Source organism: Celeribacter naphthalenivorans (assembly GCF_020524585.1).
In the GTDB taxonomy this organism is placed as follows: Bacteria; Pseudomonadota; Alphaproteobacteria; order Rhodobacterales; family Rhodobacteraceae; genus Celeribacter; species Celeribacter naphthalenivorans.
The window spans coordinates 170,264-283,519 of sequence record NZ_JAIVLK010000002.1 but is presented as its reverse complement, the minus strand read 5'-3'; the positions used below and the strand labels follow the sequence as shown (position 1 = coordinate 283,519).

114 protein-coding genes (2 of these 114 only partly in view) are annotated in these 113,256 nt (G+C 61.3%); 51 read left to right on the top strand and 63 right to left on the bottom strand.

The features are described 5' to 3' along the window. From LC094_RS04965 to LC094_RS04950, 4 genes are all read right to left on the bottom strand, one after another. Positions 1–897 carry the 5' portion of an ABC transporter ATP-binding protein gene (locus LC094_RS04965; RefSeq protein WP_226550646.1) on the bottom strand. The gene continues 138 nt to the left of window position 1, outside the view, so the window shows 897 of its 1,035 coding nt (coding positions 1–897); it begins with the start codon at positions 895–897; the stop codon falls past the left edge of the window. Positions 898–999: 102 nt separating this feature from the next. After that, positions 1,000–1,953 carry a LysR substrate-binding domain-containing protein gene (locus LC094_RS04960; RefSeq protein WP_226550644.1) on the bottom strand — a complete coding sequence of 318 codons (954 nt, stop codon included), beginning with the start codon at positions 1,951–1,953 and terminating at the stop codon, positions 1,000–1,002. Between the two features lie 57 nt (positions 1,954–2,010). Beyond that, complete coding sequence (locus LC094_RS04955) at positions 2,011–2,751, bottom strand: class II aldolase/adducin family protein (protein ID WP_226550643.1); 741 nt, start codon at positions 2,749–2,751, stop codon at positions 2,011–2,013. Beyond that, the gene (locus tag LC094_RS04950; protein WP_226550642.1) at positions 2,748–3,887 is read right to left on the bottom strand and encodes a TauD/TfdA family dioxygenase; all 1,140 of its coding nucleotides are present in this window, start codon (positions 3,885–3,887) and stop codon (positions 2,748–2,750) included. Before LC094_RS04950 ends, LC094_RS04955 begins: the two co-directional genes overlap by 4 nt. Before the next feature lie 118 nt (positions 3,888–4,005). Between LC094_RS04950 and LC094_RS04945 the strand changes: the two genes are divergently transcribed. Then, entirely contained in the window at positions 4,006–4,899 is an 894-nt protein-coding gene (locus LC094_RS04945; RefSeq protein ID WP_226550641.1) for a LysR substrate-binding domain-containing protein, read from the top strand. 19 nt (positions 4,900–4,918) lie between these two features. Here the strand turns inward: LC094_RS04945 and LC094_RS04940 are convergent, their stop codons facing one another. From LC094_RS04940 to LC094_RS04920, 5 genes are all read right to left on the bottom strand, one after another. Then, positions 4,919–5,908: an LLM class flavin-dependent oxidoreductase gene (locus tag LC094_RS04940; protein WP_226550640.1), complete on the bottom strand. Its 990-nt coding sequence runs from the start codon at positions 5,906–5,908 to the stop codon at positions 4,919–4,921. A gap of 46 nt (positions 5,909–5,954) precedes the next feature. Then, positions 5,955–6,722 carry a sulfite exporter TauE/SafE family protein gene (locus LC094_RS04935; RefSeq protein ID WP_226550639.1) on the bottom strand — a complete coding sequence of 256 codons (768 nt, stop codon included), beginning with the start codon at positions 6,720–6,722 and terminating at the stop codon, positions 5,955–5,957. Positions 6,723–6,749: 27 nt separating this feature from the next. After that, a complete protein-coding gene (locus LC094_RS04930) occupies positions 6,750–7,421 on the bottom strand; it encodes an EthD family reductase (RefSeq protein ID WP_226550638.1) in 672 nt (223 codons plus the stop codon). A gap of 72 nt (positions 7,422–7,493) precedes the next feature. Then, positions 7,494–8,474, bottom strand: a complete 981-nt coding sequence (locus tag LC094_RS04925; RefSeq protein WP_226550637.1) for an ABC transporter permease — start codon at positions 8,472–8,474, stop codon at positions 7,494–7,496. Between the two features lie 8 nt (positions 8,475–8,482). Continuing rightward, positions 8,483–10,960, bottom strand: coding sequence for an ATP-binding cassette domain-containing protein (locus LC094_RS04920; RefSeq protein ID WP_226550636.1), 2,478 nt, complete (start codon positions 10,958–10,960; stop codon positions 8,483–8,485). Between the two features lie 401 nt (positions 10,961–11,361). Here LC094_RS04920 and LC094_RS04915 point away from each other — a divergent pair, with 401 nt between their 5' ends. Both LC094_RS04915 and LC094_RS04910 read left to right on the top strand, forming a co-directional pair. After that, positions 11,362–12,117, top strand: a complete 756-nt coding sequence (locus tag LC094_RS04915) for an SDR family NAD(P)-dependent oxidoreductase (protein WP_226550635.1) — start codon at positions 11,362–11,364, stop codon at positions 12,115–12,117. Positions 12,118–12,128: 11 nt separating this feature from the next. After that, entirely contained in the window at positions 12,129–13,838 is a 1,710-nt protein-coding gene (locus LC094_RS04910) for an FAD-dependent oxidoreductase (protein ID WP_226550634.1), read from the top strand. A 139-nt stretch (positions 13,839–13,977) separates the two neighbouring features. Here the strand turns inward: LC094_RS04910 and LC094_RS04905 are convergent, their stop codons facing one another. The 5 genes from LC094_RS04905 to hmgA all read right to left on the bottom strand — a co-directional run bounded on the left by LC094_RS04905 (position 13,978) and on the right by hmgA (position 18,926). Next, a complete protein-coding gene (locus LC094_RS04905; protein ID WP_226550995.1) occupies positions 13,978–14,520 on the bottom strand; it encodes a VOC family protein in 543 nt (180 codons plus the stop codon). A gap of 180 nt (positions 14,521–14,700) precedes the next feature. Continuing rightward, positions 14,701–15,651 (bottom strand): MBL fold metallo-hydrolase, encoded by a 951-nt coding sequence (locus LC094_RS04900; protein ID WP_226550633.1) that lies wholly within the window; start codon positions 15,649–15,651, stop codon positions 14,701–14,703. Positions 15,652–15,669: 18 nt separating this feature from the next. Next, on the bottom strand, positions 15,670–16,917 hold the full coding sequence (gene fahA, locus LC094_RS04895) for a fumarylacetoacetase (protein WP_226550632.1): 1,248 nt from the start codon (positions 16,915–16,917) through the stop codon (positions 15,670–15,672). Positions 16,918–16,944: 27 nt separating this feature from the next. Beyond that, the gene (gene maiA, locus LC094_RS04890; protein ID WP_226550631.1) at positions 16,945–17,574 is read right to left on the bottom strand and encodes a maleylacetoacetate isomerase; all 630 of its coding nucleotides are present in this window, start codon (positions 17,572–17,574) and stop codon (positions 16,945–16,947) included. Beyond that, positions 17,571–18,926, bottom strand: coding sequence for a homogentisate 1,2-dioxygenase (hmgA, locus tag LC094_RS04885; protein WP_404814965.1), 1,356 nt, complete (start codon positions 18,924–18,926; stop codon positions 17,571–17,573). The genes maiA and hmgA overlap by 4 nt, the downstream gene beginning before the upstream one ends. Before the next feature lie 211 nt (positions 18,927–19,137). On the opposite strand from hmgA, the gene LC094_RS04880 reads away from it, so the two are divergent. Continuing rightward, a complete protein-coding gene (locus tag LC094_RS04880) occupies positions 19,138–19,650 on the top strand; it encodes a MarR family winged helix-turn-helix transcriptional regulator (protein ID WP_226550629.1) in 513 nt (170 codons plus the stop codon). A gap of 62 nt (positions 19,651–19,712) precedes the next feature. Here LC094_RS04880 and LC094_RS04875 read toward each other — a convergent pair whose 3' ends face one another. From LC094_RS04875 to LC094_RS04865, 3 genes are all read right to left on the bottom strand, one after another. Beyond that, positions 19,713–21,221: an aldehyde dehydrogenase family protein gene (locus LC094_RS04875; RefSeq protein ID WP_319003278.1), complete on the bottom strand. Its 1,509-nt coding sequence runs from the start codon at positions 21,219–21,221 to the stop codon at positions 19,713–19,715. 78 nt (positions 21,222–21,299) lie between these two features. Next, the gene (locus tag LC094_RS04870; RefSeq protein ID WP_226550628.1) at positions 21,300–22,400 is read right to left on the bottom strand and encodes a substrate-binding domain-containing protein; all 1,101 of its coding nucleotides are present in this window, start codon (positions 22,398–22,400) and stop codon (positions 21,300–21,302) included. Positions 22,401–22,543: 143 nt separating this feature from the next. Beyond that, entirely contained in the window at positions 22,544–24,130 is a 1,587-nt protein-coding gene (locus LC094_RS04865) for a GMC family oxidoreductase (protein ID WP_226550627.1), read from the bottom strand. A 462-nt stretch (positions 24,131–24,592) separates the two neighbouring features. Between LC094_RS04865 and LC094_RS04860 the strand changes: the two genes are divergently transcribed. The 7 genes from LC094_RS04860 to LC094_RS04830 all read left to right on the top strand — a co-directional run bounded on the left by LC094_RS04860 (position 24,593) and on the right by LC094_RS04830 (position 31,482). Then, positions 24,593–25,384 carry an IclR family transcriptional regulator gene (locus tag LC094_RS04860; protein WP_226550626.1) on the top strand — a complete coding sequence of 264 codons (792 nt, stop codon included), beginning with the start codon at positions 24,593–24,595 and terminating at the stop codon, positions 25,382–25,384. Further along, positions 25,381–26,196: an IclR family transcriptional regulator gene (locus tag LC094_RS04855; protein ID WP_226550625.1), complete on the top strand. Its 816-nt coding sequence runs from the start codon at positions 25,381–25,383 to the stop codon at positions 26,194–26,196. The genes LC094_RS04860 and LC094_RS04855 overlap by 4 nt, the downstream gene beginning before the upstream one ends. A 349-nt stretch (positions 26,197–26,545) precedes the next feature. Then, positions 26,546–27,589 (top strand): TRAP transporter substrate-binding protein, encoded by a 1,044-nt coding sequence (locus LC094_RS04850; RefSeq protein ID WP_226550624.1) that lies wholly within the window; start codon positions 26,546–26,548, stop codon positions 27,587–27,589. Between the two features lie 108 nt (positions 27,590–27,697). Beyond that, a complete protein-coding gene (locus tag LC094_RS04845) occupies positions 27,698–28,273 on the top strand; it encodes a TRAP transporter small permease subunit (protein ID WP_226550623.1) in 576 nt (191 codons plus the stop codon). After that, the gene (locus LC094_RS04840) at positions 28,263–29,600 is read left to right on the top strand and encodes a TRAP transporter large permease (protein WP_226550622.1); all 1,338 of its coding nucleotides are present in this window, start codon (positions 28,263–28,265) and stop codon (positions 29,598–29,600) included. The genes LC094_RS04845 and LC094_RS04840 overlap by 11 nt, the downstream gene beginning before the upstream one ends. A gap of 8 nt (positions 29,601–29,608) precedes the next feature. Continuing rightward, positions 29,609–30,793, top strand: coding sequence for an NADH:flavin oxidoreductase/NADH oxidase (locus LC094_RS04835; protein ID WP_226550621.1), 1,185 nt, complete (start codon positions 29,609–29,611; stop codon positions 30,791–30,793). Continuing rightward, complete coding sequence (locus LC094_RS04830) at positions 30,790–31,482, top strand: EthD domain-containing protein (RefSeq protein WP_226550620.1); 693 nt, start codon at positions 30,790–30,792, stop codon at positions 31,480–31,482. The genes LC094_RS04835 and LC094_RS04830 overlap by 4 nt, the downstream gene beginning before the upstream one ends. Positions 31,483–31,601: 119 nt before the next feature. On the opposite strand, the gene hpaR is transcribed toward LC094_RS04830, so the two are convergent. Next, positions 31,602–32,072: a homoprotocatechuate degradation operon regulator HpaR gene (gene hpaR, locus LC094_RS04825; protein WP_226550619.1), complete on the bottom strand. Its 471-nt coding sequence runs from the start codon at positions 32,070–32,072 to the stop codon at positions 31,602–31,604. Positions 32,073–32,176: 104 nt separating this feature from the next. On the opposite strand from hpaR, the gene LC094_RS04820 reads away from it, so the two are divergent. The 11 genes from LC094_RS04820 (at position 32,177) to hpaD (LC094_RS04770) (ending at position 43,124) form a co-directional block, all read left to right on the top strand. Further along, positions 32,177–32,566: a 5-carboxymethyl-2-hydroxymuconate Delta-isomerase gene (locus LC094_RS04820; RefSeq protein ID WP_226550618.1), complete on the top strand. Its 390-nt coding sequence runs from the start codon at positions 32,177–32,179 to the stop codon at positions 32,564–32,566. A 10-nt stretch (positions 32,567–32,576) separates the two neighbouring features. Beyond that, positions 32,577–34,088 (top strand): 5-carboxymethyl-2-hydroxymuconate semialdehyde dehydrogenase, encoded by a 1,512-nt coding sequence (hpaE, locus tag LC094_RS04815; RefSeq protein ID WP_226550617.1) that lies wholly within the window; start codon positions 32,577–32,579, stop codon positions 34,086–34,088. 85 nt (positions 34,089–34,173) lie between these two features. Next, a complete protein-coding gene (gene hpaD, locus LC094_RS04810) occupies positions 34,174–35,154 on the top strand; it encodes a 3,4-dihydroxyphenylacetate 2,3-dioxygenase (RefSeq protein ID WP_226550616.1) in 981 nt (326 codons plus the stop codon). Between the two features lie 75 nt (positions 35,155–35,229). Next, complete coding sequence (locus tag LC094_RS04805; protein WP_319003277.1) at positions 35,230–36,678, top strand: NAD-dependent succinate-semialdehyde dehydrogenase; 1,449 nt, start codon at positions 35,230–35,232, stop codon at positions 36,676–36,678. A gap of 12 nt (positions 36,679–36,690) precedes the next feature. Further along, on the top strand, positions 36,691–37,566 hold the full coding sequence (locus LC094_RS04800; protein ID WP_226550615.1) for a fumarylacetoacetate hydrolase family protein: 876 nt from the start codon (positions 36,691–36,693) through the stop codon (positions 37,564–37,566). Next, the gene (hpaH, locus tag LC094_RS04795; RefSeq protein ID WP_226550614.1) at positions 37,566–38,366 is read left to right on the top strand and encodes a 2-oxo-hept-4-ene-1,7-dioate hydratase; all 801 of its coding nucleotides are present in this window, start codon (positions 37,566–37,568) and stop codon (positions 38,364–38,366) included. Before LC094_RS04800 ends, hpaH begins: the two co-directional genes overlap by 1 nt. Before the next feature lie 11 nt (positions 38,367–38,377). Then, complete coding sequence (locus LC094_RS04790) at positions 38,378–39,139, top strand: aldolase/citrate lyase family protein (protein WP_226550613.1); 762 nt, start codon at positions 38,378–38,380, stop codon at positions 39,137–39,139. A gap of 168 nt (positions 39,140–39,307) precedes the next feature. Continuing rightward, on the top strand, positions 39,308–40,342 hold the full coding sequence (locus LC094_RS04785; protein ID WP_226550612.1) for a TRAP transporter substrate-binding protein: 1,035 nt from the start codon (positions 39,308–39,310) through the stop codon (positions 40,340–40,342). Further along, positions 40,339–40,839, top strand: coding sequence for a TRAP transporter small permease (locus tag LC094_RS04780; RefSeq protein WP_226550611.1), 501 nt, complete (start codon positions 40,339–40,341; stop codon positions 40,837–40,839). The genes LC094_RS04785 and LC094_RS04780 overlap by 4 nt, the downstream gene beginning before the upstream one ends. A 1-nt stretch (position 40,840) precedes the next feature. Further along, on the top strand, positions 40,841–42,154 hold the full coding sequence (locus LC094_RS04775) for a TRAP transporter large permease (protein WP_226550610.1): 1,314 nt from the start codon (positions 40,841–40,843) through the stop codon (positions 42,152–42,154). A 112-nt stretch (positions 42,155–42,266) separates the two neighbouring features. Further along, positions 42,267–43,124, top strand: a complete 858-nt coding sequence (hpaD, locus tag LC094_RS04770; protein WP_226550609.1) for a 3,4-dihydroxyphenylacetate 2,3-dioxygenase — start codon at positions 42,267–42,269, stop codon at positions 43,122–43,124. 62 nt (positions 43,125–43,186) lie between these two features. Here hpaD (LC094_RS04770) and LC094_RS04765 read toward each other — a convergent pair whose 3' ends face one another. Beyond that, complete coding sequence (locus tag LC094_RS04765) at positions 43,187–44,155, bottom strand: helix-turn-helix domain-containing protein (RefSeq protein ID WP_226550608.1); 969 nt, start codon at positions 44,153–44,155, stop codon at positions 43,187–43,189. A gap of 157 nt (positions 44,156–44,312) precedes the next feature. Between LC094_RS04765 and LC094_RS04760 the strand changes: the two genes are divergently transcribed. The 7 genes from LC094_RS04760 (at position 44,313) to LC094_RS04730 (ending at position 52,062) form a co-directional block, all read left to right on the top strand. Further along, positions 44,313–45,719, top strand: a complete 1,407-nt coding sequence (locus LC094_RS04760) for an aldehyde dehydrogenase family protein (protein WP_226550607.1) — start codon at positions 44,313–44,315, stop codon at positions 45,717–45,719. 10 nt (positions 45,720–45,729) lie between these two features. Beyond that, entirely contained in the window at positions 45,730–47,334 is a 1,605-nt protein-coding gene (locus tag LC094_RS04755) for a GMC family oxidoreductase (RefSeq protein ID WP_226550606.1), read from the top strand. A gap of 31 nt (positions 47,335–47,365) precedes the next feature. Beyond that, the gene (locus LC094_RS04750; protein ID WP_226550605.1) at positions 47,366–48,616 is read left to right on the top strand and encodes an ABC transporter substrate-binding protein; all 1,251 of its coding nucleotides are present in this window, start codon (positions 47,366–47,368) and stop codon (positions 48,614–48,616) included. A 174-nt stretch (positions 48,617–48,790) separates the two neighbouring features. Further along, positions 48,791–49,660, top strand: a complete 870-nt coding sequence (locus LC094_RS04745) for a branched-chain amino acid ABC transporter permease (RefSeq protein ID WP_226550604.1) — start codon at positions 48,791–48,793, stop codon at positions 49,658–49,660. Beyond that, on the top strand, positions 49,660–50,649 hold the full coding sequence (locus tag LC094_RS04740) for a branched-chain amino acid ABC transporter permease (protein WP_226550603.1): 990 nt from the start codon (positions 49,660–49,662) through the stop codon (positions 50,647–50,649). The genes LC094_RS04745 and LC094_RS04740 overlap by 1 nt, the downstream gene beginning before the upstream one ends. Beyond that, a complete protein-coding gene (locus LC094_RS04735; protein WP_226550601.1) occupies positions 50,646–51,371 on the top strand; it encodes an ABC transporter ATP-binding protein in 726 nt (241 codons plus the stop codon). Before LC094_RS04740 ends, LC094_RS04735 begins: the two co-directional genes overlap by 4 nt. Next, positions 51,364–52,062 carry an ABC transporter ATP-binding protein gene (locus LC094_RS04730; RefSeq protein ID WP_226550600.1) on the top strand — a complete coding sequence of 233 codons (699 nt, stop codon included), beginning with the start codon at positions 51,364–51,366 and terminating at the stop codon, positions 52,060–52,062. Before LC094_RS04735 ends, LC094_RS04730 begins: the two co-directional genes overlap by 8 nt. A 97-nt stretch (positions 52,063–52,159) precedes the next feature. Here the strand turns inward: LC094_RS04730 and LC094_RS04725 are convergent, their stop codons facing one another. After that, complete coding sequence (locus LC094_RS04725) at positions 52,160–53,926, bottom strand: PQQ-dependent methanol/ethanol family dehydrogenase (protein WP_319003276.1); 1,767 nt, start codon at positions 53,924–53,926, stop codon at positions 52,160–52,162. A 187-nt stretch (positions 53,927–54,113) separates the two neighbouring features. On the opposite strand from LC094_RS04725, the gene LC094_RS04720 reads away from it, so the two are divergent. Further along, positions 54,114–55,097 carry an ABC transporter substrate-binding protein gene (locus tag LC094_RS04720; protein ID WP_226550599.1) on the top strand — a complete coding sequence of 328 codons (984 nt, stop codon included), beginning with the start codon at positions 54,114–54,116 and terminating at the stop codon, positions 55,095–55,097. A gap of 8 nt (positions 55,098–55,105) precedes the next feature. After that, the gene (locus LC094_RS04715) at positions 55,106–55,783 is read left to right on the top strand and encodes an ABC transporter ATP-binding protein (protein ID WP_226550598.1); all 678 of its coding nucleotides are present in this window, start codon (positions 55,106–55,108) and stop codon (positions 55,781–55,783) included. On the opposite strand, the gene LC094_RS04710 is transcribed toward LC094_RS04715, so the two are convergent. The 7 genes from LC094_RS04710 to LC094_RS04680 form a co-directional block, all read right to left on the bottom strand. Next, on the bottom strand, positions 55,755–56,153 hold the full coding sequence (locus LC094_RS04710) for a c-type cytochrome (protein WP_226550597.1): 399 nt from the start codon (positions 56,151–56,153) through the stop codon (positions 55,755–55,757). The two genes, LC094_RS04715 and LC094_RS04710, sit on opposite strands and share 29 nt — an antisense overlap. A gap of 128 nt (positions 56,154–56,281) precedes the next feature. Then, entirely contained in the window at positions 56,282–56,851 is a 570-nt protein-coding gene (locus tag LC094_RS04705) for a tetratricopeptide repeat protein (protein ID WP_226550596.1), read from the bottom strand. Positions 56,852–56,943: 92 nt separating this feature from the next. Beyond that, on the bottom strand, positions 56,944–57,735 hold the full coding sequence (locus LC094_RS04700; RefSeq protein WP_226550595.1) for an ABC transporter permease: 792 nt from the start codon (positions 57,733–57,735) through the stop codon (positions 56,944–56,946). Continuing rightward, positions 57,732–58,448: an ABC transporter ATP-binding protein gene (locus LC094_RS04695; protein WP_226550594.1), complete on the bottom strand. Its 717-nt coding sequence runs from the start codon at positions 58,446–58,448 to the stop codon at positions 57,732–57,734. The genes LC094_RS04700 and LC094_RS04695 overlap by 4 nt, the downstream gene beginning before the upstream one ends. Before the next feature lie 21 nt (positions 58,449–58,469). Then, positions 58,470–58,910, bottom strand: coding sequence for a cupredoxin domain-containing protein (locus LC094_RS04690; protein ID WP_226550593.1), 441 nt, complete (start codon positions 58,908–58,910; stop codon positions 58,470–58,472). Between the two features lie 24 nt (positions 58,911–58,934). Beyond that, positions 58,935–59,903, bottom strand: a complete 969-nt coding sequence (locus LC094_RS04685; protein ID WP_226550591.1) for a YVTN family beta-propeller repeat protein — start codon at positions 59,901–59,903, stop codon at positions 58,935–58,937. Continuing rightward, complete coding sequence (locus LC094_RS04680; protein ID WP_226550590.1) at positions 59,887–61,017, bottom strand: ABC transporter substrate-binding protein; 1,131 nt, start codon at positions 61,015–61,017, stop codon at positions 59,887–59,889. Before LC094_RS04680 ends, LC094_RS04685 begins: the two co-directional genes overlap by 17 nt. Positions 61,018–61,214: 197 nt before the next feature. Between LC094_RS04680 and pedF the strand changes: the two genes are divergently transcribed. Further along, positions 61,215–61,901, top strand: a complete 687-nt coding sequence (pedF, locus tag LC094_RS04675) for a cytochrome c-550 PedF (RefSeq protein ID WP_226550589.1) — start codon at positions 61,215–61,217, stop codon at positions 61,899–61,901. 3 nt (positions 61,902–61,904) lie between these two features. Beyond that, a complete protein-coding gene (locus LC094_RS04670; RefSeq protein ID WP_226550588.1) occupies positions 61,905–62,807 on the top strand; it encodes a substrate-binding periplasmic protein in 903 nt (300 codons plus the stop codon). A gap of 3 nt (positions 62,808–62,810) precedes the next feature. On the opposite strand, the gene LC094_RS04665 is transcribed toward LC094_RS04670, so the two are convergent. Then, on the bottom strand, positions 62,811–63,695 hold the full coding sequence (locus LC094_RS04665; protein WP_226550587.1) for an FAD:protein FMN transferase: 885 nt from the start codon (positions 63,693–63,695) through the stop codon (positions 62,811–62,813). Beyond that, on the bottom strand, positions 63,692–65,800 hold the full coding sequence (locus tag LC094_RS04660; RefSeq protein ID WP_226550586.1) for a 4Fe-4S binding protein: 2,109 nt from the start codon (positions 65,798–65,800) through the stop codon (positions 63,692–63,694). The genes LC094_RS04665 and LC094_RS04660 overlap by 4 nt, the downstream gene beginning before the upstream one ends. A gap of 122 nt (positions 65,801–65,922) precedes the next feature. Here LC094_RS04660 and LC094_RS04655 point away from each other — a divergent pair, with 122 nt between their 5' ends. Next, entirely contained in the window at positions 65,923–66,705 is a 783-nt protein-coding gene (locus tag LC094_RS04655; protein WP_319003275.1) for an ABC transporter permease, read from the top strand. Here LC094_RS04655 and LC094_RS04650 read toward each other — a convergent pair. The 3 genes from LC094_RS04650 to LC094_RS04640 are packed head-to-tail and all read right to left on the bottom strand — an operon-like array spanning position 66,680 to position 70,883. Next, positions 66,680–68,902: a hybrid sensor histidine kinase/response regulator gene (locus LC094_RS04650; protein WP_226550584.1), complete on the bottom strand. Its 2,223-nt coding sequence runs from the start codon at positions 68,900–68,902 to the stop codon at positions 66,680–66,682. The genes LC094_RS04655 and LC094_RS04650 overlap by 26 nt on opposite strands. After that, a complete protein-coding gene (locus LC094_RS04645; protein ID WP_226550582.1) occupies positions 68,899–70,155 on the bottom strand; it encodes an FIST N-terminal domain-containing protein in 1,257 nt (418 codons plus the stop codon). Before LC094_RS04645 ends, LC094_RS04650 begins: the two co-directional genes overlap by 4 nt. A 32-nt stretch (positions 70,156–70,187) precedes the next feature. Then, positions 70,188–70,883, bottom strand: coding sequence for a response regulator transcription factor (locus tag LC094_RS04640; protein ID WP_226550581.1), 696 nt, complete (start codon positions 70,881–70,883; stop codon positions 70,188–70,190). Positions 70,884–71,213: 330 nt separating this feature from the next. Between LC094_RS04640 and LC094_RS04635 the strand changes: the two genes are divergently transcribed. Next, complete coding sequence (locus LC094_RS04635; RefSeq protein ID WP_226550580.1) at positions 71,214–71,675, top strand: type III secretion system chaperone; 462 nt, start codon at positions 71,214–71,216, stop codon at positions 71,673–71,675. Between the two features lie 11 nt (positions 71,676–71,686). Continuing rightward, the gene (locus LC094_RS04630) at positions 71,687–73,597 is read left to right on the top strand and encodes a protein kinase domain-containing protein (protein WP_226550579.1); all 1,911 of its coding nucleotides are present in this window, start codon (positions 71,687–71,689) and stop codon (positions 73,595–73,597) included. A 66-nt stretch (positions 73,598–73,663) separates the two neighbouring features. Here the strand turns inward: LC094_RS04630 and sctU are convergent, their stop codons facing one another. The 9 genes from sctU to LC094_RS04585 all read right to left on the bottom strand — a co-directional run bounded on the left by sctU (position 73,664) and on the right by LC094_RS04585 (position 82,787). Continuing rightward, entirely contained in the window at positions 73,664–74,776 is a 1,113-nt protein-coding gene (gene sctU, locus LC094_RS04625; RefSeq protein WP_226550578.1) for a type III secretion system export apparatus subunit SctU, read from the bottom strand. Between the two features lie 9 nt (positions 74,777–74,785). Continuing rightward, positions 74,786–75,232, bottom strand: a complete 447-nt coding sequence (locus LC094_RS04620; RefSeq protein ID WP_226550577.1) for a hypothetical protein — start codon at positions 75,230–75,232, stop codon at positions 74,786–74,788. A 131-nt stretch (positions 75,233–75,363) separates the two neighbouring features. Beyond that, on the bottom strand, positions 75,364–76,467 hold the full coding sequence (locus tag LC094_RS04615; protein WP_226550576.1) for a hypothetical protein: 1,104 nt from the start codon (positions 76,465–76,467) through the stop codon (positions 75,364–75,366). A gap of 92 nt (positions 76,468–76,559) precedes the next feature. Beyond that, the gene (locus LC094_RS04610; protein WP_226550575.1) at positions 76,560–77,033 is read right to left on the bottom strand and encodes a type III secretion system chaperone; all 474 of its coding nucleotides are present in this window, start codon (positions 77,031–77,033) and stop codon (positions 76,560–76,562) included. Positions 77,034–77,043: 10 nt separating this feature from the next. Then, positions 77,044–78,576: a hypothetical protein gene (locus tag LC094_RS04605; RefSeq protein ID WP_226550573.1), complete on the bottom strand. Its 1,533-nt coding sequence runs from the start codon at positions 78,574–78,576 to the stop codon at positions 77,044–77,046. Positions 78,577–78,578: 2 nt separating this feature from the next. Then, on the bottom strand, positions 78,579–80,495 hold the full coding sequence (locus tag LC094_RS04600) for a hypothetical protein (protein WP_226550572.1): 1,917 nt from the start codon (positions 80,493–80,495) through the stop codon (positions 78,579–78,581). 39 nt (positions 80,496–80,534) lie between these two features. Next, a complete protein-coding gene (locus tag LC094_RS04595; RefSeq protein ID WP_226550571.1) occupies positions 80,535–80,969 on the bottom strand; it encodes a hypothetical protein in 435 nt (144 codons plus the stop codon). Further along, entirely contained in the window at positions 80,959–81,699 is a 741-nt protein-coding gene (locus LC094_RS04590; protein WP_226550570.1) for a hypothetical protein, read from the bottom strand. The genes LC094_RS04595 and LC094_RS04590 overlap by 11 nt, the downstream gene beginning before the upstream one ends. Positions 81,700–81,848: 149 nt before the next feature. Then, entirely contained in the window at positions 81,849–82,787 is a 939-nt protein-coding gene (locus tag LC094_RS04585; protein WP_226550569.1) for a helix-turn-helix transcriptional regulator, read from the bottom strand. 246 nt (positions 82,788–83,033) lie between these two features. Between LC094_RS04585 and LC094_RS04580 the strand changes: the two genes are divergently transcribed. The 4 genes from LC094_RS04580 to LC094_RS04565 all read left to right on the top strand — a co-directional run bounded on the left by LC094_RS04580 (position 83,034) and on the right by LC094_RS04565 (position 84,884). Further along, positions 83,034–83,732, top strand: a complete 699-nt coding sequence (locus LC094_RS04580; protein ID WP_226550568.1) for a Crp/Fnr family transcriptional regulator — start codon at positions 83,034–83,036, stop codon at positions 83,730–83,732. Positions 83,733–83,904: 172 nt separating this feature from the next. Beyond that, on the top strand, positions 83,905–84,090 hold the full coding sequence (locus LC094_RS04575) for a hypothetical protein (protein ID WP_226550567.1): 186 nt from the start codon (positions 83,905–83,907) through the stop codon (positions 84,088–84,090). A gap of 1 nt (position 84,091) precedes the next feature. Continuing rightward, positions 84,092–84,409: an EscF/YscF/HrpA family type III secretion system needle major subunit gene (locus LC094_RS04570; protein WP_226550566.1), complete on the top strand. Its 318-nt coding sequence runs from the start codon at positions 84,092–84,094 to the stop codon at positions 84,407–84,409. Positions 84,410–84,488: 79 nt separating this feature from the next. Further along, a complete protein-coding gene (locus LC094_RS04565; protein ID WP_226550565.1) occupies positions 84,489–84,884 on the top strand; it encodes a hypothetical protein in 396 nt (131 codons plus the stop codon). Positions 84,885–84,890: 6 nt separating this feature from the next. Here LC094_RS04565 and sctS read toward each other — a convergent pair whose 3' ends face one another. The 11 genes from sctS to LC094_RS04510 are packed head-to-tail and all read right to left on the bottom strand — an operon-like array spanning position 84,891 to position 92,300. Next, positions 84,891–85,160, bottom strand: coding sequence for a type III secretion system export apparatus subunit SctS (gene sctS, locus LC094_RS04560; RefSeq protein WP_226550564.1), 270 nt, complete (start codon positions 85,158–85,160; stop codon positions 84,891–84,893). A 12-nt stretch (positions 85,161–85,172) separates the two neighbouring features. Beyond that, positions 85,173–85,817 (bottom strand): type III secretion system export apparatus subunit SctR, encoded by a 645-nt coding sequence (sctR, locus tag LC094_RS04555; RefSeq protein WP_226550563.1) that lies wholly within the window; start codon positions 85,815–85,817, stop codon positions 85,173–85,175. After that, positions 85,810–86,781: a FliM/FliN family flagellar motor switch protein gene (locus LC094_RS04550; protein ID WP_226550562.1), complete on the bottom strand. Its 972-nt coding sequence runs from the start codon at positions 86,779–86,781 to the stop codon at positions 85,810–85,812. The genes sctR and LC094_RS04550 overlap by 8 nt, the downstream gene beginning before the upstream one ends. Positions 86,782–86,792: 11 nt before the next feature. Further along, positions 86,793–87,452: a hypothetical protein gene (locus tag LC094_RS04545; RefSeq protein ID WP_226550561.1), complete on the bottom strand. Its 660-nt coding sequence runs from the start codon at positions 87,450–87,452 to the stop codon at positions 86,793–86,795. After that, positions 87,452–87,937 carry a type III secretion system stalk subunit SctO gene (gene sctO / locus LC094_RS04540; RefSeq protein ID WP_226550559.1) on the bottom strand — a complete coding sequence of 162 codons (486 nt, stop codon included), beginning with the start codon at positions 87,935–87,937 and terminating at the stop codon, positions 87,452–87,454. The genes LC094_RS04545 and sctO overlap by 1 nt, the downstream gene beginning before the upstream one ends. After that, the gene (gene sctN / locus LC094_RS04535) at positions 87,934–89,298 is read right to left on the bottom strand and encodes a type III secretion system ATPase SctN (protein WP_319003274.1); all 1,365 of its coding nucleotides are present in this window, start codon (positions 89,296–89,298) and stop codon (positions 87,934–87,936) included. Before sctN ends, sctO begins: the two co-directional genes overlap by 4 nt. A 4-nt stretch (positions 89,299–89,302) precedes the next feature. Continuing rightward, positions 89,303–89,917, bottom strand: coding sequence for a type III secretion system stator protein SctL (sctL, locus tag LC094_RS04530; RefSeq protein ID WP_226550558.1), 615 nt, complete (start codon positions 89,915–89,917; stop codon positions 89,303–89,305). After that, positions 89,914–90,570 carry a hypothetical protein gene (locus LC094_RS04525; protein WP_226550557.1) on the bottom strand — a complete coding sequence of 219 codons (657 nt, stop codon included), beginning with the start codon at positions 90,568–90,570 and terminating at the stop codon, positions 89,914–89,916. The genes sctL and LC094_RS04525 overlap by 4 nt, the downstream gene beginning before the upstream one ends. Continuing rightward, positions 90,570–91,352: a type III secretion system inner membrane ring lipoprotein SctJ gene (gene sctJ, locus LC094_RS04520; RefSeq protein ID WP_226550556.1), complete on the bottom strand. Its 783-nt coding sequence runs from the start codon at positions 91,350–91,352 to the stop codon at positions 90,570–90,572. The genes LC094_RS04525 and sctJ overlap by 1 nt, the downstream gene beginning before the upstream one ends. A gap of 4 nt (positions 91,353–91,356) precedes the next feature. Then, positions 91,357–91,914 (bottom strand): EscI/YscI/HrpB family type III secretion system inner rod protein, encoded by a 558-nt coding sequence (locus LC094_RS04515; protein ID WP_226550555.1) that lies wholly within the window; start codon positions 91,912–91,914, stop codon positions 91,357–91,359. Next, the gene (locus tag LC094_RS04510; protein ID WP_226550554.1) at positions 91,911–92,300 is read right to left on the bottom strand and encodes a hypothetical protein; all 390 of its coding nucleotides are present in this window, start codon (positions 92,298–92,300) and stop codon (positions 91,911–91,913) included. The genes LC094_RS04515 and LC094_RS04510 overlap by 4 nt, the downstream gene beginning before the upstream one ends. Before the next feature lie 168 nt (positions 92,301–92,468). On the opposite strand from LC094_RS04510, the gene sctV reads away from it, so the two are divergent. The 4 genes from sctV to LC094_RS04490 are packed head-to-tail and all read left to right on the top strand — an operon-like array spanning position 92,469 to position 96,382. Beyond that, complete coding sequence (sctV, locus tag LC094_RS04505; RefSeq protein WP_226550553.1) at positions 92,469–94,577, top strand: type III secretion system export apparatus subunit SctV; 2,109 nt, start codon at positions 92,469–92,471, stop codon at positions 94,575–94,577. After that, the gene (locus LC094_RS04500) at positions 94,577–95,398 is read left to right on the top strand and encodes a MotA/TolQ/ExbB proton channel family protein (RefSeq protein ID WP_226550552.1); all 822 of its coding nucleotides are present in this window, start codon (positions 94,577–94,579) and stop codon (positions 95,396–95,398) included. Before sctV ends, LC094_RS04500 begins: the two co-directional genes overlap by 1 nt. Then, positions 95,382–95,759 (top strand): hypothetical protein, encoded by a 378-nt coding sequence (locus LC094_RS04495; protein WP_226550551.1) that lies wholly within the window; start codon positions 95,382–95,384, stop codon positions 95,757–95,759. The genes LC094_RS04500 and LC094_RS04495 overlap by 17 nt, the downstream gene beginning before the upstream one ends. Continuing rightward, entirely contained in the window at positions 95,747–96,382 is a 636-nt protein-coding gene (locus LC094_RS04490) for a hypothetical protein (RefSeq protein WP_226550550.1), read from the top strand. Before LC094_RS04495 ends, LC094_RS04490 begins: the two co-directional genes overlap by 13 nt. Here the strand turns inward: LC094_RS04490 and LC094_RS04485 are convergent. From LC094_RS04485 to sctW, 9 genes are read right to left on the bottom strand one after another with little or no spacing between them, the layout of a single operon-like run. Continuing rightward, the gene (locus LC094_RS04485; protein ID WP_226550549.1) at positions 96,357–97,043 is read right to left on the bottom strand and encodes a hypothetical protein; all 687 of its coding nucleotides are present in this window, start codon (positions 97,041–97,043) and stop codon (positions 96,357–96,359) included. The two genes, LC094_RS04490 and LC094_RS04485, sit on opposite strands and share 26 nt — an antisense overlap. Further along, a complete protein-coding gene (locus LC094_RS04480) occupies positions 97,040–97,618 on the bottom strand; it encodes a hypothetical protein (protein ID WP_226550548.1) in 579 nt (192 codons plus the stop codon). The genes LC094_RS04485 and LC094_RS04480 overlap by 4 nt, the downstream gene beginning before the upstream one ends. Further along, positions 97,611–98,066: a tetratricopeptide repeat protein gene (locus LC094_RS04475; RefSeq protein ID WP_226550547.1), complete on the bottom strand. Its 456-nt coding sequence runs from the start codon at positions 98,064–98,066 to the stop codon at positions 97,611–97,613. Before LC094_RS04475 ends, LC094_RS04480 begins: the two co-directional genes overlap by 8 nt. 26 nt (positions 98,067–98,092) lie before the next feature. Beyond that, positions 98,093–98,626, bottom strand: a complete 534-nt coding sequence (locus LC094_RS04470; RefSeq protein ID WP_226550546.1) for a hypothetical protein — start codon at positions 98,624–98,626, stop codon at positions 98,093–98,095. A gap of 1 nt (position 98,627) precedes the next feature. Continuing rightward, positions 98,628–99,557, bottom strand: a complete 930-nt coding sequence (locus LC094_RS04465) for a hypothetical protein (RefSeq protein WP_226550545.1) — start codon at positions 99,555–99,557, stop codon at positions 98,628–98,630. Positions 99,558–99,579: 22 nt separating this feature from the next. Beyond that, positions 99,580–100,578, bottom strand: a complete 999-nt coding sequence (locus LC094_RS04460; RefSeq protein WP_226550543.1) for a hypothetical protein — start codon at positions 100,576–100,578, stop codon at positions 99,580–99,582. Further along, a complete protein-coding gene (locus LC094_RS04455) occupies positions 100,568–101,146 on the bottom strand; it encodes a tetratricopeptide repeat protein (protein WP_226550542.1) in 579 nt (192 codons plus the stop codon). The genes LC094_RS04460 and LC094_RS04455 overlap by 11 nt, the downstream gene beginning before the upstream one ends. 57 nt (positions 101,147–101,203) lie before the next feature. Then, positions 101,204–101,584 carry a type III secretion system chaperone family protein gene (locus tag LC094_RS04450; protein WP_226550541.1) on the bottom strand — a complete coding sequence of 127 codons (381 nt, stop codon included), beginning with the start codon at positions 101,582–101,584 and terminating at the stop codon, positions 101,204–101,206. 9 nt (positions 101,585–101,593) lie between these two features. Next, entirely contained in the window at positions 101,594–102,784 is a 1,191-nt protein-coding gene (gene sctW / locus LC094_RS04445; RefSeq protein ID WP_226550540.1) for a type III secretion system gatekeeper subunit SctW, read from the bottom strand. Between the two features lie 123 nt (positions 102,785–102,907). Between sctW and sctT the strand changes: the two genes are divergently transcribed. Beyond that, positions 102,908–103,723 carry a type III secretion system export apparatus subunit SctT gene (gene sctT / locus LC094_RS04440; protein WP_226550539.1) on the top strand — a complete coding sequence of 272 codons (816 nt, stop codon included), beginning with the start codon at positions 102,908–102,910 and terminating at the stop codon, positions 103,721–103,723. Positions 103,724–103,783: 60 nt separating this feature from the next. On the opposite strand, the gene LC094_RS04435 is transcribed toward sctT, so the two are convergent. Beyond that, complete coding sequence (locus LC094_RS04435; protein WP_226550538.1) at positions 103,784–106,063, bottom strand: secretin N-terminal domain-containing protein; 2,280 nt, start codon at positions 106,061–106,063, stop codon at positions 103,784–103,786. 261 nt (positions 106,064–106,324) lie between these two features. Between LC094_RS04435 and LC094_RS04430 the strand changes: the two genes are divergently transcribed. The 3 genes from LC094_RS04430 to sctX all read left to right on the top strand — a co-directional run bounded on the left by LC094_RS04430 (position 106,325) and on the right by sctX (position 109,808). After that, the gene (locus tag LC094_RS04430) at positions 106,325–108,664 is read left to right on the top strand and encodes an EscD/YscD/HrpQ family type III secretion system periplasmic domain-containing protein (RefSeq protein WP_226550537.1); all 2,340 of its coding nucleotides are present in this window, start codon (positions 106,325–106,327) and stop codon (positions 108,662–108,664) included. Positions 108,665–108,806: 142 nt separating this feature from the next. After that, on the top strand, positions 108,807–109,430 hold the full coding sequence (locus tag LC094_RS04425) for a hypothetical protein (protein ID WP_226550536.1): 624 nt from the start codon (positions 108,807–108,809) through the stop codon (positions 109,428–109,430). A 3-nt stretch (positions 109,431–109,433) separates the two neighbouring features. After that, entirely contained in the window at positions 109,434–109,808 is a 375-nt protein-coding gene (gene sctX / locus LC094_RS04420) for a type III secretion apparatus assembly protein SctX (protein ID WP_226550535.1), read from the top strand. Positions 109,809–109,832: 24 nt separating this feature from the next. Here the strand turns inward: sctX and LC094_RS04415 are convergent, their stop codons facing one another. Further along, positions 109,833–110,750 (bottom strand): LysR family transcriptional regulator, encoded by a 918-nt coding sequence (locus LC094_RS04415; protein ID WP_226550533.1) that lies wholly within the window; start codon positions 110,748–110,750, stop codon positions 109,833–109,835. A gap of 307 nt (positions 110,751–111,057) precedes the next feature. On the opposite strand from LC094_RS04415, the gene LC094_RS04410 reads away from it, so the two are divergent. The 3 genes in view from LC094_RS04410 to LC094_RS04400 are tightly spaced (at most 29 nt apart) and all read left to right on the top strand, a layout consistent with a single transcriptional unit that may run on beyond the window. Further along, positions 111,058–111,837, top strand: a complete 780-nt coding sequence (locus tag LC094_RS04410) for a 5-oxoprolinase subunit PxpA (RefSeq protein ID WP_226550532.1) — start codon at positions 111,058–111,060, stop codon at positions 111,835–111,837. 29 nt (positions 111,838–111,866) lie between these two features. After that, complete coding sequence (locus tag LC094_RS04405) at positions 111,867–112,100, top strand: acetyl-CoA carboxylase (protein ID WP_226550531.1); 234 nt, start codon at positions 111,867–111,869, stop codon at positions 112,098–112,100. A gap of 1 nt (position 112,101) precedes the next feature. Then, positions 112,102–113,256: the 5' portion of an acetyl-CoA carboxylase biotin carboxylase subunit gene (locus LC094_RS04400; protein ID WP_226550530.1), read on the top strand. 222 nt of this gene lie beyond the right edge of the window; 1,155 of the gene's 1,377 nt are visible here — the first part of the coding sequence; its start codon is at positions 112,102–112,104; its stop codon lies beyond the right edge, outside the window.

The window sequence follows — 113,256 nt, the reverse complement described above, 5'->3', positions numbered from 1 at the left end:
CGAGCCGAGATAGACCATGTCGCGCACCGTCACCGGGAGCTTATTCACGTCCGTCTCGCCCGCAAGGCGCATGTGTTCGGGACGCAGCGCGATATGATCGAAGGCCGACGCATTGGTCGGCAGGTCGATCTTTGTCCCGGCAACCCCGCCCTTTTCGGCGTCCAGCGACATGATATTGATGTCGCCCAAGAATTCCGCCGTGAAGCGGTTCGCGGGGTGTTCATAGACCTCACTCGGCGTGCCGATCTGTTGCAGCGCGCCTTGGTTGAAGATCGCCACATGGGTCGAGAGTGCCAGCGCCTCTTCTTGGTCGTGGGTCACAAAGACAAAGGTCGTGCCGAGATCCCTGTGCAGCCGCCGCAGCTCTTCTTGCATCTGGCCGCGCAGGTTCTTGTCGAGCGCCGAAAACGGCTCATCGAGCAACAGAACCTTCGGCTCGTAGGCCAGCGCGCGGGCCAGAGCGACCCTTTGCTGCTGACCTCCGGAAAGCGCCTTGGGTTTCTTATGCGCATGCCCCGACAGGCCGACCATCTCGATCATCTGATCGACGCGCGCCGACATCTGTGCCTTGGACCATTTCTTGACCTTGAGCGGAAAGGCGATGTTTTCGGCCACGCTCAGATGCGGGAACAAGGCGTAGCCCTGAAACACCATGCCAAAGCCGCGTTGCTTGGCCGACCAATTGGTCATGTCCTGCCCTTCAAGGAGCAGCTTGCCCGAGGTCAGGTTCTGATAACCGCCGAGCATCGTCAGGAAGGTGGTTTTGCCTGAGCCTGATGGCCCAAGAAGAGAGAGGAATTCGCCCTCTTTGATGTCCAGGGACACGTCACGTAAGGCGTGGAAATCCCCGAACATTTTTCCGACGGAATGGGCTTCGATCTGCGTTGTGTTTGCCACAATCGTCTCGCTTTCTCAGTCTGTGCGTTATGCTCTGAGGGTGCGAGGCGCTTTGCCAAACTGCAAATGAAACTTCTTGTTCCGCGTGACAAACAAAATTTGTCACGACCTAAAATCCAGACCAATACGGCTCACTTCCAGACGTGTTTTCAACCAGTTATGGAATTCAACCACGAGTGGATTTTCGAGATTTTCCTCCGGCGTACAGAGGAAATAGCCGGTATCAGAGTGCAAAGTTTGTGCAAAGGGTCGCATCAACCGCCCTTCACGCAAATCCGACGCCCAAAGCACCGTATCGCCAATCGCGATTCCTTCGCCCGCGATCACCGCCGTATGCACGATGTTCATGTCAGAATAGCAAATGCCACGATGCGCATTTTCCATCGGCATGCCCGACATTTGCATCCAGTTTTCCCAATCGGTGAAGTCATTCATGTGCAAAAGCGTTGCCCGTTTGAGGATGTGCGGATCGTTGAAATTCTTGTACCGGCTGAGATAGGCCGGGCTGCACAGCGGCGTGAATTCGACCGACAACAAAGGCTCCGCCACCACATGGGCGCGCGGTTCATGGCCGAAGGTGATGAATGTATCGACCTCCGGGTTGCTGGTATCCGCAAGCTGATGACTGCTGACGACATTGAGGATGACTTCCGGGTTCGCGGCCAGAAAATCCCCCATGTTGAGGCAGAGCCACGCGGCGGCAAAGCCCGGCGGCGCGCTCACCGACAGCCGCCCGTTCAACCGGTCTTGCGACACCCGCGCGGTCGAGCTTGCGATGATGTTGAGCGCCCGGCGCACATCCTCGGCATAGGCGCGCGCCCGCGGCGTGATCTCGGTGCGGTTGCCGCTGCGTTCGACGATCTTGAATCCCAGATCGCGTTCCATGAGCCGAAGCTGATGGCTGACCGCGCTGCGGGTGACATTGAGCTCAGAGGCCGCACGCCACAGCGCGCCATTGCGCACGACGCTCTCAAGGACGCGCAGCGCCTGAATAGAGGGAAAACGTTTGATGGCAGCTCTCCTGACATAAAAAGACGCCCCCGAGGCATAGCGCATCGGGGGCAGTCTATCGAGATCAAAACATCTGACTTTAAGACAGTGACCGCAGAGGGACTAAAGCCGCGGAAGTTGCGATCTCAGATATTCGAAATGGCGTTGCGCCATGCCGCGATAGGCGATCCAGCCGTCGGCGGTGTTCTGCGCCACCGCGTCCGAAAGCACCGCCAAAGGTTGCCCGGTTGAGCGCGCCAGAATGAGCGTCTGCGCGGCTTTTTCAAAGAAATACAGGTCCTCGAAAGCATCCGCCACGCTGTCGCCGACGATGGTCACCCCATGGTTGCCCATCACCAGAACCGATTTGTCGCCAAGGCTCTCCGCCAGACGCTCGCCCTCTTCCTCCGCATCGGCGATGCCGCCGAAATCGAGGTCATAGGCCGTGCGCCCGTAGAACCGCGCGGTGTTGTTGTCGATGGGCACGACGGTGGGGTCCTTGAGACAAGCCAATGCGGTGGCATAGGGCGAATGGCAGTGCAACAGGACCTTCGCCTCCGGTTTGCGCCGGTGCAACGTGCCATGGACGCACCAGGCCGAGGCATCGGGCGCATTCGGCCCGTCGAGCACCGTCTCGTCGTTGCTGTCGAGCAGCAAAAGGTCCTCGGGGCGGATCGTCGCGAAATGCTGCCAGCGCGGGTTCAATAGGAACCGCGCCCCGTCGTCGGACACAGCCGCGCTGAAATGATTTCCGACGGATTCACTCCAGCCCAGCTGGTGGCAAATCCGAAAGGCATCCGCCAGATCCTGCCGCAAAGCGACAGGATCGACGAGGGTCTGATCGGGGGAAACGTGGGTGTTCATGCCTTGAACCGCCCTTCGCTGACGAGCGCGCGATAGGTCGAGCGCATCTCGGCGCGATCCGTGTAGCAGCCGCGCAGATAGCGGTCGCCGCTGGTCGCCGAATAGGCCGCGCGCCCGTGCACGATGCGGTGGTTGTCGAACACCATGCATTCGCCCGCTTTCATCAGAAAGCGCATCATGTATTTCTCTTCCTGCAACATCCGCCCAAACCGGCAGAAGGCCGGGTAGTAACGGTCGAGCAACTCCTGATCGAGATCGATGATGTCGAGCATGTGCTGGCTGATCGTCAGGCCCGACACCTCGCCATGCTGATCCAGCTCGATCACCGTCTGACGCGACCGCATGTCGTAATCGTCATGCTCGCAATAGAACGGCACGGAAACCTCGGAGAGCAGCTTGAACCCCTCGGGGTCACGTTGACGGAAGTCATTGGCCACGGCGACACCATCGGCATAGAGGCTCTCGCCGCCCTGCACCGTATTGGCGCGGCAATGCAGGAATTGAACCCCCGGCGCATGTTCCTCCGCCGGCGTGTCGGTGTGCAACTCCAGCGCGGCGGAGGTATAGGCCGTGTTGGTCGGATTGATATAGGTTTTCACGTCGAAATAATCGCCAAAGAAGGTCGGGCGCACCTGACCGATCAGGCTGGCGGTTTCCGTCAGCGCCTCGTTGCTGTCTGGCATGTCGGTGAGGATCACAAAACCTTCGACCAGCATTGCCTCGATCCATTTGCGGCGCACCTCCGGGTCGGCCATCAGCTCCGGCTGGCTAAAGCGCGGCACCTCCGGGAAGTGATCGCCATACCAGGCCTCGCGCGGCAGATCCGCCGGGTCGTTGCGCGGGCCTGCGGTGGCGTAGGTCTCAAGCCAGCTCAGCGGGAACAGCGTGACGTGATCTTCGCCAGACCAGACGATCTCAAGCGCATCGCCGACGATCTCGGCGGCCTTGGGCGTCGGTGCGTCTACGAGGTGAAAAATGTCAAAGCTGCGCTCGCGGGTGGCGCTGCTGAACGAGCTGGGGCAATTGTCGCGCAGCCAGTAGTAGTTAAAGTAATGCGGCTGACCGTCGGACAGGATGACATCCAGACCCTGCTCTTTGAGAACCGGGGCGGCGATGGGTGCGTTCATGACATTCATGTGATTTCTCAGCGTTTTTGAGTGGATTGGGGAGGATTTCTGACCCGAACCATCTCACGGCTTTTCAAATCCGAACAGCGCGTTTAGTCTTAATTTAATATAAGCAAATGGTAATGATATGGACCGCCTCCCCCCGCTCCGTCTGTTGACCACCTTCGAAGCCGTCGCGCGTCACGGCTCGATGCAACAGGCCGCCACCCTACTGAACGTCACGCAACCGGCGGTGAGCCAGGCGCTCAAGGCGCTCGAATCCCATGTCGGCGCGCCGCTGATCGATCGCACGCGCCGTCCGGCGGGTCTGACCGAGGCCGGGGAGATTCTCGCCCGTGCGGTGCGCGACGGTCTTGGGCAAATCTCGTCGGCGCTTGAGGACATCCGCAGCCTCACCGGACAGGCCGGAAATCAGATCACCATTTCCTGCACGCTGGGCATGGCAACCTATTGGCTGATGCCGCGCCTGCCGGATTTCTACGCCCGCTTCCCCGAGATCACCGTCAACGTGCAGGCGCCCGCGACCGACCTGCCCCACCTTGCCCCCGGCATCGACATCGCGATCCGCTACGGCACCGGCGGCTGGCGCGAGGGCGTCACGCAAAAGCTCTTTGACGAACGTGTCTGCCCGGTGGCCGCCCCCGCCTTTCTGGAGCGCCTGCAAGCCGAAGGCATCGGCCTCGACCGCGCGCCGCTTATCCATGTGCGCAGCCCGCACAACAGCCATTGGGCCGGGTGGGAAGATTATTTCCGCGCCACAGGTCTCTCCCGCGAGCGGCTGTCGGGGCAAAGCTTTAACAATTACGTGCAGGCCGCACAGGCAGTGCAGGCAGGTCAGGGGCTTATGCTCGGTTGGAAATCCATCGCCGATGGCGCGCTGCGCGACGGGTCTTTGCGGATGTGGCCGGAGGGCGAGGTCGATCTCGGCACCTCCTATTTCGTCACCGCGAAAACCCCGATGTCGGCCACGAGCAAAAGCTTCATCGACTGGATCGCCAAAGCCGACCCTCTGTTGCAGTGAGCCCGCCCCCCGCGAAGGCCTAGACCAGCCCGCGCATGACCTCTGCCGCGATCTCAAAAGAGCGGATGCGCGCGGTCTGGTCGTGGATCATCCCCGTCACCATCAGCTCATCGGGCTGATACCGGGCGATCAATGCCGAGATTTGCGTCACAAGCGTCTCAGGCCCGCCCACCGCAGCACAGTTCAGCATCCGGTCGACCTGCGCGCGCACCGGATAGGGCATGTTGGCAACCGCTTCGAGCGAAGGCTTTGGCAATTTGCCCCGGTTGTTGGTGACGATATTGGCGAAGGCCTGAAGCTGTGAGGTCCGCAGATAGGCCGCCTCCTCATCGCTCTCGGCGGCACAGACGCTGGCGGCCATCACCGCATAGGGCTCGGCCAAGTTCTCGGACGGCTGGAATGTGGTCCGATAGACGTGCAGCGCCTCCTCCAACATATCCGGCGCGAAATGCGACGCAAAGGCGTAAGGCAGGCCAAAATGCGCGGCAAGCTGCGCGCCGTAGAGGCTCGACCCCAAAATCCACACCGGCACATGGGTGCCCATGCCCGGAATGGCCCGCACCGGCGCGCCCTCTGGCACATCGCCCAGATAGGCGATCAACTCCTGCACATCATGCGGAAACGTGTCGCCCTGTTGCATGTGACGGCGCAGCGCCCGCGCGGTGGACATATCCGTGCCGGGCGCCCGGCCGAGGCCCAGATCGATCCGGCCCTTATGCATCAAAGAGAGCGTACCGAATTGCTCCGCCACCATCAGAGGCGCGTGGTTGGGCAACATGATGCCACCTGCACCGACCCGCATCTCCTTGGTCGCCGCCGCAATCTGGCCGATCAAGACGGCAGTGGCGGAGCTGGCGATGCCGATCATATTGTGATGCTCGGCCACCCAATAGCGGTGATACCCGGCCTGTTCCGCCGCCACCGCCAGAGAGACACAATTGGCCAGCGCCTCATCGACACCATGGCCTTCGGCAACGGGGGCAAGATCAAGGAGCGAATAGCGTTTCATAATGGATGTCCTAAAGTTCGTAGAATCTCTGCGCAATCTGCCCGGATCAGGCGGCGGCGTCGATATAGGCCTGCCAGATCAGCACAAAACTGACGAAGAACAGGATCAGGGTGATGATCAGATTGAAGGCACGCGGATCGACATAGCGCACCAGCCGCGACCCGGCCCAGCTTGAGACGACGGCCAGCGGGATGAAGAACAGGCTGAGATGCACGGTCTCGCGGTTGTAGAACCCAAGTGCGGCAAAACTCGGCAGTTTCATCAGATTGAGCGCGGCAAAGAACATCACGCTGGTGCCGACATAGATCTCTTTGCGCAGATGTTTGGGCATGACGTAGATCTGAAACGGCGGCGAACCGGCGTGCGCGATGGCGCTGGCGAAGCCGCCCGCGGCGCCTGCCGCGACGCCAAGCGCCGTGTCGTGGCGCGACTTGGCCGGGATCTCCGGCAGCCCGCGTGACAAAAGCACCGCCTGCCAGATCGAAAACAACAAAGCCACGCCGCCCAAAGCCGCCTTGATCACCCATTCGGGCACGGATGAGGCCAAAAGATAGGCCGCCAAAACGCCGAGGACACCGCCGGGGATCATCTTTTTGAGGATCGATGCGTCAAACTCGAAGCGGTAGAGATAGACCGCCACCACATCCTGCACGAGCATGATCGGCAGCATCAGCGCCACCGCTGTCAACGGGTCACTGAAGGCCGCAACCAAAGGCGTACTGACCATGCCGATGCCCGCAAAGCCGCCCTTGGACAGGCCAAGAATAGTCACGGAGATCGCCAGAACGATCAGAAATGTCAGATCAGGTGTCATGTTTGCAACGTCCTCGCGCGACCCGCGTCAGGACAGGCCTCTCACACAATGCGGCTCGACGAGGAAGGTTGAAATTTCCGCAATGAACTCCTTGGCATGCATCATCGTCGTGTTGCCGATGTCGGATTGAAAGGCGCTGTCGATGGTCTCGCCATCGGGGAACCAAAGCTCGACCATGCCATCGACCATCATATGCCCCTCAGGGCAGCGCGGCCCGTCGAGCACGAGGTTCTGACGATAGCCGGTCAGCCCCGGCAGGCGCTTGACCAGAATGGCATGAAGTTCGAACCATTGTTCCTGAAAGAATTCCGCCGAGACATCCGGGCGTTTGCGCAGGATCGACATCCGTTTGAGGCCCTGCCCCATCGCGGGCGGCGCGACCACGGTGTTTTGCAAACAGAGAAGTGAATGCATCTCCGCCACCATCGGTCCCGACAGGCCCATGGTCAGGTTGAAACTGCCCATCGAGGCCGCCGTCATGCTGGCGGAAATATCGTTGAAGAAAAACTGTGTGATCGCATCAAGCTCGACAGCGCCACGGGCATAAGAAATGCCCTTTTGGCTGTTGTCGACGACACGGTTGAACACGCCCCCCAGAGACAGATCGCCAACGCCGCGGCGCATGGCCTCTTCGTTGTCGCTATAGCTGGTCTCGGAGAGATCGGTCGCGGTTTGGATCAGACCCATTACGGTAATCATGAAAGCACCTCATTTGGTCTCGATGTTAGAAAAAATGGGCCGTCCGACCGGGGGATCGGACGGCCCGGGGTCTCATTGCCGCCCAAGGTACTCTGGGATATGACGCACCGCGACAGCAATGATAATGGCCAGAGCCTGCACGAGGAGTTGCACGGAGGTCCCCGCGCCAAGCGCGAGCACCATCTGGCCAAGTTGGGTCATGAAAAGAGCGGCCACGCCACTGGCGATCACGCTGCCGCGCCCGCCGTTGAAGGGCGTGCCACCGACCACCACCGCCGCAATCGCGGGCAGAAGATAGTCGACACCCGCGGTCTGGGACGCCGAGCCGATGAAGCCGGTGAACAGCATGCCCGCGACCGCGAAACACAAGGACGCAATCGCATAGGTCGCCACCTGATAGCGCAGGATCGGGATGCCCGCCGCCGTCGCCGCCGCCGGATTGGCACCCACCGCGACGAAACGACGGCCCGGAATGGTGCGCTTGGTCACGATGCTGATCACGATGATAAACAGCAGGGCGAGGATCAGCGTCATCGGCACGCCGAAGAGTTTCGAATGCGAAAACTCGGCCAACTCGGCAGGCGCGCTCATCGGACTGCCGCCCGACACGGCGCGCACGGCGCCCATCAGGATGGCGTTGGTCGCCAGCGTCGTCACGATCGGCGTGATGTTGAGTTTCGCCACCAAAAGCCCGTTGACGATGCCGATGCCCAAAGCGATGGCCAAGGTCAGCGGCACCGCCAAAAGCGTCGATCCGGTGGAAAAGCCGATCTGCGCAAACAACAGCCCGGCGATGGTCATCATCCCCGGCAGGGACATATCGAGGCCGCGTTGCTGGATCACGATGGTCATGCCGACCGCCGTGATCGCGAGGATCGCCGCAAAGGGCAACATCGAACTGATCGCTGCAGGGCGCACAACGCCGGGCGCGACAAAGCTACAGAGGATAAAGAGCGCAATCGTGCCCCCCCAGATCCACGAAAATTCGTTGAACACCGTGGACTTGATCTGTTGGCCAAAGCTCGGCTGGGTCATGGTTTTGCTTTTCGTCATTGTCATAGTCATGCCTGCACCACTTTCTCACGGCTCTTCGAGTAGAGCGCCACGGAGGCGAGGATGAGGAACCCGAGGAGGTATTGCTGCCATTCCTGGCTGAGGCGCAGGAAGACGGTGACCGAGTTCACCTGGGTGATGAAGATCGCGCCCAAGAGCGACCCGATGAAGGAGCCACGTCCGCCAAAGAGGCTTGCGCCGCCGATCACGACCGCTGCGATGGAGCCCAGCGTGTAGCTGATGCCTGCGCGCGGATCGCCGATGCCGACCTGAGCGAACATGGTGATCGCCGCAAAACCGGCAAAGACCGAACAGCCGACATAGGCGATGAGACGCACCATCACCGGACGAATACCGGCGGTGCGCGCGGCTTCCTGACGCGAGCCCAGGCCCCGCATCGAGACGCCGAGGCTGCGGCGGAAGAGGAAGAACTCCATGACCAGCGCCAAGACGACAGCGGCGATGAAGGTCACCGGCACGATGCCCACCTTGGTGTTGAGCGCGGCCATCAGATTGCCGTCCAGCATCCCGCCCGGCACCGGCCGCAGGAACAAGGACACCGCCTGCACCGACATGAAGGTCGCGAGCGTCGCCACCATCGGGTGCAACCGCAGCCCCTCGACCAGCACCCAGTTCACGAAACCGACCACGGCGGCCACGACCAGCACAAGCATCCACCCGATGGCCTGATCCCCGCCACTGGCGCCCGTGAGCAGGAAGAAGGAGGCGACCACCTGCACCAATCCCATCGTTGGCCCGACCGAGAGGTCGATGCCACTGACGAGCATCAGGAATTGCTGACCATAGGCGACAATCGCCAGAGTTGCGGCCAGCGTCATCATATTCGAAAGACTGCGTGGCGAGAGGTAGAACGGGTTCCACGCGCCCGCCACCGCGCCCAAAAGCACAATCGCAAGGCCCACCATGATGAGCGGCGCGCTGTTGCCCGCCGCCCATTTCCAGAAAGCGCCGAGAGATTTGTGATGTTTGTCCCGCTGCTCGGTGGATTTGAGCACGGCGGAGGTGATGTTGTCTTCCGTGACACGATCGCCTGTCAGCATGTCCACCACGCGACCGCGCGAGAAAATCGCCACATGATCCGACAGCCCCGCGACCTCCTGTTGGTCCGAGGACACGAGGATCACGGCGACACCGGCGCGCGCCGCCTCGCGGATCACGCGGTAAATTTCCGCCCGCGCGCCGACGTCGACGCCTTGGGTCGGTTCATCGACCAAAAGCACCTTCGGCTTCATCGCCAAGACGCTGGAGAGCACGACCTTTTGCTGGTTGCCGCCCGACAGCGACTGGATCGGGGTTTCACCGCTGGGCGTTTTCACCGCGAATTGCTTGATTGCCTCGCGGGTCCGGCCTTGTTCGACGCGACCGCTGACGAGGCCCAGGCGGGTGTCCTCATGGGCGCTGCGGATCGAAAAGTTTTCGCGGATCGACAGTTCGGGGAAAATCCCCTCGCGGTGGCGATCCCCCGGCAGGTAGCTGATGCCAAGCGCCTTGGCGCCCTGGCTCGAGCGGATTTGGATGTCCTTGCCGCTCAGCGTCAGATGGCCGTGGCCGCGATGGATGCCTGCCAAAGCGCGCATGAATTCGCGTTGCCCGTTGGCGTCGATCCCCGCAAGGCCAAGGATTTCCCCCGCACGCACCTGAAGCGAGACGTTGGAGAAGCCCGGCCCGGAGAAATCCTGCGTCGCCAGAACCGTTTCGTGATGGCCGGGCGCGGCTTTGTCCGGGAAGGTCCGGTCGAGATCGCCGCCGACAATGAGCGACACAATCTGATCTTCGTTCAATTCGCGGGCCGGGTACGTCCCCTGCCCCTCGCCGTCGCGCAGCACCGTCAGACGGTCGGCGATGGCCTGCACTTCGCGGATGCGGTGGGAAATATAGACAACCGCCGCACCCCGTGCCGTGACCTTGCGCACGCGGTCAAAGAGCCGTTTGACGTCCTCGGTGGCGAGGTGTTCGGTCGGCTCGTCGAGAACGAGAACCTTGGGTTCGCATTCCAGCGCCTTGACGATTTCGACGATGAAGCGCTGTTCCGGGTTGAGCGTCGTGATGTGATCACGCGGGTCGATGGACACGTCGTCGCTCCAATGCAAAAGCAACTTGCGCGCCCAATCGTTGAGCCCTGACAAAGAAGGTCGGCGCCCATGCGGCAGACCGAGATAGAGGTTCTCCGCCACCGACAAATCCGGCATCAAGGCGGGTTCCTGACGCACAATCGCCAAACCCAGCTCACGCGCCAGATCCGGGTCCGCCGAGACTTCGGTGCCGTCGATACGCACCGTGCCTTCGGTCGCCTGCAATGCGCCGGAGGCGACCCCCATCAATGTGGATTTGCCCGCCCCGTTTTCCCCGACCAGCCCGTGCACCTCGCCTGCCCGCACGTCGAACGTGATCTGGTGCAGTGCGCGGACGCCCGGGAAATGCTTGGACACGCCCTGCATCTCCAACAAAAGCTTATCGCTTTGCATAAAATTCCTCCCCTGTACGTGACGCCCGGATGCCTGCCGCGCGCCCTGCCCGCAGTTGCGAGAGGGCCTCCTGGCGTCCGGTGCGTCTTCTCCTTCCGAAGGCGGTCCACGCGCTGCGTGGCCACCCAATTCTCCTCAACTGAAATTCTCCTATCGTGAATACATTTGTCAATATAATATAAGTTACAGAGTAGGATTTTCGCCAAGAACAGCAAATTATCATTGAAAATCAAAACCTTAATTTTACCGAAATAGCTTTCGCCAAAACCCTGCGATAGCAGCAAGGAGAGTTTTTCCTTGGCATTCCATGATCATTTGTTTAAATCAAACTTATTCGCTATTACCAAACATTAGATTCTGCGAGGAGCAGAGCGGGTTTGGACAACCTTTAGGGAGGGATCATGGAGGGAATCACAGGAGCGGTCGCCGTCGTCACCGGCGCGGCGCAGGGCAATGGACGCGCCATTGCTCTTGGGCTCGCGGCCCAAGGCGCCAAAGTTATCGCATGCGACATTCAACAAGAGGCCGTCGCCAAAGTGGCCCAGGAGATCATCGACGCGGGCGGCGAGGCCTTGGGCATCGCGCTCGACATCACCGACCGCGCCAGCTGTCAGGCCGCCGCCGAAACCGCGCGCGCCGCCTTTGACGCGCCAGTGTCGATCCTGATCAACAACGCTGGCATCATCCGCCGCACCCTGCCCGACAGCGAGACCTTCGAAGCCGATTGGGACGCCGTGATGAACGTCAACGCCACCGGCCAGATCAACATGGTGCAAGCCTTCCGCACCCAGCTCATCGAGAGCAAGGGCCGCATCGTCAACCTCGGCTCGATCATGTCGGTCGCCGCCAACCCCGGTCTCGTGGCCTATGCCGCCTCGAAAGGCGCCGTGCTTCAGATGACCCGCGCTTTGGCGCATGATCTCGCGGAATTCGGCGTGCGCGTGAATGCACTCGCCCCCGGTGTCATCGAGACCCCGATGACCGTCGCCACCCGCGACAACCCCGAAGCCATCGGCCGCTTCATGGCGCATACGCCGCTGAAACGTCCGGGCAAACCCGAAGAACTCGTCGGACCGGTGCTGTTTCTCGCCTCCGACGCATCCAGCTACGTCACCGGCGCACTTCTGCCGGTCGATGGCGGCTATCTCGCCGCCTAACGGAGGATTTCATGAAACATCAAGAAGTAGATGTCCTGGTTGTCGGCTCCGGTGCCGGCGGACTGTCCACCGCCGTCTCTGCGGCGCACCGCGGCCTCAAGGTGATCGTCGCCGAAAAGGAACCGGTCTTTGGCGGCACCACGGCGCGCTCAGGCGGCTGGAGCTGGATCCCCAACAACGCGCCGGGCAAACGCGCGGGCGTTCAGGACAGCGTCGAAAAGGCCCGCACCTATCTCAAACATGAGACCGGCGATCACTACGATTCCGCCAAGGTCGAAGCCTTTCTCGAAGCCGGTCCCAAAGCAGTCGATTTCTTTGAAAGCAAGACCTCGCTGCAATTCGATCTCGGGCCGACGTTCTCGGACTATCACCCGACCGCGCCCGGCGGCCTCGACGGCGGCCGTTCGATCGTCGCCCGGCCTTTTGATGGGCGCGATCTAGGCAAGGAAATCAAACGCTTGCGCCCGCCGCTTCGTGAGATCACCGTGCTTGGCATGATGATCGGCTCGGGCAAGGAATTGCTGCATTTCTTCAACGTGACGCGCTCGCCGATCTCGGCCCTGTTCGTCACCGGTCTGGTGGCAAAATTCGCCCGGGACGTCTCTTTCCACGGCCGCTCTATGCGTCTGATGAACGGCAACGCCCTGATCGCACGTCTGGCGAAATCCTGTTTCGACAAGGATGTGCCGATCTGGACCTCCTCGCCGGTGAAATCGCTGATCCGCAACGAGGACGGCAGCATCAAGGGCGCCATCGTCAACCGCCCCGACGGTCCGGTAGAAATCATCGCCCGCAAAGGTGTTGTGCTGGCCGCAGGCGGTTTCCCGCAGGACGCCGTGCGCCGCAAAGAACTCATGCCGCATGCGCCCTCGGGCCACGAACACGTCTCGCCTGCCCCTCCGGGCAACACCGGCGACGGGCTGCGTCTGGCGGAAAGCGCGGGCGCATCGATCAAGACCGATCTGCCGAACTCCGCCGCTTGGGTGCCGATCTCGCGCCCGCCGATGGGCAACGGCCTTTTGGGCACCTTCCCGCATTTTGTGGACCGCTCGAAACCCGGCGTGATCGCCGTGACGCGCTCCGGCAAACGGTTCGTGAACGAGGCGCAGAGTTACCACGATTTCTGTCAGGCCATGGTCAAACGCTGTCAGGAAGAAGGTGGCCCCGAGGCCGAGCTGGCCGCATGGTTCGTGGCGGATCACCGCACCTTCCGCAAATATGGCCTCGGCTTCGCGAAACCGGCGCCTGTACCTTATAAGTCTCTGATCAAACAGGGCTATCTGATCCAAGGCAAAACCATCCGCGATCTCGCCGAACAGATCGGCGCAGACCCCGCACAGATGGAACGTACGGTTGCCGAGTTCAACACACACGCCGTCAAAGGCGAGGACCCGGAGTTTGGCAAGGGCTCGACCGCCTACAACCGTTCGCTGGGCGATCCGGATCACAAGCCGAACCCCTGTGTCGCGCCGGTCAAGAAAGGCCCGTTCTACGCGGTGCGGCTCTATGTGGGCGATCTCGGCACCTTTGCGGGCATGAAGACCAACGAGTACAGCCAGGTCCTCAATGAGGACGGCACCCCGATCGGTGGGCTTTACGCTGCGGGCAACGACGCCGCCTCCATCATGGGCGGCAACTACCCGGGCGGCGGGATCACCCTCGGCCCGGCTCTGACCTTTGGCTATATCGCCGCACGCCACATGGCAGGCGCCAACAGCTAAACGCCTTACCTCCCTGAAAAGCCCCGTCGATTTCGGCGGGGCTTTTTCATGTCTGCTCGCCCTTCTCATTGAGCACAAGAAATCAGGCACAAAAAACAGGCGCAGTCCCCCGCGCCTGTCTCAAGTCTCTCAGCCAACCTCAGTTGGTTTCGAATTCCTTGGCATGCAGCCAATCGGCGTGTTTCGGCGCCCGTTTGGTCTTGCTCCATTCTTCAAGCATATCCCATTTCACCGCATCGAGGCGTTCGAGGTTCTTATCCTGCGCCGGACTCGGCGCGGCCAGTTCGACGCGGTGGCCGTTGGGGTCAAAGAAGTAGATCGAGTCAAAAATCGTGTGATCCGTGACGCCTAGAACCTCGACCCCATTGGCTTCGAGGTGCTCTTTGAATTCCACCAGCGTGTCGCGGTCTTTCACTTGGAACGCGATGTGCTGAACCCAGATCGGCGTGTTCTCGTCGCGGCCCATTTCGGGCTTGGTCGGCAACTCGAAGAACGCGAGGATATTGCCGTCGCCCGCATCGAGGAAGAGGTGCATATAGGGGTCCGGCTCATGGGTGGACGGCACCTGATCCTCGGCGATGGCGAGGATGAAATCCATGTTGAGCATTTTGGTGTAAAATTCGACCGTCTCCTTGGCGTCTTTACATCGGTAGGCGACGTGGTGAATGCGTTCGACTTTCATGGTGTGGTCCATAGCGTGATCTCCACTGGTTGCATTTGCAACCAAATTACAGAACTCGCCGCCAACGCCATTTGATCCAGATCAAGTTCAATGAAAAATCCATTCGCATTTATCAAATAAAAAGGCGCCCCCATGAGGGACACCCAAGAGAAACCATGAAGGGCACGTAGCCCCTCGCGATCAGTTCTGAAGATCTTCCCACATCTCGCGGTCGCGCTCAGCGGTCCAGACGCGCGGCGTGTCGATGCCACGGGCCTCGTCATAGGCGCGCGCGACGTTGAACGGCAGGCAGTGCTCATAGATCGCATAGTCGCCGAACTTCTCGTCACAAGAGGCGCGCACAGCGTCCCAAGCCTCTTTCAGAGAGCCGCCACGGGCCACGATCCGCGCCACTGGCGCATAGGTGCTGTCGACGAAATCGCGGGTCGCGGCGATGGCTTTGCCGACCATCTCTTCGCCCACGAGCGCATCACCACGGCCCGGCGCGATGGACTTCGGCTTATAGGCCGCGATGGCATCGAGCGTGCCACCCCAATCGCCGAAATGCCCGTCGCCACAGTAGCAGGCGGAGTGGTATTCGACGATGTCACCGGTGAACATAACCTCTTGATCCGGCACCCAGATCACCGCATCGCCTGCGGTATGCGCACGGCCCAGCGTCATGATGTCGACCCGACGCTTGCCGAGGTAGACGGTCATCTTGTCACGGAACGTCGTGGTCGGACGCGTCAGACCGGGGATTTCCTCATGGCCTTGGAACAGGCGCGGGAAACGCCCGAATTCGCTGTCCCAATCTTCCTGACCACGCTCTTCGACCATCCCGGCGGCTTTCTCCGACATGATGATCTCGCGCGCGCCGTAAGCACTGGCGCCCAGCACGCGGACCGCGTGGTAGTGGGTCAGCACAACGTGGCTGATCGGCTTGTCGGTGACGGTGCGCACGCACTCGATCACCTTGCGCGCCAGACGCGGCGTGGCCTGCGCCTCGACGATCATCACGCTCTCATCGCCAATGATGACGCCGGTGTTCGGATCGCCCTCGGCCGTAAAGGCGTAAAGCCCCTCGCCCACTTCGGTGAAGCTCACCTTTTTTTCTTCCAAGTCACCTTGGCTCGCGAATGCTTTCGCCATGTGTTTTCCTCCTGATTTTCAGTGTGTTGTCGGGCGCGCCGGCATCAATGTGCCGATGCAATCGCCAAAGCCGATTTGGTATCCGTCGCCATGCGCCGCGCCCTTGAGCGTCAGCGTGTCGCCGTCTTCGATGAAGCTGCGGGTCTCGCCCGTGTCGAGCGTGAGAGGCTCCTTGCCACCCCAGCTCAGCTCCAAAAGAGAGCCACGGTTCGCCTTTTCAGGCCCGGAAATCGTCCCGGAGCCCAAGAGATCGCCCACCCGCATCGGACAGCCCGAGGTGGTGTGATGCGTGAGCTGCTGCGCGGCGGAATAGTACATCTCGTTGTAATTCGTGCGGCTGATCACCGTGGGCGCTTTGCCCTCGGGCGCCATCGTCACTTCGAGATCGATGTCGTAGAGCATCGGCGCGGGTTCTTTGAGATAGTCGAGCAGCGGCACGTCACGCTCCGGCCCGGAGGTGCGGAACGGCTCAAGGGCGGCTGCGGTGACAATCCACGGGCTGATCGTGGTCGCGGTGGCCTTGGCTTGGAACGGCCCGAGCGGCTGATATTCCCAAGCCTGAATGTCGCGCGCCGACCAGTCGTTCAACAGGACATAGCCAAAGATCGCGTCATAGGCCTCAGAGATCGAGATCGGACCCTTCGAGGGCGTACCGACGATGGCGCCCATTTCCAGTTCGATATCAAAGCGTTGCGACGGACCAAAGCGCGGCATCTCGTCGTTCGGCCCTTTGAGCTGACCGTTCGGACGCACGACCGGCGTGCCGGAAAGCACCACGGAGGACGCGCGGCCGTTGTAACCGATCGGGATGTGCAGCCAGTTCGGCGGCAGGGCGTTTTCCGGGCCCCGGAACATGGTGCCAACGTTGAACGCATGGTGACGTCCGGCGTAGAAATCGGTGTATTCCGTGACGCTGAACGGCATGTGCAGCGTGGCATCGCTTTGCGCGACGAGATGCGCTTTGAGGTCGGCCTCAGCCGCCGCACCTTCGGTCAAAAGCTCGGTCAGCTCGGCGCGCAGACGATCCCATTCGGGTTTGCCAAGCGCCATGAACGCATTCCAGCTCCCGGTTTGAAGTGTGCCGTCAAATGCCAGCACCCCCGCCGCTTCGAGAGCCGCCAGATCGAGGATCATCTCGCCGATGGCCGTGCCACAGCGCGGCGCGCCGCCGTCGGTCGAGAACACGCCATAAGGCAGGTTGTTGAGCGGGAAAGGTGTCTCTGCGCTGTTCGCGCTGTCGACCCAGGAGCGTTTCAAGTCAGTCATATCAAGTCCTTAGTCCATATTCAGCCATCAAGTTGCGTCTGGCTGCGCCTCGGGGCGCGCCTCGGCAAAGGCAGGAAGCGCGAGACAGCGCGCTTCGATCTCGGTCAGGCGCGGGAAAGCCGTCAAATCCGCCCCCCAGCGATGTGCGTTATAGAGCTGCGGCACGAGGCAGAGGTCCGCGAGCCCCGGCGTATCGCCGAAACAGAACGGCGTCTCAGGTCGGATCAGCGATGCAAAGGCGGCAAATCCCTGTTCCATCCACTCGTTCATCCAGGCGACGGTTTCGTCCTGCGTGTGGCCCATCGCCTTGAGCTTTTGCACGACCCTGAGGTTGTTGACCGGATGCACGTCGGTCGCCAATCCCAAAGCCGCCGCCTGCACCTCGGCCCGTTCAAACGGGTCGTCGGGCAAGAGCGCGGGCTCCGGGTAACTGCGGTCCAGCCACTCGAGAATGGCCATGGATTGTGTGAGCACCCGCCCGTCGTCCAGCACCAGCGTCGGCACCCCGCGCGCCGGGTTGAGCGCGGCATAATCCTCCGCCCGCTGCTCGCCCGCGACGAGGTTGACCGGGATCGGCTCATAGCCGACCCCTTTGAGATTAAGCGCGATCCGGATCCGGTAAGAGGTCGTCGAGCGCCAGTAGGTGTAGAGCTTCATTTCAGCCCCGGCGTGCCGTCGAATTTCTTCTCAAGACTGTCCCAACAGTCGATGTAATCGTCCTGAAGCGGCGCCTCTTTGCCCGCGAATTCGGTCAGATGCTGCGGGAAGCGGGTCTCAAACATGAAGGACATCGTGTTCTCAAGCTTCTCCGGCCCGAGGTTCGAATTCGACGCGCCTTCAAAGGCGTTCTTATCCGGCCCATGCGGCAGCATCATGTTGTGGAGGCTCATGCCGCCCGGCACAAAGCCTTGCGGTTTCGCATCGTATTGACCGTAGATGTTGCCCATCAGCTCGGACATGATGTTCTTGTGATACCACGGCGGGCGGAAGGTGTTTTCGGCCACCATCCAGCGGTCGCGGAACAGCACAAAGTCGATGTTCGCGGTCCCCGGCACGCCCGACGGCGCGGTGAGCACGGTGAAAATCGACGGGTCCGGGTGGTCGAACAGGATCGCGCCGACCGGGCAATAGGTGCGCAGGTCGTATTTGTAGGGCGCGTAATTGCCGTGCCAGGCGACGACGTCGAGCGGCGATTGCGCGATCTTCGTCTCGTGGAACTGGCCGCACCATTTGATGGTCAGCGTCGAGGGCACCTCGCGGTCCTCATAGGCCGCCACCGGCGCTTTGAAATCGCGCGGGTTCGCCAAAGCGTTGGCGCCAATCGGACCACGCGCCGGAAGTTCGAATTTCTGGCCGTAGTTCTCGCAGACAAAGCCGCGGCACGGGCCTTCGAGCACCTCAACACGGTAGACAAGGCCACGCGGGATGATCGCGATTTCTTGCGGCTCAACATCAAGGATCCCAAGCTCGGTCGCAAAGCGCATCTTGCCCTCTTGCGGCACCACCAAAAGCTCGCTGTCGGCGGAGTAGAAATAGGCGTCTTCCATGGATTTGGTGACGAGATAGACATGCGCGGCCATGCCGATCTGGGTGTTCACGTCGCCCGCCGTGGTCATCGTGCGCATGCCGGTGAGCCAGGTCAGTTCTTCGCCGGTCTGCTCCACCGGGTCCCAGCGGTACTGGCCCAGAGAGGTCACATCGTCCAAAACATGCGGCGCGGATTTCCAATACGGCAGGTCGATTTTCTCGTAGCGCGCGGAGTGTTTCACCGACGGGCGGATGCGGTAGGTCCAGGTGCGCTCCGGCGGATGGGCGGTAAAGGCGGTGCCCGAAAGCTGTTCGCCGTAAAGCCCGTAGTTGCATTTCTGCGGGCTATTCATCCCCTGTGGCAAAGCGCCAGGAAGCGCCTCGGTTTCGAAGTCGTTGCCAAAGCCCGGCATATAGCCCTCATGGGTGCCGGTCGTGCCCGTGGCGCGGATCATGCCTTTCGGCAAATCAAATGCAGTCATGGTCAGTTTCCCTGTTCAGCGTCTTCTCGCATTTCACCACAAAATCGTTGCAAGAGCAACAAATCTGACGAACAAATTCGCGATTGTCGAATTTATCTCCCCGTAAGACAGGCCACTGAGATCGCCTGCCCCTTTTTCTCTTTTGCCCTTGCGCCCGCAGCCCAGATCAAAACACTAGGGGCAGACCCTTCGATGTCAGACAGGCGACACAGTGACCACATCAAACCCCGCACCGACCACGTCTCCCACCGAGGCAGACACTGGGACAGACACAGGTTTCGAACTTGAAACCTTCCTGCCGTTTCTCCTCAACAAGGCGGCGGAGGCGACCAGCCAGGCGTTTCAACCGGCGTATCGCGAGGGCTACGGCCTGACGCGCAGTCAGTGGCGCGTTCTGGCCATCACCGGTCGCTATGGTGCCATCACCGCGCGCGACATCTGTGCCATCGCGCATGAGGAAAAGAGCAAGGTCAGCCGCGCTGTCAGCGCCCTCACCGAGGCGGGCCATCTCACCAAAGCGCTCGGGCAGACGGACAAACGCACCGAGGTGCTGTCGCTCACCGAGGAAGGCGCGGCGCTTTTCGAGGCGCTTGGCCGCTCCGCGCTTCAGTTCGACCGCGACCTCAAAACCGCCCTCACCCCGGAGAAAGAAGCGCAGTTTCGCGCGCTCCTGTCCGAGTTGGAGACCGCTTTGACGGCGCGCGCGGGACATAAGGACAGCTAACGTCCCGCGCACCCCTGCCGCATCGCACACGCCCCCCGAAAGGGGCGCCGCGACAGATCGGATCAGCCGAGATTGACCGCGACCGATTTGGTCTCCGTGTAGATCTCGATGGCGTCCTTGCCCATTTCGCGACCCCAACCGGATTGCTTGTACCCGCCCCAGGGCATGTTCGCGTCGCTCTGGTTGTGGCTGTTGATCCAGACGATCCCGGCCCGAATACGCGCCGCGAATTTATGGGCACGCGACAGGTTGTTGGTCCAGATCGAGGCACCCAGACCGTATTCGGTGTTGTTTGCCTCTTTCGCCAGCTCCTCAATGCTTTCATCGCTGAACTTCATCGCGCTGATCACCGGGCCGAAGATTTCCTGTTTGTAGACCGTCATCTCCGGCGTCACATCGCGCAGAAGGGTCGGCTTGAGGAAATAGCCCGCACCCTCGGTCTTGCCGCCGGTCACAACCTTGGCGCCTTCGGCAATTCCGGCATCCAAAAGACCGGTCACACGGGTGTATTGCTTCTCCGACACGATCGGCCCCATGTTGGTCTCGGCATCGAGACCGTGACCCAGTTTGAGCTTCTCGGAATAGGCCGCAACACCTTCGAGCACCGCCTCATAGACCTCCTCGTGGATGTAGAGACGCGAACCTGCGGTACAGGCCTGGCCGCTGTTGAGGAAGACGGCTTCGGCGACGCCCGGAATGGCGGTTTCGAGATCGGCGTCGGGGAAGACAAAGACCGGGCTCTTGCCGCCAAGCTCAAGGCTCACGCGTTTCAGGTTGCCCGCCGCGGCGCGCACGATGGCCTGACCCGTGGCGGTGGAGCCGGTAAAGCCGATCTTGTCCACGTCACCGTGATCCACAAGCGCGGAACCGACCTTGCCATCACCGGTGACGATGTTGACGACGCCGTCCGGGATGCCCGCCTTGCGGCAGATCTCGACAAAGCGCATCGCGGAGAGCGGCGTATCTTCGGCCGGTTTGACGATGACGGTACAGCCGGCGGCCAGCGCAGGCGCCAGTTTCCAAGCGAGCATCAGGAAAGGCACGTTCCACGGCAGGATCTGTGCCACGACACCCACGGGTTCGCGGGTGGTGTAGACGTGCCACTCGCCATCCATGTTGACCGGCAGCGTGGAGCCGTCGATCTTGTTGGCCCAGCCCGCAAAGTAACGGAAGTGATCCGCACCAAGGCTGATGTAGAAATTCTTGACCACACCATAGGGCGAGCCCTCGTCGAGCACGTCCAGCTCGGCCAGCTCGACCGAGGCTTCGTCGATCAGCTCGGCCAAACGCCACATGATTTTCATGCGTTCGTTGGGCTTGAGACCCGACCAGCGCCCGTCATCAAAGGCGGTACGCGCGGCGGCCACGGCCAGATCGACATCGGCGGCGGTGGCGTCGGCGACGTTCGAAATCACCTGCCCCGTGGCCGGATCGACGACATCGCGCCGCCCGCCTTCGACCGCATCAAGGCTTTTGCCGCCAATGAAGAGTTGGTGCTTTTGCCCAAGGAACGCACGGGTTTCCGCGCTGACATGATCCAGGACGGCGTCCATAGAGAAAGGTTTATTCATTTCGTGTCTAGCTCCAAAAGAGAGGGGGACCCGATCGCGAGGGATCGGGTCTTTGGGTGTGCTCAGACCGCCAAGGGCTTAGCGGTTGAAGAGAGAGAAGAGCTTCTCTTCATCCATCAGCGAGGACAGATCGGCGTCCGGCGGGGCAATGTCCGAACATTTCGGGACGATGTTTTGGGTGCTGTCGGCGTAGACATAGGGCACCACGCCCAGCGGCTCGTTCCATTCGATGCCGTTATGAGCCGCAAGGGCTGCGCGGAGTGCAAAACGAATGTCACCGGTCGACCCATCGACCGCGAGATAGGGCCATGCCGTGCCCTCTTCGAGCGCGGCCGTGTAGAGACAGCTCAGCTCGTTGTTGGTCGCGATGGCCGCCATGGCAGGCACATCGACGCCCGCCTGTTTGAAGGCCTTGATCGTCGCAAGAGCGGTCACACCGTAGTCCGAGGCAATGCCGTCGATGGTATCGCCGTATTTGGCGATGAGGCCGGCTGCGGCCTTTTGCGCATCCGCCGGGTTCCAGTTGGTGGAGATGAAATCATCATCCAGCAGTTTGAGGCCCGGATGATTGGCGAGACCTTCTTTGAACCCTTGCAGGAAGGAGCTCGAAGAGGACGCGCCCGGAGGCCCACCGAGCATGAGAACGTTGCCTTCGCCATCCAGAGCCTTGGCCAACCATTCAGCGTACTGATTGCCGATGGCGACCGAGTCTTGGTAGGGATTCACGGCGTAATCGACGCCATCGGTGCCCGGAAGATCGGTGAAATAGGGCACCATGGTCGTGCCGTTGCCATTGGCCATCCGGTAGGTCGGCATCGCCGCTTCGCCGAAGTCGGTGAAGGCCAAGATGATCTCATAGCCCTGTGTCGCATAGCCGTTGATCGCCGCATTATAGGCCTGCTGATCGCCGCCTGCGTCCGTGTGGTCCTCCGCCATCACGTTCGGGCATTTCGAGGCTTCGTCCTGAAGCTCGGCCAAGGTGATCTTGCGCCAGGTGTCGCCACCCCAGCCATCGACCAGCGCCACGCGGATCGGATCGGAGCCGCAAAGCTCGGTGATGTCGCCGCCCTGATCGACGCGGACCGTGTCCTGCGCCATCGCCATCGTGCCCATGAGCGCGACAGCGGCAGCCGTCCCGGACAGGCGCGCAAATTGCGTAAATTTGGTTGTGCGGGTCATGTTTTCCTCCCTAGACCTACAGTTTGGTGCTGTATTCTTGCCCTCCCCCTCGGGTCTTTGCCCGCATCGGGAGAGGGGTAATCTTATGGGGCCCAGATCGGCCCTTCTGTCGCCGTCAGGCCGCGATCCTTAGGCCGCAGATCTTAGGCCGCAGCCCGGATCATGTCGGAGGCTTTCTCCGCAATCATGATCGTCGGCGCATTGGTGTTGCCGCTGGTCAGCGTCGGCATGACCGAAGCATCGACCACACGCAGGCCGCTCAGCCCGTGCACCCGCAGCTCGTCATCGACCACCGCCATATCATCGGAGCCCATCTTGCAGGTGCCGACCGGGTGATAGACACTGTTGCAGTCGTTCTTGATGTACTCATCCAGTTCCGCATCCGACTGCATGTTGACACCCGGCGCATATTCCTCGGCACGGATCGCATCAAAGGCCGGTTGCGCGATGATTTCGCGGTGCATCCGAAGCGCATCGCGCAGCACCCGCAGATCGTCCGGCACAGACAGGAAGTTCGGATCGAGTTCCGGCAATTGGAACGGATCGGCGGATTTCGCCATCACCGTGCCGCGGCTTTGCGGGCGGGAAATGTTGAAATAGGGCATGCAGCCTTCAACATTGATGATCTCGCGGCCATGATCCTTGTACATGATGTTGTTGAAGTGGGTCTGCACATCCGGCGCGATGAGCTCTTCGCGGGTCTTGAGGAAGGACATGACCTCCACCCCGTGCCCTGCGACCGGGCCTTTGCCCGTGGTGTAATACTGCAAAAGCGCCATTGCGGCCGCGTAGGGTTTGGTCTGACCCAAAAGCGACACGGGTTTCGACAGACCTTGTTTCACCGAACTTGCGAGGTGGTCCTGCAAGTTGCGACCCACACCCGGCAATTCGTGCACAGTGTTCACGCCAATACGGCTCAGGTGCTCGGGGTCGCCGATGCCGGAGATTTGCAGCAGATGCGGCGAGTTGAACGCACCGCCGCAGAGAATAACCTCTTTGTCGGCATAGATCGTCTTTTTCTGACGCCCCTGCACGAATTCGACACCGACCGCCCGGCCACCCTTGACGATGATACGGGACACCATGGCTTTGGTGTAGAAGGTCAGGTTTTTGCGTTTCTTGATCGGCGTGATGTAGCAGCGCGACACGCTGGAGCGGATGCCATCACGGACCGTGCCGTCACAGGGGCCAACACCATATTGTTCGCCACCGTTCAGATCTTCATTATAAGGCACGCCCATCTGCATGCAGGCGTCGCGGTAGGCCACGCACGGCTCTGCCTCGATCGGGTTGCGCGTGGTCGCGAGCGGGCCGTCATAGCCGTGAACTGCCTCATCGCCGCCCCCGCCCCAGTTCTCGGCGCGGCGGAAATACGGCAGGATGCTCTCGTAATCCCAGCCCTTGTTGCCCATCTGCGCCCAATGATCGTAATCGGTGCGGTGGCCGCGGGTGTAGATCATGCCATTGACGGTCGTACAGCCGCCGATGCTTTTCGCGCGCGGCACGAACATCACCCGGTTGTTGACATGTTTTTGCGGCACCGTGTGGTAGCCCCAGTCGAGTTGCAGCGTCTGCATCAGACGGAAATAGCCCATCGGCATGTGAATCCAGGGGCTTTTGTCCCAATCGCCCGCCTCGATGACGGCCACTTCGACATTCGAATTTTCACTCAAACGATTGGTCAGCACGCCGCCGCCGGAGCCAGCGCCAATAATAATATAGTCGGGCATGAAATTGCCTCCTCCACCTCGGCGCCCCAGTGCGGCGCCAGCCTTCCCTTTAGCCAGACACCACGGCATCTGACCTCCTCCGCATTAGGTTTGTCATGCGCAAATTGTTTAGTCAATCATAAATTATTTATGCACCCGAAACCTCGCATAACCGCCACCAACAACGATCAGACAAAGCACAGAACACGCCCCCTTTCAGACCCCCAAGGGACACATAGAATCGGGGCAAACCGCCGGAAACGCAGTCAGAGTAGAGCCAAAAGTCTTATGGCGCCCGAAAGGGAAAACCGTGAAAATCTGAGGACTTGCCGCAGGCGCAAAGGGCCAATTGAGGGCCTTTTCATGCCGTGATACACAGAGGCGTCTTGCGCGATTGATCTTCGTCGAATTAGACTAATACATATGCAAATATCAAACATTCGCCCAAATGAGAGGCGGATATAAGAGTGGGAGGGCTCTGGCATGGCCGAGGGTTCGAGGGGTATTCAATCCGTAGAAGTGAGCGGTCGCATTCTGCGCGCTTTCGTGAAAACCGCCGAGCCGATGATGCTCAAGGATCTGGCCGAACTGGCCGATCTCAAACCCGCGCAATGCCACGCCTATCTGACCAGTCTCAAGAATGTCGGGCTGGTGCATCAGGACTGGGCCACCGGCCATTACTCCCCCGGCCCCTTCGCACTTCGCCTGGGCGTCAGCTGGCTCAGGGGCAACCCGCAAACCGCCCGCGCCATCGAGGGGCTCAAGGCCCTGACCGAAACCTTTGGGGTGATGTCGCTCATCACCGTCTGGGGCGAATTGGGCCCCACCATCGTGCACACCTACGCCGGCCTGACACAGGCAACGCTGAACCTCAGACAGGGCTCGATCTTTTCCGTCACCGGCACCGCAACAGGACGCATTTTCGCAGCCTACGGCACAGCCCCCGCGATTATGGAACTGGCCGATGCGGAAATGTCCCGCACCTCGCAAAATCAGGCGATCGGCGAACATATCACCCGCGAGGCCTTCGCAGAACGGATCAAGGAGCTGCGCGAGCGCGGCTATGCGCTGGCCGAGAAACGCCCGATCCCCGGCATCAACGCGATTGGCGCGCCGGTGTTTTCCGAGACCGGCGCGCTCGCCTTTGCCATCTCTTTGATCGGCAAATCCGAAACCCTGCCGATGGACCCGGACTCCGAGGCGCTTGCCGGCCTATGTGCGCTGGCCGCAGAACTGTCCCCCGTCACAGACATGAGCGAAAAGGTGTCCGCATGAGCCTCACAACCACCAAACGCCGCGGCACGGAACCGAAATCCGAGGGCCGTGGCGTCCAGTCCATCGAGTTGGGCTCGCGCCTGTTGCAGGCCCTTTGCCAAGAACCCGAGCCGATGATGCTCAAGGACCTCGCCAAGGTCGCGGGCTTTGCCCCGGCGCAGGCCCACGCCTATCTCGTCAGCTACAAAAAGATCGGCTTTGTCGAACAGCACCCGGAAACCGGGCGCTACTCGCTTGGCCCCTTTGCGGTAGACCTTGGCCTCACCGCCATGCGCACCACCGACCCGATGGAACTGGCGCATGACACGGTGCAAGAGCTGTCCGGCGCCACCTCTCTCAACGTCGCGCTGGTGGTCTGGGGGTCCTTTGGCCCGACCGTGGTGCAGGTGCAGGAAAGCGGCAGCCAGATCAACATGAACACCCGCCCCGGCACCGTCTATTCGATGTCTGGCACGGCGAGCGGCCTCGTGTTCTCCGCCTTTCTGCCCGAGAAAGAGGTCAAGGATTCGGTCGCCCGCGAAAAACGCGACCCGACAGGATCCGGGCGTGTCGGTGTCTCGCGATTCGTTTCGCGTCGTGAAATCGATCAGATCCGCGAACAGGGATATGCCACGGTCGATCCGCCGCCCGTGCCCGGCATCCATGCCTATTCCGCGCCGGTGTTCGACCACACCGGGCAGATCGTTCTGGCGATCACCATCATCGGTCAGGATCACAATCTTGAACCTCGCGCCGAGTCGGAATTCATTCCCGCACTCCTGGAGGCAACCAAGACGCTCTCCGTCAATCTGGGACATCGAATCGCCAGCTGATCCCCACTGACATCAAACCGAAATGGCCATAGTGCGTTTCGGTTTAGACGCGAAGACCGGACGCGACGGCCCCAAATCGGGACCGTCGCGTCGTCGTTTTGGACCCGTCCTTTTGGACAGGCGCGCCGTTGTTGGGCAAAGAGACGCCACCTCAGACAACCGCAGGCACAGCCACGATTTTAAGCCCCGAGACCGCTACGCGCACCACTGAACTGCGCTGGCGTGACGGGCGTGAAAACAGGCGAAATTAAAATTTACTCATTGCAAGCTCGTTTGCCATTAACTAACCTTCCTCACAGGGAGCGTGGATCGGTTGAGACCGTCCCGAAACGCAATGGGAGGAAATTCAATGAAACTCATCAAGACAGTTGTCGCCGCATCTCTGGCGGCTGGCGTGACCGCTGGCGCGGCCCATGCCGACACCTATGAGCTACAGAGCACCTTTGGCCTGAACGTGCCCTCGATCGGCCCGAGCCCGCAAAACTTTGCCCGCATGGTCTCCGCCATGACCGACGGCGAGGTCAAAATCAACGTGCATGGCGCGGGCGATTTCGTGCCGCCGTTCGAGGTCTTCGGCGCGGTCAGCTCGGGCGCGCTCGATATGGGGTTTGACTGGAGCGGCTATTGGAGCCAGCAAATCCCGGTCGCCAATATCGTGGGCTCTATGCCCTTTGGCCCCTCGCCCGAGATCGCGCTGGGTTGGATGTATTACGGCGGCGGTCAGGAGATCATCCAAAAGGCCTATGATCCGTTCAACGTCCATTTCCTGCCCTGCCATCTGGTGATTGCCGAAGCAGGCGGCTGGTTCAACAAAGAGATCACCAGCCTCGACGACTTCAAAGGCCTCAACATGCGCATCGCGGGGCTTGGCGGGCTGACGCTGGCGAAACTCGGCGCCAACACGCAAACGGTGCCCGCGGGCGAGATCTACCTCAGCCTGGAAACCGGTCGCCTCGACGCCGCCGAATTCTCCGCGCCCTCGCTCGATGTCGGCATGGGCTTTCAGCGCGTGGCGAAATACTACTATTTCCCCGGCTGGCAACAGCAATCCGCCTGGGATTCGATCATCGTGAACAAGGCGGTCTGGGACGATCTGGGCGAAGAAAACCAGACGATCATGGAAGACGCCTGCCGCGCCAACATCGCGTTTAACCTCGCCGATCAGGTCAACACCCAAGCGCCCGCCATCGCGCAAATCCGCGAAGCCGGGGCCGAAGTGCGCCGCTTCCCCGATGAGGTGCTCATCGGCCTGCGCACCGCCGCCTATGAGGTGATGGACGAACAAGCCGCGAAAGACCCGCTCTTTGCCGAGGCTCTGGAGTCGCTCAAAGCCTATATGGTGAGCGTGGGCGAATGGCCGGAGCTGCAAAGCATTCCGGCACTGACCGAATAAGCTCTGATCAGGAGGGCGCCGACACCCCGCGCGCCCTCCACACCGCATCTCTAAAGACGCCGTTAGACGCGTCGGATGCAAAGATACGCACATAAAATGGGGCCCGATATGTCTCGGATACTTTCGCTCGCCCGCGCCTTGCTCAGCTTTCCCGGCAAAATCGTTGCCTGGCTGATCATTCCGCTGATCCTCTCCATCGTTCTTTCTGTCATCGCCGCCCGCTTCGGCTGGTCGACGCTGATGGATTGGGAGGGCCGCATCCCGCTGTTCGGCGAGGCGCTCACCGTCAACAGTCTCGTCGACATGCAATGGTACATCTTTTCGCTGATCGTGCTGTTCGGCGGCGTCTGGGCCTATTTCGAGGACCGCCATGTGACGGTCGACTTCATCGCCCTCAATCTGAGCCGCAAGACCCGCGCCTATATCGCACTGTTTGGCGATCTCTTTCTGCTTTTGCCGCTCTGCATTCTGGTGATCCGCTACGGGTCGGACTTTGCCGCCACTGCCTGGCGCACCGGCGAAGGCTCGAACCAAGGCGGTCTGGTCGCGCATTGGCTGATCAAGGGCGCCCTGCCCGTCGCCTTCGGCCTTCTGGGCCTCGCCGCCATCACCAACGCCTTGAGAACGCTCTGCGAATTGCGGCGCGGCACCTTCCACGAAACGGACATTCACCATGATAGCTGAGTATATTTGGCCCATCTCGATGCTTCTGGCGCTCGTTGTGCTGCTCTTTAGTGGCTATCCCGTGGGCTTTGTCCTCGCAGGTGTTGGCATCGCCTTTGCCCTTCTGGCCGATGTGCCGACCGTCTTCCTGTCGATGGGCGTTCAGCGCATCTATTCGGGCACGCTGACCAACTGGCTATTGGCCGCCATTCCTTTGTTTGTCTTCATGGGGCTGATGCTGGAGAAATCCGGCATTGCCGAACGCCTCATGAAGTCCCTCGCAGCCCTTGCCGGACGTTTGCCGGGCGGCTACGCCTTTGCCGTGGTGGTCATCGGTGTCGTCATGGCCGCCTCCACCGGCATCATCGGTGCCTCTGTCGTGCTCATGGGGATGATGTCCCTGCCCGCCATGCGTGCGGCCGGTTACGACATGCGGCTGGCGACCGGGCTTGTCGCCGCCTCGGGCACTTTGGGCATCCTGATCCCGCCCTCGATCATGCTCATCATCTTGGGCGATCAGCTGCGCGTGCCGATCGGCGATCTGTTCATGGGCGCGATCTATCCCGGTCTGATCCTGTCGGGTCTGTACTTTGCCTATATCGTGCTCAACGCCATCTTCCGCCCCTCGCATATGCCCGCCCCGCCGCAGACCGATGGCGTTCCAGTGCTCAAAGCGGTGCTGTCGCTCACCCGCGATCTCGTGGCGCCGATGTTGTTGATCCTCTCCGTTCTGGGCACGATCATCACCGGCGTGGCGACACCCACGGAATCCGCCGCCATCGGCGCAGTTGGGGCCACACTTTTGGCCGCACTCACCGGCGGGTTCAGTTTTTCTGCCTTCCGCCATGCCGTCTTTGAGACCACGAAAACCACCGCGATGATCGCCTTTGTGATGATCGGCGCGACGGTGTTCAGCCTTGTGTTCCGCCGCCTGGGTGGCGACGCCATGGTCGCCGATCTGTTCCATTTTCAGGACGTCAGCCCCTATGTCACCCTCGCCCTGATCATGGCGCTGATCTTTGTGCTGGGCTTTTTTCTCGATTGGGTCGAGATCAGCCTCGTGGTGATCCCCATTGTCGCGCCCATCGTGGCGAACCTCGATTTTGGCATGCCCTCGTCTGACGTCATCCTTTGGTTCGCCATCGCGCTGGCCGTCAATCTCCAGACCTCGTTTCTCACGCCGCCTTTCGGCTATGCGCTGTTCTATTTGCGCGGTGTCGATGCCTCGATCCCGATCGGCACGATCTATCGCGGCGTGATCCCCTTTGTGCTGATCCAGATGGCGGCGCTCATCCTCGTGATCGCGGTCCCGAGCCTCGTGCTCTCCCTGCCACATTCAATGCGATAGGCCCTCTTATGACCTCTTCGACTGACACGACCGCAGCCCTGCTGCAGCCCCTCACCCTGCGTGGGCGGACCTTCAAGAACCGCATCACCATCTCGCCCATGTGCCAACATGCCGGCAAGGATGGCTATGTCACCGACTGGCACCTTGTGCATTACGGCAAATTCGTTTTGGGCGGCGCGGCTTTGGTGCTCACCGAGAGCACGGCGGTGGCCTCGGATTCCCGCGTGGGTGTGGACGATCTGGGCATCTGGTCCGACGATCACATTCCGGGTCTGAAACGCCTCGCAGAGTTTGCCCATGACAATGGCGGTATGATGGGCGTGCAACTCGCGCATTCCGGGCGCAAAGCCTTTTCGCAGCCGCTCTGGCATGGCGGCCAAGCCATGACTCCCGCCGAGATCGACGCCGCCGGCATCGACTGGCGTCGCGTCGGGCCAAGCGCCATCGCCGCGAGTTCCGAATGGAGCACGCCCGAGGAACTCAGCATCGAGGAGATCGCCGAAATCCGTCAGCAACATGTCGACGCCGCGCGGCGCGCCGATGCCGCCGGGATGGATGTGGTCGAACTGCATTACGGCCATGGTTATCTGGTGGCGAGCTTTCTTTCCCCCATCGGCAACACCCGCGACGACGCCTATGGCACAGACCGCGCAGGGCGGATGCGGATCGCCATCGAGATCGCCCGCGACGTGCGTGCGGTCTGGCCCGAAGACAAACCGCTTTTCGTCCGCCTGTCCTGTGTCGATGGCGCCGAGGGCGGCTGGAACATGGATGACACCGTCGTTTTGGCCCGCGAACTCAAAGCCGTGGGCGTCGATGTCATCGACTGCTCCTCCGGCGGCCTCTCTGAGGAAACCCGGCGCAGCAACGTGCCGCGTGGCTTTGGTTTCCAAGTGCCTTTCGCCGAGCGCGTCCGCCAAGAGGTCGGCATTCCGACCCAAGCCGTCGGCCTCATCACCTCCCCCGCGCAGGCCAACGCCATCGTCGCCGAGGGCAAGGCGGATCTGGTCGCCATCGGTCGCGCCGCTTTGGAAAACCCCTATTGGCCAGTTCAGGCGCAGCGCGTGCTGAGCGAAGGCGAAGGCTTTGCAACCTGGCCGGAGCGTCACGGCGCCTGGCTCGACAAACGCGAACCGGTGCTTCAGCGGCTGATCGCGGAACACGTTGAGAGCGCAGAAGGAGAGGCAAAATGATCGCCCGATTTGGACTTTTGCAGAAATCCGCCAGCCTCTCGGAAGAGGCCTTTGATGCGCATTGGAAAGACGTCCACGGCCCGTTGGCGTCGAAAATGCCCGGTCTGCGCAACTATTGGCAGCACCGCGTTGTGGACAAAGAGCAATTCGGCATTTCGCACGCCCGCGGGCCTTGGGACCTCGACGGCATGTCCGAGCTGCATTTCGACAGTCTGGAGGCGATGAAACAGGCCGTCGCCACGCCGAGCTTCGCCGATGCTTTGGGCGATGAGGACGGATTTCTGGCCGATGTGCATCTGGTGGCCTGCGAAAAACATGTGGTCGTGCCCTTTGATGCCAAAGGCGGTCCGTTCGTGAAACGCATGACCCTGTTGCGCAAACTCGACGGCATGTCGGACGCGGATTTCCGCCACGAATGGCTGAAAGTGCATGCCGATTGGGTGCGTCAGTGGCCGGATGTTTTGGGCTACACGCAGAATATCGTCGTGGACCGCTATCACGCCTCGCGCGAGGACAGCGCGGACTACGCCAGTGTGCCCATCGATGGAATCGTCGAATTCTGGTTCCGCGACACGGACACCGCCGCCAAGCTCTACGCCAGCGACATCGTCACCCAGACACAGGAACACGCCAAGGTGTTCCTCGCCGAGATCACGCCCTATTTCGTGCAGACCCGGCAGATCGTTTGACCCGAGACAGAGCGGGTGCGGACCTATTTTTAGTCCGCACCCTCATCAACTTAATCAACAAGAAACAATGCGTTAAACAAAACACTTAAAGCATAGGAGTAACGTGAAACCAGCCTCACTCAAGCCTCGAGCGCCTGCAGAAGATGCTCGATCTGATCCAGCAGCTTCTCGATGTTCTGGTCGCCAATTTTAGCTTCGATTTCCGCATAAATCTGCGCGCTTTGCGGCGCCAACTCGCGGATGAAACTGCGCCCCTCTTCGGTCAGACCGACCAGCATCCGCCGCCCGTCCGCCTCATCGCGATGCGCCTGAAGAAAGCCGCGCGCCTCCAACGTGCGCATGATCCGCGTGAGCGATGGCGCGAGGATACAGGCCTTGTTCGCCAAGAAACTGGCGTCCGTTTCCCCCGCCTCTTCGAGCACCCGCATGACGCGCCATTGCTGTTCGGTGACGTCATTGGCGGCGAGCATGGGGCGGAAGCGCTCCATCACAACTTCGCGGGCGCGCAACAGCGCAATCGGCAACGTGCGATGCGTGCGCGCCAGTCCAAACCCGTCTTTATGCGTTTCAGAATGCGTATTTGGCGCCATCGGTCTCTCTTCTCCCTGTTATCTTTTCCCATCGGAGATTGTGGGCGGGTTGACAAGCAGAATTACATTTAACATGTTAAGCAACAAGTAAGGGAGAGAGAATCGTGCCGCATCTAGCGATTGAATATTCGGCGGGCCTTGAGGCGCGTGCTGATATTAAAGGCGTTTGTGAAAAAGCCTATGAGGCCATGCTCACCGCCGGAATTTTTCCGAAAGCCGGGATTCGTGTCCGCGCGCACAAGGCCGACGTGGCCATCGTGGGCGATGCTTTGCCGGAAAACGACTTTGCCGCGCTGACCCTCTCGGTGGGCGCAGGCCGGTCCACCGAAGCGCTCAAAGACGCTGGCGACATGATCTTTGCCGCCGTGCAGGAGGCGCTGAAAGGCCCGCTCTCCACCCCTCATTTCGCCCTCTCGCTCGAGATCCGGGAAATCAACCCGGAGCTGAGCTGGAAAGACACCCCCATTCACGCCCGCCTGTCGGGCAAAAGCTGAAGGAAAGACGATGAGCGCTCTCGAAGAGAACCTATCCAAAGCCAAGGCCTATATGGCCAAATTCGCCGAAACCGGCGTTTTGAACCACATCAATGGCGAAAGCGTACCCGCCAAATCCGGCAAGGTCTTCGAGACCACCTCGCCGGTCGATGGCAAGGTGCTTGCCTCCGTTGCCAAGGGCGATGAAAGCGACATCGACGCCGCTGTGGCCGCCGCAAAAGAAGCCTTTAAAACCTGGTCCAAAATGCCGGGCAAAGAGCGCAAAGCCATCCTGATCAAGGTGGCCGAGGGCATCGAAGCCCGCGCAGAAGAGATCGCCTTCACCGAATGCATGGACACCGGCCAGGCGCTGCGCTTCATGTCCAAAGCCGCAATCCGTGGTGCCGCCAACTTCCGCTTCTTCGCGGATCAGGCGCCCACCGCCGAAGACGGTCTGGCTCTGCGCAACCCGAACCAGATGAACGTGACCTCGCGTCGCCCGATCGGCCCGATCGGTGTGATCACGCCGTGGAACACGCCCTTCATGCTGTCGACCTGGAAAATCGCGCCCGCTCTGGCCGCCGGTTGTACCGTCGTGCACAAGCCCGCCGAATTCTCGCCGATGACCGCGAAACTGCTGGTCGAGATCGCCGAAGAAGCCGGTCTGCCCAAAGGTGTTCTGAACCTCGTCAACGGCTTCGGCGAAGACGCCGGCAAGGCCCTGACCGAGCACAAAGACATCAAGGCCGTTGCCTTTGTGGGCGAAAGCCGCACCGGCTCTCTGATCATGAAACAAGGTGCCGACACGCTGAAGCGGTTCCACCTTGAGCTGGGCGGCAAAAACCCGGTCATCGTGTTCGACGACGCCGACATGGAACGTGCGGTCGATGCCGCCGCTTTCATGATCTACTCGCTCAATGGTGAGCGCTGCACCTCGTCCTCGCGCGTGCTCGTGCAGGAGAACATCTACGAAGAGTTCACCAACAAGCTTGCCGATGTCGCCAGCCGCATCAAGGTCGGTCACCCGCTCGACCCGGAAACCGTGGTCGGCCCTCTGATCCACCCAGAACACGAGACCAAGGTTCTGTCCTACTTCGACAAAGCCAAAGCCTCCGGTGCGACCATCGCTGCTGGTGGCGAAAAGGTCGGCGAAGAAGGCTGCTTCGTGCGCCCGACGCTCTTCACCAACGCCTCCAACGACATGGACATCGCCCAAGAAGAGATCTTTGGCCCGGTGCTGACCGCCATCCCGTTCAAGGATGACGAAGAGGCGCTGAAACTGGCGAACGACGTGCAATACGGTCTGGCCGCCTACCTGTGGACCAACGACCTGAACCGCGCCATGTACATGACCGACAACCTCGAAGCCGGCATGATGTGGGTGAACTCGGAAAACGTCCGCCACCTGCCCTCGCCGTTTGGTGGCGTCAAAGCCTCCGGCATTGGCCGCGACGGTGGCGACTGGTCCTTCGACTTCTACATGGAGACCGTCAACGTCTCCTTCCCGCGTCAGTACCACAAGGTGCCGAAACTCGGCGGCTGACGCGCCCGAAACCAAACATGGGGAGGTGGCCCACACTGCCTCCCCCACCAAAACACCAATCGCACAAAAGAAGAGAGTGAGAGACATGCCCATCCCGGCCCCAAATCTCTATCCCCCGTTCAACATCATCCGCCTGAGCCACGTTGTGTTCGGCGTCAAAGACGTTGCCGCGTCGCGTAAATTCTACGTCGACATCCTTGGCCTTCAGGTCACCGATGAGTCCGCCGACACCGTCTATCTGCGCGCCCTCGAAGAGCGTGGCCACCACTGTATGGTGCTGCAGAAATCCGACGTCAGCGAAGTGAAATCCCTGTCCTTCAAGGTCTTCTCCGAAGAAGAGCTGGACAAGGCCGAAGCCTTCTTCAAATCCAAAGGCCACGCGACCGATTGGGTCGAGCGCCCCTATCAGGGCCGGACGCTGGCGACCGTCGACAACTACGGCATGCCGATTGAATTCTATTTCAAAATGGACCGCCTGTCGCCGATCCACCAGAAGTACGAGCTCTACAAAGGCGTGAAGCCGCTGCGCATCGACCACTTCAACTGCTACTCGCCCTCCGTGGACGAAAGCGTTGCTTTCTATAACGAACTTGGCTTCCGCGTCACCGAGTACACCGAGGACGAAGAGAGCGGCAAGCTCTGGGCCGCATGGACCCACCGCAAGGGCGGCGTGCATGACATCGCTTTCACCAACGGTCTGGGCCCGCGCCTGCACCACACCGCGTTCTGGGTGCCGACACCTCTGAACATCATCGATCTGTGCGACCTGATGGCCACCACCGGTTACGTGACCAACATCGAGCGCGGTCCGGGCCGTCACGGCATCTCCAACGCCTTCTTCCTCTACATTCTGGACCCCGATGGGCACCGGATCGAGATCTATTGCTCCGACTACCAGACGGTCGACCCGGATCTCGAAGCGATCAAATGGGACCTCAAGGACCCTCAGCGTCAGACGCTTTGGGGCGCGCCCGCACCGCGCAGCTGGTTCGAGCATGGCTCCACCTTCAAAGGCATCGAGCCGCAGGAAAGCACGCTCGCGGCTTCCCCGATCATCGCTCCGTAAGCGACATCACACCTCCGGGACAGGCGCATCCGTGCCTGTCCCTTCCCTATAAGACCTGTTTTCGAGGACATCCCTATGCTCAAAGACCCGACACTGATGAAAGAGGCCGCCCTTGTTGGCGCCGAGTGGATCGCCGCTGGCGACGACGGGATCAAAGTGACCAATCCGGCCACGGGCGAGGTGATCGGTCGCGTGCCGCGTCTGGGCGCGAAAGAGACCGAAGCCGCCATTGCCGCCGCAGAAGTTGCACAAAAAGACTGGGCTGCCAAAACCGCGAAAGAGCGCGCCACCGTGCTGCGCCGCTGGTACGATCTGATGGTGGAAAACGCCGACGATCTGGCGGAAATCCTGACCCTCGAACAGGGCAAACCTTTGGCAGAGGCCAAGGGTGAAATCCTTTACGGCGCCTCCTTCATCGAATGGTTCGCCGAAGAAGCGCGCCGCGTGTACGGCGACGTCATTCCGGGCCACGCCGCCGACAAGCGCATCGTGGTCATCAAACAGCCCATCGGCGTTGTCGCCGCGATCACGCCGTGGAACTTCCCCAACGCGATGATCACCCGCAAGGCGGGCCCGGCACTGGCCGCAGGCTGTTCCATCGTGTTGAAACCCGCCGGTCAAACGCCGTTCTCCGCCATCGCTTTGGCGGTCCTCGCCGAACGTGCGGGCCTGCCCTCCGGTCTCTTCTCCGTGCTCACCGGCTCCGCGCGGGAGATCGGCGGCGTGATGACCAGCTCGGATGTGGTGCGCAAGCTAACCTTCACCGGCTCGACCGAAGTGGGTGTGGAACTCATGCGCCAATGTGCGCCGACCGTGAAAAAGCTCGCGCTCGAACTGGGCGGCAACGCGCCGTTTATCGTCTTCGAAGACGCCGATCTCGACGCGGCGGTCGAAGGCGCGATCATTTCCAAGTTCCGCAACAACGGCCAGACCTGCGTCTGCGCCAACCGCATCTATGTGCAATCCGCCGTCTATGACGAATTCGCCGACAAACTCGGCAAGCGCCTCTCGACGCTGAAAGTCGGCGACGGCATGGAGGTGGACACCGTGTTCGGCCCGCTCATCGACGACAACGCCGTCGCCAAAGTGCAGGAACATATCGCGGATGCCACCGGCAAAGGCGCCACCGTCATCCAGGGCGGCAAACCGCACGCCTTGGGGGGGCTGTTCTTCGAGCCGACCGTGATCAAGGACGTGACCCAAGACATGGCGGTCGCGACCGAGGAAACCTTTGGCCCCGTCGCCCCTTTGTTCAAATTCGACACGGACGCCGATGTGGTGGCCATGTCCAACGACACCGAATTCGGCCTCGCCTCCTACTTCTACACCCGCGATCTCGCACGCGCATGGAAGGTCGGCGAACAGCTCGAATACGGCATGGTCGGCATCAACACCGGTCTCATCTCTACTGCCGAAGCCCCCTTCGGCGGGATCAAATCCTCGGGTCTGGGCCGCGAAGGCTCCAAATACGGCATCGAGGAATTCGTTGAAATCAAATATCTCTGCTTCGGCGGGATCGTCTGAGGAGGACGCCCTATGAAACCCATTCCAGCCCGCATTGCCGCCTTCCACGCCAATGGCGCCGACCGTTACGGCGTGGTCACTGACGCCGGCATCATCGACATGACGCCCGAATACGGCAGCCGTTTTGCCACGCTGCAAAACGTGGTCGAGGCCGGTGCGCTCGAAGAGGTGCTCAAATCCTCTGAAGGCCGCGCGCCGAGTTACCGCGAAGAGGATGTCACCTACCTCATCCCGATCGCGAAGCCGGAAAAGCTGATCTGTATCGGCGTGAATTTCCCGGACCGCAACGCGGAATACAAAGACGGCACCACGGACGCGAAATCCTACCCGTCGATGTTCATCCGCTTCCCGCGCTCCTTCACCGGCCATAACGGCAACATGGTGCGCCCGCCGGAGAGCGAACAGCTCGATTACGAAGGCGAAGTCACCATCGTGATCGGCAAAGGCGGTCGTCGCATCGCGAAAGAAGACGCCTATGACCACATCGCCGCGCTGACGCTTTGTAACGAAGGCACGATCCGCGATTGGGTCCGTCATGCGAAGTTCAACGTCACCCAAGGCAAGAATTGGGACAGCACCGGCTCCATCGGCCCGTGGCTTGTGCCCTTCCGCTCCGCCGATCAGCTCGACGACATCGAACTGACCACCCGCGTGAACGGCGAAGTGCGTCAGAACGACCGCACCAAGAACATGATGTACGACTTCCGCTACATCGTGAACTACGTCTCCACCTACTGCACGCTGGTGCCGGGCGACGTTATCGTCTGCGGCACGCCGACGGGCGCAGGCGCACGCTTCGATCCGCCGATCTGGCTCAAGCCGGGTGATGTGGTCGAGGTCGAAGCCGAAGGCATCGGCATCCTGCGCAACGGTGTGGAGGACGAGTGATGCTCGCCCAATCCGACATTGAAACCGCAGCAGCCGCGCTTCTTGCGGCTGAGGAGACGCGCGAACAGATCGGGCTTTTGTCGCTGAAACACCCGGAGATCACGCTGGACGACGCCTATGCGATCCAATCTGCGCAAATGGCGCAGAAACTGGCGCAGGGTCGTGAGATTATCGGCTGGAAAATCGGCCTGACCTCGAAAGTCATGCAGGACGCGCTTGGGATCACGACGCCGGACAGCGGCGTGATCTACGACGACATGGATTTCGCGGATGGCTGCACTGTGCCCGCCACCCGCTTTATCCAGCCGCGCATCGAGGCCGAGATTGCGTTTGTGATGAAAGCCCCGCTTGAGGGCAAGGTCACGCGGGAGGACGTCTTGGCGGCGACCGATTTCGTGGCCCCCGCCATCGAAATCCTCGACACCCGCATCCTGCGCGCCGACCCGGAAACCGGCAAGACGCGAGTCATCTTTGACACCGTGTCGGACAATGCCGCCAACGGGGGCATCGTCTTGGGGCCGCAGAAACATGCGCCCGAGGCCTTCGATCTGCGCTGGGTCGGTGCGATCCTGACCAAGAACGACGAGGTGGTCGCCACCGGTCTGGGCGCGGCTGTGCTCAATGATCCGGTGATGGGCATCGTCTGGCTGTCCGAGCGCATGGGCCAATACGGCCAGCGCATCGAGGCGGGTCAGGTTGTGCTCGCGGGCTCTTTCATCGCGCCGATCGAATGCCCCTCAGGGACCAAGATCGAGGCCGATTACGGCCCCTTCGGCAGCGTGTCCGTCAATTTCGCATAAGGGAGGACCACATGCCTGCACCGAAAAACACCTTCAAATCCCGCCTCAAGGCGGGTGACGTTCAAATCGGCCTCTGGCTGGGCTTTGGCGATCCCTCCGTGACCGAACTGGCGGCGGGAACCGGCTTTGACTGGCTCCTGATCGACGGCGAACACGGGCCAAACGGTCTGCGCGATGTGCTCGGGCAACTGCGCAGCGCCGCAGACAAAAGCCAGGTGGTCGTGCGCACCCGCGACGACAACCGCGCCGAGATCAAACAGATGCTCGATATTGGCGCGCAGACCCTGCTTGTGCCGATGATCGAAAGCGGCGATCAGGCCGCCGAAGTCGTCCGCTCGATGAAATACCCGCCCTTGGGTGTGCGGGGTGTCGGCGCGGCTTTGGCGCGCGTCTCCGCGTACAACGCCATCCCCGATTACCTGCAAACCGCCAATGATGAGGTCTGTGTCCTCGTTCAGGTCGAAAGCATGGCGGGGGTCGAGGCGCTCGACGCGATTCTCGGCGTCGACGGCGTCGACGGCGTCTTTGTCGGCCCCGCCGATCTGGCTGCCGATATGGGATATCTGGGACAACCTGCCGCACCCGAGGTTCAGGCCGTGGTGGTCGACACCCTCAAACGCATCAAAGCGGCGGGCAAGGCAGCGGGCATTTTGACGTCCGATCAAGCACTTGCGCAATCCTACCGCGAGCTCGGCGTCGAATTCCTCGCCGTCGGCTCCGATGTCGGCGTGCTTCGGGCGGGCCTTTTGGGGCTGAAAGCCAAGTTTTCCTGACGTCACTGTGAACGATCTGTGGCGGGCGATGCTTGCCCGCCACAAGATTAACATGTTAAATTAATGCTTGGTAATCGATCTGGGAGAGGCCTGTGTTTCAAGAGCTCCGGGGGCCGCGAAACACCAAAACTGCGCCGACCCCATGACTTCACATCTGGGAGGATCAGAATGAATATCACCAAACGTGCCTTTCTTGCCGGGACCGCTCTCGCCGTCACGCTGAGCGCGACTTTGGGCGCCACGCCCGCCTTCGCCGAGACCGAGCTTGTGCTCTCAAGCTGGCTGCCGCCGCGCCACCCGCTGGTCGTCGGCGCGATCAAACCCTGGGCCGAGCAGGTCGAGGAAGTGACCGAAGGCCGCGTCACCATCCGCGTGCTGGCCAAGCCGCTGGGCGCCCCGCCCGCGCATTTCGACATGGCCCGCGACGGCGTCGCCGACATCACCTACGGTCTGCACAGCTTTACCAGCGACGACCGCTTCCTGCGCTCCCGCGTTGGTCAGTTCTCCTTCCTTGGCGATGACGCGGTGACCACCTCCACCAACTTCTGGAACGTCTACACCCAAGACCTCGACGCCGCCGGTGAACACGAAGGCACCCATGTTTTGGGCCTCTTCACCCATGGTCCGGGCGTGCTTTTGTCCAAAGATCGCAATTTCGCAGCGCCCGATGATTTCGGGGGCTTCAAGGTCCGCACCCCCGGCGGCTACCCGGCCGATCTGATGAACGGCGTCGGCGCCACCACGCTGTTCATGTCCTCCGGTGAAGTCTACGAAAAACTGACCCGTGGCGTGATCGACGGGCTTTGCATGGCGATGGACTCCGTGCGCGCCTTTAAACTCGACAAACACATCACCGACGTGATGACGGTGCCCGGCGGTCTCTATAACACCTCCTGGTTCCTCGTGATGAACGAAGGCAAATGGGACAGCATCTCCGCCGAAGACCAAGAGGCGATCATGTCCGTCTCCGGCGCGGCTTTCTCTGAACTCGCAGGCAAGGCCTGGGACGAAGCGGACGCGACCGGCTATGACGCCACCAGCAAGGCGGGCATCAATGTCTACCCGGCGGATGAGGCCGTTTTGGCGCAAATTCAGGCCGTGGCCAGCCCGCTCGAAGAGGCCTGGGTCGCCGCTGTGACCGAACAGGGCTTTGACGGCGCCGCCGCCTTGGCCGCCATGCAGACCGCAAAGCCTGCACAATGAGCTCTCTCAACGCCCTCAATTCGAAGCCCCTCCGGGGGCTTCGTTTCTTCGTGGAACGCGTGCTTCCGGCCTTTGCCGCCGCTCTCATCCTGATGATGGTGGCCGTCACGGTCGTCGATGTGGTCGGGCGCTATGTCTTTGACCGCCCGCTGCCCGGCGCGTTCGAACTGACGCAAATCCTTCTGGCCGATCTGGTGCTGACCGCCCTGCCCCTGACCACGCTCAAGGGCGCGCATGTGGAGGTCGATCTGTTGAGCCAGGTCTGGTCCAACAACACCCAGCGTCTCGCCGGACGTTTTGGCGGCACGACAATGGCCGTGGTGTTTTTCATCCTGAGCTGGACCGTCGCCTCGCATGGGCTTGGCCTGATGGAAGAAGGCGCGCGGACCAACGATCTCGCCCTGCCCGTCTGGCCCGTGGCGGCGCTTGCGGCGCTGACCTATCTGCTCAGCGGCATGGTCGCGCTCATTCCCGAACATCTGCGTCAGGAGGTCTGACATGCTCGAACCGTTGATCGCCACCATCATCTTGCTGGGGCTCGCGGTGTTCCGCGTGCCGATCGCCATTGCCATGATCGTGGTCGGCACCGTTGGCTTTGCGCTGTTGCGCGGTGTGCCCGTCGCCCTGACCATGCTGTCGACCACCGCGTTTGACACGGTGTTTTCCTATTCCTTGTCGGTGATCCCGCTGTTCATTTTCATGGGCAACCTCTTGGCCCATTCGGGCGTGGCCTCCGGCCTCTTCTCCGCCACCCAGCGCCTTGTGCGGCGCCTGCCGGGCGGCTTGGCCATGGCGGCTGTGCTGTCCTGTGGCGGCTTCTCTGCGGTCTCCGGCTCGTCTCTCGCGACCGCCGCGACCATGTCGAAGGTCGCCATGCCGTCTCTGCGCCGCTTCGGCTATTCCGACAGCCTGTCTGCAGGCGCCATCGCCGCAGGTGGCACGCTCGGCATCCTCATTCCGCCCTCGGTGATCCTGATCATCTACGGCATCCTGACCGAAAGCGACATCGGGCTGTTGTTCCTCGCAGGCATCATCCCCGGTCTTTTGGGCCTTTTGGGTTATGTCCTCGCCGTCTGGGCCGCCGTGTTGGTCAACCCGAAACTGGCGCCGAAGGACTATGAACTCGATGACCATCCGGTCGAAGGTCTTTACGGAGTGATCCTCTCCGTCGCGCTCTTTGCCTTCATCATGGTCGGCATCTACGGCGGGTTCTTCACCCCCATCGAGGCCGCTGGCATGGGCGCGGGCATGGCGCTTTTGATGGTGGTCGTCACCGGCCACGCCAAATTCGCCGAAGTCTGGCAATCGCTGATGGAAACCGCGATCAGCACCTCGATGATCTTTCTCGTCATCATCGGCGCCGAGGTGTTTTCCAACTACATCAACCTCGCTGGTCTGCCGGATGAGCTGGCCTCTTTCGTCGAGGGCCTCGACGTCAACGCCTGGGTCGTCATGGCGATGATCATCGTGATCTACCTGATCCTCGGAACCGTGCTCGAGAGCCTGTCGATGATCCTCCTGACCGTGCCGATCTTTTATCCGCTGATGTATCAACTCGATTTCGGTCTCGATCTTTTGTACGACCCGGAATACGCGCTGATCTGGTTTGGCATCATCGTGGTTGTGGTGACCGAAGTCTCGCTGATCACCCCGCCCGTGGGCATGAACGTCTTTGTGCTCAAGGCGACGCTGCCGGACATCTCGCTCAAAACGATCTTCAAAGGCATCCTGCCCTTCTGGATCGCTGACATCCTGCGCCTGTTGATCCTGATTGCCTTCCCGGCGATCTCGCTCTGGCTGGTCGCCTCCTGACGGCCAAACGACTTTCCCTCCCGAAAAACATATCCAAGTTGATTTGGATCAAGGATTTCGGGAGGGATTCAACCCATACGCTTAACATGTTTACTAATACTGGGAGGATACCATGGGTGAAATCGTAATGGCCGCCAAGGTCACCCACGTTCCAACGATGGTCATGTCCGAGCTGGACGGTCCGCTGAAAGGTGTGCGCCAATCCGCCATCGACGGGCATCGCGAATTGGGTCGCCGTGCGCGCGAAGCCGGCGCCGACACCTTTGTCGTGCTCGACACGCATTGGCTCGTCAACGCCGCCTATCACATCAACGCCAACCACCATTTCGAAGGCATGTTCACCTCGCATGAATTCCCGCAATTCATCAAGGATATGCCCTACGCCTACGACGGCAACGCCGCCTTGGGCGACCTGATCGCCGAAACCGCGCGCGCCAATGATGTCTACACGCTGAGCCATCAGGTCGACAGTCTCGATCTTGAATACGGCACCCTCGTGCCGATGCGTTACATGAACATGGATCACGACGAGTCGCTCAAGGTCGTCTCCGTCGCCGCCATGTGCACCGTGCACTCGCTCGCGCAATCCCGTCGCCTCGGCGCCTCGATTGCCGAAGCCATCAAGAAATCCGACAGCAAGGTCGCGCTCATCGCCTCCGGGTCGCTCAGCCACCAAATCTGGCCGAACGACATCTATGCGGAGAACAACGGCACCTTCACCATCTCGTCGAAATTCAACGAAGTGGTCGACCGCCGCGTGCTCGAGCTTTGGCAGAACGGCGAGCATGAGCTCTTCCTCGAAATGCTGCCCGACTACGCGAAATATTGCGACGGTGAAGGCGACATGCATGACACCATCATGCTCTACGGCGCACTCGGCTGGGATCAGTACAAAGGCAAGGCCGAGGTCGTCACCGACTACTTCCCCTCCTCTGGCACCGGTCAGGTCAACGTCTTCTTCCCACTCTGATCCGGGATCACATCCTAAAAAAAGCGCCCCGGTTCGGGGCGTTTTTCGTTAGGCCGTTCGATTTATGAAAGCTGCACCACGTCCAGTTTCAAAAACTCTTTCGGCGTCTGGCCAAAGGCCTGGCGGAAACAACGGTTGAAATAGGACAGGTCCGAAAACCCCGCCTCATAGGCGATCGAGGCAATCAAATCGTCGCGCCGCCCGGCCTTACGATCTTCAAGCCCGCGCCGGGTGTGTTCCAGCCGTTTGAGCATGAGATATTTCGTCGGCGTCGTGCCAATGGAGGCAAAGCCGCGCTGAATTTGCCGCACGGACATGCACAGATCATCGGCCATATGCTGCACCGACATCTCGGGATTGCGGTAATGCGTGTCGATATAGGCCTGCGCCGCGGTGAGCGCGTGCGAGCTTCCGAGATCCGAGTCGATCCCCGAAAAATCCTCCCGCCCCGAGCGTTCGTGCAGCATCGCCCCCAACAGCCCCATCAAAGCCTCGCGCAGGTAATGATTGGTCGAATTGTTGGCCTCTGTCGTGCTGAACACCTTCGCCAACACGCCGTAAAGCGCCATATTCGTGGGATCATGTCGCGGCAGGCTTAGCCCGCCCCGCAAAAGATCATAGCCGAATCGCGAATGCAGTTCTGCGCGTGGCAGGTGCAGCGACAATTGCCGGTTGAAATGCCCGAAAAAGGTGAATTCCGACGGCGCGGCACTGTCGATCAGCACCATATCCCCCGGCGACATCATCACCGAGACATCGGCCTGACTCATCAGCGCCTTGCCCTCTTCCTGAACGATCAGAAAATAATGCTCGCCGCTTTCTTGTTTGACGGATTTCTGTGTGCGCACAACCTGTTGCACGTCCATCGCCATGCGCGCCATCTCGATACCCGCCCGGTTTTCCAGCAAAGCGCCACCGCGCATCTGGAGGCGTTCCTTGCCCGGACGCACGTCAAATTGTCCGCAGACAGAGCGCAGATCCGCGACAAAAGCGTCGACCGAAGTTTCGGGATATTTCACAGGGGGCAACATGGAGCGAGAATGCCGTGGCTCCGCTTAATTTACAAGTTAATTAATGCGTCATCACGACACAGAGCTGTCGCCCCTCGCAAAGTTTCATGTCGCCAGAGTCCAAGACCTGACGCGCGTGTCGCAGCATTGTTACAGGTGAAATATGGGAGGAGAGACTATGCTGGAACTCGGCATGACCATCGACGGACAAAGCGTCCTCGGTTCCAAAACCTTTGATGTATTTAACCCTGCGACGGGGGAATTGGTTGGCCGCGCGCCCAATGCGACGGTGGACGATTTGAACCGCGCCGTGGCCGCCGCGAAAGCCGCCTTTCCCGCTTGGTCCGCGCTGCCGGATGCGGAACGTCAGGCGCGTTGTGCCGCGCTTGTGAAAGCGATCGAGGCCAATGCTGATGAGATCGCCCACACGCTGACGCTCGAACAGGGCAAGCCGCTCAATGGCATGGGCTCGCGCTTTGAGCTTGGCGGTGCGATGGCCTGGACCGGCCACACTGCAAGCCTCGAGCTGCCGGTGAAAGTGCTTCAGGACAATAACGAAGGCCGCGTCGAGCTGCACCGCAAAGCCATTGGTGTCGTCGGCTCCATCACGCCATGGAACTGGCCGGTGATGATCGCGATCTGGCACATCGTGCCGGCGCTGCGCGCGGGCAACACCGTGGTGATCAAACCCTCCCCCTTCACGCCGCTCTCGACGCTTCAGGTTGTCGCCGCCATGGCCGCGACGCTTCCGGCGGGGGTGCTGAACGTGGTGACCTCTGACGACACGCTCGACAACATCGGCGCCGCCATGTCGTCCCACCCGGACATTGGCAAGATCGTCTTCACCGGCTCCTGCGCCACCGGCGCGCGGGTGATGAAATCCGCCGCCGACACGATGAAACGCCTGACGCTCGAACTCGGCGGCAATGACGCGGGCATCGTCCTGCCGGATTGCGACCCCGAAGAGATCGCCGAAAAGCTGTTCTGGGGCGCCTTCATCAACAACGGCCAGACCTGTGCCGCGATGAAACGCCTTTACGTCCATGACGACATCCACGACGCCGTCTGCGACGCCCTCGTCGCCTATGCGCGCACCGTGAAAATGGGCAACGGTCTCGATGACGCCAGCGTCTTGGGTCCGGTCGCCAACAAGATGCAATTCGACAAAGTCAGCGCGCTGGTCGCCGACGCGGTCCAGAGCGGCAATGTGCTTTTGGGCGGCGCCCCGGACGAAGGCCTGTTCTTCCCGATCACGCTGATCTCCGATCTGCCGGACGACGCGCCGCTCATTCACGAAGAGCAATTTGGCCCCGCCCTGCCGATCATCCGTTTCACGGACGTTGAAGAGGCAATCAAAGCCGCCAACGCCAGCGAAAACGGTCTCGGCGGCTCGATCTGGTCGAAAGACATCGAGAAAGCCAAGGCACTGGCGCTCCGCCTCGAATGCGGCACGGCGTGGATCAACAGCCACGGCGGTCTCAACCCGGTTGCGCCTTTCGGTGGTGCCAAAATGTCCGGGATCGGCCGGGAGTTCGGCGAAGAAGGCCTCTTCGAGAACACCGAGATCCAGGTCCTTCATATCTAAGGGAAAAAACATGTCTCAGGAATTCGATTACATCGTCGTCGGCGGTGGGTCTTCGGGCTGTGTCATGGCCTCCCGCCTCTCGGAAGACAGCAGCAAACGTGTCCTTCTGATCGAGAGCGGCCACCGCGACAGCCACCCCTACATCCACATCCCCTCGACCTTCTTCAAAGTCATCGAAAAAGGCCGCGACATCGTGCCTTATGTGGGCGAACGCGACGAGGGCGTGAACGGGCGGGAATCCGTGGTGCTTCAGGGCCATGTCATCGGCGGCGGCTCGTCGGTGAACGCGATGATCTACATTCGCGGCCATGCCAACGACTACAACCAATGGGCGCAGCTCGGCAACACAGGCTGGTCCTACGAGGACGTGCTTCCGGCGTTTCGCGATGTCGAGAACAACATGGTCTTCTCCGATGGCTTCCACGGCACGGAGGGCGAAGTGCGCGTCTCAGAGGCGCCGAACAAACACCCGCTGTCGCGCGCCTTCATCCGCGCGGGCCAAGAGGTCGGCCTGCCCTACAACCCCGATTTCAACGGCGCCGAGCAAGAGGGCGTGGGCTTTTACCAGTCCACCACCCACAATGGCCGCCGCTGGTCCTCCGCGCAGGCGTTTTTGCGCAAGGCGGAAAAGCGCAAGAACCTGACGATCATGACGCAGACCCGCGTCGGAAAAATCCTGTTCGAAGGCAAACGCGCCGCGGGCGTCGAGTTGGAAGACGGGCGCAAAATGACCGCCAAGGGCGAGATCATCCTCTGCGCCGGCGCCATCGAGACCCCGCGTCTGATGCAGCTCTCGGGCGTCGGTCCTGCGGAACATCTGCGCGAACACGGCATCGAGGTCGTGGCCGATCTGCCCGGTGTCGGTTCGAACTATCAGGACCATATGGAAAGCACCGTGCAGGGCGAGACCTATGAGCCGATCTCGCTCTACCGCGAGGACAAAGGTCTCAAGGCCGTGCGTCACATGCTGCGCTATCTCTTGACCAACACCGGGCTTGTGGCCTCCAACGTGGTGGAATGCGGCGGCTTTGCCGATGTGTCCGGCGCGGGCCAGCCCGATGTGCAATTCCACTGCATCCCCTTCATGGCGGGTTGGGTCGACCGTGATCCGATCGAGGCCCACGGCTTCCAGATCGCGCCCTGTTTCCTGCGTCCGAAATCGCGCGGCTCCGTGCGTCTGCGCTCCTCGAACCCGAAGGACAAGGCGCTCTTCGATGCCGCGACCTTCCGCGACAATGACGATCTCGAGGTGCTGACCCGCGGTGTGCTCAAGGCCATCGACATCATGAACGCGCCCGCGATGCAGAAATTTATCAAACGTCGTGCGCTGCCCGTCGAGGGTCTGGAAAACGACATGGACGCGCTGCGCGACTACGTGCGCCAGACCTGCAAAACCGTGTTCCACCCCAGCGGCACCGCCAAGATGGGTGTGGAAAGCGACAAGATGTCGGTCGTCGACAGTGAGCTGCGTGTGCGGGGCCTGGAGGGGCTTCGTGTGGCGGACGCCTCCGTCATGCCGACGCTCGTGTCCGGCAACACCAATGCTCCGGTGATCATGATCGCAGAACGTTGTTCGCGCTTCATCACCGGCAAAGAAACCGTTGCGGTCGCCTAAGACCGCAACGTTAAACCAGGGAGGAAAGAACATGTTGAAGACACTCAAGACCACGGGCACCGCGATGGGCCTGATCTTTGCAGCCGGTGCGGCCTTTGCGGCGCCGAGCTGTGGCGCCAACACGGGCGAGGCCGCCACCGGCGCGCCGATCAAAGTCGGCGGCATCCATGGCAATGCGGCGCCGGGGGATTTTTCGTCCTCGACCACGGCGGCGGCGGCCTATTTCGACTGTGTGAACGCCAATGGCGGCATCAACGGTCGCCCGATTGAGTACCTCGTGGAAAACGACCAGTGGAACCCGGAGCTGGCCTCGCAAGCCGCCTCCAAACTGGTGGTCGACGAAGATGTCGTCGCCTTGGTGGGCAACGGCTCCTTCGTGGAAATGTCTGTGAACTCAGGCTTTTACAAAGACCAAAACGTGATGACCATGGCCTCCGCCTGTGCCGCGTCTGAGTGTTTCGAAAGCTCGAACATCGTCTCGACGAACCAGGGCCCGCTTCCGTCCTCCATCGGCGCGGCGATGTATATGGTCGAGGAAAAAGGCGCGCAGAACGTGTCTTGTATTGCGCTCACCATCCCGAACTCCGGCCCGTGGTCCTGTGGCGCGGCCGTGGAATATATGGAATCGAAAGGCTTGTCTGGCACCGGCGTCTACCTCAATCCGGCCTCGCCGGACGTGAACTCCGGTCTCTTGGAAGCCATTGCCTCCGGCGCCGACACGATCATCGTCAACCTGCCCGCCGGTCTCGGCATCGCCGTGCTCAAAGCCGCCGAAGAGCAAGGTCTGGGCGACGCCTACCAATGGGCCTCCTCCACCCCGCTCTACGACCGTGATGTGCCGGGCGCTCTGGGCGACTATTGGGATGGCAAACTCTTCGTAAGCGCCGAGATGACGCCCTGGGACAAGGGCGGCGAGGATGCCACCAACTGGCTCGCCGTGATGGACGCCTACGGTGACGCAAAAGACCCGCGCGACAGCTTCAGCCAGGCGGGTTTCCTGTCGGCCAAGATCTTTGTCGACACGCTGTTGGGCATGGACCCCGCCGATCTCGACGACCGCGCGAAAGTGACCGAGGCGATCACCGCGATCAACGGCTATGAGAGCGATCTGGTCTGTGGCCCCTTCTACGTGGGCGAGGCCGACCGTCACATGCCGAACCACGCGGGCACCATGGTGGTGGTGAAAGACGGTGGCTTTGAAACCGTGCGTGACTGTTTCGAATACGACAGCCCGTATTTCGCGCCGATCTTCGAACAGGAAGAGGCGCTCGGCCTGCGCTGACCTCCCAACGCAGACCTGCCGCGCTCCTTGGCGTCTATACGGCCTCCGAAACAGGGGGCGCGGCACCCATTTGAAATCAGGGGAAAGATCATGTGGCAAGTGCTACGGACGGCTGCGCTCTGTCTCGCAGTCTGCGCAGGAACTGCGCTTTGGCTCGGGTCGGGGAAACCCGTCATGGTTCAGGGAATGTTCATCGTGTCAGGCCTCGCCGTCGGCTCGCTTTATGCGCTTGGCGGCATCGGGCTTGTGGTGCTCTATCGCGCGACCGGCGTGTTGAACCTGTCGGCGGGCGCCATCGGCATGGCCGCAGTCATGGCCGCCTGGCAATTCGCGCAATGGGGCCTTTTCGGGCCGCTGGCATGGGCCTTGGGTCTCGCCATCGGTGTCGCTCTGGCGCTGTTTTATGGCCGCATGATTGCGCCGCAAATGGCTTGGCGCGAGCCCGTGGTCAAAGCCGTCGCCTCGCTGGGCTATGCCATCGCGATCCTTGGCGTCGTGGCCTTTATCTTCCCCGATGAGCCGCGCAAGTTCTCGCTGCCGACCGACAATATGGCCGTGATGATCGTCGGTCTGCGTGTCACTGTCACCCGTCTGATCGTGGTGGCCGCCGCCGTGCTTCTGGTGATCGGCATCACTGTCTCGCTCAACGTCACCCGCGTCGGGCTTCAGATGCGCGCGCTGGCCAACAACCGCTCGATTTCTTCGCTGATCGGCATCCCGATCCTGAAGGTCGAGACCATGGCCTGGGGCCTTTCCGGTCTGTTGTTCGGCTTCACCGGGCTGATGTTCGGCGATCTGGTGCGGCTTGAGCCCTCCGTCATCACCTTTATGGTCATCCCAAGCATCGCCGCCGCAATCTGTGGCCGTCTCCAGAGCCTGCCCGATGTGCTCATGGGCGGTTTGACCATCGGGGTGATCGAAAGCCTTCTCACCTTTTCCGACACGTTCAAACAGGTGCGCCCCATCGCGCCCTTCGTGATCGCGGCGCTCGTCCTTTTGGCGATGAACCGGGGCCGCCGCCTGACCTTCGCGGGAGACGATTGATGCGTTCGACCACCAACACGATCTGGGCCGTCTTTGGCCTTGCGCTGATCCTTGTGCTGCCGGCATTTGCGGGCGGGCAATGGATCAAGATTTTCACCTCTACCACCACGTTCGCCATGGCTGCCGCGGGGGCCGGATTCCTCTACACCCGCCTCGGCATGGTCAGCCTCGTGCAGGTCGGCCTGATGGGCGTGGGCGGCTGGGTCACGCTGCGCCTCAACCATGCCTTCAACTTTCCGTTTGAGATCAACCTGATGGTCGCGGGCGCAGTCACGATGTTTCTGGGCAATCTCATCGCGCTTCCGGCGCTCCGGATGCGCGGGCTCTATCTGGCGCTCATCACCCTGATGTTTGCCGCCGGTCTCGACATCGTTTTCACTGCCAAGCAATTCCCGAATGGCGCGGCGGGCTTCTGGGGCGTTGGCACCACCTTTGCCGCCGACATGCGCCGGCCTCTCCTGGCCCAAAGCGATGCCGCCTACCTGCGCTACACGATGGTCTGGCTGGTGATTGGCTTCGTGCTGATCGAGCTGCACCGCCGTATGGCCCCGGGCCGCGCCTGGGCGCTTATCCGCAAATCCGAAGCCGCCGCTCTCGCCTCTGGCGTCAATGTCACGCTCTATAAAACCTGGGCCTTTGGGCTGTCGGGCCTGCTCGCGGGCTTGGGCGGCGGTCTCTTGGCCGGGAGCCTTGGCCTGTTGGACTCCGCCACCTTCCGCGCCAGCGAAAGCGTCATGCTCTTTGCTCTCGTCATCGTCGGCGGTGCACGCTTCTGGTATGGGGCGGTGATTGCCGCCGTGCTGTTCCGCGTCGTGCCGGGACTGTTGAACAACTGGGGCGTCGATGCCGATCTGTCTCTGGTGATCTTTGGCGCGGCCCTGCTCCACGCGGTGATGACCGCGCCTGACGGGCTGGCCGGTCAGATCAATGGCGCGGTGCGTGCCCTGATCCCCGGCGCAAAGTCCGACAAAAAAGGAGCCAAGGCATGATTTCCATTGAAAATCTCACCGTGCGCTTCGGCGGTGTCGTGGCGCTCGATCACATCGGCGCCGAGTTCTCCGCCAATGTCTCTGGCCTCATCGGGCCGAATGGCGCGGGCAAGACGACGACGATGAATGTGATCTCCGGCTTTCTGGACGCCCACAACGGCCATGTGATTGTCGAGGGCACCGATCTGGTCAAACTCGCCCCGCACAAGCGCGTGCAATGGGGTCTGCGCCGGTCGTTCCAAAAGGAACAGATCGCCAATGACCTGACCGTGCGCGAGAACCTGATGGCGATCACCGATCACCTGCGTGGGGCGCGCGCGGATAAACGCGCTGATCTGGAACGTGCCGCCGAGTTCGCCGGTGTGACCGCGATATTGGACAAAATGGGCCGCGATCTCAACACTTTCGAACGCCGTCTCACCGATGTCGCCCGCTGTGTCATCGGCCACCCGAAGATGATCATGTTCGACGAACCCGCAGGCGGCCTGACGCCCGAGGAGACCGAACGTCTCGGCGATTTGATCCTCGGCATCAACGATCTGACCGGCGCGAAGGTGCTTGTGATCGACCATGACGTCGAGCTGATCGAACGCATCTGCGCCGAGACGCTGGTGTTGGATTTCGGCAAACGCGTGGCCTTTGGCCCAACCTCGGAGGTGCTGCGCGATCCGGCGGTTCAGGCGGCCTATCTCGGCATCGAAGTGGAGGAAGAGCATGCTTGAGCTTTCTGGTGTAACCATCGAAAAAGACGGCATTGCGGTGTTGAAAGACGTCTCGCTCACCGTCGAACCCGGCAAGGTGACGGCGCTTTTGGGCGCCAACGGTGCCGGAAAATCCGAATTGGTGCTGGGCATCGCCGGGCTTTTGCCCGTCACGGGCGGCGAGATCCGCGCCGATGGCAAGCCAATAACCGGGCAGGCCCCGAACCTCATCCGCGCCGCCGGTGTCGCCGCCGTGCCGGAGGGGCATCAGGTGCTCTCGAAACTCTCGGTCGATGACAACCTGCGCGCCGCCGCCTCGCTTTTGTCTTTGGCCGAAACCAAGGACGCGCTCGATCGTGTCTATGCGCTTTTCCCCGAGTTGGCCGAACGCAAACGCCAGATCGCGGGCACCATGTCGGGCGGGCAGCAACAGATGCTCGCCATCGGTCACGCCCTCATGGCGCGTCCGCGTTATGTGTTGATTGATGAGATGTCGTTGGGTCTGGCGCCCTTGATCGTCAAACGTCTGGTCGGCGTGGTCTCGGAACTGGCCGCCTCTGGCGTGGGGGTCTTGCTCGTGGAGCAATTCGTCGAAGTGGCGCTGCAACTGGCCTCCGATATTGTTGTGCTTCGCAAGGGACAAGTGCGGTTGGCCAGCACCGCAGAGGCGATTGCCGAGAACCGTGAGTTGATCACCGAAGCTTACTTTTAAGCTCCCCTCACCCACATAAAAAATGCGCCCTGGCTCTCAGGGCGCATTTTCCATGTCGAAAGAGATCACTCTCGTTTCGTCATCTCAAGTTGCCATCTCAGTTCGCCATGGCCAGCTGTTTCGGCAGTTTAAAGGTCCAGACCGTGCCGCCTTGGTTCAGGTAGTTGACCTTTTTGGCCACTTCCCCGCCCCAGAGCGGAACCGCGCCGCCCCAGCCGGAGACGATGGTGACATATTGCTCGCCTTCGAACTCATAGGTCACCGGCTGGCCGACGATGCCGGAGCCGGTCTGGAAGGACCAAAGCTTTTCACCGGTCTCGTCATCGAGCGCAATGAACTCACCCTCAGGCGTGCCGAAGAACACGAGGCCGCCCGCGGTGGTCATCACCCCGCCCCAAAGCGGTGCGTCGTTTTGGAAGTCCCATTTGATGTCGCCAGTTTCCGGCTCGATGGCTTTCAAAGACCCGATGTGGCTTTCAAAGATCGGCTTGATGGTAAAGCCCGCGCCAAGGTAAGCTGCGCCTTTTTTATAGGAAATCGGCTCGTTCCAGATGTCCATGCCCCATTCGTTCGATGGCACATAGAACATGCCGGTCTTCTGGCTGTGCGCCATCGGCATCCAGTTTTTACCCCCCAGGAAGGACGGCACGGAGAACACCATTTCGCCCTTTTCGGCCTCCAAAGGATTGCCCGGACGCGCGTCCTCGATGTAGATCGGGCGGCCCGTCTCGTCGATGCCCTCGGCCCAGGTGATGTTGGACACAAACGGCGTCGCGTTCACGAAAGCCCCGTCTTCGCGGTTCAGCACGTAGAAGAACCCGTTTCGGTCGGCGGTGGCATAACGCTTGTTGCCGTCCTTGTCGGTGAAGGACACGACCTCGTTCACCCCGTCAAAGTCCCAGCCCTCGCGCGGCGTGGTTTGGAAATGCCATTTGATCTCGCCGGTGGCCGGGTCGATGCCCAGACGCGAGGCGGCATAGAGGTTGTCGCCCGCGTTGCCCTCGGTCGGCGTGCCGGCATTGCGCAGATGCGAGTTCCACGGCGCCGGGTTGCCGGTGCCAAAGACCAGCGTGTCGGTATCCGCATCATAAGACCCGCCAAGCCATGTGGCGCCGCCGCCGGTCTTCCACATATCGCCCGGCCATGTCGCGTTGAGCGTGCCGGTCATGGTGCTTTCTTCGCCATTGAGCGTGCCCATATGTCCCTCGATCACCGGACGGGTCCAGACCAGATCGCCAGTTTCGGCGTCACGCGCTTGCACTTCGCCGACGATGCCGAATTCACCGCCAGAGTTGCCGGTGATCACCAGACCGTTCACGATCAAAGGCGCTGCCGTATAGGAATAGCCCTCTTTGTAGTCAGCGATTTTCTTGTTCCATTTCACATCGCCGGTCTTCAGATCCAGCGCCACGATGCGCGCATCCAGCGTGCCGAAATAGATGTTGTCGCCATAAATCGCGCCACCGCGGTTGATCACGTCACAGCACGGCAGAATGCCTTCGGGCAGACGTGCGTCATACTGCCAAAGCTCCTCGCCGGTTTTCAGATCGATCGCATACATCCGCGAATACGACCCCGTCACATACATGACGCCATCGTAAATCAGCGGCTGGGTTTCCTGACCCCGTTGCTTCTCGCCGCCAAAGCTGAAGGCCCAGGCCGGGAAAAGGTTTTGGATGTTGTCTTTGTTAAGCGTGTCGAGCGGTGAGTAGCGCTGAAGATCGCGCCCCATGCCGTTGGTCAACACATCGCCCGGCGTGCTGGCGTCGTTCAAAAGGTCTTCCTCGGTGACCCCGGCAACGCCCCCGCCCGCAAACCCAAAGCTCATGATGGCCGCCGTCGCAGCCGTTACAAACCTGTTCATTTTAGTCCTCCCATAGCAGACCGCACCCCTGACGTATGGACCACGGCTCATGTTCATCCATTATTGACAGGGCCGTTCCGGCGGATATTGGCCATTGGTCGTAGGCCCCCTGCGACCCTCCTATCCTTTGGTCGTATTTCGCCCGCGCATCGCCCGACCTAGGCTCTTTTGTCAGGGAGGACTGCACATGACGAAATTCACCAAAGGGCTTGCCGCACTTGCGGCGGCGATGTCTCTGACAGGCGCCTTGGCCGCGAAAGCCGAAGACCTGCCGACACTTAAGGCCGCGCTCTATATGTCCGGCACCGTGGCCTGGGAGGTCGACACCATCCGCCACAACGGTTTTGACACCGCGCAGGGCTTTACCCTCGAGCCTATGGATGTCGCAGGCGCTGCCGCCTCGCGCGTCGCCTTGGCCGCAGGCGAAGTCGATATGATCGTCGCCGATTGGCTCTGGGTCGCCGCCCAACGTGCCGAGGGCAAGGACTACGTCTTCCTCCCCTATTCCAAGGCCGTCGGCGGGCTCTACGTGCCGAAAGACAGCCCCGCGCAAAGCCTCGCCGATCTCAAAGGCGGCAAGATTGGCATCGCGGGCGGGCCGACTGACAAAAGCTGGCTGATCCTGCGCGCCTATGCCGAGCAAATGACCGGTCAGGACCTCGCCTCTGAAACCGAACAAGTGTTCGGCGCGCCGCCGCTGATCTTCAAATCCGCGCTCTCGGGCGAGCTGGAGGGCGCGATCAATTTCTGGCACTTTGGTGCCAAGATGGAAGCCGCCGGCATGCGCCTTCTGGCCTCCACCTCTGAGGCCTCTCTGGCTCTGGGGCTGAACCCCGACACGCCGCTTCTGGGCTATGTGGTGCGCGGCGAGGTGTTGGCAGACCATCCCGAACTGATCAAAGGCTTGGCCGCAGCCTCCCGTCAGGCCAAAGTGCTTTTGGCCACGGATGACGCCGCCTGGGAGCGGTTGCGCGAGCGGATGAACGTCAAAAACGACGCGCAATTCGAGGCATTGAGAGCCGGTTGGATCGCGGGCATTCCCGCCGAGGGTCCGGTCTCCGAAGAAGACGCCGCCAAGATGCTCGCCCTCATGGCGAAACTCGGCGGCGAGGAGCTGGTCGGTCAAGCGACCACCCTGCCCGCAGGCACCTTCTATGACCCGGCCTCATGAGGCATGACATGTCCATCCTCTCGGACAATCACGAGGCGGCTTTCCCTGTGAAGGCCGCCTTGCTGCACCTCGATCTGCGCTCGGTGTCCGCCGGGGGGACGCAGATCCTTGGGGGCATAAAACTGGACATCCATGCGGGCGAAACCGTTGCGCTGACCGGCCCCTCGGGGGTCGGCAAGACCACCCTACTGAGGGTCATCTCGGGGCTACACCGCGACTACGAAGGCACCCTCACCCGCCCGCCCCGGCTCTCCACTGTGTTCCAAAACCCGACGCTTTTGCCCTGGCGCAAGGCCTGGCAGAACCTCAGCCTGACCACCGGGATGTCCAAGGCACAGGCGCGCGACTGGCTCACCGCCGTCGGCCTCTCCGACCACGCCGATCACTTCCCCGAACAGATGTCGCTGGGCCAACAACGCCGCCTCGCGCTGGCCCGTGCTTTTGCCGCCGCGCCCGATCTATTGTTGATGGACGAGGCCTTTGTGTCGCTCGACCCAAAGCTGGCCGATGAGATGATGCAGCTGTTCGAGACGCTGCGCGCCCGGCACGGCACGACGACGCTTTTGGTCACGCATGACAACAAAGAGGCGGCGCGGCTCGCGGATCGGGTGCTCTGCCTCGACGGCAGCCCCGCCAGGCTCCGCGCGACCTCTCAACTTATTCGGAGATCGACGCCAGATAGGTGACGATGAAATCCTGCACCGTCGGGTCGCTCACGCCGACGTGGCGCATTTTCGTGCCCGGCACGAGCGCGTCATTGTCCTCCATCCAGGCCCGGATCGCGCCCTTGGTCCAGACAAAGCCCGCGTTGCTCAGCGCGTCAGAATAGGGATAGCCCTCGAACGTCCCCGCCGCGCGCCCGACGACGCCGGTCAAAAGCGGGCCATAGCTCGCGCGGTCCGCATCGACGGAGTGGCAGCGGTGGCATTCCTTGTCGAAAAACTCGGCCCCTGCGGCGGTTTTGATGGCGTCATATTCGCCCGCAAAGGCGACGGTTGCAAAGAGTGCCGGAACTACAACGGGGATCACGGCAGCGGCGATGTGTTTGGCTTTCATGGGGGTCTCTCCTACGCGACTGTTTGAGGTATCATCGCGCGGGAAGCCGCTCCAAAGGGTTGACCTGCCTCAAGAAAAGCCCCCGACATTGGTCGGGGGGCTTCTACGACTTTGGTCGTAATTTCGCGTCAAAACAGGTTGAGATAGCGCCATTCATCGGCGTCGGGCGTGACCTCGTCGAGATCATACCCGGCCCGTTGCAACCGCTGCGCCACGGCCAGGCCATCATTCGCGGCCTCATCCACAAGCGCGCGGCCTGCGTCCTCGTCCCGCGCCACGCCCCAGCCGCGCATCAGATCAAGCCCATGGTTGAACTTGCCCACCGGATCGCCCGCCTCGGCCGCCTTGCGGTTCCAAACGGCTGCGGCCTCCAAATCTTGCGGCCCGCCCAGACCGTTGTCATCGAGCTGGCTCATCCAGGTCATCGCCCCGGTCCAGCCCGCATCCGCACAGTTGGAAAACAGCTCACGCGCCAATTCGTGACGCCCGGATTTCGTGATCAGATAGCCCTGCGAACAGATCACCATACCGGTGTCGCCCTCGCGGATGCTCTCCATCACCTGCGCCATCGACATCTCATGCGGGTTGAGCGTGCCTTGTTCGTCCACATGGGTGTCGGGGCCAAGCTCCATGGGTAAATCTTCGGCAAAGAGAGGCGCGGCAAAGGCCATCGCCAACCCAAGGCAAATACGTTTCATGTGACAGTCCTCCCGTGCACAAGCATGCCAGAGACGGACCAGACGACGAATGGGACAAAGGTCCAAGGCACTCTGCGACCAAAGTCGCAAGATCACATTTTACGCCCGATCATCCGTTTCGCCGGATCATAGCCCCAAAGTGCCAGCACCATGAAGGCAATCGACGCCGCGATACAAACGCCCCAAGCCAGCGGATTGGGCGTCAGATAAAGCGCAAAACGGATGCTCTCGACCCCGTAGGAAAACGGATTCAGGCGACAGATCGTCTCCAAAAGCGCCGAGGCCTCGGCCATTTTCCAAAGCGGATAGAGCGCGGTGGAGAGGAAGAACATCGGAAAGATGACGAAATTCATCACGCCCGCGAAATTCTCCAACTGTTTGATTGTGGAAGATAAAGCGATGCCAAGCGCGCCGACCATGAGAGCGGTGAGAAACAACGCCGGCAGGATCGCGACATAGCCCAGAGGCGAAAACGTGATGCCATAGAGCGCGCAGATCGCAAGAAACGCATAGGCCTGAAGCACGGAAATCAGCGCGCCTGCGATGAGTTTACAGCTCAAAAGCCACCAACGCGGCAGAGGGGCCGTGAGCAAGAGCCGCATCGTCCCCATCTCGCGGTCCATCACCAAAGAGAGCGAGGATTGCATGCCGTTGAACAGCAAAATCATGCCGCAGAGCCCCGGCACGATGTAGGTCTCATAGGTGATATAGGTCTGATACGGCGGCGTGATCGACAGGCCCAGAGCGGCGCGAAAGCCTGCCGCAAAAACAAAGAGCCAGACGAGAGGTCGCACAAGCGCCGCCAGCATCCGCGCGCGCTGCCCCAGAAAGCGCAGCGCCTCGCGATGGCAGATCACCCAGAGTGCAGCCAAGGCATGTCTCATACGCCCTCGCTCTCGGTCAATTTCAGGAAATGCGCCGTCAAAGCCGCGCCTGTGACGGGCACTTCGCCCTGTTCCAACACGCGCCCTTTGTGCAAGACGACAAGCCGATCGCCGGGCCAGATCTCATCGGTCAAATGCGTGGCCCAAAGCACCGCCAGACCGGTGTCTTTCGCCAGCCCATGCACATGCGCAACGAGATCGCTGCGGGTCTGCGCGTCCAGCCCAACGGTCGGCTCATCCAACAGCAACACCTCAGGGCGATGCATCAACGCGCGGGCAATCTCCAACCGTCGTCGGTGCCCGCCGTTGAGATCACGCACCCGCTCGCGTGCGCGTTCCTCCATGCCCAAACGGTCCAAGGCCTCGGAGGCCGCAAACCGCGCCGCGCGGCCCGTGATGCCATGCAACCCCGCGAAATAGAGCATATTGCGCCAGACGGAGAGGTCGAGATCGAGCGTCGGCTGTTGAAACACCACACCGGTTTTCGACAGGGCGCCCAGCGGATCGCGGGACACATCATGTCCCGCAATGTCGATCCGCCCGGTGCGAGGCGTGAACAACCGCGTCAAAAGCCCGAAAAGCGTCGATTTCCCCGCCCCGTTCGGCCCTAAAAGCGCGCAAAACTGACCCGGCGCGACCGAAAAGCTCACCGCCTCCAGAGCACGTTTTGCGCCCCAGTCGTGGGTGATATTTTCGACGTTTAACCCAGTCATTCGCCTGCTCATTCGCCCGCCTTATTCAATCGTGATCTCCAACCGTTGCAGATCGCCCGAGGATTGCGGCACACGCAGCTCGTAGCGCCCCGGCTTGATGGCCACAAAGCCAATCTCCATCGTGCCCGCCTCATCAAATTCGACGCTGTCGATGCCCAAAGGCCGGATTTCCAGCCCTTCGATCACGATCTCATCGATCCAGATCGCCCGAAAGAACCCCGCCCCTTCGAGCGCCAGTTCCTGTGAGCCATCGGCCTCAATTTCGATCTCGTAATAGGTGCCGGATTTGAGCTTAAGCGGCGCGTCGGCCAAGGGCTGCCCGGCGGAGAGCGTAATCGGCGGCAGGTCTTCGGAATTCGAGGCCGACAGGATGCCCGCGAGGCCGAATTCGGGGGCATCGTCATCATCTGCAAAGGCAGATGTTGCGGCAAGAAGTGCAGCGGCAATGAGTGCGTAACGCATGAAATATTCCTTTATATTAGACATTTACGGGCGCACGGCTGCGCCCCAGGGAAACCGCCCCACCTTGATGGTCTTGACCGGTTTGCGAGAAGCCACGTCGATCACCGTGACATCGCCACTCACCCCGTTGGTGGTGAAGAGCTGGCTGTAATCCGGCGAAAACGCCATGTGCCAGACCCGACGCCCGACGAGGATATAATCCTCGACCGCAAGCGTCTCGGTGTTGACAACAGCGACATGGTTCGACGGCCCCAGCGCCACGAAAGCGGTCTTGTGATCCGGCGTCAGCTCGAAGCCGACGGGTTGGATCAGATCGGGATGAACGCCCTGAATTTCAAAGTGAATCTTGCCGGCCTCGCTTTGATCCACCGTGTCAAACACCGTGATCGTGCCGCCGATCTCTGACGACACCCAAAGCTCGCTGCCGTCCTTTACAAACTCCGCATGACGGGGCCGCGCATCGACCAGCGTGTTGGCGTAAATCTCATGCGTTTCCGTGTTGATCCAATGCGCCATATTCGTCGTCTCCGACGTGGTGATCACCGTCTTGCCATCGGGCGAGACCGCCATACCTTCGGGCTCGATGCCGACGTTGATCTGGGCCACCACTTTGCGCGTCTCGACATCGACAACCGTGGTCACCGCGTCGTCCTCATTGGCGATCCAGAGGTGCCGATCATCGGGGTGCAGCACGAATTGTTCCGGGTCCTCGCCTGAGGGCAGATCGTGCAGAATCTCGCCCGTCTCCGGGTCCATCACCTGCACCGCATCGCTGTCGGACGCGCAGATATAGAGCCGTGTGAAATCGGAATTAAAGGTGATGCCGCGCGGGCGTTCGCCCACTTCAATCGTGCGCACGACCTCCAATGTGTCGATGTCGATCACCGAGAGCGTGTCGTCTTTTTCATTGCTGACCCAAATCTCGGAGGCGGTTGCGGGCAAAGCGAACGCAAGCGCCAAAAGGCTGGCAGACATCTTAGTTTTCAAAAGCATGGCAGTCACTTTCCATTTGATCCAATCCCAAAGTGTCGAGCGGATTTCGGGCATGTTCGAACCCGTCCGGCGGGGCGGAGGCCACCTGCGCCTGGGCGTTCACCACCGGGATCGGTTGCCGCATCTGGCCGTTCCAGGTGCGAAAACTCAAAGGCCTGCCCTGAAAGGCCGCCAGTTCAAATCCGTCTGACAAAATATAGTCGCGCAGCACGTCGGGCTCCGCCGATCCGGTCCGCGTCACCGCCTCGCCAATCACCCGCACGGCGGCCCAGGCGGCGTAATCCTCCGCCGTCATATCGCGCTGGGTCAGGTCTTCGAACCGGCTTTGCAACTGCGCCGCGCCCCATTGTTCGACGACGGGCGCCCAGGCCTCCGCCACCAACCCCACGGCACCCGCGACCGGGCGCGGCTCCCATGTGTTGTGTTCGATGTAGCGGGCGAAATCGTCATGCGCGTCGGCGACCAGCACCACGTCATGCGCTTTGAAATCCTGCGTGAACAGAGGCACTTCGCGGGAGGCAGCACGTCGCAGATCGGTGTCAAAAGACCACTTCGCCTCCGAGACAATCTTGAGGCCGAATTTCCGCGCCGCATCGCGATAGCTTTGCGCCAAAGCCGCGTCTTCCGCGCTTGGCCCCTCGATCAGCGCCAGTTTGGTCCAGCGTTTTTCCATCAAAACCTGCATCAAGGCGTCCGCCTCTATGCCAAGCTCCGGCACGGTGTGAAACAGGTTGGCGCGGCAGTCTGCACCCCGAAGCGCCGGGGCCTTTTCCGAGACGTTGAAGACCAAAGCGGCCTGCGCCGCAGGCAGGTCCACCACCTGCAACAGAGCCCCCGCCGCCATGTCGAGCAGCACGAGATCATGCGTGCCGAACATCGCCTGCGCGGCGGCGATCACATCGCCATCGGGCGCAATGGACACCACATCCATCGTATACTGATGCCCCAGAAATCCGCCCGTCGTCTGATTGTCCTTGAGCGCCAGTTCCGCGCCGTCAATACCACGCGCAGGCGGGATCGGATCGAGCCCCGACAATACCGCACGCGGCGGGGTCTCCAAGCGCAGATAGCCGATTGAAATGTCAATCTGCTCTGCCCTGAGATCAGCAGGCATCACAGAGACACAGGCCATAAAACCTATGGCGCACCAAGTCCTTATCATCGTCGTCCTCCCTCCCAAAACCCTATGCGGCGCGGGGTCAGAGGCGAACCACGACCAAAGTCGCATGGTTGTTTCGACAGTGGCACCAAGGTCTAATGGCGCGCGCCTTCGCGGCAGAGATATTCATGGGAAAACGATGGGAGGACCCAATGAAAAATGCTGTGAAACGCACCGCCTTGCTCGCCGCACTCACGACCGCAATCGCAACCGTCGCCTTCGCCCATGGCGATGTGACCCCGCAGCCGGTGAACACCGACGCCCTGCCCGATGTGGGCGAAGAATGGCTGACCGAAAACCCCTACCGCGCGGAGGAGGCGGGCGAAGAGGTCTGGCTCAAGGCCATTGAAATCGGCTCGTCCGGCTACAACCAGAACTGCGCGCGCTGTCATGGCCTCGGCGTTGTGTCGGGCGGTCTGGCCCCCGATCTGCGCTATTTGGAGGCCGAGGAATATGGCGACGAATGGTTCGTGGAACGGTTCCAGCACGGCATGACCCAGAATGGAATCACCAAGATGCCTGCCTTTGGGGAGTTGCTCGGCCAAAAGGCCGCCTGGGCGATCCGCACCTATGTCGAAACCCGCCCCGACGATGGCGCATTGGACGATCACATGGCGCGTCTGACGGAAATTCGAGACCACCTTCTGGCTGGGGACGTCGAGAACCCGACCGCCGTGCAAGAAGAGCTTGCCAGCATCGCCGCGGATGTCGAAACCGGCTCCGGCGCGCCGGTCGCCGACAGTGTGGCATTTGAGGCCGCGCGCAACATGACCGACGATCCCGCGACGTGGAAACACACCGCCGATCTGTTGACGGTGGGCCTCTCTGCGGCGGAGTGAATCATGCGCCGTCACATCACATCGGGTCCTGTCGTGGCCCTGCTCGCCGGTCTCGCTTTCGCGGGGCCGGCTTTCGCGCGCTGTGAGGACTATGTCCCCGGCCCGAAACCGCAGAACACTTTTGCGCAGGATGTCGGCCGCGAGTTCGACCGCATCATCGATGAGGGCTGGATCGAGTTCGCCCTCTACGAAGACTTCCCGCCCTGGTCTTATGAAGAGGGTGGGAAGGCCAAAGGCATCGACGTCGAAATCGGTCGGATCATCGCCGAAGATCTCGGCGTCACGCCCCGATTTCGGCTGGTGCAGGCGGATGAGACCCTCGACGCGGATCTGCGCAACTACGTCTGGAAAGGCGCCACGGTGGGCGGGCGCGTCTCTGACGTGATGCTGCATGTACCCTATGACAGCGAGTTGACCTGTCGCATCGAACAGGTTGTTTTCACGGGACAATATGCGGGAGAGGCCTTGGCCATCGGCTATAATGAGGCCGACTATCCCGATGCCAAACCGACGCCTGCCTATTTTCGCTTCGACACGGTGGCGGTGGAAAACGACAGCCTGTCGGATTTCTATCTGACCTCTGTCGGGCGCGGTGCCATCGGGGATGCGATCCATCGCTACCGCTCTTCGGATGCGGCCGTCGCGGGCATGACCTCGGGCGAGACCATGGCCGTCATGGCGCCTTTGGCGGTGATCGAAGCAGGGCTGGAAGAGGGGTTCGGCGTCCATCAACCGCCCCTGCCCGGTCTGGTGCGCAACAGCTGGACGGTGGGCGTTGCCGTCAATCAGCAACATCGCGATCTGGGCTATGCGGTCGATTACGCGATTGAAAAAGCGCTGGCAGATGGGCGGATCGAAGCCATTTTTGTCGAACATGGCCTGAGTTTTTTGCCGCCCGAGCGGTGAGGATTACAGCGAGCTCAGATTGCCCGCGACATCCACAAGGTACACCCGAGACAGGCCGAGCTTTCGCTTGGCCGTCTCGATCTCGGGGCGCGGCATCAGGCAAAAGGCGGTCGAGGCCGCATCCGCCAGCGCCGCTTGGCCCGCGCCTTTTGCGAGTACGGTCACGGTCGACCACAGCGCTTTTCCACCTTTGGGGTGCAGGATATGCGTCTCGCTGCCCACCGTCATCGCGCTTGGGCTAGACGTCGCCATCGCCCCCGCGCTGAGGTGAACCGCGCCCAGACGCCCGGCGTCTGGGTCCTCAAAGCCCAACCGAAATGGCCCGCCCAAAGCGGCAAATTCCCCCATGTTGATCAGGGCGTCTCCATAGCCGCGCGCAGCTAAAAGCGCGGCGATCCGGTCCGTGGCATAGCCCTGCGCGATGCCGTTGAAACTGAGCTTTTGCCCCGCAACCAGCTTGACATAATCGGCTTCAAGCGTGACCCGATCCAGACCGATCAAATCGCGGGCGGCTGTCACATCCCCGCCCTGTGCAAGAGCCTCCCAGAGCGGCTGGATTGTCAGATCGAACAGGCCGCCCGTCACAGCATGAACCCGGTGTGACAGCTCTAAAACCTCGCGCATTTCCGGTGATAGAGGCCCCTCCCGACGCGCATTCAAACGTGACAGATCGGAGGCCGGATCATAAAGTGAAAAGCGCCGTTCCAAGGCACGGATTTCAGCGATCACCGCTTGTAAATCCGCCTCAACCAGCCCGTGCGGTCCACGCAATTCCACGGAAACCTCGGCCCCAAAGGCATAGCCTGTCCAACGCCCCGTCGCAGCCCCTGCGGGCGCCGCCAAAGCACAGGCGGACAGGGTCAGAAACCGGCGTCGAGACAGCCTCATGCCGCAATCTCCTGTGATTTGTCACGACGTTTTGCCGCCAAGACCAGCGGCACACATTGGGTCGGGTCGTCGTAAATTTTAACGCAGTCAAGACATTGGAAACATTCATCATATTGGATATCTCCTGTCTTCTTGATCGCCCCGTAGCGACATTTCACACGGCACAGCTGACAGGGGCTTCCGCAGTCCTCGCGCCGCGCGATCCAGTCGCGGCCCCGCAAGAGGCCGCCGATCGCCATGACCGCCCCCAAGGGGCAGACATAGCGGCAGAAGCCTTTGAAAAAGACGAGGCTGGTGGCCAAGAGGAACACCGCGTAGGCGACATAGATCCACTCTCGCCTGAAATAGACTGTGATCGCGGTTTTGAACGGCTCGATCTCGGCGGCCTTTTCGGCGTGATCCGGGGCCGCGAAGGCCACCACGATCAGCCCCGCCAGCGCGACGTATTTCCCTTTCTTCAAACGTCGATCCCAGAGCGGCGTCGCCTCGCGTTGCCGCAGCCCCAAGGCCTTGCCGAGATGATGCAGCACCTCTTGCATCGCGCCGAACGGACAAAGCCAACCGCAAAACAGCCCCCGCCCCCAGAGCACGAACCCAAGGAGACTCACCGCCCAGATCATCAGCGAAAACGGGTCATACAGAAGCACCGACAGGCTGCCATCCCCCACGGCGGCGCGCAGCACGGCGAGCACCGTCACGATGGACAATTGCCCCTGCCCCCACCAACCGATGAAGCCGATCACGACGCAGAGGATGCCAAGCCGCAGCGCGGTGAAATGACGAAGGGCGGCGAAGCGATGCATCAAGGGGCCGACGAGCACCAAAAGCGTGGTCAGGAACAGCGCGAGAGCGATCAGATCGGCCTTGCGATTGAACGCCGCTTCGAGCCAGCCGGGCAGCGGTTTGTGGACCTCGGGCACGCTATAAAACCGCTCCGGCGCTTTGTAAGTCAGCTCGAAATGCGTGTCGCCGATCTCTGGCTGGAACATGCCATGTTCGCGCACGGCCTGAACCCGCAGCACCCACTCCGAGATCGGATCAAACCCCAACCGCCGGTCGGCGCGCAGGATCATCGCGGTTTCAGGCTCCGGCACATCAGGCGCCAGTTCGACCCAGATGTCGGCATCGCGCAGCGCGACGGGAAAGCCGCCCTGCTCCGCCGAGAGCCGATCCGGCGCGGTGTTGCGCACGAAGTCCTCCGACACCAACCCGTGCCGCCCGGCATCCATGACCAACAGAGGCTCGGCCTCGGGAGAAACCTCGAGAAACCGCTGCACCTCATCGAAAGTACCCGGAGACAGGACCGCCCGCGCGACCGAGGGCGCACCGATGTCGATGAGCCAGAGATCGAGATAGCGGCCCTCCGGGTCGGCCTGTGCCTCCGGATCGTCATTGGCCCAAATCGTGCCGGCAAAACCGGCGTCGAGCTCGGCGTTGGTGACGGAGAGGTGCTGCGCGATGCCTTGGTCCACGAGATCGGCCCATGTCAGCGCCTCCTCAATGTCGGGATTGGGGCGCGCGGGCGTGCTTGTTGCCAGCCCCTGCATCTTGTCGCGGGCCACGATCAGCGTGGCGGCGAGGATGCTTTCATGCGCAATCCGCACGCTGGCGGTCGCCTTCGTGACCCCGTCGAGATAGACCAGATCGGAGCCGCCACCGCCCGCGCCATAGGGCACACCGACGACGAGGCTTTGGGTGATCGAGAGGCCCGGATATTGCGCCAGAAACTCGCGAAACGGCGCTTCGCCAAGGCCCGAGACAAAGACCGGTTCATATTGCGACAACAAGCGCACATCAATGAAGACACCAGATTTATCCAAAAGAACCAAGGCGTTGATTGGCTTTCCTGAGAATCCGGGTAAAGGCGCCAGCGGGCCGGTTTCCAACACATAGCCCACCTCGGCCCCGCCGGAATTCAAAAGCTGATAGACCCCTCGGTCGTCAATTTCCTTCCCCAACGCATAGGGCGGGACAATCAGCTCCGCGATCTCGTCGCGCGGCAGAGGCTCTGGCCCGGCGGCCACGACCGTCAGGGGAAAAAAGGTGAGCACGATCCAAATCAGCGCCCGCAGTGAGACAAGAAGAGAGACAATGAGCCTGCGCATGTGATCACGCTAACAACACCCGTGCGCGCGGCGAATACGACCAAAGTCCAGCACGCCCTGCGACCCGCCCCGCGCTACAGTCAATTCGGGAGGACGTCATGCAAAACCCGCGGATCACGTCAGTGAGATATACGGCCCTGTCCCTGGGCGGGCTGGTCGCGCTCTGGGCCTTTGCGGCTTGGCTCAAAGCCGACCCGGAGATATTGCCGTCGCCCTTGGCGGTCATGGTGGTTTTGGCCGATCTGATCGCCAAAGGCATGCTCTGGCCGCAGATGCAGGCCACGCTGACACGGGTGATCCTGTCCTTCACGGCGGCCATGGTGCTTGGCACCGCACTTGGGATTTTGCTCGGCCTGTCGCCGCGTCTCAACCGCCTGTTTGACCCTTGGGTGACGGTGTTTTTGAACCTGCCGGCGCTGGTGGTGATCGTGCTTTGCTATCTCTGGATCGGCCTCAATGAGGTGGCCGCAATCACCGCCGTCACGCTCAACAAATTGGCGCAGGTGACGGTGACGCTGCGCGACGGCACAGCCGCGCGGGACCGGCGGCTCGATGAGATGGCATATAGCTACGACATGCCCCGCGCGCGCTATTTGCGCCATGTCGTTCTGCCGCAGCTTGCGCCCTATCTGGCGATTGCGGGTCGCAACGGTTTGGCGATGATCTGGAAGATCGTGCTTGTCGTGGAATTTCTAGGCCGTTCCAATGGGATAGGCTTTAAAATTCACCTACATTTTCAGAACTTTCAAACCGCTCATGTGCTGGCCTATGCACTCAGTTTCGTGGCCGTCATGCTGGTGATCGAGGTCGCGGTGATCCAGCCGTGGGAACGCGCCGCCGGGCGCTGGCGGGGCCCTGCGGCGGCGGGCAAAGGCGGCCTCACGGCTCGGACTGCGGCGCCATGACAAAGCGCTCAAGGTCCTGTGGCGCTATGGGTTTGTAGAGGATTTTGACGCCCGCCCCCGCGCTGTGCTGTACCACCTCGGGCGAGCGGTTCGCGGTCACCAGACGCGCCGGAATAGCGCCGTAAAGTCCCCGCATCTGGCGGATCACCTCGATGCCGTCGATGCCCTCGCCAAGCTGGTAATCGACCAGCATGAGATCGGGCACCACATCCAGCTCGGCCACCAGCGACAGCGCCTCTTCGCCGCTTTCCACCGCCACCACTGCAAGCCCCCATTTTTCGAGCAAAAGCGTCATGGCGCGGCGCACATCGGCGTCGTTTTCGACCAAAAGCGCGATCAGCCCAAAGGCCTGATCCGGGACCGTGGGCGCGGATTGAAAACTGGCCAGATTTTGCGCCGCCACATGGCGGGTCACGGCGAGATCGATGCCGAACACCGTGCCTTTGCCCAGCACACTGTGCAGATGGATCGGATGACCCAGCTGCGCGCAGGCCCGGTCCACGATGGCAAGCCCGAGCCCCATGCCGACAGAGGCCGAAGCGGAGGTGCCAAGCCGATGAAATTCCTGAAAAATCGCCTGTTGCGAGGCTTCTGGAATACCGGGTCCGGTGTCGCGCACCTCAAGACGCACACGCCCGTTCGGCTTGTGCCGCGCGCCCACCAACACCCGACCCTCCTCGGTGTAGCGGATCGCGTTGGACATCAGGTTCTGCAAAATCCGCCGCAAATACGTCGGATCGCTTTCGACGATCTTATCCGTGCGCAAAACACGCAAGTCGATGCCCTTGGCGCGCGCGGCGGGCAGGTATTCTTCGCGCAATTGCATCAGCATCGGCGCCAAGGGCACCGGCATGATGTCGAGCGCAGACCGCCCGGCCTCCAGTTTCGAAATATCAAGCAGCGCAGAGAGGATGTTTTCGACACTCGCCAGCGCATTTTGCGCCTTGGCCAGCGTTTCCTGCGCCAGCGGGCTGGTCACATCGTCCTCGGCGGAGGCCACGAACAGCTTGGCGGCGGAGAGGGGCTGCAAAAGGTCGTGACTTGCGGCGGCGACAAAGCGCGAGCGCGCGGCATTGGCGCGCTCTGCCCGGCCCAGCGCGTCCTCGAGATCAAGCGTCCGGCTCATCACCCGCGCCTCCAGCGTCTCGTTGGCCTGCGTCAGCTCGTCCATCGCTTTGCGTTCAGCGGTGACATCCATCACCGACATCACGAACCCACCATCCGGCAGATCCTCGGCGGAGACCACCAGCACGCGGTTGTCGACATGTTTGAGTTCAAAACTGATCGGCACACGCGGGGCCTGTCCGTAGACCCAGGTGAGCAAGGCCTCGGGCGTCATCCCGTCGCTCAGGGTCAAAGCCGTTTCGGCCCGCTGATACATGGTGTCGAACCGCGCGCCGATCCGCATGAAGGACATCGGCAAGCCCATCAGATAGCCAAGACGTTGGTTAAAGCCCGCGAGCCGCGCGTCCTTGTCAAAGATGCACACCCCCAGAGAGACATGCTCCAAAGTGGCGCGGATCATCTGGGCCTGATCGTCCAGCATCCGCCCGCGGGTCTCGCGTTCGGTCATCACCAGATCGGAGACATCGGTCTGCAAGATCACCGTGCCATCGTCAGGCGTGCGCTGTTCGGAAATCTGGATCCAGCGGTCGCCATCCACGTGAATGTTGAACACCACATGCCGGTCCCGGTGCCGTTCGACACGACGTTCGGCCCAGGCGTAGGCGGTGTCCGTTTCGGTCAGATCGAGATGTTTGGACTTGCCGACCAATTCGGCATAATCCGCAAAGCCGATCCCCTCGTGAAGGGCTTCGCGCACATCCGGCAGGAAACTCGCAAAGCGCGAGTTATACATCACCAGCACATCGTCTGAATCGAACAGGGCAAAGCCGTCCTGCACCGTCTCGATGGCATTGGCGAGGTTGCGCCGCGCGGTGTCGAGATCGCGGTTCGCCTCGGCCAGCCGCGCGTTGGAGACATTGAGCAGATCGAGCGCATATTCCAGATCGACGGTGCGCTGCCGGACCTGTTCCTCGAACATGGCGGCGCGCTGAAACTGGGCATAGGCGGCGCTATGTTCATTCGAGCGCTGTTCCGTCTGGCTCATCAGCACATCGACGATTTTCAACAGCTTTTCACGCGACCGCTCCGGGGTGTCGGCGGGGTTCAGGACAAAATCAGAGGGCCGGTTCATCTGGGCGCCCCCTCTGCGGATGTGGCACCGGAACAGGCCGTCAATTCGCCCTCGCTCATCTCTGTGCCCGGCGGATAGATCGCCACCCCGGTGAAGGTCTGGTTGACATGGATCGCGCCGATCTGTTCGCCATAGGTGGAAAATCCGCGCACCTTATGTTTGCGCAACAGCGCGGACACTTCGGTTTTCTTCTGGGTTTGCTCCGCCTCGATCCGACGAAAGATGCAATCGAAGGCCAAAACCATCTCCGGTGCCGCAGGTCGTGACAGGGTTTCGAGCGTATCGGTCAGATGGCCCACCATGTCCTTGGGTTCCGCCAAAGTCAGCACCAAGCCCTGATCAATCGCGGCAAAAAACGACATATCGCCCTTGGGGTCCGCCGATTTGATCGCACGCACATGATGTTTGCCGCCGACCTGCACCACCACGGGGTTCGCGGCGAAGACCTGATCGTTCAACGCCGCCGGGTCCTGACCGATCAGGCGCGCATATTCCACCGCGGCGGGTTCGGCGTTGATCTCATTGACGACACGCGAGTCCGGTTCTGCCTCGGTCACGACCATACGCTTTTCGGTGACCTGAAAATGATCGCAGGAAAACACCCGCACCGGGCAATGGGTGCGGAAAAACGTCAGCATCGCGGCGTTTTCGGTGATCTGGCGCCCGTTGAGTAGAAAGGTTTCCTTGAACCGCACCCCGTCCCCCGCCGAGCCACCGAACAAAGGCACAGGCCCTAACCCAGAGGCTAAGGCGGCGGTCAACGCGTCTTCACGCTCCGAGAGCCCATCGACCAAAAGCATCGCGAATTCATGTTCGAAATGCGGGTAGCGTTGCGCCAGAATTTGCCGCGCGCGGATCAAGCCGCTCATCAGGTCCTGCGACAGACAGGACTTAAGCTCGGGCACAAGGATCGTCTCCACCCCGAAATGTTCGACCGGAAAGCCGACCGCGAGGATTTTGTCCTCGTCATAGCCTTCGGCGGTCAATTCGCCCGCCGTCGAACAGCCCATCACCCGCCCCCAAGGCACCTCCGCCTTGATCTGACGCGCCAGAGCCACGCGGTCCACACTGGGCGCGATGAACATCAGGACGATGGAAAACGGACCCTTGCCGAGCTTTTGCACCAGCTTGCGGATGGCGTCGGGGTCCTGCGCCTCGACCTCGGCCGAGCGCACGATGGGCGCGCCCTCGCCAAAGCTCGGCCCAAAGCCCGCGCCAAACCCCGCACCGAAAGCTGCGTTCTGATGTCTCATGATGTCCTCCCTCAAATGAGGGTGACGCAAACTCAGGTGTCAGGCAAGAGGCTGTTGAAGTTGGCTTCCTGCGCGATGAGCACCGCCTGAGTGCGGCTTTGCACCCCAAGCTTGCGCATGATCGCGGTCACATGCGCCTTGACGGTGGTCTCGGCGATGGAGAGCTCATAGGCGATTTGCTTGTTCATCTGCCCCTCGCAGATCAACTGCAAAATCCGCGCCTGTTGTTTCGTCAGATGCGACAGGCGAATGAGCGCCTCCTCGCCGGAACTCAGCGGCATATTGGCGTCGCTCTCGGAATAGGCCCCTTCGGGGGCGTAAATCTCGCCATTGGCGATATGCTCGAAGGCCTTGCGAAACACATCGCGCGGCGAATGTTTCGGCACGAACCCCGCCGCCCCCACACGAATGGCCGAACGCACCACGCGCGGCTCCGCCATCGACGACACGATCACCACCGGCGTGCGCGGGCAAAGCTTGACCAGCCGCACGAGACCATCAAGCCCGTTGACGTCCGGCAAGTTCAGATCGAGCAGGATCACATCGGGCTCAAGCCCGCCGTCCAGCACCGACAAAGCCTCCTCCAGCGCGCCTGCGGTCTGCACCCGCTCGATGCCAAGCCCCGCCTTCAAGGTCATCGACAAGGCATCGCAAAACAGCGGGTGGTCGTCGATAATCAAAGCATTTTGCAAGGCACCTTCGACGCGAATGGAGGGTTTGTCGTTCATCGGAAAACCATTTCTCACCTGTTTCTACCTCAGCCTAACAGAGACAAAACTTCTCTGACATTGGCGAAAAGTCTATATTTTATTGCAGGGTTTTTTATTTCCGCGCGCAGAACACCGCGGCTCCACAACCGGAAAAACCCCACACAACCCACTGTAAAACAATACATTTTCACCACCGAACCAGACCCGCTCCGGCAGGCGAATTTCCCGGCCCGATGGGACCGGTTGCGGCGCCGATTGTCCCCCTCACAGGGTTGAGACGAATGACACAGCGGCCTGAGCGCCAGCCTGACAAGATAGGATCGTCACCACCTATAGAAAGATCCGCAAATGACCGACAAAGACCGAGACTTCGATACGTTCATGTCCGACACGCTCGTCGCATTGGCCGACGCCAATCCCGGCATCACCGCCGTTCTGCAAACTTCGGCAAGCCGCTGGAGTGTTGGGTTCGAGACCGAAGAACAGATCGACCTGGAACTCTTCGAGATCGGCCAGCGCGTGATGCTTTCCACCACCGTGCCCGCCACGGGAGACGAAACGCTGGAACGCGCCAAGGACGGGCTGTTGGCCTACAACCTCATGTGGCGTGAAAGCGGCAATATCCGCACCGCCCTTGCCGGGACCGAGATTTTCCTGATCACCGATCTGCCGGTTGCGACCATCGACAGCGACAGCCTGAACATCGGCCTCGATGCGCTGCGACTGGCGCGGGCGCAATGGGCCCGTTTTCTGACGCAAAACGCCGCCGCCCCTGTCGATTTCACCGCCGATCACATTTTGCGCGCATAAGGAGCCTTCTTATGGGACTGAAACCCTCTTTGACCGTCAACAGCTCGACCACCGCCGCCCAGCTCGACCAATTCGCGCAGGGCCTCGACGATGGCATGCACCTCAAAGGCAAGCAAAATGACGACGGCTCGATCACGCTCTATGCCTCGCACAACAAATCCGGCTTTCTGTCGAAAATGTCGGGCCGTGCGCAGGACCGGATCGATCTGGCCAAACGCGCGATCACTCAGGTCGGCGAAAACGACGTGCGCTCTGCCGATAAAAGCCTGATCAGGAACTTGACCCAGCATCGGCAATTCACCAAACCGAACAGCACCGCGCTTAAGGAAATTGCCTCTTTCGCCAATGCCATGTCGGGCGATCTGGCCAACCAGCGCGCTCAGGAGAACAGCAAAATCGGGCTGAGCGAGTTGCCCTTCGACGCCCGTGTCGCGGTGCGGGACGCCGGGGACGCGATGATCGCAAGTCTGAACCACGCCGGGCTGGAAAATTACAGCACGCAGGGCATCGCCGACACGCTGTCCGACTCGCTGGCCGCCGCGCTCAGCACGCCGGAGATGCGAGCACTCCACCCGGATTTCGAACTCAGCGACGGCAAAGACCTCGTGGCGGCGCTCAACACGAAATTTCGTGATATGGCCAATGCCACCGGCGAAGGCAAACTGCCCCGGATCATCAAGGACGAGCTGCGCGAGCTGGCCCAACAGACAGTTCAGCAGACGATGAACAAAATGCTGGGCGGCGAGATTTCCGAGGACATGGCGGTTTTGACCATCGACGGCAAGGCCTATGACCGTGGCCCCAAACTCGCTCAGGGTGGATTTGGCGAGGTGGTGCGCTACGATGCGCAGGACGGCTCCGGCAGCCTCGCGGTGAAATTCGAGCTTGAGATCAACGATTCTTCGCATGACAGCCTCGCCCAAGAGATCAAGGCCCATCGTCATGCCGCCGCCGAGCCAAACGACAATATCCTGGGATTTTCGGGGGCGGCCCGGACACGCGAGGGCAATTTCGTTATCGCCACGCCGCTGGCGGGGGCCGGCGACGGCGCCCAGGCCCGTGATGCCATTGCGGGCGCACTTGCGGATGGCAAAATCTCACAAAAAACCGCACAGACCGTGGCCCTGACCGTCATGGTGGATGTCATCAAGGGCATGCAACACCTGCATGACACCGCCGGAATGACCCACATCGACTTCAAAGAGCCGAACCTCTTCATCTCCGAAGACGGCACCAGCAAGATCGCGGATTTCGGCACCACCGTAATGACGGAAACGCCGACCCTGACCGACAGCAATCATGTCGACAAATACATCTGGAAAGACCCCAAGGTGCTCTACTCATCGAACTCGTCGCAAGAGCTTCTAGCCCTGAAACCCCAGTCCGAACAGGCCGGGCGCGCCTTTGCCGAGAACTTCTTTATGCCGGGAGAGCGCAGCGTGGAGGATGAAGCGGCGTTCAAAAGGATGAAATCCGCAATCGCAGAGAGCCTTTTGGATGTCTCGAAGGCCGATTATTTCGAACAAACACAATTTGATGGCCGCAGCTACGACATGTTCGCCCTCGGCGTGACGACCGCGAATATGTTGAGCGGGGACTTCAAGCTGTCGGAAACAAATTTCAACTTCGACACCCCGGCGGAAAAGCAACAGATTAGCCTGCATGAAAACAGCGTCGCTCCCATCGGGGCGCATGACGGCGCGGTGCGCACCACCTTGGGCGACCGGTATGTCGATGATCTCGTCAACCTCATGACCCACCCCGACCCCGACAAACGCGCCACGGATTTCGGGGCGCTGCTCGATCATGACGCCTTCCAGCGCATCGACATCGGCAGCCATAGCGCACGTCAGATGTTGGTGGCGCTCATGGCCGGAGACGATGCCGCGATCCGCCGATGGGGGGCGGAGCTCGACACCTGATCGCGCCCCGTCAAACCCAAAAAGCCCCGCATCTCGCGGGGCTTTTCATGTCACGATGTGGATGTATCAGCGACGCTGCACCTTGTGATCCTCGCGCTCCATGTCGAGATCCCCGTGTTTGAGCGGGCCTTGATAGAGCTCCGCCTCATGGGCTTTCACCCAGGCGAGAATTTCCGCAACCACCGTAAAGGCCTCATCCGAGACATAGCCATCCACGGGCGTGTCCGCGTAGAGGCTGCGCGCCAGTGGCACATTGCGAAAAATCGGCACACCTGCGAGTTCCGCCTCCATGCGGATCTCCTGAGCGATCTTTTCGCGCCCCTTGGCCACCACAATCGGCAAAAGCGTCTCCCCCTCCTCATAGCGGATCGCGACGGCGAGATGGGTCGGGTTCACCACCACGGCGGAAGACTGCGGCACCTGTTTCTTGACGTCTGACATGACCAGTTCGCGCGCCAATTGTTTGCGCTGGCCTTTCACCACAGGATCGCCCTCGCTCTCCTTATATTCGCGCTTCACATCGTCCTTCGACATCATGAGGCTCTTGGTGTGGCTGTGGCGCTGGTACATGAAATCGAGCCCGGCCACGACGACGAAGGCCACCGCAGAGACCATCAAAAGCTTCAGCGTCACCACTTTGGTCACCGCCCAAACGCAGATCGTGCCGCAGCTGATCGAGCTTAGAAACGGACCGATCGCCTCTTTGAGAACGATGTACAAAAGCAGAGAAAGAAACAGGATTTTAAAGATGGATTTGAGCATTTCGACGACCTGTTTCATCGAAAAAATGCGCTTTACCCCCTTGGCGGGGCTGATCTTTTCCAGTTTTGGCTGAATCGCCTGCAAGGAAAACAAAGAGCCGACCTGAACGTAATTGGCCGCGATACCAAAGGCCATGACGACGCCGAGGATCGGCAACATGATCGACACCGCCATGTTGAAGGTCGCGGCCAACCCGTTTTGCAACGCCATGTCATCGTTGCGCGCCGCAAGGCCGGCGACGATGTCCATGATCGCGACCAGCTTTTCCCAGATCATCCCGCCCATCAGCCAGATCACCGCAATCACGCCGAAAAGCGACACCGTGGTCACAACCTCTTGCGAGCGCGCCACCTGACCTTTCTGTCGGGCGTCGCGCTCTTTCTTTGGGGTCGGTTTTTCTGTCTTTTCTCCGCTCATCGCAGCCGATCAGACGCGGATCGTCGTCATGAGGGCATCCTCGGGCGCGAATGTGCTGGCGGACTGCTGCCCCAAAAGCCCCGCGCCCATGGTCTCCCAATAGTCCGCATAGAGCAGCAGGTCGACGATGCGCATCTGAACGTCGTCCTTTTCCAACGCGTCGAGTGCAATGAAATCGACCATCGCCAGACCATCGCTCTCCGGGCTCAGCGCCAGCTGCCCCGTCCCGCTCTCGATGCCAAGACAATTGCCCTCCAACACCCGCGTCAGCGCCGCCGTATCGGCCGCTTTGAGCGACAAGGGCACATGAAGCCGAAGGATATTGCCCGGAAACGCCAGAGCGCCAAAGGGTTGATCCCCGCCGAAATGATAGGACATCTCGCCCGTTTCCAGCGCCTGCACCTGATCGACACCGAAGGCGTACATCAACATATTGAGAGTGTCATTCAGCTTCATGACAAGCTCCTTTGCGAAGATCGACACAGGGGGCGAAGGGTGAGGAAAATACGGCATGATGAGACATGGAGCCGTCAGACATGAAAAACTCAGACCTGTGCTCAAAACTCTCAGGCTCAAATCGCTGCGTCTCAAAACTCATGGCGCAATCCCTCCGGCATGCCCATCGCCGCACAAAAATCTTCGACGCGCGGTGCGAAGGTTGCGAAAAGGTCGTTGTAGAGCGGCGCCTGCACCGGGTCTTGCGCAATGCCGCCCGGCTCCTTGGCCCCGGAAAAGACGCTTTGGATCACGCTGACGGCAAAATTCAACGCCGCGCCGTCCTGTTCCTTTTCAAGCCCCGCGCGAATGGTCATGAACTCAGGATTGAGCCCACGCAGGACCGTCTCGGAATTGATAAACTTATGCGCCACCGCCTTTTGATCCTCGGGCGACAGGCCAGAGCGTTCGCCGTCCGCGATCAACGAAAACCCCATGCCGGTGATGTCTTTGGCCTCGGTCGAGAACACATCCGCCAGCCCGCGCGTGCCGCTGCCTTCGGCGGGCAAAAGCGCGCCAAGCATCTCGCCCGCCGCCTGATAGACCAACGCCTTTTGATCGTCGCTCAGATTGTCCCGCTTGAGAAACAGGAAATCTTCCGCGCCCTCAATTGATTTACTCAACTGCGACAAAGGCTTATCCGCCGCAATCAAGGCATCTGTCGCGGCCACGTCGTAGCGCGCATGGCTGCGCAGGAAATCGGACCCGGCATTGCGGGTCTTGTCATTGCCACGCAAAAAGGTGCCCACATCGGTGAAGGCCTCAAGATGCGATTTGAGGTTTTCGTGCGAGGCATGACCTTCGCTGATCGGCTTTTTTCCGGGATGCGTGATCTCCGCCCCCTGCGGCAGCGCCTCGCGCGTACGAGTGGCATGAAACTTCGGCTGATCACTGGCCCCACCGAGTTTGGCGAAGGCATTCTCAATCGACTTGGCAATGCCTTTGGCCAGTTTCGTGATAAAGTCGCCGAACGTCTCTTTGCGCTCCTTGGCCGCCCCATCGAGACGCGGTGCGCCCTCGCCGGTGCCCTTGGAGATCTTCGGACGCTCTTTCTGTTTGCCGCCGATCCCGGTGAACGCGAGGATCTCGTCCATCGACGAAAAATCCACCTTGGCTGTGTCCCCCGCCGATTGGGGCAGTGCGGAGGTGTCGAATGCCGGCGGCAGCGCCCCTCCGCCAATTTTACTGACCGTCATGATCCGATCCTTTTCGTCAGCTTGGTCTCTCAACCTCGGGAATAGACCAGCCGGAGAGACGTTGCGGTGTTGTTTGATATGACCCTGAGAGCTCAGGCGCGCAGCATCGTATCCTGCAGCACAGCATGATCCGTGAAGGGCACGTCTTGTGCCGCCCGCGCCAATAGCGCCTCTGCCGCATTCATCGGGGCGTTGTCGGTCCAAACCGCAGCCGCCCGGATGAAATCGTCGACACGGTTCAGCAAGGTCGCGCGCGTCAAATCGGCGATCATCAGACGCCGTCCGAAAAACACCCGCCCCGTGCCCGGCTCCATGCCGAGACGCCCATTCGGCGAGGTCGCATTCACCGCCAGCATCTCGCGCAGCACCGCAGGATCGTTTGTCTTGCGCAACGCAGGCACTTCGACCGACAGTTCGAGAACCTCTTCGCCCTCAAAACGAAAATAGACCGACAACCGGTCGGCCACGATCAGCTCGAAGACGCCCTCTGCATTGAGGGCAAGATCGTCGAGGCCCGACGCCTCGGCGATGGTGGAAACGACATCATGCGTGCAGCGCAGGGTCATGCAGGCTCCTTTAGATATTGATGATCGACTGGATCAAGCTGTTCATCTTGTTCAGAACATTGCTGCCCAATTCGTAGTGACGGTTCTTGATCTCGCCCAATTGCGTCAGCTCAGACATCCGAATTTCGGTGTCCTGCCCGATCAGAGTGGTCATTTCCCCGATGTTGGTGGCAAAGGCGTTCCACTCTTCTTTCGTGTAATGGGTCAGGGAATTGCCGTCTGTCCCAACCAGATCGAGCGTCGGACGCTTCAGGACTTTTTCGGCCTCAAGCGGATGCATCGTGTTGTTGTCCGCATCGACCAGCCGGGTGTCGAACATCGCCAGAATAAGCGCATTCCCCGCCGCAAGCTCCTTCAGCGCCGCCAGCGTCGTCACCCCGCCAAGCCCAACCTTGTCGCTCGCGCCGGGTTCGGAAAAGGCGCGCAGCGTCTCGTTGAGCAGCTCCTGCAGCTTGGCGTAATCTTCCAAAAGCCTGTTGTTCTGGTCCATTTCCTCGGTTTTGCCCTCGGCCTCCGCCTCGCTCACATAGGTCGCGAAGGTCTGGAACAGAAAGATCAGCCCGGGCGCATCCGTGTCGCGGCCATTGTAGTTGCCCGACAAGGACAGGTCGCGCGACTGGGTCAACGCGTCATAGATCCGGGTCTCGATGGTCAAAAACACCTCAGCCGCCGCCGCGACCGACGCGCCGCCATCCAACCCGTTGGAATGGGTCGGCAATGTCTCCGTCCCCGCCTCCGTCATCGTCATATAGCGTTCGAGCCGGGTGAAACGATCGACAATATCGGCGATGGATTGCTCGATCGTATCGATGTCGAAAACCGCCATCCTGTCCAAACGAAGGGACAGTATCTCGAGCTGTTCGGTGAACAGATAATGATAGAGTTCGCCCCGACTGGAAGGGTCGTTCAGAAACCTGTCGCGCGCTCCGTCGGTGTAGCTGTCCTGCGCCGCGATTTGATCGATCGCGTTCTGGATCACCGTCTGAAGCTCCATGCGGACCTCATCCGATGTGCCTTCGCCCGTGGCGGGAGACAGGTTATAGAGATCGGCAATCAACGCGCGAAACGCATCGAGCCCCGCCAGCACCATTTGATCCACGAGCGGCAACGTCGCGATCTGTTCGACACTCAACCGGTTCACCACGATCACCGACTGTCCGTCTTGCGACAACAGCACGGTGACATTGTTCAACGGGTTGGCATCCGTCCCGAAGGTCGCCATGCGCACGGGTTGCCCATCGATCGTGGTCTCGGTGCCATATTCGCGGAGCCAGGCCAACTGATGCGCCGAATGCCATTTCAGAAAGCTTTCCGCCGTCGGATTGTCGAAATCGCTGGGTCGTCCGGCCATCACATGGGTCGCGCCATCATAGACAGGATAAAGCTCTGCCGCGTCGGAGGCCAACTGCGCGCCCAAGGCATCATCGCTCAACGCCCCCGCCAAATAGGTATGAGGCGCATCGAAGCTGTCGCCCAATGTCTCATCGAGCACAGGATCGTAGGCGCCGGAGTTTTGCGTGGTCCAGAAGGTGTCAATCGCCATGGTCAGATCTGCCCGATCGACATGAGGATGTTGTTCATTTTGTTGAGCGCATTGTTGCCAAGTTCGAAATGCCGGTTCTGCTGTTTCGTCGCCGTATCGATTTCGTTCTGCTTGATCTGGTTTTGCTGGTTGAGGATCGTCACGCTCTCGGAGAGCGAGGTCGAAAAACTTTCCCATTGGCTTCTGGTCATCAAGGCCAGAGAGCCGTCCGATGTGTTGTCGGTCCAGTCAATAATGTCGATAGACGGCCGATCCACGCCGTAAAGCTTTTCGAGCGGATGCGCATTGTCCCCTTTGCCCAAAATGGCCTGTTCGACGAACATCGAGAGCACCGCCATCTGCGACTGATCGAGAGTATTTCCGTCCCAATTCTGGGTCGCATTCGGCGCAATATCGGTCCTTCCCAGCTGATTGGCATAGGTCTTGATGTCGCTGGTGCCGTCGAAAATAAGGGAAAAATTGAACTTCGGCATGTCCTTCGTCACCGCATAGTGCAACCAATCCCCTTCGCCATAATCTTTGGGATCGATCCCGTGGCGCAGCAGGTAATCCTCATAGTTCCCGTCGGGATCCGTGGCATAGAACTGAAACGTTGCCCCATAGGGGATGAGCAATTCTTCCACCGTGATATCATCGACACTCTGACGCAGATCGAGGTACTCGGTGCCATCGGCCAAGGTGAAAGAGCCAACATTCATGAACCGTCGCTGCTCTGACGCCTTGCTGGGGTCGTAGAAACTCAGTTGCTTGTTCACAAGCTGCTGCATCACCGCGTAATCCTGCAACAACTTGTTCAGCTGCCGGATTTCATCCGTGCCCGAATCCGCGATCGCTTCGGCTTGCGATTCATAAAGCGTTTGATACCGCGTGATGAGCCCCGGCACGTCTATCGACGGATCGGCAAAGTTAGAATGCGCCATGGCTGCGCGGCGTGTGTCCGAGGTCAGAATGGCGCGCTCCGAGCGCATAAAGGCCTCATAGCCGTTTCGGATCGTCTCTCCGAAATCGGAACTGCTGGAATTCAAAACGAAACCGGACGATCCCTGCGAGCCATAGCTCTCCAAACTGTCAGCACTGCGCCCATTGCGGCGCATGTAGGCCAGCAACCGTTCCGCTTCCTCGGTCTCGAAGAATGTGTTCGCACGCTGAAAGCGTTCCACAATGCTCGACAGCGCCTGCAACATGGTGTCTTCGGCAACCACTGCCGCGGACAGGCCCTGTGTGCCCTCCGTGCTGAACGTGCCACCCAACGCCTCGACCAAAAGCTTGAGCTGACCGAGAAACACCGCCTTGTCCTCCGCCGGGATCGACACGGAGCTGCTGTTGATGATGTCGATGATCTCTTGAATGCGCGCATCGACACCGCTCAGATCCCGCGTCAGGCCCAGCTCGGTCAACCGGCCCAATTCTTCCAATCTGATCGCAAATTTTGCTTGATCCGCCGCAGAGAGCGCACTGAATTCCGCCAAGGTCATGGTCATCAAATTGACCGCGCGATTGTCATCGGAGAGGACATAATACGCGAGCGTCACCCCATCCACCTCGATCACGACCTCCTGAAGCCCGTCTACCCCCTCCGGAAAGCCCTCTGCATTGCGCGGTTGCAGGGCGAGATATTCCACCTGATAGGCTGAATGCCAGGTCGAGAAATCATGAGGGAAAACACCGTCTTCAGGGACATCGACCGTCCAGCTTTCCGGACGATTTTCCACCGGAAGCTTATGGGTAATCCCATCGTAGATAGGATAAACCTCACGCGCACCGGATTTATAGCCGTCAGACCCCGACCCCGCCGAGGACCCTGGCATCGTGTCGCTCGGATGGTCCTGATCATCCCCGGTGGTGCCCGAAATGCCGCCTTTTTCCTCCCGGAAATATTCCCAGAAACTGCTGTATCCAAGCTCGCTTACGTCCACCATTGTCTCGTCTTTCTTAGAATGTTCGCGGGCACATTCGCGTCACAGCCGAAGCCGGCCGCGCCGGTCGAATGTCTCAGGCGTGCCAGACGCCGTGCCCAGTTCAAAATCATCGCCTGACGGCCCGGCAACTGCGGCGCGGCGCGCCTCTGCCCGGCCCATCGTCGGCCCCGCGATCGAACGCGACGGCGGTGGCGGCGGCAGGCCTTTGCGCCGGGCCTCCAATGCGGCCTGAAAATCGCGCTTTGCGGTCAGGTAATCGGCCAAATGATCCGTCGCCTTGTCGAGGGCCTCCAGATCACGCGCCCGCAGCATGGCGCGCAGCCGACTTTCGGCTTCCAAATCGCCACGCAGGAACGGATGGCGCGCCAAAATATCAAGCTGCCCCCCCATCTGCCGCAGCAGGGTGGCCCAGTCTTCTTGCCGGACTTCTTGCCGAGTGGTCTGGCGAGAGGAGGTCTTGCGGTCAGACGGCAAGGCGCACCCGCCCGTCTTCTTGCGACGACGGCCCCATGGCCCCGGCGTTCTGCGGCACGGCGGTGGCCATCACCTGCTCCAGCCCGGCCGCCACGGCCCCAAGCGCCAATGCGAAAGCCGAAGTGCGTTCCGCAACCTTGGTCGCGTCGCCTTCGTTTTCAGGAATAGCGACAGCGATGTCCTCAAGACTCGCGATGTCCCGGCTCAGTTGATCGTCGAACAGCGCCTCTTCCGTCTGCAACGGACGCCCGATGGCCGTCTCGATGCCGCGTTCCGTCGAAGTGTCGGTGGTGTCCACCGCCCCGGAATTCTGCGCCGTGTCGGAAATCATGCCGAACACCGCATTGAAGAGATACACGACAAAGCTCACCAAAAGCGCAAGGTCGTCTTCATCCTCGACGAAAGGCGACATGGAATTCAGAGTCGCCCCGGCCTGCCCCATCACACTGAGATCGCTGGCCTTTTTCGACAAATCCGCCGCCGCCGTCAGGTCGCCGTTCTGGCTGCGCGTGGCATCAATCTCGCTTGCGACCTGCGCGTAGGCGAGTTCCAGATCCTGCACATTGCGGGGTTGCGACAATCCAAGCGCCGCAGCCGTGCCGGCGACATTGACGCCAAAATCATAACTCGGCGTCGGAAGCGGCGACTGAGCACCGGATGTGACCTCGGCGGTTTCACCGGGCTGAAGCGCGGCACCCGTCGCGCCGATGGATGGGAGTGGCGTCGTCATAATCTTCCCCTCGTTGATCTGAGATCACCTTAGGGACATCTGCGCCCCGCCCGTGTAACAAATGACACGGGCAAGGATCAGGGAAAGGATCGGGGCCGGACTAAGAGGCCGCACTCAGGGCCAAAATCGAAGACCGAAAACGGTCGACCTCAGTGCCCCACGACACGTTTGCGCGTGCTGCTGGGCGCTTCGCCGAAATGGTTGCGATAGGCGCGGGTGAAATTGCCGATGTGGGAATAGCCACAGGCAAAAGCCGCCTCTTTCACATGCACCCCGTCGTTTTCAAGCAGATTGCGCGCTGCATTCAGCCGCGCGCTGCGCTGATAGGTGGCCAAAGAGATGCCGTATTCGGTCTGAAACAGCTGACGCAAAAGCCCCGTGGAAATGCGGTTTCCGTCCTCAGAGATCACCTCGGCGAGATCGATCGAGGGGGCCTGGTCGATCCGCCCCTTAATGGCCGCAAGAATCTCCTTGCGCAGCCCCGAAACAGTGGGCGCCTGGGGCAATTCCTCGACATTGTCCTGCCCGTAGAGATCGAGCACCTCGATGAGAAAACGGATCGCATTGGTTTCAGAGCGAATGCTGTCGAGACCGCTGTCGGTTTCCGAATTGTAAAGCTCGTTGGCGAGATATTTGAGCTGCTCGGTCACACGCAGGGAAATGCCGACATCGACAGGGCCTTCGCGTTGGATCAACGCTTCGAGCGACGGCGGCAAAACCGATTTGATCCGGCTCTGGATATTGTCCCGATACATGGAAATACAAACGTGACGCAGCACCTGTCCGGCACCGATCTTGAGGTGAAACCCGGGCGTGTCGGAGCGGATCACCATCGCAGTGTCGCTCAACCAGCGCCGTATTTCGCCATTGCCGAGGTGAATTTCTGAATCGCCAACGATGAAATACTGGGCCGACACCTGACACCCCGTCGGGTCCGCCGCAAAATTGATCTGGGTATCCTCATCCATCTGGATGGCCGACATGGCCAGAGAAATACCGCTGGGATAATAGCGAAACTTCATGCGCCCCGCCCCACCGGGAAGGATCATATCGCCATCGCTTCCGACCTGCCAAGCCAACTGCCGCATGTCGTCTAAAACTCCTGTTGTGATATTTTACCGGTTAATCAATTTCACAAATCAACATCATTCAGTGTGATAAGCAACACGCGAAATGATAAACTTCCTGATAAAAAGATAAACCATTCGGATAGAAAAAAATCTCCAAATTATTTAATTACTTGGGAGATTCATCTGTGCGCCGAAAGAATGAGCAGCCGCAAAACTTGCGGCATTTTAAGCATGCCGTCCTCGGCCGAATGGAGAGCAATCTGTGTGAAACCCTGCATCCTGACATCCCTCGATCAGGCCCTGAAAGTTGAGCCCGAGGCCGCAGAACAGCTCGCACGGTTTTGCGAAGTGGTGCAGTATCCCGCAGGCTCGGTGATCTACTTCCAAGAAGACCCCACCACGCATTTCCACATTCTCCTGTCGGGCTACGTGCGCCTGACCTACATCAACGAAAACGGCATGGTGACGCTGATTTCCGTGGTCCCCTCGGGGCAAAGTTTCGGCGAGGCCGGTGTGTTCGACGCCAGCCCGAACTGCGACACGGCCTTTACCATCGGCCCGGCCGAGGTGCTGCACCTCGATCTCAACGCGCTCAAACATCTGGGCGATCTGTCCCACGGGGTGCACGGCGCCATCGCGCGGGTGATCGCCAAACGCTACCGCGAGCATGTGCATCTGACCCGCGCGCTATATCTGCCGAACCTGTCGCTGCGTCTCGCCCATGTTCTGTTGCAACTCGCAAGCACCCTGGGCAACCGCATCCGCTACAAGGGCGAAATGCTCGAATGCCTCGGCCCGATCATCACCCAGCAAGATTTGGGGTCAATGGCGCGTGGCACACGTGAGAATGTGAACAAGACGCTCAGAAGCTGGGAAAAACAGGGCATCATCGCACTCGAAGACCGCCATATCCTGCTGTGCGACAAAATGCGGCTCGAAGACATCGCGGCCAACGCCGACTGAGGCCCCGATCTAAGCCTTTATCTCAGCCACCGCCCGAGGCCTCCAAATCACGGACGGAACGGTGTCATTTGATACAGCCCTTTCGGCGTATTCGGGGCAGATTACCCGCACAGTCACGTTACACAAATGAGGTTCGCGCGTGTTTGGCTTTTCGGAACTGGAAGAAAAACTGATGACGGATGAGGCACCCGCAGCTCTGCGCGACTGCCTGTCCCGTCTCGACACGCTCGGCAATGAGACCGCTCAGGCCATCGACGCGGGGCTGTCCCCCGAAGATTACGCCAAGGCGCAATCCATACTTACGGCCATCACGGCCAGCAAACACATATTGGCCACACAAGGTCATAAGGAGAGATAAAATGGCGATCGGGGACACGACAACATCCTGGGGGATCGATTCGAGCGATTGGGGCGCAGGCTCCAGCTCGACTGGCTACGGCTATGCGGCCCGCGACGGCTTCGACCTGATCTGGCGTCAGGAGTATCTCCAGACCCAGACCGCCGCGATTGAGGCCGACATCGCAGAGATCGAACAGAACGCCAACCTCTCCGACACGGAGAAAATGTACGCCATGCAGATGGCGATGAACACCTGGTCGGCGGTGACGAACCTGCGCACCAACATGCTCAAAACCGTCGCGGATACGCTCAAGACCATCGTGCGAAACGTTGCATAAGCACCTTGGATGATAGGTGCCACATGACCATCAAGGAACGGCCCCGGTGGCCGTTCCTTTTGCTATGAGGAGCGTGAAGATGCGCGGAGACATGATACCGATTCTGACCGACCTCAACCCGCGCGAGGCGGATTTCCTGATGATCGCCATCTTCGTGCGGCTGCAACATCAGCGCGCCGATGAGGCCAAGGTCCTGATCGATGGCGCAATGGCCGCCGGGCTGCGCACGCCTGAGATCGTCTTTGCCTCTGCCGTCGCCGAAAACACGCTGGGCGATCACGCCGCCGCCCTGGACGCCGTCGCGCTGTGCGAAGAGGTGGAACCTGCCAAGGTGAATCTCGGCGCCAAGACCCGCCGCCGCATCCGCATGCGCTCTTACATCAAGGCGCGCAGCCTCTTCGCTCTGCATGGAGACTTGAACGAAGAGGGGCGCGCAGCACTTGATTTCTACATGCGCCAAAGCGCAACGCCATAACGCGCGCTACCTGACCATTTTTGGGAAATTGTCGAACAACCCCTGAGTGAAGTTCAACATTTCAGCCCCCAAAATCCCCGCCATCGCCGCAATGGTGATCGCCACGGCGATCAGTTTGACCGCGAAAGACAGCGTCTGTTCCTGAACCTGCGTCAGGGCCTGAAGCAGGCTGACGACAATCCCCACAAGTGATGCCACCACGATCGGCGGCATCGACAGGATCATGACCAGCATCATCGCTTCGGTGATCTGATTTGTGGCCTCAGCCGGTGTCATCGCCCTGCCCTCCTACACCGCATAGGTTTGAATAAGACCGAGGATCAGTCGCGACCACCCATCGACCATGACGAAGAGAAACAGCTTGAACGGCAGTGAAATCGTGAGCGGCGAAACCATCATCATCCCCATCGCCAACAAGATGTTGGACACGATCAAATCAATGGCAATAAAGGGCAGATAGAGCAGAAAGCCGATCTCGAAGGCCTCGCGCAGCTGGCTGACGACGAAGGCCGGCAGCACCACGGCCAGATTGTCGGCATTGGCGCTGTCTTGCAGGCTCTCGGGCCAGATTTCTTTTGCCGCGAGGACAAAGAAGGTCCGTTCGCGTTCGTCCGAATGCAGATTGATCCAGTTCAACAGCGGGTCTTTGGCGGCCGAAAAAGTACGCTGCACCTCCGCGACACTGTCGAAGCGATAATCGCCGTTGGACAGAATGTTGAAGGTCTCCACAAAGACCGGCGCCATGATGTAGCCGGAGATGATGATCGCCAAGGCATTGAGCGCCATATTCGGCGGGATTTGCTGTACCCCCAAGGCGTTGCGCACCAAAAGGAGCACCACGGAGATTTTGATAAAGGCGGAGGCAACCACCGCCAAAAAAGGCACAAGCCCCGCGACCACCAGCGCGAGGATCAGATTGAGCGGATCAATCATCCCCGCCCGCCCCAAACAGGCTCGCGATCCGCACCACGGGCTGCTCATCGAGGGTGATGATGTGCCCCGTGCCGATCTTGCGACCATTCACGCTCAGCGCCACTTCGATCCCCGGCCCGGTCTCGGGCGGGCTCAAGGGAAACACTCCGCCAGGCGTCAGCGCCGAAACGGCAGACAAGGGCAATTCGCCCTCCGCGATGGTAAAGGCAACGGTGACAGGGATGTCCCCGATCTCTGTCGCCACGCTCTGCTCGACCGGTTTGGCCGCGACCGGCATATCCTCGGGCGCATCGCTCATTCTCGTCACCTTCCACTCTTCTTCTATTTTTTGCGCCTCGATCCGCCACCGTCCGGCGCGCAGACAACAGACATCGGGCACCGGCCCCGCCATCAGGCAATCCCCCGGACGCAGGCTTTCCAGCGCACCCATCCGCATCTCAAGCCCGCCGCTCTCCAAAGTCACCGGCACCGGGATCTGCGCGGCCAGGCTCTCGTTCGAGGCGGTTGCCAGCTCCGTGATCCCGCGCGCGACCAAGGCCCGCACAAAGGCCGCCTGTGATCCCGCCAGAAGCACCGCACTTGTGCCGCCGCCCGCATGGGTGATCTCCGCACGCAGCCAAAGCTCCGCCGTCTCAGGTGCCTGAGACGCGCGCAGGTCACCCGCCCCCCAAAGCGGCAAAAGAGCCGCCAGACCCGCGCGGGCGATCTCGTCTGAGAGCTCGGGATCGAGAGCCGAAAGCGACGCCATATCAAAGGCTTCACCGGTCAGACCGGCAAAATCCAGCATCTCGAGCCGGGCACAAATTCCGCTGCTCGCCTCTTCGGACCAAAACGCCGTCTCGGCGCAGGGCTCAGACAGGCGCAGCACCACGCTTGCGCCACCGGCCAAGGGCAAGGCCCGGCCCAGAAAACCGCAGGCGGCATTCCAGATCGAAAACTGATCCGTGAGTGTCAGAATATCCATCCGCCCATCTTTCATCGCGCACCTCTGCTGCCGGTCACCGGGCCACGGAACGGGTCGAACTCCGCCGCGCCGCGCGCCTCTTCCTCTTCGCGATCCGACACCACACGCACGGTCTTGTCCGGGTGGCGCAGCTGCATCTGCGCGGCCATGTCACGCGCGACGGCGGCGATCTCTGCGGGGTTCGCGCCTGCTGCGCTGTGCAGCGTCACGGTGATGGCGGAACTCGTCATCGAGAGCGTTGCTTCGCGCAGCCCCGCGATCTCCGTGCCAAGCGAAAAGCGCAGCCCCCCCAGATCAGCCGTCGGCACGTTTTGTTTGGCCTCAAGCCTCTCCATCGCGACCTGTACCGCCTGCGCAGAGGCGCTGGGATGCGGGGCGTTTTGTGCGGCGGCCACGGCAGGCACGGGAACAGAAAGCGGCGAGGCCACCATGGGCGCTAACGTCACGAGCTCTTCGAGCGCGTCTTCCGGCTCACGCGCCGTCGCGAGAGGCTGGGCAGACAGCGCCTGCCCCAGAGCCTCTGCAAATGCCGCCTGTTGATCCTGCGCGGTGCGGCCGTCCTGACGGGTCATCCCCTGCTGCAGACCTTGCTGCATCGGCTGACGTGCCGAGCCATCCTGTTCCAGCCCACGCTCTTGGTGATCCTGCGGAGTCTGAGATCTCACTTCCATCAGTGCAGCCCTCCCATGCCGCGCGGGCGGCTGAACACATCTTCGATTTCGGCTTCTTCACTTGCGGTGAGCGCGTCTTGCGCGCCCCGCCACATCTCGTCCAACAGCGTGTCGATCTTTTCGCACTCCGCCTCGCGCTTGCGCAGCTCGACCCGTGCCGCGCTGAGCCGCTCATGGCAGCGGCGCACATGATCTTGCGCCCTGTCGCGCCGGTCACTGAGCCGCTGATGCTCCTCGATCAGGGCCAGCACCCGGGTTTTAACCTCATCGACGTCTTCCGTGCCGATCGCCTTGCCAAGGATCGGCGCAAACAACGCCCGCTCACGGTCCGGCAGGCTGGCGGCGCTCTCCTCCACCAAACGGTTCAACGCCTCGGCGCGCTCTTCGGCCTCGCTGAGCGCCCTGCGCGCCGCCTCAAGCGCCCGCATCGCCTTGTCCTGACGCAGGGTTTTGACCTCTCGCAACATGCGAAACTGGATGATCATCGGGTCAACTCCCGCAGCTTGGCCAGCGTCTCGTCATAGGGCATCAAATCGTCCGTCTGCTGGCGCAGAAAATCGCGGATCGCATCGTGTTTCTCGATCGCCTTGTCGGTGCGCGGATCGCTGCCCTTTTGATATTCGCCAATCTTCACAAGCAGTTCGACATCCTGATACAGCGCCATCCACTCGTTGACCTGCCCGGCCATGTTGCGATGTTCCGGGTCGACGACCTTGGTCATCACCCGGCTTTTCGAGGCCAGAATATCAATCGCCGGATAGTGGTTTTGCGCCCCCAGTTTGCGCGACAAAATGATGTGACCGTCGAGGATCGAGCGCGTTTCATCCGCCACCGGCTCGTTCATGTCGTCGCCCTCGACCAGCACCGTGTAGAGCGCCGTGATGGACCCGTGTTCACTCATCCCCACGCGCTCCAGAAGCCGTGGCAAAGTGGCGAAAACCGAGGGTGGAAAGCCGCGCCGGGTCGGTGGTTCGCCAGCCGCCAGACCGATCTCGCGCTGCGCCCGGGCGAAACGCGTGACACTGTCCATAAGGAACAGCACCCGCTTGCCCTGATCGCGGTAGAACTCGGCAATGGCCGTGGCGACGGAGGCGGCTTTGGCGCGTTCCATCGAGGATTTGTCAGAGGTCGCAACCACAATCACCGCACGTTTAAGGCCCTCCGGTCCGAGATCGTGCTCAATGAATTCGCGCACCTCCCGGCCCCGTTCGCCAATCAGCGCCAGCACCGTGACATCCACATCCGCGCCCTTGACCAGCATCGACAACAGCGTCGATTTCCCGCCGCCCGCCGCCGCGAAAACCCCCATGCGCTGACCCTCACCACAGGTCAAAAGCCCATCGAGCGCCCGCACGCCCAACGACAGGGGCTTGTCGATGATGCGGCGTTTCATCGGGTCGGGCGGCGCCCGGTACACCGGCACATGGGCCTCGGGCGTGAACGGCGTGTCGAGCCCGTCGATGAAATTGCCAAAGCCATCGAGCACACGCCCCACAAGCCCCGCGCCCACCGCAACGGATTGCACCTGCCCCGTGGGATAGACCTCGGTCGAGGGCGAGATGCCCTGCGTGTCGCCAATCGGCGACAAAAGCGCTTCGGCACCGGAAAATCCGACCACTTCGGCGGCCAGACGATGGCCGGTCTCACGGGTGTAAAGATTGACCAATTCGCCGACCTGCACCTCGGGGGCGACCGCGTGAATGATCGTGCCGACGACCTTTTTCACCCGCCCCGTCAAACGAAACGGCTGACAGCGCATCGCCCGCGCCCGCAGCCGGTCGGGCGCTGTGGCCAGACGCGACAGATCGGCTTTCGGTCGATGCGGCATCTCGGTCTCGTCCAACACCCGCTTAGCCCTCCTGCATCTCAAGAAGGCTGCGCAGCTGTGCCAAAGTGTCGTCCAGCACGAAACTCACCACACCCAGATCGGTCTCGAGCCGCAGGTTCGGGCTTTCCAGCGCCGGATCGGAAATCACGTCGATCAGTTCGATCTCAGGGAATTCATCCAACACCCCTGCAAGCGCGGCCCGCAGTTCATCCACCATATCGGGGGATACGAACAATTGCCCGCGGCGCTGGTTGCGCATGGTCGCAAGCGCCGAACGGGCCAGATCGAGCGTCAACTCGTGATCGGAGAATTGTTCGATGACACGCGTGACACAGTCATGCACCAAATGGCCCAGATCGCGCTCCATCGTCGCCAATTGCCGGTCGATGGCCTGTTGTTCGCTCACCATCCGCCCGGCGGCCTGACGCTCTGCCTCAGCCATGCCTTCGGCGAAACCACGCGCTTTCTCGGACTCATAGACCTCTTCGGCGGCTTTGCGGATCGCCGCAGCTTCGGCCTCGGCCGTGCGGATCAAGGCCTCAGCGCCCGCGATCTCAGAGAGGGTTTCCGCGCGCAGAATGCCATCGGGCGCGGCAATGGAGAGGCCCAAAGAGTTCAAACGATAGACGTCGCTCATGCCGCTCTCCCCCGCTCCATCGCGCGGAGCGCCTGTTTGATCTCAAGCTCTGTCAGCTCCGGCAGATCGCCCAGCGGCGCCCCCGTGCTGCGCAACGCATAGACATGGCCCGCGACCGGCAGGCTTGCGGCGAGACTCGCCGCCATCAGCCGATGCGCGGTCTCGGCCACCGGATGGGTCGCAAAATCTGCGCCGGTCAGCAGCGCCCTTTCATCGAAACGCGCGAGATGATGACAGAACACCGCGCCTTCGCGCAGCGCAAAATCAAAGGCCCCCGCCCCGAGCAAAGCGGTCATGGCCTCACGTTCGGTTTTCAAAAGCGCGGCGCGCAGACGCGGCGCATGGATGGCGGCGGCGAGATAGCGACGGGCCTTGGCCTGTTGCCCCTCGGGCGCCAAAGCCAAGGCCAGCGCCTGCGTCATCTCCGGCGCCAAACGATCCGGCAAGCGGCGCGTGGCCTCAGCAATTTCACCCAGCAAGCCCCCTGCGGATGTGCCAGCCAGTGCCTTGGGGGCCAAAGCCCGAAAGCCCGGCGCCCGAAACAGGCCCGGCACGGCGACGGCGCCCTCCGGCAACACGGCGAGCGGGTCGGCCAAAAGCCGTGACAGGCGCAGCGTTGCGCGGCCCCTCTCAGTGTCGAGCGCCAGCGCCATCATGCCTCCTCGGCGGCGGGAGCGGCCTTGCGCAGGCGATGGTTCATCACAGCCAGCGCCGCCACCCCGGCCAGCGCGGCAATCAACATCAGCGTTCCGAGGATCACCCCCGTGCGCAAGGCCGTGGCCGATCCACGCCCAATCTCCAACCCCATGGTGCGCACGGTCGGCACCGCATCGGGCATCGCGGAAATATCCTCTGCGGTGGATTCGACCAACACCACGGTGATCGCCTCATAATTCACGCCCTCGATCGAATTGGCGACCAGACGGCGGATTTGCGGCACCAGAAAATCGAGATCATAGCCCGCTTGCTGTTTGATAAAGACCGCCGCTGAGGCGGGTTTCGCCTCCTGGCCCAGCGCCGCCTCTTCGGGCATCACGATATGGACCCGCGCGACCAGAACACCGTCGATCTCCTGCAGGGTCTGAGCCACGTCCTCCCCCAGCGCATAGATGTAGCGCACGCGTTCCTCGAAGGGCGAGGACACGATGCCGCCGCCGGAAAACACCTGACCGATGGTTTCGCGCGAACTGCGCGGCAGACCTTTGTTGTCGAGGACGGTCAAGGCCCGTTGCAATTCGCTTTCTTCGACGGAGAGCGAAAACACACCGTCGCCGATCGCGGTTTTCGAGGCGGAAATATTCTGCGCCAAAAGCGCCGCAAGCATCTCATTGGCTTCGCGCTCAGAGACGTTGGAATAGATCTCAGTCTGACAGGCGGTCAGCAGGAAAAGCGCCGTCAGGGCCGTAGCCGTGCTGCGAAAAAGCGGGCGTCTCATACGGTCACTGGCCTTTCATCAGGCTGTCCATCGCCTGTGTCGACTTGCCCGCCAGTTTCGAAGACACATCCACAAGCACGGAATATTCCACCACCTCAGCCTGCAGGCTGACCATGGCCTGAACGCTCATTTCGGTGTTTTCCATCCGCGCGCCGACGCTGCCGATCTTGCCATCAAAGGCCCCGCGCAGGCGTTCGAGCCCGGAGAGAATGGTCTGTCCCGGCGCGCCCTCGGCGGCCCCCACAACACCCAATCCGCTGGCGGCACGGGTGTCGGCGGCGGTGGCACCCTCGATCCGTTGCGGCGCAACGGGGGCGTTCAGCGGGTCGAATTCCGCGGCCCCGACGGGAGAAATCGCCCCCGCCTGCGGCACCTCGGTCAAAGGCCCGGTCTGCGCCAGTTGCACCGGTTCGAACCCGGCGGGCGCGACCTCGTCTTGCGAGGCCAAAGCCTTGCGCATCGCGGTTTCAAAATTGGCAAGACTGCCGCCCGAGGCCGAAGCGCCGGAGGCAGGTTGCGTGAGTGTCAGGACGGACTGTCCCAGCTCAGTGGTGATCGTCATCCAACCTGTCCTTCTAATTCCTGATCCGCGCCAGGCCCGGCAAGCGCCGCCTCGGCCATGGCCACAAGCCCTGCGTCGGGATGCATGGCGCGCAGGTCCTCGAACAACAGCTCCGCCTGTGCCCGATCCCCGCCCATCGCATGGGCCATGACGGCAAAGGCCACCACAGCGTCGGTTTGCGGCGCGCGCGAGAGAATGTCCTGTGCCTGATCGCAGGCCCCCGCCCCAAGCGCGGCAAGCGCCAGACCGATAGGGCCGGCATCGTCCTGAGGGCGCAGCAGGCGCAGGGTCGCGAAAATATCGGCCGCGGCGGCACCCTCGCCCCGGCCTATTCCCAGAAAACCGATCTCGGCCAATAGCCGTGCGGCGTCGCGGTCAAGGTTCATACCCACGCTCTTTGTCCCGTTCGTTTACGAATTATGAACCCGACCTGCCACAGCTCCCGAAGATCGGGAATGAAGTTTGACACACTTGCGCAGAGCGCAGCGCGGATACACCGGCCGAAACAGGGGCGTTTCGCGCCCAGATTTCCTATGTTTCAAGGACGGGCCCCGGTGCAGAAATTTCTGACCAAACTTTCGCAACGCAATGACGTTATCCTTGCGTTTCTGCTGATTTGTATCGTGTTCATGATGATCCTGCCGCTGCCGACGCAGCTGGTGGATGTGCTCATCGGGATCAACCTGAGTATTTCCGCGATCCTTCTGATGGTCGCGATCTACCTTTCCGAGGTGGTGGCATTCTCCGCCTTTCCCTCGATCCTGCTGCTGACCACGCTCTTTCGCCTCGCCCTGTCGATCACGACGACGCGGCTGATCCTGTTGCAGGCGGATGCGGGCAAGATCGTCGAGACCTTCGGGAATTTCGTGGTCTCCGGCAATCTCGTCGTCGGCGCGGTGATCTTTCTCATCCTGACCATCGTCAACTTTCTGGTGATCACCAAAGGCTCCGAACGCGTGGCCGAGGTCTCCGCGCGGTTCTCGCTCGACGCCATGCCCGGCAAACAAATGTCCATCGACAGCGACATGCGCGCCGGCATGATCGACATTCAGGACGCCAAGGCCCGCCGCAACAAGTTGGAAAAGGAAAGCCAGCTTTACGGCGCCATGGACGGGGCAATGAAATTCGTCAAAGGCGATGCCATCGCCGGGTTGATCATCATCTTCGTCAACATCATCGGCGGCGTTGCCGTCGGCACCACCCAACACGGCATGAGCGCGGGCGACGCGGTGAGCGTCTATGCGATCTTGACCATCGGCGACGGTCTGGTGAGCCAGATCCCGGCGCTGTTCATCTCGATCACCGCCGGTTTCATCGTCACGCGCGTGGCCTCTGACGACAATGAAAACCTCGGCACCGACATCGGCCGTCAGTTGATGAACGAGCCCAAGGCGCTCCTGATCGCCTCTGGCATCCTGTTGGGCTTTGCCGCCATTCCCGGCTTTCCCACGGTGGTGTTCCTCTGTCTGGCCGCACTCACGGGCGTCGGCAGCGTGCTGATCACCAAGGGCCGTAAAAAGCTGTCCGATATGGAAACCAGCCAGTTCATGCCCGCTCTGGCCCCGGCCAATCAGCCGGACAAACTGCCGACCCTGCCGAAAGACAGCAAGGCCGAGCCGATCGAAAAGGTCGAGCCGGTCACCTTTGCCCTCACCGTGCCGCTGATCGTCGATATTTCGACCTCGGTGCGCAATTATATCGAACCGCGCCGCCTCGATGCCGAGGTCGCAAAGGTCCGCCGCGCGCTTTATTTCGATCTCGGCGTGCCGTTTCCAGGGGTGCACCTGCGCCTGAACGACCGGCTCGACGAGGACGAATATCGCATTCTGGTCAATGAGATACCCGTTGCCGTTGGTCGGTCGCGCCCCGGCTACATGATCGTGCGCGAAACGCCTGCCAATCTCGAAATGTTCAACATTCCCTTCGAGCGCGGCGACGATTTCCTGCCCAATATGCCAAGCCTCTGGGTGGCGGCGAAACACGAGCCCTTGCTGCAAAAGGCCGATATTCAGACCCTCACCCTGCCCGCGATCCTGACCTATCATCTGGCGCATATGCTGAAATCCCACGCCGGGGAATTCATCGGTGTGCAGGAGACCATGTATCTCATGGGCGAGATGGAAAAGAACTTTGCCGAACTGGTGCGCGAGGCCAATCGCACCTTGCCGGTAATCACCATCGCCGATGTGTTGCAGCGTCTTGTGATGGAGGAAATTTCCATCCGCGACATGCGCACCATTTTGGAGGCGCTCGTCGAATGGGGCCAGCGCGAAAAGGACCCGATCCTTTTGACCGAACATGTGCGCTCGGCTCTGAGCCGCTACATCACCCATAAATTCGCGGGCGGCCAAAGCGTGATTTCGGCCTATCTTTTGTCGAAAACCATCGAGGATGAGGTGCGCGGCGCGATCCGTCAGACCTCGGGCGCCTCCTATCTGACGCTGTCGCCGGATTCGCATAAGAAACTGGTCGCAGCCCTGCGCAAGACCGTGGGCGATCTGAGCCGTCACACGCTCAAACCCGTGGTGCTCGCCCCGATGGACATCCGCCGTTTCATGCGCAAGATCGTCGAGCGTGAATTCCCCGACTTGGCGGTTCTGTCGTTTCAGGAGTTGAGCCCACAGGTGAACATTCAGCCGCTCGAACGCATCGAGCTGTCCTGATGTCGGCGCGCCAAGCCCCCGGACCCGGCCCGAACGATGCCCCTTTTCGGGTCGGCTTTTCGGCGCTGGCGCTGATCTTTTACGCTTTGGGGCGCGGGCTGGTGCCGGACCCTCTGCGCGCGGGTCTCGATGCCTTGGCGTTTTTGGCCGTGATCGCCGAAATTGGCGGGATGCTCTGGCGACCGACCTTGCAAAACCTGACCGATCACCTCTTGGCCCTCCTCGCCATCGGGGCCGCCGTCGCGATGCTTTGGGGCACGACAGGCACACCCGCGCCGGACCTGTCACGCTTTCAGGTCTGGCCGCTGTTTCTCTTATGTCTCACGATCTGGCTGCCCCGCCTCACGACGCAAACGCCGCAACCCCGCGACGGGGTGGTCCTTGGCACCGCGCTCACCCTCGGCCTCGCCACCCTCAGCAGCCTGATCGCCCCCGCGCTCTTACCCTACATGTTGAAAACCCCGGTGCATCTCTGCCTCTGGCTCACCTTTCTCTCGGCACTGTCACTCACCGTCACCGCATCGCTCGCAGGCCACTGGACCCTGCGCACCGAACGCTTTGCCACTGTGCTCTCAAGCCTTCTGCCGCTTTTGGGTTTTTTCGGCACGATCTTTGGCCTGATGACCGCGCTGTCCGCCCTGCCGGAAATTTTCGCAGGTGGCACACCGGATGGCCCCGCCCTGACCGAGATGCTGCGCGGGCTGGGCAGTGCATTTGAAACCACGTTGATTGGGCTGGGCGGTGCCATGGTCTTGACGCTGGTCGAAACCTTTGTGCCCCAAGCAGATCGAGAAACGGATCAAGATGCGGCGCAAGACTGACGCCTTCCCCACGCTGATCGGCGCCGATGTGATGTTGGGGCTGGCGGGCGTGTTGATGGTGCTCATGGCGCTTTTGCGCGTCCTGCCAAACGACGAAGCCCCCGCCCCCACCGCCTCTTGGATCGCCAGTGAAACCGGGCTTTGGCTTTCCCCCTCCGAGCACATCCCCCTCGATGCGCTCAGCACGGCCCTCCTCACAACCGCCCCCGTCACATTGATCATCGACCCCGACGGGCGCGAAGCGGCGTTTTTGACGGAATCGCGTCTGGCGCAGCTTGGCGGGCAAGAGATCACCCTGATCCGCCGCAGCACGGCCTGCGAGCGTCATCTGTCTGAGGGAAAATTGTCATGCGCGCCGTGACTCCGCCCCAAAGTTCGTGGCGCTGGCTTCCCGATATGGCCGCCAATCTTTTGGCGGTCTCGATGGTGGCCCTGACGCTGGTCGCCCTCATGCCTGCGCCGGACAAGGCGGCGGGCCATCGGCAAACGCCCCAAGGCCCCGCCGCCTTGGTCGATGCCCTTTGGGCGCGGTTGCACCCCGGTGTGACGGTCTACGATCTCGATGAGACGGGGCTGCACCCGGTGTCAGAGCGGCCCGATCCGACGCAACCGGCTCTCCTTTTTGTCCTCTCGCACGTGCATTACGATCAGGCCGCCGCAACCCTGCAGGGGCAGGAGTGGATCGAAATCACCGTCCCTGAGGCTCTGGCCACCCCGGCGGGCTGGCGTCAGGGGTTTCTGGCCCTCGCGAACCGCGGCGCCTCGCGTGACGGCTTCGAAGCGCGTCTGGCGGTCCTCTTGCATCAAGGCGCAGGCGATGTGATGCCGCGCGGACAAGAGACGTCCGCCTCGCCCGCACTGTGGCCGCGGCTTCAAACCCTTGTGTTTCGTCTGAGCAACCTCTTGGGATGTGCTCTTGGGCTTTTCGCCCTGCTCTGGTTGATGAGGCGGCGCGCGCTCAAAGCCGGTAGCGATGCCGCTTAGATCCGGGGCCTTGCGGCGACGGGTTGGCCAGCGCCAATTCCTCAGCCACCCGCAGCCCGGCATCTTTGAGGTCCAAGGCCTCGCGCACCGCCTGCGCCACCATGCCAAGCATTTGCATCAAGGCCCGAAAAGCGCCTTCCGCCTCCGCCGGATCGAGCCGTTCGATGTCACGCAACAGCTTGCGCAGCCGCAACAGCGCCTCGCGATAGGGAGCCATGAGGCTGGCCAGATATTGCGCGCGCTCTTTCTCTGACATTTCGCCCCCCGGCTCGGACACCACGGGTTTCACAGGCAGAGGCAGCATCGGCGCATCGCGCAGCAGGCTCGACGAGAAGGGCCAGCCGGGCACCATGGCGGCGTTCAGCACCACAAGCGTTTCCATAAAGGCCGTCGGCGCCGCCCCGTCCGTATCGCGCCAATCGACGGGCGGGCTGAGTTCCGAGAGGCTCAGGGCCGCCCCTTCGGAGAACGTCTCGATCGCGGGGAAATGTGGCACGAACAGCGCACCGAGACCGGGCGCGATCTCAGCCGCCCCCCCTTCCTCTGTCTCGATGTCGTCCCCCTCAGGGATGTCACTCTCAGCCCTGTCGATGTCCAGCCGGTCAATCTCGCGCTGAAGCACGGCGTGCAGCAGATCGGAAAGCCCCTCCGGCCCGCTCATGCTTTGCCTTTGCGCGTCAGTTGCGTTTCGAGCAGGGTGGCGAGTTTGCGCATCTCAGGGATCAACCGAAGCCGCGCCGCCGTCTCGGGCAAGGCGATGAAACGTTTGAGATGCCCCTCGGCGCCATGCCAGTCCCGGCGCTGGCACATCAACTCGGTCAGGTGAAACTGCACCGCCGGATCGTCGGGGGCGATCTCTTCGGCCCTCAGAAACGCGGCCTGCGCCGCCTCGGGTGCACCCTGCGCCTCGCCCGACCGCCGCAAACAAATGCCGAGGCCCAACCAATGGTCCCGCACTTCGGGCGCGATCAGCGTGAGCGCCAGAAACAGGCTTTGAGCCGTCGAAATATCGCCCGCGTTGAACCGCGCGAAGGCTTGGGCATAGAGCAAATCGACAATCTCCGACGGCAGGTTCAGCGCCTCGACAAGGCTCTGCCCCGCCGTGAGAGCGTCGAACACACGGTCATAGGCAAACCCCGTCTGCCCGGCGAGGCCCACCAGAGCCTGCCGCATCGCCACCTGCTCCGCCGGGGTCAGGTCATGGGTCAAATCCTGGGTCAGATTGAGATCAGCCATGCGCCATCAAAGCGGTCTTGAGCGCGTCCAGACAGCTCTGCGCCACTTGGCCGATGGCGGCCTGGCTTTCACCCTCCGGCGTGGTGCTGGCGGCGCGGGTGACGGCCTCCGCGAAATCCTCCTCGGCTGCGCCGAAGTCTTCGAGGGCCAAACAGGCACGGCCCGACAAAAGATAGCCATCCGCGCGGGTCGGCTCAAAAACGATGGCCGCCGTCGCGGCCTGAAGCGCCAGCTCAGGCTCGTCTGAGGCCAGAGCGGCATGGGCCAGACCGATCTGAAAATCGCGATCATCGGGGCAGCCCAGCACCAGCTGACCGAACAGCGAAAGCGCCTCTTTAGGCTGGCCGCTGTTCAATTTCTGGCGCGCTTGTCGGGCGACAGGCAACAGATCGTTGCGGGACAGGCCAAACTGAGCGGCGAGACCAATGGGCAGGGTATCAGGGGACATGTCAGAGTTTCTCATCGGCAGGGGGTTCAAGGTTGGAAAATGACCATATCGGCGGGGTCAAGCGCCCGAGGGGCCACAGGGGCGCCCGCGTCGGGGGACTGGCCCACCGGCGCGATGACATCCCCGGCAAAACTGCGCCACTGCATCAACTCGCGCAGCGCCTCGACCGCCTCTGCGGCCTCTGCGATCACGATCTCCGCATAGACGGCCTCGGGCGCATGATCCGGGCGCGACAGCTCGGCGATCCGTGCCGCATCCTGCCCCGCCGGAAAACTCAGCACCGCACGGTTCACGCCGACCAGCGCAAGCGAGAGCCTCAAAAGCCGCGACAGCTGATCATCGCACAGATGCGGGTCGCCAGCGAGGTGACCAAGCGTGGCGGTGATCCGAAGCGCCGCCCCATCAGGGGTGCGCGCAATCTCGACGGGCGTGTCCTCAAGCTCGAAATCGAACCGCGCGCCGATCGGCTCCATCGGAGCGGAGAGGCCCAGCACCTGCCAGATGCGGGTCACGGCATCGGCAACCTCGGGACCTCGCGAAGACGGAAAACTGCGTTGCATCTCAAATCCGGGTGGTTGTGGCCATGCGATCGATCTCGGCCTGTTGTTGATCTTTCAGGAACTGAATGATGGAGCGCACCAAGTCCTTGAAATCGTCCATGACGCTCTTGCCCAATTCGGCATTCGATTGTTCGGTCTGCGCTTTTGCGGCCAGTTCCTGCCCCCCGGCTTCGATGTTCTTCGAGATCATATTGCCGCCGCCTTCGCCCGCAGAGGAGCCCGCATTGATCAACCCGGACACCGCCTGTGCGCGCGTGCTGACGTTCTGGGCCTGCGTGTTGAGCGCCGTGGACATCTCGGATGCCCCTTCCATAGAAGCGTCTTTCGCAGCCCCCGCCAGCTTGCCGGCCTGCCCCGCCCCCTTGAAGGAGACAACCGACGCCCCCACGGCGGCGGCGGTCGAGACGACGGAGACCACGAGCTGCGTGACGGCGGCCTCGCGCATGGTTTGCGCCTGCCCCTCCAGATCGGCCCGCGCCTGATCGCGCGCGCTGAGACGTTGATCGAGCGCGTTTTGACGCCCCATGGAGGCAAATTCAATCATCAGCGCCGCAAGATCTTCGGCGGCGCCCAATTCGCCCAGAAGCTCATTCAACACCTCAAGCGGATCCATCCCGGCTTGGGTCAGTTTCTCTGCGGCCGCTTCCAACCGTCCAAAGCTGCCGTTCAAATCGAAATCATTGGGGTCAGAAAAAAGATCGTTTGTGCCCCATTCCGCGCCAGCACCGCCCGCGGCCCCGTCTTGGCCCGCGCGATTTCCGTTGTTCAAGAGAGCGGATTCGAAAAGGGCCCTCATCTCCTCAAGCGGAGAGCTCGAACTCAGCGCCCCTGCGCCGGCTTGTGCATCTCCCTTTGTCGGGGCCATGTCTTCGGATTGCGAGGGCTGAGCACCGGTGGTTGCGCCAAGGCCGGGAATGAATTGAATAGGCATGATCGTATCCTTTCGTGATGTCTCACCCGGCGAAACGGGTGCGTGACAGGCTATCGCCCGTGTCGCGGTGCAATTGCATAGCGCTGTCGAGCAAGGCGTTGACTTGGTCCGTGGAGGTTCTCAGGAAATCCATCAGCTCTTCCATGAGGCCATCAATCTGCTGGATGACCGCTTGCGACTCTTGGGTCTGGGCGCGCATTTCAGCGGCATCGGATCTCAGCGCATTGGCGACAAGGCCAGAGGTGCTGGTCGCGACAGCAGTGACGCCCGATGTCGCGGCGTTGACCGCATTGACCAAGGTCAGCATGGCCCCCACAGCCGCAGGTGCCCCCGCGCCCCCCGAGATCGCAGTCCCGACGACGGCGGAGACCACGGCCCCCACGGCCAAGGTGATGGACGCCGCCATATCCCAGCCCGCAGCCACGTCGTCTTCCACTCCGATGGCGGTCAGAAGATTGCCAGCCACGCCCATGCCACTGTCGCTGGCCCCTGCGACAAGACCATTGATCGCCCCCGCAGCCATAAACATGCCACCGATGAACATGGCCCCGCCGAGCACCTGAAGCCCCGGCACGGCGGTCACGACCGCCCCGACGACCATCATGGCCGCAGCGCCGAGGCCCGCCGCCACAGACCCGATGATGGCGCTGACACGTCCCGCGTCATCCGCCACACCCGACCCTTCCATCTTACCCTGCGCGGCATCGAGCCGGTCGCGGTTTTCCTGGATTTGGTTGCGTTTGGTTTCCTGTTCGTTGCTCAACCGATCCATATCGGCCTCGCCTTTCGCGTCCTGCATTTTCTGAGCGATTTCTGCCAGACGTGCTTCGAAATCCGTGCCCAGATCGGTGGGCGCAAAGGCGGCGAGGCCCTCCAGCATGCTGGCATAACTCGGGCGCACGGCGTCCGGGACAGCACCGCTTGCCCCCGACGTCCCTTTGGAGCGCACCTCACGTTCTTTTTCCGCATCCGGGCCGAGCGCACCGGTGCCGCCGAGCGGCCCCCTGTCTTCAATCCGCATTCTGGTCTCCCGTCGTCAAGTCAAGCATCGCGATCCGGGCCTCTGCCGCATCGCGCGATTTCGCCGTGCCATGGCCTTTCTCGGCCTCTCCGAGCGCCAGCCGGAACGCATCCCCGGCCGCCTCGCGATCGCCCTCGGCCAGCAAACATTCCCCGAGCCGCATCAGCCCCTCGGGGTTGGTGGCGTCCAATGCGATGAATGTCGCGAAAGCGTCGCGCGCGGCGCGCATGTTGCCCTGCTGTTGCAGGCAGGCCCCAAGGCAATAGTGATTGCGCGCCTCCAAAGGATCGATCAGCGCGAGATGGCTAAAAATCACCAACGCCTTGTCGAGGAACTTCTGGGTCAAAAGCGTGTAGCCGTAGCCGTAGAGCACCTCGAGGTCCTCGCGGCTCATCCCTCGGATCTGCGCCAGTGTCCGACCCTCTTTCAGCCCCTGATAGACGGGGTTCTCGGCCATGCCGGACTCGGCCTCAAACCGTTCGGTGGCGGCGATAATGGCCTCGACCGCCTCCCGGTTTTCGGGGGCGAGGAGTTCGGCCACATATGTCTCTGCAGTGCGCTGTGTCATGCGGGCACCTTATCTGCGCGTCCAAAAATACCGGGTGACATTGGTCACACCAAAGCCTCACCACCCAAGCGCTGCGAACCGCCCGTCGAGATCGGAAATCACGGTTTCGAGGCGCGAGGTCTCAAGCTCTTCTTCACGCAGCCGGGCAATCAGCACCGGTTGGTCATAGCGGTTGCGCGCGGCATGGATCACCTGCCCGTCGAGATCGGAAATCCCCGCCTGCCCGGCCAGATGCGCGAGGTTCTGCACCCCGTCGAGCAACAGCCGCCGGGTCAGAGACACCAACACATCGCCGCTCTCAGAGCCGGTGATCGACACCCGCCCCATGCGTTCGAAATCGAAGCCAAAGCTGCCGTCCGTGGCGGGCAAAGCGGTCAGCCCCATATTTTCGGCGAAACGGGTCACGGCGGAGGTCGCCTGTCTGGAAAGCGTGGTCATACTGTGTCCTTATGCCTCGTAAGCGGCGTCTTCGGCGGCAACGAGCCGATCCGAGAGTGTCATGAGAATGCGCGACTGGCCGAGCCGCGCCGCATCCGAGGGCATCACCGCATCGGGCAATTGGCCATGCAGATCGCGCAACAGGTTGATCGCCGCGACCGGCACCTCGGCCTCTTCCGCCTCATAGGGCTTGATCAATTTCTCAGCCTCGACCATCGACGGCGTGGGCATCGTGGCAAAACCAAACATCCGCGCGGCGATCTCTTCGCCATCGGGACGGGCGGCCTTGCCGTCCGGTGGGCACATGCGATCCAGCGTGGCCCCCACCGTCACGGACATATCGAGCACAGTGCGCAGGGTTTTGAGCTTGGACAGCTCGGCGACCACGCCGCCCAATTGCACCGCATCGGTCGAGGGGCCGAAACTGGACATATCCGCCCCCGCCGTGGCGATGAAACTGTCGATCACCTGATCGTAGTTCTGCGTCAGATCGAACTGGCGCAACGCACCGAACAACCGCCCGAGATTGGGCGTCTCGCGCAGGATTTCGCGGTAGGAATTGCGATAGGCTTCTGGCTCTGTCCCAAGCTCACCCGCCAGTTTCTGCGCCTGTCCAGCCGAGGCAAACCCCGCCATGATTTCGCGGGCATTTTCCGGGCGACGCATCTCTTCGCGCAGGGTGTCGAGCACCGCGACATAGGCCTGAGGTGCGCCGGATTGCACCGCCTCTTCGCGGATATTCTCAAGTGCTGCGAATTGATGCGCAATGTCGCCATCGAAGCTCTGCAACAGCTCGCGCAGGTCTTCGGCGGTCGGCAGCTTCGAGCCGTCACCGCCATTCTGGAACAGGTCCTCATAGCCCTTGAACTCCCGCACCAACTCACGGCGCCGGTCGTCGGACGGCATGTCGGGAAGCTTGTCGTAATATTCCGCGATACGGCCCAGCGCATCGAGGTTGGCCGCCGCGCCGCGCCGCATTTTCATCTTGTCGAGGTCGGATTTGCCCCGCGTGGCCGCCGCCATGCCCAGCTCTTCGAGCGCATCGGTGATGTCGGCCTGACTGGGCGAAACCTGCACGCTTTCGCCGGACAGGCGCGACTTTCCGGCCTGCCCTGCCATCACGTCGCTGCCGACGGGAGATGCGGCATTATGGGTCGCGATTTGGCTCTGAACGGTTTCTCTGGCGGAGGTGATGCTCACAATGGGTCCCTCATTTTGGTCGCCTCAGGCTAACACGCCCCTGACCCTCAGCGCGGTGTCAGACGACACAAGCCACGCGCGCGCGCGCGTGCATGATGCAGATGTCAAAAAGGGACCTTTAGCTTGGATCAGATCGTTGCCCTGTTTCGCGAGAGCGAACACATGCTGGCGGCATTTTTGCTGTGCCTGCCCCGCGCCTATGCCTTTGTCGCGGCCTCGCAATTGCTTGCGCCGACCGCCGTGCCGCGCATGGCGCGCAATGTCGCGATTCTGGTGATCGCCCTGCCGCTCACGCCGCTTGCGATCCCTTTTGCGCCAGCGCTGCGCGACAACACCGGGTTGTTCATGATATATTTCGCCAAGGAGGTCGCTCTGGGCTTTGTCATGGGCTATCTGGTGTTCTGGATGTTCTGGGCGATGCAGGCGGCGGGCAATTACATCGACAACCAACGTGGCGCCGCGATCGCCTCTTCCATCGACCCGCTTCAGGGCCATGAGGCCTCGCCCCTAGGCATCCTGTTTTCGCAGGCTTTCATCACCTATTTCTTCTCGGTCGGTGGCTTTCTGGTGATGATCCAGATGCTCTACCGGTCCTACACGAGCTGGCCGATTTTTCAGGCCCTGCCATTGACCATCACCGATTTCCCCGAGCTTTTGCTCACCGTGCTCGACCACGGCATGATGCTTGTCGTGCTGTATTCCGGGCCGGTGATCGCGATCATGTTTCTGGCCGAATTCGCGCTGGCCATGGTCAGCCGCTTTGCGCCGCAAATTCAGGTCTTTATCCTCGCGATGCCGATCAAAAGCGCCATCGCCGTGTTCATCCTGATTTTCTACATCCCGCTCCTGTTCCGCTATGCGCTGGGGCAAGAGGATCAGATGTGGGGCTTTCTCGAGACCTTTTACACCATCATGCGCGTCGCAAGTCAGGCGCAATAAGCCCGACCCCGGCACGCCCCTCTCAAGACAGAGACGTGCCGATCAGACATCCGTCCGCGATCAATTCGCTGCAGACATCAACTGCAACTGACGCGTCAGGTCGTTGATCTGGCTGTTGTTGCGGGCCACGCGCGGGGTCAGGAGGATCAACAGTTCGGTGCGCACCTGGGTGTTTTCCGTCTGGTTGAACGCATTGCCCAGCACCGGGATTTTGCGCAACACCGGCACACCGCTTTCGTTGTTCTCCGAGCGCTCCTGAATAAGCCCACCCAAGAGGATCGTGTCGCCCGATTGCACATTGACCTGGCTCTGCACGCTGCGCTGAGACACGATGGGGTTCGCCCCGGCGGCCGTTTCGATAGAGGCGGCGCTGCTGATTTCTTGCGAAATATCGAGCGTCACACCATTGGAGGGCGAAATCGTCGGCTGAACCTCAAGGATCACACCGACATCCTTGGCCTGCACCTCTTGCGTCACGACCACATCGCCGCCCGAGCTCGAGGTCTGGGACGCGGTGACATAGGGGATCTGATCGCCCACCGCGAGACGGCCCATGGAGCCATTCGTCACCGTCAGATAGGGCGAAGAGATCACTTTGACATTGGTCGCAGATTGCAAGGCGCTCAGCACCAGTTGACGGTTCCTGTCCTTGCCCAAAATGGCAGAGAACCCGGCCCCGCCACTGTCAGAGGCCGCCGTCGAGCTGGAAGAGCGCACGGAGACGCCGCTGGTCTCGAGGAAGGCCTGAACGCCATATTGCAGCGCGTCATTGATCGTCACTTCGACGATGGTCGCCTCGATCACCACCTGCGATTGCGGCGTGTCGAGCACCCGCACCACATTGTTGATGCGTTTGAAATCAGCATAGGTCGAGCGCACCATCAGGGCATTGTTGCGGGTGTTCGCGGTGATCTGCACCGGCGAGGTGACGGCATTGCCGGACACCACACGGGGCGCAGGCGCGGCCTCGTCCTGGTCCTCGCTTTCACCATTGCGCAAGAAGCGTGGCGCATTGGCGCCATTCCTGCTCACCCCCCGTGCCGACGTGCCCGAATTGGCGATTTCCGAGGCCGCCGTGACGATGTCCGAGATGTCGCCGGTGGTTTCACTCGTGACCCCCGCCTGCCCGGTGCCGCCGAAAATCTCGTTGAGCTGTTCTGCGGCTTCCGTGGCATCGAGGTGCGCCAATTGGATCACCCGAAGGCCGATCTCGTCGCGGTTGTTCACATCGAGACCGACGGCCAGTTCGCGCGCGGCATTCACGGCGGCTTGGCTTTCGGCCACGATCAAAAGCGAATTGCGCTGTTCAATCGGCAGGAAATAGGCGTCGCCCAGCCCACGCTGCGCGTAGACATCGCCCATTTGCGTCGCGACAATATTGGGCGCGGCATGGCGCAGCGGCAAAATAGCCAGCTTTTGCGACCGCCCCGGGCGCCCGGCCAGCATCCGCACCATGTCTTCGATTGACTGGAATTGCGACGGATCGCCCCGCACCACAAGATTGTTGCTGCCCGGCACTGCGGCCACAACATTGCCCGGCGGCACCAGAGAGCCCGCCACTTCGGCAAGGTTTTCCGGCAAAGGTCCTGCCAGTTCAATAACATAGGTCTGATCGCTCTCAAGTGTGCTGCGTCCGCGCAGCCCTGTAAGCTGCTCCAGCTCTTCGGGCAGGCCGATGTGATAGACCGAGTTGAAATACTGGATCAGATAGCCGCGGCTTGCGAGAATGTCAGAGAGGATCTGCAACAGCTCGGATTTCGAAAATTCTCTTTCGGAGCGGAAGGTGACCGTGCCCTCGACCGTGTCGGAAACGATGTAGTTCACGCCCAGAATGCCGCCGAGAACATTCTCCGTCACATTGCGCAACGGCTCGTTGGTGAAGTCCAGCGCCACGCGTGGGCCACGGCCCAGATCGGCCTGCCATTCGCCGCCGATGATCTGTTGCCGACGCAGCGGTTCGATCACCAACATGGAGGTGTCGAAGTTGAACTGTTCCTCGGCATTGGCGCCGGTCACCCCCGGCGCATTCAGTTGACGGGTGTCGAGAAAGCCGGTCGGCTGGGCGCCTGAGGAGGCGAGGCGCGGCGTGGGCTGAGAGGAGAATACGGTTTCGCGCAGGTTCTGCGCCGAGAAAAAGCGTTTGAGCGCGGTCTCGTCGCGGGCGACCGTGATCACCTCAGGCCCGCCGCCACGCGGATGCGCCGACACCAGTTGCGGCGCGGCACCGGAAGAGCTTGTGCCCGACGTCGTACAAGAGGCCAGCAAAAAACAGACGCCCACGACCCCATATCGCAACGGACGGGACATTGCCCCGAGAAACCGCAAACCGTTCATGCCCATATTCTCAACTCCTGCCACGACGCATGACCACTAGAGACAGCGCCCGTTTGTTTTGCGGCAACTATATCGGCCTCTGAGGAGGAAAAAAGTGATCCTACGGTCCCCGGCGCATGCCGTCGGTCCACAAGTGATATTTGTCACCAGCGGTCGCGCGAAAAGGGACAAGACGTGGACGCAAGGCCCCGCTTTCCCTAGCTTCAGCCCGCAAATCAGCCCGCAATGCGCCGTCGCGCAGCACCCCGGAGGGGGCGAAAGATCACCATGTCAGAGACCGACCGCACCATCATTCTCAAACTTCTCAACGGCACCCAATCCGGCGCCGAGGTCGCGCTGTCCGATGGCGTTTACAGTTTCGGATCGGGCGAGGATGCCGATCTGCGGCTGATCGACATCGCCATGCCCGCGCTTCAGGGGCGCATTCGGGTGAGCGGCAGCAAGATCGCGCTGCAAGCCTTGGGGACGCCGCTCTCCATGGCCTCGGGTCTGGTGATCGAACCGGGCGGCGAGGACTGGCGCGAGATCGCCCAGCTCGATGTGGTGACCGCCGCGACCACGCGCTTTGCCTTGGGCGTCGAAGGCGCAAATTGGGCGGAACTTCTGATCCCGGGCGCCTCAGCCGCGCAGACTTCGAAAAGCGCAAAATCCTGGTCGCTGCCGAAACTGGAAGGCTGGACCATACCAGCCTCGGCGGCGGCACTCGTGGTTTTGTTGGGGCTCGGCGTCGCCGGGGTCGCCTTGCAATCCCCGCAAGAGACCTCGCCCTCCGCGCAATCGGCCGACACCGCAGCCGAGATCGCCACGCTGCGCAGCGTGCTTGCGTCCCTGACCTTCCCGGCAGAGCTGGACGCCGCCGCCGAAGCCGACGGCAGGCTCATCGTCACCGGCTATGTGCCCGGCGCGGCAGAGCGGCGCGCAGTGGAGAATGCCATCGCCGAGACCGGATTGAACGTCCACAGGCGGATCTGGGCCCTCGACGCGATGCAGGCCGACATCGACGGGCTTTTGAGCGCGCAGGACCCCAATCTGACGGCCTCCTTGTCGGCGGATGGTGTGGTGACGCTTGCAGGTGTGCACCTCGATCCGGCAGAGACCGATGAGATCGTCACGACCATTCGCACACAGGTCTTTGGCCTCAGCGCCGTGCAAAACGACATCCGCACCGCCGGCACCTATCTTGCCGAAGTGCAAGCCTTGATCAACCGGCTGTCCCTGACCGATCTGGTGATCGCCCGCCTCGATGGCATGCTGATCGAGACCACCGGCGTGATCCCTGCGGAAAAGGCCGACAATTGGGTCGGTTTCGTACAGGCCTACGCCAAACGCTTTGCCAACGACGTGCCGCTTCGGTCTTTCGTGACGCTGGAAAACGCGCCGGTCAGCGACAACTCCGTGCCTCTCGTGGTCGGCAAGAGCGAGATCATCGGAGCTCTGGGCGGTCGACAGCTTTCGTCACAGTCGCTCACCGATGGCGTGACCCTTGGCCCGGATCAGGTGTTTGGACCGTTCACGGCGGACAGTGACCCGCAGCTTTCCGTGGAAGAGAGCGCAAGCGACGGCGCACCGAACAGCAGCCCGACGCGCACCACAGTGCCGCCGCTGATCGCCTCGGTGATTTCCGATTACGCCGCGAACAACCCCGATGTGGTCGATGCCATCGTCGCCTCGGCAACCAACGGCCGGGTGACCAGCCTGTCGGCACTTCAGGCCGGGCAATTCTCCTCCGCAGGTGTCCCCCCTCAAATTGCGATGCCCGGCTCCGCCGCTGCGGGCACGATTGCCGCCCTACTTCAGGACACCACAGAGGCCCAAACCGGGCTGAGCGCCCTGCCCGCAACGGGCACCGATTACGAACGCTTCCCGGTCGGCGCACCAGACGATCCGCGCTCAAGACAGCTGATGAGCGCAAGCGCACGTCTCTTTGCCGCGACGGACACCGGGGATCTGGCGCTGTCTGAAACGGCGCAGGCCCTGTTGCCCGGACTCGCGCAGCTGTCGCCGGAACTGTTCCATCTGGCGCAGCGCCAACAGGCGGCCTTGCAAGACGGCCAGACCCTTTTGCGCGGGCCGCGCCCTCTCTCCGCCCAGCCGTATCGCGACCTCTCCACGGAGGGACAATGTTGGCCCGGCGCCAGCCTGCACGCCGAGACGCTCCCCGCCGTCATGCTCTGGCTCGATATTCTAAGCCTCGGGGGGGATGCCGATCTGTCGGGGTTCGACGATGCGACCCGTCAGACCATTCTCGAAGCTGCGCTGTCGCCGGATCGCCTGCGCGCCTGCCTCATGCAGGAGGTCAGCCCCTTTTCGATGCGGCTCGCGACCTCTTCGACCTTTTTGCAGGAAACCGAACGCAACGACAGATTTGCCGATTACATCTTCAGAGACACGCCGCGTTTTCCTCTGGTGATGACCGGTGTCGATCTGAGTGGCGCACGTTACGTCATGCTGGAAAACGGTCGCAAATTGCACGAAGGCTCGGCCCCGACCCTCGACAGCCGCATCGTTTCGATTGGCGAACTGGGGGTGCTTTTGCGGTTGACCTCGGGATATCAGGTCGCGCTTTACCCGGATAGGTTGAGCTGGAAGGTCAGCACGTCCGAATAAGCGCCGCGCCGCGCACGCCTTGCGGAACTTATCGACGTCGGGGTGTGTTAAATGATAAATGTAGGACAGATGAACTCTGACAGTGTGATGATGCGAAATCATGTCCGAACCGCCGGTTCCATTCAAACAAGGAAATGGACATATGCTGAATACCATGCTGGACAGGGTTCTGGATCCCGGAGCCTTGACGGACTTCGAGGGATTGGACATGCCCGATGTCATCAGCAGCCTTTTGCCTGAGCACGATACCCCTGACCTGACGTCAGCGTCGGGCGTGCGATTTGAAAGCGGGGCGACGCGCCTCGAGGTCTTCGAGCTTCTTGAAATGTTGCGCGCCGCAGAACCCGATGTCTGGAATGACGCCAACTATTTCACCGCCTGCGAATTGGCCGCTGCCGGTGAGGCCGAACAGGCCGCGACCGCTTTTTTGTCCTCGGCGGCGCTGGCTGAACATAAAATTCAGTCTTTGTATGGTCTTGCCACGCAGTTGCATGCGATGGGTCAGAACAAGATGGCACATAGCGTGGCCAGTTTCCTAACCCGCGTCTGGCCCGAAGAGCCGCGCTCGCTTGCGCTTTTGGGCACCATCGACGGCGCGCTCGGTCATCTGAAAGAGGCCCGCAAGCACCTGTCGGGGGCCGCGCATATGTCCCGCCGCAACCCGAAATTCGTGAATGTGCTGCGCTATTCGCAAAAGCAACTGTTGCAACAGCAATTCTCTGATCGGCGCACCCGTCCGATTGCCGATGCGCTGAAAGGGAGCTGACCCTTGGCGAGTTCTACACGCATTGCCGGGATGCACATCGGGGTCAGCGGCATCGACCGGCTGCGGGCCGAAGACGATGTCCACCTGCCAACCGACAGCCCCGTCGCGCGCGCGATTTTCCTACCGCAGGTGCAGGCGCTCGATGCGATTCTGGCCCGCCATACGCTGGATGAACGCCTCGCACTCGATGTGGTGCCCGAGAGAATTTCCGCCGATCTGATCACCCCATCCGCTCTGAGCGCCACGCGACTTGCGCTGGCGGAGAAATTTGCCTCGGGCGACGGGCCCGCGATGCAGGCCGCCGGAGCGCTCTTGCAGCAAGAGGCCGGGCTGGACGAAGAGGTGCAAAAGGCGCTGGCGGAGTTGATGCGGGGCTAAAAGGTTTCGCTTCGCCTCACGCCCCTAGCCTCTCACCCCCAAATGCCCCATCTGCGGCGCCTGGAACACTTCGCTGAAGTAGTCAAAGAACATCCGCGTCGCCTCGCTCCACTCCTGCCCCTTGCGCCAGGCCAGACCGACGTCCATCGACGGGATGTCGCGATCCACCACCACCGTGCCGATCCGCCGCCCCTCGAGCGACCAGGGCCGATAGACCATATCGGAGAGGATCGTCACGCCCTGCCCGTTGGCGACCATGGACCGCACCGCCTCGGTCGAAGAGGTCCGCAGCTTGACCTTGGGCACCAACCCCGTCGGCCCCCAATATTTCATCGAGGTATGCGCCGCCTCATCGACCGTCAGCATGATGTAATCCTCCTCGGCGATCTCCTCGAAATGCGCCTGGCCTTTGATTTGCAGCGGATGGTTTTGCGGCACCCACAGCCGACGCGGGGAACTCAACAGGGTTTGGGTCTCAAGTTCGGGACTTTGCGTGTTCGAGGTCAAAAGCACCGCCATGTCGAAGCGATTGGTGATCAGCCCCTCTTCGATGCTCTCGCGGTTCAACTCGCTCAGACGAATGTCGAGTTTGGGGAACCTGTGTTGCAGCCGGTCGAGGTGGAAGGGCAGGAAATATCCGATCACCGTATAGGTCGCAGCGATGTTGATCGTGCCTTCGATCTCGGAATGCCCCTGCACCACATTGCGCGCCATTTCGACCTTTTCCATGATTTCGCGCGCCGCCCCCAAAAGCTCGCGCCCCGGCGGCGTCAACTCCATGCCATGCGCGGTGCGCACGAAGAGGATGGCGTCGAGATCCTGTTCCAACTCGCGCACGGCGGTGGTGATCGAGCTTTGCGAAATCCTGAGTTCGCTGGCGGCGCGGCTGACCTGACCGAGCTCGGCGGTGGCAATGAAATATTTCAACTGACGCAGATTCATGGTGCTGTCCCTGTTCGGAATCTCCGATACCCATCGGCGGTTTATTCCGAAACATCCTGTCGCAGGAGCGCGGAAACGTAAATTTCGAATTTGTAGATATGCATTATCTACAAATCAGAACAACTTTCAGGCGATTTCGTTTCAACTCCGCCCATTTTTGCACCAAATCCCTGTTTTAAGCGATTTACAGATGATCTCTTTCCCGCTCTTTCATTCTGATTTTTCGATAATGCACAAACAATATTTTGAATTTTACAACAGGAAGATTTTTTTCAGAGGATGGGTCCAAAGAAATTAAGGACCGAACATGCGAAAGATCATCGATTTGAATTGCGACATGGGAGAGGGCTTCGGGCATTGGGTTCTGAGCGACGCCCCCGATGAAGAGCTGATGGCTCTGATCTCCTCGGCCAATATCGCGGCCGGGTTTCATGCCGGCGATCCGAACTCCATGGATCGGGTGATCAAACTGGCGCAGGCCTACGGCGTGGGCCTTGGCGCGCATCCCGGCTACCGCGATCTTCAGGGCTTTGGCCGCCGCTACATCAAGACCACGCCCGAAGAGCTGGTCAATGACATCATCTATCAGGTCGGCGCGGTGCGTGAATTCGGGCGCCGTCACGGCATTCGCCTCCAGCACGTCAAACCCCACGGCGCGCTCTACATGGAGGCTGCTGTCAACGAAGACCTGTCGCGCCACATGATCGAAAGTCTGGCGGCGATCAGCGGCGATCTCTTGATCTTTTGCATGGGGACCTCGAAAACCTACGAGGTTGCCAAACGTCTGGGCCAGCCGGTGATCCGGGAATTCTACGCCGACCGTGACTATGGCGACGACGGCTCCATCGTCTTCACCCGCCGCGTGGCGCGGCCCGATCCCGAAGAGATCGCCCAGAAATGTTTGCGTGCCTGCGTCGAAGGCAAGGTGACCACCGTCACCGGCAAAGATATCGACATCGCGTTCGAGTCCATCTGTTTCCATTCCGACACCCCCGGCGCGGTTGAGATCGGGCGCGCCATTCGCGCCGCTCTCACCGAGAACGGGATCAACATCGCACCGGCCTCCGCCGTGCTCGAGACCGCCTGAACCGGTCCAAACAACAGGGAAACCACATCATGAGCGACATTCAATCCCCCCTCCCCGGCACGTTTTATCACAAACCCTCCCCCGAAGAGCCGCCCTTTAAGGCGCCCGGGGATGCGGTGGCCGTGGGCGACCAGATCGGCCTGATCGAAGTGATGAAAACCTTCATCGCCGTTACTGCCGACATCGCGGGCACCTTCAAAAGCTACAACGTCGACGACGCCACCCCCGTCACCGCAGGCGCCGTCTTGGCGGAGCTTGACTGACATGGCGATCCAACGACTGTTCATCGCCAACCGTGGGGAGATCGCCGTGCGCGTGGTGAAAGCCGCGAAAGCCCTCGGCATCCACACGATTCAGGCGCATTCCGAAGCGGACACAGAGATGTTGGCCGTCAAACTGGCCGATGAGGCCATCTGCGTCGGTCCCGCGCAATCGAAAGACAGCTACCTCAACATCCCCGCCATTTTGAAAGCCGCAAAGGCCACCAAGGCGGACGCGATCCATCCGGGCTATGGCTTTTTGTCCGAAAGCCCCGCCTTTGCCCGCGCCGTGGAAGAGGCCGGTCTGATTTTCGTCGGCCCCTCCGCCGACACGATCGAGCGCATGGGCGACAAAGTTGCGGCCCGTCAGGCTGCGGAGGCCGCTGGCGTGCCGGTTGTCCCCGGGTCCGACGGGCGCATCGACGTCTCTGAGGCGTTATCTGTCGCCGAAAAGATTGGCTATCCGGTGATGATCAAAGCCGCCGCAGGCGGCGGTGGGCGCGGCATCCGCATCGCGAAAGACGAAGCCGAGTTGAAAACGCTGGCCCCGCAAGCCAAGGCCGAGGCCGAAGCCGCCTTTGGCGACGGGGGTCTCTACATCGAACGCGCGATCCTCTCGCCGCGCCATATCGAGGTGCAAATCCTGGGCGATGGCGAGACAGCCGTGCATTGCTATGAGCGCGAATGCTCGCTGCAACGCCGCCGCCAGAAGGTCTGGGAAGAAGCAGGTGCGATGTGCCTTGACGACGAGACCCGCGAGAGCCTCTGCGCCTCTGCCGTGGCGCTGGCCAAAGCGGTGAACTATCGCGGCGCGGGCACCTTGGAATACCTCTACGACGAAGCGGCGAATGAGTTCTACTTCATCGAGATGAACACCCGCATTCAGGTCGAACATCCCGTGACCGAAATGGTCACCGGCGTCGATCTTGTGGCCGAAATGATCAAGGTCTGCGGTGGTGCGGCACTGTCGATGACGCAAGATGAGATCAAAAAGACCGGTCACGCCATCGAAGTGCGCCTCTGCGCCGAGGACCCGTTCCTGAACTTCATGCCCTGGCCCGGTGTCGTCTCCACGCTGAAGGAACCCACCGGCGACGGCGTGCGCTTCGATCACTTCCTCTCCGAGGGCTATCAAATCCCGCCCTTCTACGACTCTCTG

Coding starts and splice junctions, on each gene's coding strand:
- LC094_RS04960 (WP_226550644.1), bottom strand. CDS start 1,953: ATGCGCTATGCCTCGGGGGCGTCTTTTTATGTCAGGAGAGCTGCCATC.
- LC094_RS04955 (WP_226550643.1), bottom strand. CDS start 2,751: ATGAACACCCACGTTTCCCCCGATCAGACCCTCGTCGATCCTGTCGCT.
- LC094_RS04950 (WP_226550642.1), bottom strand. CDS start 3,887: ATGAATGTCATGAACGCACCCATCGCCGCCCCGGTTCTCAAAGAGCAG.
- LC094_RS04945 (WP_226550641.1), top strand. CDS start 4,006: ATGGACCGCCTCCCCCCGCTCCGTCTGTTGACCACCTTCGAAGCCGTC.
- LC094_RS04940 (WP_226550640.1), bottom strand. CDS start 5,908: ATGAAACGCTATTCGCTCCTTGATCTTGCCCCCGTTGCCGAAGGCCAT.
- LC094_RS04935 (WP_226550639.1), bottom strand. CDS start 6,722: ATGACACCTGATCTGACATTTCTGATCGTTCTGGCGATCTCCGTGACT.
- LC094_RS04930 (WP_226550638.1), bottom strand. CDS start 7,421: ATGATTACCGTAATGGGTCTGATCCAAACCGCGACCGATCTCTCCGAG.
- LC094_RS04925 (WP_226550637.1), bottom strand. CDS start 8,474: ATGACGAAAAGCAAAACCATGACCCAGCCGAGCTTTGGCCAACAGATC.
- LC094_RS04920 (WP_226550636.1), bottom strand. CDS start 10,960: ATGCAAAGCGATAAGCTTTTGTTGGAGATGCAGGGCGTGTCCAAGCAT.
- LC094_RS04915 (WP_226550635.1), top strand. CDS start 11,362: ATGGAGGGAATCACAGGAGCGGTCGCCGTCGTCACCGGCGCGGCGCAG.
- LC094_RS04910 (WP_226550634.1), top strand. CDS start 12,129: ATGAAACATCAAGAAGTAGATGTCCTGGTTGTCGGCTCCGGTGCCGGC.
- LC094_RS04905 (WP_226550995.1), bottom strand. CDS start 14,520: ATGAAAGTCGAACGCATTCACCACGTCGCCTACCGATGTAAAGACGCC.
- LC094_RS04900 (WP_226550633.1), bottom strand. CDS start 15,651: ATGGCGAAAGCATTCGCGAGCCAAGGTGACTTGGAAGAAAAAAAGGTG.
- fahA (WP_226550632.1), bottom strand. CDS start 16,917: ATGACTGACTTGAAACGCTCCTGGGTCGACAGCGCGAACAGCGCAGAG.
- maiA (WP_226550631.1), bottom strand. CDS start 17,574: ATGAAGCTCTACACCTACTGGCGCTCGACGACCTCTTACCGGATCCGG.
- hmgA (WP_404814965.1), bottom strand. CDS start 18,926: ATGACTGCATTTGATTTGCCGAAAGGCATGATCCGCGCCACGGGCACG.
- LC094_RS04875 (WP_319003278.1), bottom strand. CDS start 21,221: ATGAATAAACCTTTCTCTATGGACGCCGTCCTGGATCATGTCAGCGCG.
- LC094_RS04870 (WP_226550628.1), bottom strand. CDS start 22,400: ATGACCCGCACAACCAAATTTACGCAATTTGCGCGCCTGTCCGGGACG.
- LC094_RS04865 (WP_226550627.1), bottom strand. CDS start 24,130: ATGCCCGACTATATTATTATTGGCGCTGGCTCCGGCGGCGGCGTGCTG.
- LC094_RS04860 (WP_226550626.1), top strand. CDS start 24,593: ATGGCCGAGGGTTCGAGGGGTATTCAATCCGTAGAAGTGAGCGGTCGC.
- LC094_RS04855 (WP_226550625.1), top strand. CDS start 25,381: ATGAGCCTCACAACCACCAAACGCCGCGGCACGGAACCGAAATCCGAG.
- LC094_RS04850 (WP_226550624.1), top strand. CDS start 26,546: ATGAAACTCATCAAGACAGTTGTCGCCGCATCTCTGGCGGCTGGCGTG.
- LC094_RS04845 (WP_226550623.1), top strand. CDS start 27,698: ATGTCTCGGATACTTTCGCTCGCCCGCGCCTTGCTCAGCTTTCCCGGC.
- LC094_RS04840 (WP_226550622.1), top strand. CDS start 28,263: ATGATAGCTGAGTATATTTGGCCCATCTCGATGCTTCTGGCGCTCGTT.
- LC094_RS04835 (WP_226550621.1), top strand. CDS start 29,609: ATGACCTCTTCGACTGACACGACCGCAGCCCTGCTGCAGCCCCTCACC.
- LC094_RS04830 (WP_226550620.1), top strand. CDS start 30,790: ATGATCGCCCGATTTGGACTTTTGCAGAAATCCGCCAGCCTCTCGGAA.
- hpaR (WP_226550619.1), bottom strand. CDS start 32,072: ATGGCGCCAAATACGCATTCTGAAACGCATAAAGACGGGTTTGGACTG.
- hpaE (WP_226550617.1), top strand. CDS start 32,577: ATGAGCGCTCTCGAAGAGAACCTATCCAAAGCCAAGGCCTATATGGCC.
- hpaD (WP_226550616.1), top strand. CDS start 34,174: ATGCCCATCCCGGCCCCAAATCTCTATCCCCCGTTCAACATCATCCGC.
- LC094_RS04805 (WP_319003277.1), top strand. CDS start 35,230: ATGCTCAAAGACCCGACACTGATGAAAGAGGCCGCCCTTGTTGGCGCC.
- LC094_RS04800 (WP_226550615.1), top strand. CDS start 36,691: ATGAAACCCATTCCAGCCCGCATTGCCGCCTTCCACGCCAATGGCGCC.
- hpaH (WP_226550614.1), top strand. CDS start 37,566: ATGCTCGCCCAATCCGACATTGAAACCGCAGCAGCCGCGCTTCTTGCG.
- LC094_RS04790 (WP_226550613.1), top strand. CDS start 38,378: ATGCCTGCACCGAAAAACACCTTCAAATCCCGCCTCAAGGCGGGTGAC.
- LC094_RS04785 (WP_226550612.1), top strand. CDS start 39,308: ATGAATATCACCAAACGTGCCTTTCTTGCCGGGACCGCTCTCGCCGTC.
- LC094_RS04780 (WP_226550611.1), top strand. CDS start 40,339: ATGAGCTCTCTCAACGCCCTCAATTCGAAGCCCCTCCGGGGGCTTCGT.
- LC094_RS04775 (WP_226550610.1), top strand. CDS start 40,841: ATGCTCGAACCGTTGATCGCCACCATCATCTTGCTGGGGCTCGCGGTG.
- hpaD (WP_226550609.1), top strand. CDS start 42,267: ATGGGTGAAATCGTAATGGCCGCCAAGGTCACCCACGTTCCAACGATG.
- LC094_RS04765 (WP_226550608.1), bottom strand. CDS start 44,155: ATGTTGCCCCCTGTGAAATATCCCGAAACTTCGGTCGACGCTTTTGTC.
- LC094_RS04760 (WP_226550607.1), top strand. CDS start 44,313: ATGCTGGAACTCGGCATGACCATCGACGGACAAAGCGTCCTCGGTTCC.
- LC094_RS04755 (WP_226550606.1), top strand. CDS start 45,730: ATGTCTCAGGAATTCGATTACATCGTCGTCGGCGGTGGGTCTTCGGGC.
- LC094_RS04750 (WP_226550605.1), top strand. CDS start 47,366: ATGTTGAAGACACTCAAGACCACGGGCACCGCGATGGGCCTGATCTTT.
- LC094_RS04745 (WP_226550604.1), top strand. CDS start 48,791: ATGGTTCAGGGAATGTTCATCGTGTCAGGCCTCGCCGTCGGCTCGCTT.
- LC094_RS04740 (WP_226550603.1), top strand. CDS start 49,660: ATGCGTTCGACCACCAACACGATCTGGGCCGTCTTTGGCCTTGCGCTG.
- LC094_RS04735 (WP_226550601.1), top strand. CDS start 50,646: ATGATTTCCATTGAAAATCTCACCGTGCGCTTCGGCGGTGTCGTGGCG.
- LC094_RS04730 (WP_226550600.1), top strand. CDS start 51,364: ATGCTTGAGCTTTCTGGTGTAACCATCGAAAAAGACGGCATTGCGGTG.
- LC094_RS04725 (WP_319003276.1), bottom strand. CDS start 53,926: ATGAACAGGTTTGTAACGGCTGCGACGGCGGCCATCATGAGCTTTGGG.
- LC094_RS04720 (WP_226550599.1), top strand. CDS start 54,114: ATGACGAAATTCACCAAAGGGCTTGCCGCACTTGCGGCGGCGATGTCT.
- LC094_RS04715 (WP_226550598.1), top strand. CDS start 55,106: ATGTCCATCCTCTCGGACAATCACGAGGCGGCTTTCCCTGTGAAGGCC.
- LC094_RS04710 (WP_226550597.1), bottom strand. CDS start 56,153: ATGAAAGCCAAACACATCGCCGCTGCCGTGATCCCCGTTGTAGTTCCG.
- LC094_RS04705 (WP_226550596.1), bottom strand. CDS start 56,851: ATGAAACGTATTTGCCTTGGGTTGGCGATGGCCTTTGCCGCGCCTCTC.
- LC094_RS04700 (WP_226550595.1), bottom strand. CDS start 57,735: ATGAGACATGCCTTGGCTGCACTCTGGGTGATCTGCCATCGCGAGGCG.
- LC094_RS04695 (WP_226550594.1), bottom strand. CDS start 58,448: ATGACTGGGTTAAACGTCGAAAATATCACCCACGACTGGGGCGCAAAA.
- LC094_RS04690 (WP_226550593.1), bottom strand. CDS start 58,910: ATGCGTTACGCACTCATTGCCGCTGCACTTCTTGCCGCAACATCTGCC.
- LC094_RS04685 (WP_226550591.1), bottom strand. CDS start 59,903: ATGCTTTTGAAAACTAAGATGTCTGCCAGCCTTTTGGCGCTTGCGTTC.
- LC094_RS04680 (WP_226550590.1), bottom strand. CDS start 61,017: ATGCCTGCTGATCTCAGGGCAGAGCAGATTGACATTTCAATCGGCTAT.
- pedF (WP_226550589.1), top strand. CDS start 61,215: ATGAAAAATGCTGTGAAACGCACCGCCTTGCTCGCCGCACTCACGACC.
- LC094_RS04670 (WP_226550588.1), top strand. CDS start 61,905: ATGCGCCGTCACATCACATCGGGTCCTGTCGTGGCCCTGCTCGCCGGT.
- LC094_RS04665 (WP_226550587.1), bottom strand. CDS start 63,695: ATGAGGCTGTCTCGACGCCGGTTTCTGACCCTGTCCGCCTGTGCTTTG.
- LC094_RS04660 (WP_226550586.1), bottom strand. CDS start 65,800: ATGCGCAGGCTCATTGTCTCTCTTCTTGTCTCACTGCGGGCGCTGATT.
- LC094_RS04650 (WP_226550584.1), bottom strand. CDS start 68,902: ATGAACCGGCCCTCTGATTTTGTCCTGAACCCCGCCGACACCCCGGAG.
- LC094_RS04645 (WP_226550582.1), bottom strand. CDS start 70,155: ATGAGACATCAGAACGCAGCTTTCGGTGCGGGGTTTGGCGCGGGCTTT.
- LC094_RS04640 (WP_226550581.1), bottom strand. CDS start 70,883: ATGAACGACAAACCCTCCATTCGCGTCGAAGGTGCCTTGCAAAATGCT.
- LC094_RS04635 (WP_226550580.1), top strand. CDS start 71,214: ATGACCGACAAAGACCGAGACTTCGATACGTTCATGTCCGACACGCTC.
- LC094_RS04630 (WP_226550579.1), top strand. CDS start 71,687: ATGGGACTGAAACCCTCTTTGACCGTCAACAGCTCGACCACCGCCGCC.
- sctU (WP_226550578.1), bottom strand. CDS start 74,776: ATGAGCGGAGAAAAGACAGAAAAACCGACCCCAAAGAAAGAGCGCGAC.
- LC094_RS04620 (WP_226550577.1), bottom strand. CDS start 75,232: ATGAAGCTGAATGACACTCTCAATATGTTGATGTACGCCTTCGGTGTC.
- LC094_RS04615 (WP_226550576.1), bottom strand. CDS start 76,467: ATGACGGTCAGTAAAATTGGCGGAGGGGCGCTGCCGCCGGCATTCGAC.
- LC094_RS04610 (WP_226550575.1), bottom strand. CDS start 77,033: ATGACCCTGCGCTGCACGCATGATGTCGTTTCCACCATCGCCGAGGCG.
- LC094_RS04605 (WP_226550573.1), bottom strand. CDS start 78,576: ATGGCGATTGACACCTTCTGGACCACGCAAAACTCCGGCGCCTACGAT.
- LC094_RS04600 (WP_226550572.1), bottom strand. CDS start 80,495: ATGGTGGACGTAAGCGAGCTTGGATACAGCAGTTTCTGGGAATATTTC.
- LC094_RS04590 (WP_226550570.1), bottom strand. CDS start 81,699: ATGACGACGCCACTCCCATCCATCGGCGCGACGGGTGCCGCGCTTCAG.
- LC094_RS04585 (WP_226550569.1), bottom strand. CDS start 82,787: ATGCGGCAGTTGGCTTGGCAGGTCGGAAGCGATGGCGATATGATCCTT.
- LC094_RS04575 (WP_226550567.1), top strand. CDS start 83,905: ATGACGGATGAGGCACCCGCAGCTCTGCGCGACTGCCTGTCCCGTCTC.
- LC094_RS04570 (WP_226550566.1), top strand. CDS start 84,092: ATGGCGATCGGGGACACGACAACATCCTGGGGGATCGATTCGAGCGAT.
- LC094_RS04565 (WP_226550565.1), top strand. CDS start 84,489: ATGCGCGGAGACATGATACCGATTCTGACCGACCTCAACCCGCGCGAG.
- sctS (WP_226550564.1), bottom strand. CDS start 85,160: ATGACACCGGCTGAGGCCACAAATCAGATCACCGAAGCGATGATGCTG.
- sctR (WP_226550563.1), bottom strand. CDS start 85,817: ATGATTGATCCGCTCAATCTGATCCTCGCGCTGGTGGTCGCGGGGCTT.
- LC094_RS04550 (WP_226550562.1), bottom strand. CDS start 86,781: ATGGATATTCTGACACTCACGGATCAGTTTTCGATCTGGAATGCCGCC.
- LC094_RS04545 (WP_226550561.1), bottom strand. CDS start 87,452: ATGGAAGTGAGATCTCAGACTCCGCAGGATCACCAAGAGCGTGGGCTG.
- sctO (WP_226550559.1), bottom strand. CDS start 87,937: ATGATCATCCAGTTTCGCATGTTGCGAGAGGTCAAAACCCTGCGTCAG.
- sctL (WP_226550558.1), bottom strand. CDS start 89,917: ATGAGCGACGTCTATCGTTTGAACTCTTTGGGCCTCTCCATTGCCGCG.
- LC094_RS04525 (WP_226550557.1), bottom strand. CDS start 90,570: ATGGCGCTGGCGCTCGACACTGAGAGGGGCCGCGCAACGCTGCGCCTG.
- sctJ (WP_226550556.1), bottom strand. CDS start 91,352: ATGAGACGCCCGCTTTTTCGCAGCACGGCTACGGCCCTGACGGCGCTT.
- LC094_RS04515 (WP_226550555.1), bottom strand. CDS start 91,914: ATGACGATCACCACTGAGCTGGGACAGTCCGTCCTGACACTCACGCAA.
- LC094_RS04510 (WP_226550554.1), bottom strand. CDS start 92,300: ATGAACCTTGACCGCGACGCCGCACGGCTATTGGCCGAGATCGGTTTT.
- LC094_RS04500 (WP_226550552.1), top strand. CDS start 94,577: ATGTCGGCGCGCCAAGCCCCCGGACCCGGCCCGAACGATGCCCCTTTT.
- LC094_RS04495 (WP_226550551.1), top strand. CDS start 95,382: ATGCGGCGCAAGACTGACGCCTTCCCCACGCTGATCGGCGCCGATGTG.
- LC094_RS04490 (WP_226550550.1), top strand. CDS start 95,747: ATGCGCGCCGTGACTCCGCCCCAAAGTTCGTGGCGCTGGCTTCCCGAT.
- LC094_RS04485 (WP_226550549.1), bottom strand. CDS start 97,043: ATGAGCGGGCCGGAGGGGCTTTCCGATCTGCTGCACGCCGTGCTTCAG.
- LC094_RS04480 (WP_226550548.1), bottom strand. CDS start 97,618: ATGGCTGATCTCAATCTGACCCAGGATTTGACCCATGACCTGACCCCG.
- LC094_RS04475 (WP_226550547.1), bottom strand. CDS start 98,066: ATGTCCCCTGATACCCTGCCCATTGGTCTCGCCGCTCAGTTTGGCCTG.
- LC094_RS04470 (WP_226550546.1), bottom strand. CDS start 98,626: ATGCAACGCAGTTTTCCGTCTTCGCGAGGTCCCGAGGTTGCCGATGCC.
- LC094_RS04465 (WP_226550545.1), bottom strand. CDS start 99,557: ATGCCTATTCAATTCATTCCCGGCCTTGGCGCAACCACCGGTGCTCAG.
- LC094_RS04460 (WP_226550543.1), bottom strand. CDS start 100,578: ATGCGGATTGAAGACAGGGGGCCGCTCGGCGGCACCGGTGCGCTCGGC.
- LC094_RS04455 (WP_226550542.1), bottom strand. CDS start 101,146: ATGACACAGCGCACTGCAGAGACATATGTGGCCGAACTCCTCGCCCCC.
- LC094_RS04450 (WP_226550541.1), bottom strand. CDS start 101,584: ATGACCACGCTTTCCAGACAGGCGACCTCCGCCGTGACCCGTTTCGCC.
- LC094_RS04435 (WP_226550538.1), bottom strand. CDS start 106,063: ATGGGCATGAACGGTTTGCGGTTTCTCGGGGCAATGTCCCGTCCGTTG.
- LC094_RS04430 (WP_226550537.1), top strand. CDS start 106,325: ATGTCAGAGACCGACCGCACCATCATTCTCAAACTTCTCAACGGCACC.
- LC094_RS04425 (WP_226550536.1), top strand. CDS start 108,807: ATGCTGAATACCATGCTGGACAGGGTTCTGGATCCCGGAGCCTTGACG.
- LC094_RS04415 (WP_226550533.1), bottom strand. CDS start 110,750: ATGAATCTGCGTCAGTTGAAATATTTCATTGCCACCGCCGAGCTCGGT.
- LC094_RS04410 (WP_226550532.1), top strand. CDS start 111,058: ATGCGAAAGATCATCGATTTGAATTGCGACATGGGAGAGGGCTTCGGG.
- LC094_RS04405 (WP_226550531.1), top strand. CDS start 111,867: ATGAGCGACATTCAATCCCCCCTCCCCGGCACGTTTTATCACAAACCC.